The sequence below is a fragment of the Microbacterium sp. MMO-20 genome (genome assembly GCF_037147735.1).
Classification (GTDB): domain Bacteria; phylum Actinomycetota; class Actinomycetes; order Actinomycetales; family Microbacteriaceae; genus Microbacterium.
This window is the reverse complement of sequence record NZ_JBBCUU010000001.1, coordinates 447809-561698: the sequence shown is the minus strand read 5'-3', so window position 1 is coordinate 561698 and position 113890 is coordinate 447809. Positions and strand designations below refer to the sequence as shown.

The following is a 113890-nucleotide window of genomic DNA, read 5'->3' as shown; positions in this document are numbered from 1 at the left end:
GTCGTCGGCTCGGTGGGGGTGGTCACGCGGGGGTCCTCCTGCTGCGCGGAACGGTGCTCCAGATGAGATCTCGGTCGTTGAAGTCGCCCGGCCCGGGCGGTGTGCCTCGCGTGTGACGGGTGGAGAGGTAGACCGCCACGACGTTGACGAAGGCCGCCAACGGCACAGCGAACAATGCGCCGGGGATGCCGGCGATCATGGCGCCGCCGGCGACCACGAGAACGACAGCGAGCGGGTGCACCTTGACGGCCGACCCCATGAGGAGAGGCTGGAGCACGTGCCCCTCGAGCTGTTGGACGCCGAGGACGACCACGACCATCCACAGCGCGATCCAGGGCCCGTTGTAGACGAGGGCGAGGAAGACGGCGAGGGTCCCGGTGACGATCGCACCGACGAACGGGACGAACGCCCCGAGGAAGACGAGGACGCCGATCGGGATCGCGAGGGGAACCCCGAGCACAAACGCACCGAGCCCGATGCCGATCGCGTCTATGGTCGCGACGAGGAGCTGCGTTCGCGCGTAGGTGACGACCGTCGCCCAGCCCGCGCGGCCGGCGCCGTCGACGTCGCCGCGGGCCCGACGCGGGAAGAGTCGCACGACCCAACGCCAGATCCCCCCGCCGTCGGCGAGGGTGCACAGCAGGATGAACAGGGCGAGTACCGCACCTGTCGCGACATGCCCCACGGTGGAGCCGATCGCGAGAGCACCCGACCAGAGGAGACCGACCTGCTGCTGGATGAATGTCCATGCCTGCGCGAGCATGCCGTCGATCTGCGAGGACGTCAGGTGGAGCGGCCCGTCGATGAGGTACTGCCGGAACTGCTCGATCGATTCGAGCGTACGCGTGCGGACGCTCGGCCACTCGCGTGTGATCTGCCAGATCGCAAGCCAGAGCAGTCCGCCGACGACAGCGATGGTGCCGATCACCGAGACGACGATGGCCGCCCACCGCGGCACGCGGTGCCGCAGCATCCAGGTGAACACCGGCCACAGGAGCGCCGTCACGAGGATCGCGACGAGGAGCGGCACGACGAGGAGCTTCAACTGGATGACGAGCCAGATGAGGATTCCGGCTGCCACCGCGATCACGACGAACCGCCACGCGTATGCGGTCGTCACTCGCAGGCCGTGCGGCAGGGACTCCTCGATCTCACCCCGCACCGTCTTGGTGCGGATCGCGTCGAGGAGGGAAGGTCGAGACTTCTCGTCCGTCAAAACTGGATCCGCGGGGGCTCGGCGATGGCGGCTCCCCCGGTCACCTCGAAGAACTCCCGCTCGTGGAAGCCGAGGCTGCGCGCGAACATGTTGTTCGGGAACACCTTGATCTTCGTGTTGAGTTCGCGGACGCCTCCGTTGTAGAAGCGGCGCGACGCCTGGATCTTGTCCTCCGTGTCGACCACGGACTGCTGCAGCTGAAGGAAGTTCTGACTCGCCTGCAGCTGAGGGTACGCCTCGGCGACCGCGAACAGGCTCTTCAGCGCCTGCTGCATGTGGCCTTCCGCGACTCCGGCCTCACCGGGCGAGCCCGCCGAGAGCGTTTCGGCGCGCGCCCGCGTGACGTTCTCGAACACCGCCTTCTCGTGCGCGGCATAGCCCTTCACCGTCTCGATGAGGTTCGGCAGCAAGTCGGCTCGGCGCTTCAACTGCACCGTGATGTCGCTCCACGCCTCGTCGACGCGCACATTCAGCGCGACGAGCGAGTTGTACGTCGCCCACAGGTACACACCGACGATCACGATCAGCGCGACCACGATGAGCACCGGGATCAGCCACGCCATGTCCATGGGACTCCCCTCGATTCTGTGCTCATCCTATCGGCGCCGGCGCGCGCACGATCATGCGTGTCTCCGGGTTCTCAGGCGTTACTCACCCAGGACCCGAGTGAGATAGGGGTTCCGAAAGAGACGATGGGGGTCGAGCCGGTCTCGGAGCGCCGTGAAGTCGTCGAAGCGCGGATAGCGGGAGCGCAGACTCGCGGCATCCTGCGTGTGCATCTTGCCCCAGTGCGGGCGCCCTCCGTGGGCGAGCATGACCTCTTCGACGGCACGGAAATACACCGTCGGGTCGGTTCTCCAGTAGCGGTGCACGGCGATGTACCCACTCGCACGCCCCGACGCCGTCGAAAGCCACAGATCATCGGCGGCAGCCGTACGCACCTCGATCGGGAACTCGATGCGCCAGTCGTGGTCGGCGATGACGCGCTGGATGCCGCGGAACGCGTCGGCGAGATTCTCGACCGGGACGGCGTACTCCATCTCACGGAACCGCACACCGCGACTCGTCGCGAACACGCGGTGCGAGGCGTCGGAGAAGGAACGGTCGCCCCAGACCCGCGCGGAGAGCCGGTTGATTCCGGGCACGAGGGCCGGGGCTGCGCGCCCCGCGCTGCAGACCGCCTGATGGACGACGTTCCCGACGAGCACGTCGTCGACGAGCTTCGAGGCCCGTCCCAGGGGGTGGGTCGCGGCATCCGCGCCGCGCCGCTCGTTGGTCTTCGTGAGGGCGATGTCGGTATGCGGGAACCAGTAGAACTCGAAATGGTCCGCGGCATCCGCGCGGGCCGCGATGTCGCCCACGACGTCATCGAGTGGCTCTGGTCGCTCGACCGCGTGGAGGGTGAACGCCGGCACGCACTGCAGCGTCACGTCGACGAGGATGCCGAGAGCGCCGAGCCCCAGCGCGACCGCCGGGAGCATCTCGGCGTTCTCGGTCTCCGACACGGTGAGCAGCTCGCCGTCGGCTGTCACGAGGGTCGCCGCGACAACCTGGGTCGCGATGCCGCCGTAGCGCGAGCCGGTGCCGTGGGTGCCGGTGGAGATCGCGCCCGAGATCGACTGTCGGTCGATATCTCCGAGATTCGTCATCGCGAGACCGTAGGGCGCGAGCAGCGCGGGAATCCGATGCAGGCGCGTGCCGGCGAGAACGCGCACCCGCTGTCGCTCACGGTCGACGGAGACGAGCCCGGACAGCTCGGTGAGCTCGAGCAGAGTCCCGGGGGCAACCGCGATGCCGCTGAAACTATGGCCCGTCCCGACGGCTTTCACAGGCCGGCCGCGCTGCGCGGCGGAGCGGACCGCACGCCGCACCGCCTCGATCGTCGAGGGGTACTCGACCGTGAGGGGGCGGACGCGTTCCGTGCGCCCCCAGTTCTGCCACGTGCCGGCGGGGCGGGTGGAGGGGGCCATCACAGGAAGCTCTTCCCTTCGCCGCGGTAGGTCGCGGCCTCACCGACGACCGTGTCGCCGCTCGTGAGGTGGTATCGATCGACGCGTTCGGCGAGCTCGCCGCTTTTCGCGTGTCGGAACCAGACACGGTCGCCGAGGGAGAGGCTCTTCGCCGCCGCACCCTGGAGCGGAGTCTGCACTTCGCCCGCGCCCTCGCGCGCGAGGGTCGCAAGGCCCGTCGGCCACACCGGCAGCGGCTGCCGGGAGGCGACCGGCGGGCCGGAGGCGATCCAGCCGCCGCCGAGGACCGTCACGATGTCGTCCGCGGGTCTGCGGACGACCTCCAGCGCGAACGCCGCCGCGGGAGCGAGCGTGAAGTGCCGGTAGAGGTCGAACAGGTGGCCCGCGAGCAGTCCGCTCCCGGCGGTCGTCTCGGTGACGGCGGGATCGGAGGCCGTGTACTCGAGCGACCCGGTCCCTCCGCCGTTGACGAACTCCAGGTCGGCGACATCTCTCACGGCCCCGACGATCGCACCCCGACGCTCGCGCAGCTCCTCCGTCGAGCGGCGCTGCATCCAGCGGATGACGGCGTCCCCGGATCCGGTGTCGTCGGGTTGTCCCGCGATCTGGGCCTCGTACATCATGAGGCCCACGAGCCGGAATCCAGGACGGGCGGCGATCGCGCGGGCGAGCCGCTGCACCTCGCCCGGATCGTGAACGGGTGAGCGGCGCACGCCGATGTGACCGAGGACGGGTGCGCGCCACGAGGCATCCGCGTCGATCGCGACGCGGATCTCGGCGCGCTGCCCCGGCGCAGCCACGCTGTCGACCAGGTCGAGCTGCGCGAGGTCGTCGACCATCAGGGTGATGCGGGCGGCCTTCTCGGCGCTGCCTGCGAGCGCCGCGAGCGCGGCGCGATCGACGCTCGGGTAGCCCAGCACGATGTCGTCGTGCTCCTCGGCGAGCCACAGCGCTTCGGGAAGCGTGAAGGCGAGGATGCCGTGGTAACCCGGAAGTTTCAGCGCGGCATCCAGCACCTCGCGCACCCGGATCGACTTCGACGCGACGCGGATCGGCACGCCGCTCGAGCGCACGACGTGGTCGAGCGCATTGTGGCGGAGCGCGTCGACGTCGATCGTCGCGACCGGACCCGAGAGGCTTGCGACGGCCGCGGTGCGCGCACGCCAGTACGACTCGGGACGCGCCCAGGGCTCGGCCGTCGGCACAGACGGCGGGGCGAGCAGATCGAGGCTCATGGCTGGCTCCTTCGCACGGGTGGCACCAGCCTAGAGCGAGACCGGGTGTCACCCGTGTGGGGACGCGGCGTCATGATTCCTCCTGGGGCGATTCATCCTGAGGCACCGCGGCATCCAGACGGCGCAGCCGGATGCGCGCGATGTCGTGTGCCCGCGGACCCGTCCCGAGACTGCGCTGCGCGATCCACAGCACGAGCCGCGTCGCCGTGACCGCCGGGAACCAGGAGCGACGCACACCCAGCAGTCGCCGATACTCACGCGGGATCGCCGCGATGGCACCGGCGAAGAGGATGCGGTACCCGATGCGCAGCGAGCCGTCGAGCGGAACGTCGCGCAGGAACCGCACGACCTCGTCGACCCGTGCACCCCCGCGAAGCGTGCCGTCGGCGAGGAGCCCGTGCATGCGCGCGCGCAGGTCAGCGGCGGTGCGTGGCGGATCGACGACGCCCATGAGAGTTCCCGCCGTCGCCCAGTCTGCGACGTACGCGTCGCGTCCGCCGGGGATCGTGCCGCCCCAGCGCTCGTGAGCCGTGAGGAACGCGTCGGTGAAGGCGAGATGCACCCACTCCACGAGGTCGGCATCCTCGGCGCTGTAGGCACGCCGCCCCGAGTGTGCCTCGTACTCTCCGCGGACGCCCGTGTGGAATCGGGCGACACGCGCGCGTTCGCCGTCCACCTGCTCGCGCGACCCGAACGTCGTCGAAATCACCCAGCGCACCGTACCGGAGAGGCGGCCGAGCGGGTCGTCGCGATAACGCGACCAGTCGTGCACACCGGCCATCGCACCGGGGTGCAGCGCCTGAAGGAGGAGCGCCTGGATGCCCGCGACGAGCGTCGGGATGCCCGAGTGGACGGTCCATGCGGGCCCGTCCTCGTCGAACAGCCCGCGATCGTCGCCGTGCTCGAGCCGCAGGACCCACGGCGGGGTCCCGTCGGGGTCCCCCGCCAGGGGGACGAGCAGGCGCGAGCGCAGGGACGAGGTCGATCGCCGAGTGCGCATGGGTCCATCATCCCCTCAGCGGAGAATCCGATCGACGAGCTCGTCGACCGCGTCGCGGATATGCGCCTGAACCGCCAGAGCAGGGGATGATGGTCGACATGACCGAACGACGCGTCGACTCCCGGACAGAGGCCGACGAGGCGCAGCTCGATAGGGCCGTCGGCACGGTGCTCGCCTCCGCCGCAGGCGATGCGCTCGGGTCGCAGTACGAGTTCGGGCCGGCGCTCCCGAACAGCATGACGCCCGCGTTCGGTGTCGGGTACTTCGGCCACGCCGCCGGCGAATGGACCGACGACACCAGCATGGCCGTGGCGATCCTGAATCGCTTGGCGTCGGGCGAGACGCTCGAAGACCCCCTCGCGCTCGCAGAGATCGTCGCCGAGTGGCGGGGGTGGGCACGCACGGCGAAGGACGTCGGCGTTCAGACGCGGGGCATCCTGGCGCTTCTTTCCGACGATGCTGATGAGCACGCCGCCCGCGTGGCATCCGAGAGCGCACACCGCCGCTCGGGGCGCAGCGGCGGGAACGGGTCGCTCATGCGGACCGGACCGGTCGCGCTCGGCTACCTCGACCGCTCCCCGGACGAGTTGGTGATCGCCGCAGGGCGCGTCGCGCAGCTCACGCACTGGGAGGTCGACAACGTGGATGCCTGCGCGCTCTGGTGCCTGGCGATCCGCCACGCTGTGCGCACGGGCGAGCTCGACATGCGCGCTCAGCTCAGCGCGGTTCCGAGCGAGCGCCGGGCACGGTGGACCGGCCTCGTTGACGCGGCGACAGCTCCCGGCGTCCATCCCCGCGACTTCCAGGCGGACAACGGATGGGTCGTGCGGGCCTTCCAGGCCGCTCTCGCCGCCGTGGCGGGCGCCGCGTCGCTGCAGGATGCGCTGGAGCGGGCGGTCCGCGGCGGGGGCGACACGGACACCGTGGCGGCGATCGCGGGGTCGCTCGCGGGCGCTGTGTGGGGCGCGTCAGCCCTCCCCGCGACGTACACGCAGAACCTGCACGGGTGGCCGGGAATCGATGCGGCCCACCTCGCCGATCTCGCCCGACGCGCTGTGCGACACGGTCGCGGGGACGAGAGGAAGCCCTCCCCGGACGCGCCCCCTACTGCACAGTGACGAGGATGCGCTGCCAGCCCGTCGATCCGTCCGGAGCGATCGGAGCGCGCTCTTCGGTCTGCATCGTTCCCTGTTTGTCGAATGCGCGCACTGCGATGTAGTGCGTTCCGGGCGCGGCATCCCACTCGACGAACCACTGCACCCACGTGGAGTCGTTGATCGGCGACGACAGCGTCGCGGGCTGCCACCCGGCATCGTCGATGTTGACTTCCACGCGATCCACGCCCACCGGCTGCGCCCAGGCGACGCCGGCCACTGCGACCTTCCCCGTGGTCACGGGTGCGCCCGACGTCGGCGTGTCTATGCGCGAAGAGAGCTTGATCGGCGCCTTCGCGCTGTATCCGCGGGGCGTCCAGTAAGCCTCGTCGGCGGCGAACGTCGTGACTTTCAATTCGGTGAGCCACTTGGTCGCCGACACGTATCCGTACAGGCCCGGTACGACCATGCGGACGGGGAAACCGTGCTCGAGAGGAAGCGGCTCGCCGTTCATCCCCACCGCGAGGATCGCGTCGAGACCGTCGTCGGTGAGCGCCTCGAGAGGCGTGGATGCCGTGAACCCGTCGACGCTGCGCGAGAGCACCATGTCAGCCCCCGCCTGCGGGCCGGCGAGCGCGAGCACGTCGCGCACCGGCACGCCGAGCCAGATCGCGTTTCCGAGAAGGTTCCCCCCCACCTCGTTGGAGACGCAGGTCATGGTGACGGCGTACTCGTCCAGGCCCATCGCGAGCAGATCGTCGAAGCCGAGTTCGACGCGCTTGTCGACCATGCCGTCGATCACGAGCCGCCACGTGGCCGGGTCGACCTCGGGAACCGTGAGAGCCGTATCGACACGGTAGAAGTCCGCGTTCGGGGTGATGAGGGGCGAGATGCCCGGGATGTCGAGCTGCGCCCCGTCGGGGATCGTGACCTTCGACCGCGGCGCCGGGAGCGAGAGCGCTTGGCGGACGGCCGTGATCGACGACGTCGTGGCGCTGACGATACGAGCACCGACCCCGAGGAGGACGGCGGACACCCCCGCAATCGCCGTTGTGCGGAAAAACGCACGGCGGTCCATCGCCGGGGGGCGCTTCGGCGCTGCGGGGTTCTCGGGGACCGTCGCGGAGGGCGCCCCGGATGCGAGCGCGACTGAGGCATCCGAAGAGGGCACCGCGTCCACTGCCGAGGCATCCTTCCACCTCCGCAGCATGCGGGCGAGGACGGTCAAGACGAACGCACCGGCGACGGCGCCGGCGACCGCGGGAACCGCAACCAGCACTGTCGCGCCCGCGCGCGTGACGATCGCCGCGACGGAGAGGACGCCGGCGAGGGCGAGGGCGACCACGCCGAGAGGAGGGCGGAGCGCCTGCAGGATGCCGGCGATCGACGACGCGATCAGCACCGCGAGAGCGAGGCCGACGAGCAGAGCGATCTTGTCGTACGCGCCGAACGTTGCGATCGCGAACTCTTTGAACGGCTGCGGCACGATGTCGATGACGAAGCCGCCGACCGCCAGAATCGGGCTCCCGCCGCGACCGAAGACGAGGGCGAGCACCTCCGCGACAGCGAGAAAGACCGCCGCGCTGACGATCCCCGAGACCATCGCCCACAGCCAGAATCCGACGCCTCGGCGCCTGCGTGCCCCACCCATACCGCGACTCCGCTCCGGCCGGATCTCCCGCCGTCATAGGGCGTTCGGCGCGGGGACGATTTCGGATTGGTCAGCGTCGACGTCGCGGGGCACACTGGACGCATGAGGTACGTGCTCATGAACGACTACTCCGCAGCGTGGCCGTTCTGGGGCGGTCGGGACATCGGCCTCTGCGCAGACGACGATCCGCACCTGCCGGCGGAGCTCGCCGCCGAGTGTCGAGCCTGGGCTGCACGGTTCAACGAGAACTTCGATCATGAGAGCGGCTGGCCCAGTCCGCACATCGCCGCAGAGCACGAAGCGCAAGGTCGACGAATCTTCGAGCAGGTGCGCCGAGCGCTCCCCGAGCACGAAGTCGTCTTCCGGTATTGGGAGCGGAGCCACCGCGAATCCTGAGGCCGCGCGAGCAGCCGCACCCAGCGCGCGGCAACGACACGCGGAATCCGTCAGTACCCCCGGTGGGACTCGAACCCACACTGAAGCGATTTTAAGTCGCCTGCCTCTGCCATTGGGCTACGGGGGCCTGAAGCCAGGCTACCGGGCAGGACGCGATGAACCCCCGCCGTGCGGCGACGCGGCGGGGGTTCGATCGGTCTGCGGAGCCGTTCAGGACGCGCTCTTGGCGGGCGCCTTCTTGGCCGGAGCCTTCTTCGCGGGAGCCTTCTCGGCGGTCGGCTCGCTCGCCGCCGGCGCGCCATCCTTCTTCTCCGCGGCGACCGACTTCGGATCGATCGCGGGCGCAGCAGGAGCGGTCGGCGCTGCCGGAGCGGCGGCGGGGCGCGGACGTGCCGCGAACTCCTCGAAGACGTAGCGGGGGTTCTGCACCGTCTGCAGCGACACGTTGTCGCGGTCGAGCCAGAAGTTGTGCCACCAGTCGCCGATCACACGCCACTTGCGCTCCCACGACGGCATCGCGAGGCCGTGGTAGCCGCGGTGCGCGCACCACGCGACGAAGCCCTTGAGCGCGATGTTGCCCGACTGGAACACACCGTTGTAGAGACCGAGGCCAGCCACTGCGCCCAGGTTGTGGTGGATGTACTCGCGCGGTACCTCGCCGCGCAGCACCGCCACGAGGTTCTTCGCGAGGAGCTTGGCCTGGCGCACGGCGTGCTGGGCGTTCGGCACGCAGTAGCCGCCGACGCCCTTGCCCGTGAGGTCGGGGACCGCGGCCACATCGCCAGCGGCCCAGGCGCCGTCGACGATCTCTTCGGCGGAGCCGACGCGCAGGTCCGCGCGTGCACGGATGCGACCGCGCTCCTCGACGGGCAGGTCGCTGCCGCGCACGACGGTCGGGTTCGCCATGACACCCGCGGTCCAGACAATCAGGTCGGTGGGAATGATCTCCCCCGTCGACAGTTCGACGTTGCCGTCGACGGCGCCGGTGACCTGCGTGTCGAGGTGCACGTTGGCGCCGCGCTTGGCGAGGTCCTTCAACACCCACTCGCTCGTCTTGAGCGACACCTCCGGCATGATGCGCCCCATCGCCTCGATGAGGTGGAAGTGCGTGTCTTCGAAACGGAGCTGCGGGTACAGCTTCAGGAGAGAGGATGCCAGGGCGCGCATCTCGGCGAACACCTCGATGCCCGCGAAACCGCCACCCACGACGACGACCGTCAGCAGGCGGTCGCGCTCCGGGCCGGCGGGCAGGTTGGCCGCGCGGTCGAAGTTCGTGAGGATGCGGTCACGGACCGCGACGGCCTCTTCGATCGTCTTCAGCCCGATCGCGTTGTCGGCGATGCCCGGGATGGGGAAGGTACGCGAGACGGCGCCGGCCGTCACGACGATCTGGTCGTAGCTCTCCTGCCACGATTCGCCCTGCTCGGGGGTGATCGTGGCCGTGCGGTTCGCGTGGTCGATGCCGGTCACCTTCGCCGTGATGACGCGCGTCTTCTTCAAGTGACGGCGGAGCCCCACGACGGCGTGCCGCGCCTCGATCTCGCCCGCCGCGACCTCGGGGAGGAAGGGTTGGTACGTCATGTACGGCAGCGGGTCGACGATCGTGACCTCGGCCTCACCCTTACGCAGGTGCTTCTCGAGCTTCCATGCAGTGTAGAAGCCGGCGTATCCGCCACCGACGACGAGGATCTTGGGCACTGCGGTACCGGCGACGGAAACGGCAGTGCTGGACGCTGTGTGGCTCACAGGTGGAAGAACTCCTTGAATCAACGGCTCGGAGGACGTGCGCGCTCCGATCTGATGCGCCGGGCAGCAGCAGTGACGCCGAGCGCCACCAGTATAGCGGCCAGCGTGACCCCCACGAGCGGTACCGTCCCGTACCGGAGCGTATCCGCGTTCGGAAGCAGGGGCGAGCTGACCGGCACGGTATCGGCCGCCGGAAGCTCCGGCAACGGCGCGGCGGATGCCGTGGGCTGCGGCGCCGGGTCGATGTCGGCGCGGCGGTAGAGGCGCACCCACTCGGCGAGGTCGCCCATCGGATTGGCGTCGACCGAGGCGACATCCGCCGTGACCGCTGCGGAGGCATCGACGAGCCCGTAACCGTACTTCGGATCGGGCCTGGCAGTCGCTCCGGCCGCAGGGCGCGCAGTGCGGATGATCCGATTGATGACGTTGTTCGCGTCGAGCTCGGGGTGCGCTGCCCGCACCAATGCCGCGATTCCCGCGACGATCGGCGCGGCGCCGCTCGTGCCGTTCCACTGCACGAGCTGGCCGTCGGCCGAGACCCCGAGGAGTTCCTCGCTGGGCGCGGAGATGCCGATCGTGATGCCTTGCGTGGACGCCTCTTCGCTCGCCGTGCCGCTGCGCGAGACCCCGCCGACGGTGAGGACGCCCGGGATCGTCGCGGGAGCGCCGACCTCGTCGGTCCCACTCCCTTTGTTGCCCGCTGCGACGACGACGACGACGTCGTGCGAGAACGCGTAGAGAAACGCGTCGTCCCACGACGGGTCCCAGGTGAGCGTGTTCGTCGTGAACGACAGATTGATGATGTCGGCGTCGTGATCGACCGCCCACCGGATCGCGTCGGCGACCTGCTGCACGAACGGCACCGAGGACGACGCGCCGAACCCGATCGAGATCGACAGCAGACTCGCCTCGGGCGCCACGCCGATCATCCCCGTATCGGCACCGGTCCCGCGCGCCGCCGCGAGCGACGCCACCCAACTACCGTGATTGCCGTCGACCGCACCGACGGGCTTTCTCCCGTCGGACGCGCCGACGCCGGAGAAGTCCGCGCCGCCGGTGACCGCGCCCGAGAACTCGACGGGCCCGCGTCCGATGCCGGTGTCGATGATGGCGATCGTCTGCCCTTTGCCGCGCGTCGTCGCCCAGGCGCTCCGCACCCCGTACTCGTCGAGCCAGTACTCAGCGGCTCGGGCAATGTCGCTCCCGGGCGTGGGCGACGGCGTCGGATCGACCGTCGGCACCGCGACACCAGCCCCGACCCTCGCCGCGGCGGGGCTGCCGACGGGTTCCGATCCGGTCAGCGCGCCCGCGGGCGCGGCACTCATCCCTGCGGCGAGCGCGCCGACGACGAGCGCTGTGGCGATGCGGCGGAAGCGTCGTCGCGGCATCCTCATGCAGACTCCTGCGGCGGCTCCGCACCGGGGTCGGCGCAGGTGCACCGCTCGGGCGACCACTCAGCGCGCTCGAGGGCGAGATCGCCGATGGGATTGACGCCCGCCCCCGCCGCGAGCGCGTGCCCGGCGAGCGCGTGCAGGCACTTCACGCGGGTCGGCATGCCGCCCGCCGAGATGCCGGCGATCTCCTCGACCTCGCCGTACACGGCGCGGTCGGAGAGATAGGCGGCGTGGGCACCGGCGTAGGCCTCCGCGACCGCGGCGTCCTCGGCCAGCAGAGCGGCGAACTCGGGCATGACGTGACCCGCCTCGAGCGCCGACATGGCCGCCGTCGCTCCGGGATGCGTCAGGTAGTAGAACGTCGGGAACGGCGTGCCGTCGGGGAGCCGCGGCTCCGTCGCGACGACGGTCGGATTGCCGCACACGCAGCGCGCAGCGATGCCGACGACGCCTCGCATGGGGCGTCCCAGCTGCGCCCGCATGACATCGAGGTCGCGGTCGGTCGCGGGGCTGAGAGTCGGGTGCGGCACGTCGTCCAGCGTACCGGGACCGCCTGACGGCGAGCTGGATCGGCCGGCGGCGTTCGATGTCGAACGAGCGAGGGTGCCGCGTCAGCCCGCCGGAACGTCCCCGGCGTCCTCGACCGGTCCGACGGCCGTCTGCGTGAGTCCGGCCCACGTCACGGAGCGGACGAGCTGCGACATCCAATCGGATCGCGTCTCGGTGACGTCTTCGCTCACCGGCAGCTGGTCGGGCGGGAGCGACGAGGCCGGCAGATCATCGTCGACGAGGTACACCACTTCGCCGGGGTACCGGTAGTAGAGCCGCGCGCGCGCCTGCGACGTGACGTACGCGGGGTCGGCCCAGCGCTCCTTCTGCTGCTCGAGCTGCGCAACCTGATCCGACGTGAGCTTCACCGACTGCTCGAGCGCGGCGATCTGCTGCCGTTGCGAGACGTAGACACCCACCGTCGGCACGAGCACGAACACCGCCAGCACGACGAGACCGAGCATGATGCCCGTGAACGCCGTGAATCGGATACCGCCGGCCCACTCCCGCACGTCGACCCGTCGCGTCGCCGAGGATCGGCGCGCCGGAGCACCGGCACGAGGAGAGGGAGCCGGCGCGTGGCGCGCGGCTCCCTCTCTCGTCATGCCGTCCAGCCTAAGCGGCGGACGCGCGAATCATCCTGCGAAACGCGCCTCAGCCCGCGAACCGGGGCTCAGTCCTTGAAGCGGGCCTCAACCTTTGAACCGGGCCTCAACCTTTGAACCGGGGAAAGGCAGCGCGACCGGCGAAGACCGCGGCGTCACCGAGCTCCTCCTCGATGCGCAGCAGCTGGTTGTACTTCGCGACGCGCTCGCTGCGGGCGGGGGCGCCGGTCTTGATCTGGCCCGCCTTGACCGCGACGGCGAGGTCGGCGATCGTCGTGTCCTCGGTCTCTCCGGAACGGTGCGAGAGCATCGAGCGGTAGCCGTTCTGCGTCGCGAGTGCGATCGCGTCGAGCGTCTCGGAGAGCGTGCCGATCTGGTTCACCTTGACCAGGAGGGCGTTCGCGACGCCGAGGTCGATGCCCTTCTGCAGGCGGACCGGGTTCGTGACGAACAGGTCGTCGCCGACGAGCTGCACCTTGTCGCCGATCACGTCGGTGAGGTGCTTCCAGGCATCCCAGTCGTCCTCGGCGAGGGCGTCCTCGATCGTGACGACGGGGTAGTTGGCGACGAGGTCGGCGAAGTAGTCGGTGAGCTTCTCGGCCGACCAGGCCTTGCCCTCGACCGTGTAGACGCCGTCCTTGAAGAACTCCGTGGCGGCGACGTCGAGGCCGACGGCGACGTCCTTGCCGGGGGTGAAACCGGCCTTCTCGATCGCCTTGATGAGGAAGTCGAGACCCTCGCGGTTGCTCGGGAGGTCGGGGGCGAAGCCGCCCTCGTCGCCGAGACCGGTGTTGTACCCGGCTGCCTTCAGCTCGCCCTTGAGGACGTGGTAGACCTCGGTGCCCCAGCGGAGCGACTCGCCGTACGTCTCCGCGCCGATCGGGGCGAGGAAGTACTCCTGGAAGTCGATGCCGTTGTCGGCGTGCTCGCCACCGTTGATGACGTTGAACAGCGGGACGGGTAGGACGTGCGCGTTCGGACCGCCCAGGTAACGGAACAGGGGCAGGTCGGCCGCATCGGCCGCCGCCTTCGCAACCGCGAGGCTCACGCCGAGGATCGCGTTCGCACCCGTGCGCGACTTGTTCTCCGTGCCGTCGGTCGCGATGAGGATCTCGTCGATGATGCGCTGCTCACTGGCATCCACGCCTTCGATCGCCGGGCCCAATTCGTCGATGACGGCGTTCACGGCCTTCAGCACGCCCTTGCCGCCGTAGCGGCTCTTGTCGCCGTCGCGCAGCTCGTACGCCTCGAACGCGCCGGTGGACGCGCCGGAGGGGACGGCCGCACGCTGGACGATGCCGTCGTCGAGGAGCACCTCCACTTCAACGGTCGGGTTGCCACGCGAATCCAGGATCTCGCGTGCGCCTACAGCCTCGATCAGTGCCACAGGGGACTCCTTGCTTGTGGAGGATGAATCTCGGAGCGTCGTCGGTCCGGTTTCGAGCATAGTGACCAGGATGCCGAGGTCACAGAGGACGGGCCGGATCAACCCGCTGCGGGAGACGCCTCGCCGGTGACGAGGGCGACCGCTATCCCGTCCCAGCCCTTGGCATCGAGGGTCTGCAGCGCCGTGGCTTCGAATCGCGGATCGTCACGCAGCATCGCCAGTCCCGCGCGCACTCCCGCGACCTGTGCGGAGTCGTCGGCGGGGTCGGCGACCCGACCCGATCGCACGACGTTGTCGACCACGACGAGCGCCCCCGGACGGGCGAGCCGCGCAGCCCAATCGAGGTAGACGGTGTTCGATTCCTTGTCGGCGTCGATGAAGACGAGGTCGAATGCGTCGCCGGCGTTCAGTGTCGGCAACACGTCCACCGCGCGGCCGACGCGGATCTCGACCCGCTCCCCCACGCCCGCCCGATCGACGCTCTGCCGCGCGACGGCGGCGTGCGCGGGCTCGGCCTCGATCGTCACGACACGTGCGTCGGGGTCGGTCGCGGGCAGCGCCCGCGCCAGCCAGATCGTGGAGTAACCGCCCAAGGTGCCGATCTCGAGCACCCGGCGCGCGCCGATCGCCCGGGTCAACAGGTGCAGGAGCTTGCCGCCGGTCGGCGCCACCTCGATGTCCGGCATCCCGGCTGCGCGCTGAGCGCCGACCGCGGCATCCAGATCGACATCGCGCCCCACGAGCGTCTCGACGAGGTAGCGGTCAACGGCGTCCGCGGCTTCCGCGTCAAGCTGAGGCATGCCCTCCAGCAAACCGGGCGCGCGCGCCCTCGTCAACCGACGGTCGAGCGCGAGAAGCGACGCGCCACGGATGCCGGGGCGCTCAGCCCAGCGAATCGACCGCCGCGGCGATGCGGCGCTCGCGTGTCGCCGCCTGCTTCGCCTCGGTGACGCCGCGAACGATCTCTTTGCGTCGAGAGGGCGCGAGAGCGTCGAACGCTGCGCGCAGGCCGTCCGCATCGAGCGCCGCCGCGAGGTCGTCCGGCACCGTGATCTCGCGCTCTGCGGAGTCCAGATCGATGGATGCCTCGACGGTGTCGCCGATCTCGACGCCGAGCTCGGCGCGCGCGGCCTTGGACATACCGATCAGGTTCTTGCCGCCCATGACACCGAGGCGGAGGCGCGCCACGCGCTCACCGATGCGGACGACGACGGCGGCGCGTTTGCCGCCCCCGAGCTCCTCCACCTGCGCGTCGGTCAGTTCGATCGCGGTCGCGGGGCCGTTCTGGGGCAGGGTCGTGCGCACGTGCAGAGTCATGCGCACATTCTGCGCCCGCGTGGCCGGGCTCGCTAGCGCGACCGGCGTCGACGGCGCATCCGTGGGCGCCGAGGCCGCACCTGCCAGCGCCGCGACGACCTCGGGCGCGAGCGCATCGGCCGTGCGACGGTAGCCGAGGGCGCTCGGGTGAAACCGATCGATGCTGAACATGTCATCGGGGTGCGCGACGAAGAGGTGGCCGACGGCACGCCGCAGCGAGACGACGCGTGCTCCGGCACGCTCGCCCGCAACCGCCTGCGCACGGGCGAGCTGCCGCGAGGCCTGGGCGCCGAGGCTCCGCAACGGCTGCGGGACAGCGCGCAGGGCGCCGAGATCGGGGCACGTGCCGACGACCACCTCCGCCCCGCGGGCGCGCAGACGCGTGATCACGTCCGCCAGGTCCGCCGCGGCTGAGGCGACGGGAACCCGGTGCGTGACATCGTTCCCACCCACGATGACGACCGCGACGTCGGGACGATACGACTCCGGGAGCCGATCGATCTGGCGCGCGAGATCCTGCGACTCGGCACCGACCTGCGCCGCCGTCCGCAGGCGGACGGGCCGCTGCAGGAACCCCGCGACGCTCTTCGCGATCCGCGCACCGAGGACGTCTTTGGGGCGTTCCGCCCCGAGCCCCGCCGCGATGGAATCGCCGACCATGAGCAGCTCGACGGGCGTGCCGCCGAGTTTCGGGCGCCACACCCGGTCCGCGTCGAGAGCGATCTCACCGAGCGGCTTTCCGATCCGACGGCGGGCCACCGCGGCCTGTCGCGTCAGGATCAGGCGTGCAGAGGCCGTGGCGACGAGGACCGCCCCGACCGCAAGGCCAGCGGCGCGGGCCGGCGTGCGCGATGTGTGCGGTGTGTGCCGTGTGCGGGAGCGAGCCACACGTGGAGTTCACCGGATTCACGTGAACGGCCGGTGACGGGCGCTCTGGGCGCCCGGCAGCGGGCTGCTCCGCGACAGATCCGTTCACGTACGCGCCACGCGCGGCCACTAAAGTGCGCACGTGTCCTCACCCGCTCTCGCACGCCGCCTCGGCCTCGGCGACGCCGTTGCGCTCGGTCTGGGTTCGATGGTCGGCGCCGGCGTCTTCGCCGTCTGGGCGCCAGCCGCCGAGGCGGCCGGCGGTGCTCTCCTCGTCGGCCTCGCCGTCGCAGCGCTGGTCGCGCTGTGCAATGCGACCGCTTCCGCTCAGCTCGCGGCAGCCCATCCCGTCGCGGGCGGAACGTACGCGTACGGTCGTGCAGAGCTCGGCCCGTGGTGGGGCTTCGTCGCGGGATGGGGCTTCATCGTCGGCAAGACCGCCAGCTGCGCCGCGATGGCCATGACCTTCGCCGCCTACGCCGCGCCGGCCGGGTGGGAGCGGCCGGTGGCGATCGTGGCGGTGCTCGCTCTCACGACGACGAATCTCCTCGGCGTCACCCGCACGGCACTCCTCACGCGGATCATCGTCGTCGTCGCGCTCGCCGGCCTCGCCGTCGCCGTCGCCGCCGGTTTCGCGGCCCCGCGTGCCGACGCGGCGCCGGGTGCCGCGACGGCGGACGTCTACGGCGTGCTGCAGTCTGCCGGTCTGCTGTTCTTCGCGTTCGCCGGCTACGCCCGCATCGCGACGATGGGCGAGGAGGTCCGCGACCCGCGACGCACGATCCCGCGAGCCATCGCGCTGACCTTCATCATCGCGGTCTCCGTCTATGCGGTCGTCGGGGCGTCCGTGCTCTGGGCGCTCGGCCCCGCGGGAGCAGCGGCGGCGCCCCAGCCCGTCGCGGCGGCGGCCGCTGCTGCCGGCTGGGCGGGAACGGACGCGATCGTCCGGGTCGCGGCATCCGCCGCCTCACTGGGCGCACTGCTAGCGCTCGTCGCGGGGATTGGGCGTACCTCGTTCGCGATGGCGCGGGGAGGAGACCTCCCGGCGGGCCTGGCCGCTGTGCACCCGCGCACGCAGGTGCCGCATCGCGCCGAGCTAGCTGTCGCGGTCGTCGTCATCGCGCTCATCGTCACGGTGGACCTGCGCGGCGCGATCGGGTTCTCGTCGTTCGGGGTGCTCGTGTACTACTTCGTCGCCAACGTCGCCGCGTGGCGGCAGAGCGCGGAAGCGCGCCGCTATCCGCGGGTCCTGCAGGCCGTCGGGATGGCGGGGTGCACGATCCTCGCGGTCACGCTGCCCTGGCAGAGCGTCGTGGCGGGCATCGCCGTCGTCGCGATCGGTGTCGCGTACCGCAGCGTGCGCACACGACGCGCCGAGCGCGGGCCGCGCTGACGCGGGCTACTCAGCCGAGCGGCTTGATCTCGAGGTCGGCGGCGCCCTGACCCGTGGCGACCGTCGCGAACGCCGCGTAGCCGTCCGCGGCGGCTCGCTCGAGGAGCGCCTTGAGGTTCTTCGTGCGCTGTTCGAGCCGCACGCGTGACCCGTCCGCGACGAGCGCCGCCTTGTGCGCGGCGAGCTCGGCGAGCGGCACGTCCCGGTCGTGGACGAGCACGATCGAGGATGCCGCGGCATCCTCGACCTCCTCGACGAGGTCGAGGATCCGCTCGAAACCGATCGAGAACCCGACGGCAGGGACGTCCTGACCGAGGAAGCGACCGATCATGCCGTCGTACCGTCCGCCGCCGCCGAGCGAGTAGTCGACACTCGGGTGCGCCAGCTCGAAGATCGTGCCCGTGTAGTAGCCCATGCCGCGCACGAGGAACGGGTCGAACGCGATCGGCAGTGTGAAGTAGGGCTGCGGGACGCCGCGGGCAGCCGCGACCGCGTCGCCCAAGGCGACGAGGTCGTCGATGATCTCGTCGGGGGCGCCGTCGGGAAGGGCCTTGCGGATCGCCGCGGAGCCGAACGCGCCCAGCTCGAGCGTCTGCGGGCGCCGCAGGAACGCCTCGAACGCGTCGACGGCCGCCGCCGTGGCGCCGCGTTCGCGCAGCTCCGCGACGACGCCAGTCGGACCGATCTTGTCGAGCTTGTCGATCGTGATGAGCACCCCCGGACGCTCGTCGGCACCGAAGCCGAAGTGTCCGAGCATCCAGTCCAGTGCGCGGCGGTCATTGACGCGCACGGTCGCCCCCTCGAGTCCGAGGGCGTCGACCGCGTCGAGGGTTGCGACGAGGAGCTCGGCCTCGGCGCGGCCCGTCGCATCGCCGATGATGTCGATGTCGCACTGCACGAACTGGCGGTAGCGCCCCTTCTGCGGGCGCTCCGCACGCCAGACCGGCGCCATCTGGATCGAGCGGAACACCGCCGGAAGCTCCGCGCGGTGCGTCGCGTAGAACCGTGCGAGCGGCACGGTCAGGTCGTAGCGGAGGCCCAGATCCGCGAGTCGAGCGGGGTCGGCTTCAGCCGCAGCGATGGCCTCGGCATCCAGTCCGCGCTTGAGGACGTTGAACGCAAGCTTCTCGTTGTCGCCGCCGATGCCGGCGTGGAGGCGGCCGTAGTCCTCCATGACGGGCGTTTCGATCTCGTCGAACCCGTGGGCGCGATAGCGCTCGCGGATCACGGCGAGCACGCGCTCGCGACGGGCCTTGTCGGCGGGGAGGAAGTCGCGCATGCCGCGCGGTGGGTTCACGGAGGGCACCCAGCCAGTATTCCAGGTCGCGGTGCCGTGGAATCTTTGGCCGGCGCGTCGGGGCGATGTGCGAAAACTCCTCCGAACCGCAGTTCTCTTCGCGCCCGCACGGGCGTTATCGGCCCGAACCGTGCCGAATCACCGGAGCTTTGTCGTCTCGGCGTCGCGGACCTCGGCCTCGAGCCTGCGGATCGCGCCGCGCAGCGCTCGGTCGGCGTCCCATCCGCGCGCGCGCGCGAGCGCGACAAGACCCAGCAGCGCCTCCCCCAGCTCGGCCTCGGACCCGGGCGCAGCGGACCCGGGCGCAGCGGACCCGGGCGCAGGGGACCCGGCCGGCGCGCGGGTCACGCCGATCGGGGCGGCACGGCCGAGGAGCTTCTGCGCGAGCGCGAGGGAGGGCATGTGCGGCGCGACGCCGTCGAGCACCGAGCGCCGCGTGCGCTTCTCCGCGGCCTTCGCCGCGTTCCAGTGAACGAGCACCTCCTCCGGTGTCGTGGCGACCGCGTCGGCGAAGACGTGCGGATGCCGCCTCACCATCTTCTCGACGAGCCCTGCGGCCACGTCGTCGATCGTGAACGGGTCGTCCGGGTCCTCCGCGGCGACCGCCGCGTGGAACAGGACCTGCCAGAGCAGGTCGCCCAGTTCTTCGCGCAGGTCGGCGCGCGTACCGGACTCGACGGCGTCGACGAGCTCCGCCGACTCCTCCACGAGATAGGGCACGAGGTCGTCGTGCGTGATGCGCTGCGACCAGACGCAGCGCTCCCGGACCGCGCGCATCGTGTCGGCAGCTTCGCGGAGCGAGTCCGCCGCGCGCGTCGGATCGGGTGTCTCGCGGGATGCGGTCATGCGGATGCCTCCTTCTCGATCGGGTCCTCGAAAGCGGGCTCCCCCGCACGCGCCCGCCGCAGATAATGCGCGGAGCGTACCGACACGAGCACGCTGGCCAGCACCAGCGCGACGACGGACCCCGCAAGGACCCCCAGGATCGCCTCGTCACGCAACAGGGCATCGCCCGCGAACGCAAGCTCGCCGAGCAGCAGCGACACCGTGAATCCGATGCCGCCGAGGGCGCCGGCAGCCAGCAGATCGGCGAACGGCAGCGGCGGGGCGGTGCCCTTCTCGCGGCCGAGCCGGAGCGCGACCCAGCCGAACAGCGAGATGCCGACGAGCTTGCCGAGGGGCAGCGCGACCGCGATCCCCCAGAACGCCGGCTGCAGCTGCGCGGGCGACACCGCCGGGATGACGACGAGCGCGGCCGAGAAGGCGAACAGCGGCAGCACGAGACCGTTCACCCACGGTTCGAGTGCGTGCCGCGCCCGCAGCGCCGGCTGCTGTGCCATCGCGAGACCGAGCGCGACGCCGGCGATCGTCGCGTGCACCCCCGACGCGTACACGAACGCCCACGTGAGGACGGCGACGACGACGAGCGCGACCGCGACCGGGCGCCGCGCTCGCGTATCGAGCTGACGGCTCAGGATTCCGAAGGCGACGATGCCGATCGCCGCAAGGGCGAGCATGCCCACGTTCACACCGCTCGTGAACAGGACGGCGATGAACACGATCCCGACGATGTCATCGAGGATCGCGAGGGCGAGCAAGAAGACGCGCAGCGCAGGCGGCAGCCCGCGCCCGAAGACGGCGAGAACGCCGAGTGCGAACGCGATGTCGGTCGCCGTCGGCACGGGCCACCCCGAGGCGCTCTCGGTGCCGCCCGCGAAAAGCAGGAACACCGCGATCGGCACCAGGATGCCGCCCGCCGCCGCGATCGCCGGCTGCGTGGCTTTGCGCGCCGAGTTCAGTTCGCCGCTGGTCAACTCGTACTGCAGTTCGACCGCCACCACGAAGAAGAAGATCGCGAGAAGGCCGTCCTTGATCCAGTGATCGACGGACAGCTCGAAGAAGCCCGGGATGCCGAGGTACACGTGCATCGCGGCGTCCACCGGCGCGTGCGCAGCCGTGTTCGCGACGACGAGGCCGACGGCGGCGGCGGAGAGGAGGATGACAGCGGGGAAGCGGTCGGAACGGAGCAGGCTCATGCCACTGCCTCAGTCTTCTGAATCGGGGTCGGAAGCAATCACGCCGACCAGACTTCCCGGCACACCTTCACCCATCGTAACGCGTGACAAAACCGAAACAGGCGGGCATTACCGTGGAGGAATGCCTGAACTGACCCGCACCGAAGCCATCGACCTCGTCGGGCGCTACGAGGCCGAACAGGAGCTCCCCGAGCGCATGCGCGCCGATGTGCGGATGCTCGGCGCGCTCCTCGGACGCGTCCTTCGCGAAAGCGGTTCGCCCGGCCTCTACGAGGATGTCGAGCGCTTGCGCCAGGCGACGATCGCGGCCTACACCGACGAGTCCGCGGAGGCGTTCGAGCGCGCGGCGTCGATTGCCGAGTCGTTCTCGATCTCACGCGCCGACGAAGTCGCGCGGGCCTTCACGGTGTACTTCCACCTCGTGAACCTCGCCGAGGAGCACCAGCGCGTCCGCGTGCTGCGCGAGCGTGACGGGCGGCCTGACAAGGAGGATGCCGCCGATTCCGTCGCGGCGGCCTTCGTGCGCCTGGCTGCCGAGGTCGGCGACGACACAGCGCTTCGGCGCCTGCAGAACCTGCGCTTCCATCCCGTCTTCACGGCGCACCCGACCGAGGCGCGCCGTCGCGCGGTGTCGACCAGTATCCGCCGTCTCGTGAAGCTTCTGAGCGAGCACGACGCGTCTTTGCAGGGCGGCGCCGACGAGCGCCGCGCCGAACGCCGCATGCTCGAGGAGATCGACACCCTGTGGCGCACGGCGCCGCTGCGCGCGGAGAAGCCGACCCCCGTCGACGAGGTGCGCGCCATCATGGCGGTCTTCGACGAGACCCTCTACACCGCCGTCCCGCACGTGTACCGGCGCGTCGACGACGCCCTGCAGGGGCCGGGCGCCGGCAGCCGTGCGCCCGTCGTGCGCCCGTTCGTCCGTCTCGGCACGTGGGTCGGCGGCGACCGCGACGGGAACCCGTTCGTCACGGCATCCGTCACCAAGAAGGCCGCCGGGATCGCAGCGGAGCACGTGCTGCTCGGCCTCGCGAACTCGGCCGGGCGCATCGCCAAGACGCTGACTCTCGCCGAGGACACGACGCCGCCGAGCGCGGCGCTGAACGCGCTCCTGCAGCGCCTCGCTGCCGCCGACGAGGACGGCGCCGCCGACGCCGCCAAGCGCGCCAAGGGCGAGCCCCACAAGCGCGCTCTGCTGCTCATCACGCGCCGGATCGTCGCGACGCGCCGCCGGGACGCCGATCTGGGCTATCGCGAGCCGAGTCAACTGCTCGCCGATCTCACCGTCGTGCAGGGTTCGCTCGTCGCCGCCGGGGCGCCGCGCCAGGCGTACGGCCACCTCCAGCAGCTCATCTGGCAGGTGGAGACGTTCGGATTCCACCTGGCCGAGCTCGAGGTGCGCCAGCACTCCGCCGTACACGCCAAAGTGCTCGCCGAGTGCCGCGAGAACGCCGGTGCTGCCGGCGGTGCGCTCAGCACGCAGGCCGAGGAGGTGCTCGAGGTCTTCCGCACGATCGCGCAGATCCAGCACCGCTACGGGCCGGGCGCGGCGGGCCGCTACATCGTGTCGTTCACGCAGTCGGCGAGCGACCTCGCCGCCGTGCACGAGCTCGCCCGCTTCGCTGTCGGTCCCGGCGGCACTCCGCCCGTCCTCGACGTGATCCCGCTGTTCGAGACGTTCGCCGACCTGCAGGCAGCGCCCGGAATCATGGCCGAGATCGTCCAGTACCCCGAGTTCGCAGCCCGGCTGGATGCCACCGACCGCCGCCTCGAGGTCATGCTCGGCTACTCCGACTCGTCGAAGGACGTCGGGCCGGTCGCCGCGAACCTGGCCCTCTACGAAGCCCAGGCGAAGATCGCCGGGTGGGCGCAGGAGACCGGCATCCAACTGACGCTCTTCCACGGACGCGGCGGGGCGCTCGGACGCGGCGGCGGGCCCGCGAACTCGGCGATTCTCGCGCAGCCGCCGCACTCGGTCGACGGACGGTTCAAGCTCACCGAGCAGGGAGAGGTCATCTTCGCGCGCTACGGCGACCCGAACATCGCGATGCGGCACATCGACCAGGTCGCGGCGGCGGTGCTCCTGGCCTCCGCCCCCTCGATCGAGGAGCGCAACAGTGCGGCTGCCGCCCGCTTCGCCGACGTCGCGGCGACGATGGATGCCGCGTCGCGCGAGCGGTTCTTCGCGCTCGTGAAGGCCGACGGCTTCGCGTCGTGGTTCGCGACGGTCACCCCGATGGAGGAGATCGGCCTGCTGGCTCTGGGCTCGCGTCCCGCCCGCCGCGGGCTGTCGGTCGAGTCGCTGGAAGACCTCCGCGCGATCCCGTGGGTGTTCGCGTGGTCGCAGGCGCGCATCAACCTCGCGGGGTGGTTCGGCCTCGGCACCGCCCTCGACGCCGTCGGGGATGCCGAGGTGCTCCGCCGCGCGTACGACGAGTGGCCGCTCTTCCGCACGGTGATCGACAACGTCGGCATGAGCCTCGCGAAGGCCGACGAGCGCATCGCACGCCGGTATCTCGACCTCGGCGATCGCGGCGACCTCGCCGACCTCGTCGCGGAGGAGATGCGTCTCACGACCGACTGGGTCGTGCGGATCACGGGCGGTGACGGCCTGCTGGCGAACAAACCCGTCCTGCAGCGCGCCGTGAAGATGCGCAGCCCCTACGTCGACGCGCTGTCGCTGCTGCAGCTGCGCGCCCTGCGCACGCTCCGCACGGGGGACGTGTCCGAAGCGGATCTGGCGCCCTGGCAGCGACTGCTGCTGCTGTCGGTCTCCGGGGTGTCGGCGGGACTGCAGAACACGGGGTGAGGCCGCGCCGGGCCGTCGTCAGTCGAGGCGACGGTCCGCAGCGTGGCGCGCGAGAGCGGCGCCGTAACGCTCCGTCAGCTGGATCATGAGGTCGGGCGTCTCGCGGTCGAGTCCGAACACGTAGCCCGGGAAGTCGAGGTCCTTCTGCAGCGCCCAGATCTCCTCGTGGCGGTCGGGCGAGAGCATCTGCGCGGGATCGCCGACGGCGACCCATCCGATCGGCACGACCGACTCGGGTGGCAGAACCGTGCGCAGATGCACGATGGCGCCGATCCGCACTTCGCTCCGCTCCCCGATCCGCGCACCGTTGAACACGCGGGTGCCGGTCGCGAGGAACACCTCGTCGGCGACCGTCGCGCCGGAGAGGCTCGCCGTCGGGCCCACGAGCACGTGCGAGCCGATGTGCACGGGGTGGGCCGCGCTCGCACGGATGAGCGCGTTCTCCATCACGATGACGCTGTCGCCGAGCGTGATCGGGCCGCCCTCGGCAGTGAGGACCGCGCCATGGAGGACCTGACACCCCTCGCCGATCGTGACGTCTCCCGAGATCACGGCCGTCGGCGCCACAACGGCGCCCGGGTGGACGCGCGGACGCGCTCCGAGGTGCTCGAACTGCATGATGGGCCTCCTCCGCTCAGCGTAGGGCGGGATGTCACACGCGTCGAGTGCGCCCCGCGGCGCCGCTAGGGTGAAACAGGCCGCGCGCACCCCTCCCGACGACATCCGCCCCACCCGACCGCGGCCGGAGAGCTCCACCGTGACCGACACCCTCGCCGCCCTGCCCCCCTCTGTTTCGAGCGTCTACGACACCGTCACCGATCGGAACCCGCACGAGCCCGAATTTCAGCAGGCCGTCCACGAGGTGCTGCAGTCGATCGCGCCGGTGCTGGACCGCCAGCCCCGGTTCGTCGACGCGGGCATCGCCGAGCGCATCGTCGAGCCCGAGCGGCAGATCATGTTCCGCGTCCCGTGGGTCGACGACGCCGGACGCGTGCAGGTGAACCGCGGCTACCGCATCCAGTTCTCGTCCGTGCTGGGCCCGTACAAGGGCGGTCTCCGCTTCCACCCGAGCGTCAACCTTTCGATCATCAAGTTCCTCGGCTTCGAGCAGATCTTCAAGAACGCGCTGACCGGTCAAGGCATCGGCGGCGCGAAGGGCGGCAGCGACTTCGACCCGCACGGCAGGTCGGATGCCGAAGTCATGCGCTTCTGCCAGTCGTTCATGAACGAGCTGTACCGCCACCTCGGCGAGCACACCGATGTCCCTGCGGGCGACATCGGCGTGGGGGCGCGTGAGATCGGCTTCCTGTTCGGCCAGTACCGCAAGATCACGAACCGCCATGAGTCGGGCATGTTCACCGGCAAGGGCGTGCAGTGGGGCGGCGCCGAAGTGCGCACCGAGGCGACCGGCTACGGGGCCGTGTTCTTCGCCGAGGAGATGCTGGCCGCGCGCGGCCAGTCGCTCGAGGGTCTGCGCGTGGGTGTATCGGGCTCGGGGAACGTCGCGATCTATGCGATCGCGAAAGCGCACGAGCTGGGCGCACGGCCGGTCACGGCATCCGACTCCTCCGGCTACGTCGTCGACGACGACGGCATCGATGTCGACCTGCTGCGCGAGATCAAGGAAGTCGAGCGCGGGCGGATCTCCGCGTACGCCGCACGGCGTCCGTCGGCACGATTCGTCGAAGGCGCGCGGCCCTGGGAGGTCGAGGTCGACGTCGCGATCCCGGCGGCGACGCAGAACGAACTCGACGAGGACGACGCCCGCGCGCTCATCTCGGGCGGCGTCCGCGCCGTCGCGGAGGGCGCGAACATGCCGTCGACACCCGCGGCGGTCGCCGCCTTCCAGTCATCGGGTGTCCTCTTCGGCCCGGGTAAGGCCGCCAACGCGGGCGGGGTCGCGACGTCGGCGCTCGAGATGAGCCAGAACGCCGCCCGCCAGCGCTGGAGCTTCGACGACAGCGAGCGCAAGCTCCGCGCGATCATCGCCGACATCCACCGGTCGGCGCTGGATGCCTCGGAGCGCTATGGCCGCGCCGGCGACTATGTCGCGGGCGCGAACATCGCCGGGTTCGAGCGCGTGGCGCACGCGATGCTCGCACAGGGCGTCATCTGACACGCCGCCGCACCCCGATCTGGAGTCGCCGCATGACAGACGAGACGGCATCGACGCACGCGCCGCGGACGACCGTGTCGATGCTCACGCTGTCGAGCTTCGTCGTCGGGTCGATGGTCGGGGCGGGCGTGTTCTCGCTGCCGGGCACGTTCGCCGCACAGACCGGTGTCTTCGGATCGCTCGTGGCCTGGCTCGTCGCGGGTGCCGGGATGTTCTTGCTGGCGCTCGGCTTCCAGCGCCTGGCTCAGCGCAGACCGGAGCTGGATGCCGGGGTCTACTCGTACGCGCGCGCGGGCTTCGGACGCTACGCCGGGTTCCTCTCCGCGTTCGGCTACTGGGCGAGTGCGTGCGCGGGAAACGTCCTCTACTGGGTGCTCATCATGTCGACCGTGGGGGCCGTCGTCCCCGCGCTCGGGGACGGTGACACGCCGGTCGCGGTCGCCGTCTCGTCGGTAGCCCTCTGGGTCTTCTTCCTGCTCGTCCGGCGGGGCGCCCGGGAGGCCGCAGCCGTCAATCGCATCGTCAGCGTCGCGAAGGTGCTGCCGATCGCGGTCTTCGTATTCCTGTGCCTCTTCGCGTTCGACCCCGTGGTGTTCGCCGCGAACCTCAGCGGCGATGCGTCGATGCCGATGTTCGAGCAGGTGCGCGGCACGCTGCTGTTGACGGTGTTCGCCTTCATCGGCATCGAGGGAGCGAGCGCGTACTCACGGCATGCGCGACGCCGGCGCGACATCGGGCGGGCGACCGTCCTGGGGTATCTGAGCGTGCTCGCGATCTTCGCCTCCGTCACGATCGTGTCTTTCGGCATCCTTCCGCGCGATGAGATCGCGGCGCTGCCGCAGCCGTCCGTCGCGGGCGTGCTCGAGGCGGTTGTCGGGCCGTGGGGCGCGGTATTCGTGGGGATCGCGCTCATCGTCGCGGTGCTCGGCGCGTACCTGTCCTGGACCCTCATGGCGGCGGAGATCCTGCTGGGCGCAGCACGCGACGGCGACCTTCCTCCCGTCTTCGCGCGGACGAACGCGCACGACGTGCCGGTCGGCGCGCTGACGATGTCGACGCTGCTCGTGCAGGCGCTGCTCGTGGTCGTGCTGTTCGCGGCCCACGCGTTCGACGTCGCCCTGAACCTCACGAGCGCGCTCGCGCTGATCCCGTACTTCCTCACCGCGGGTTTCGGGCTGCGCTCCGCGTGGGCGGACCGTCGCGACGGTCCGCGAGCCGCGTCGCGCACCGCCGTCGTCGTGGCCGCGCTCGCGACGGGGTACACGGCGTTCCTGCTCTACGCGGCGGGTGGGGAGTACGTACTGCTCGCGATGCTGATCCTCGTGCCCGGGACGATCCTGTTCGCGATCGCGCGGCGCCGCGCGGGCGCGCGCGTGTTCGCGCTGCGGGAGTGGGTGCTGTTCGCCCTGGCCCTCGCCGGCGCCGTCGCGGCCGTCGTGATGCTCACGACCGGCGCGATCACGCTCTAGCCGGGGCGCGTCCGGCGCCCGCGACGCGCGTCAGACGTCGGCGCGCTCGGGCAGCGGGTAGAGCTGGTCGAGCAACTGGGTCGTCCACGCGATCAGATCGGCGTCGGCGAGCGGCTCACCGCCCGCGTTCGGCAGCGGCACGACCATCGCCTCGCCGCCCGCGAGCACCTTGGATTTCGGATACAGCCGCTGCAGCCGCACGCGTAGCGAGTCGGATGCGGGCGCCGGCACGACGCGCAGGTTCGGACCCATCGCGACGACATCGCTCAGCTGCGCCTGCGCGGCGCGGCGGCGCAGCCGCGCGATCTGGAACAGTCCCTCGACATCCGCCGGCGCCGCGCCGTAGCGGTCCTCGAGCTCCTCGCGGACGAGGTCGATGGCGTCGTCGTGCGCACTGAGGGATGCCGCGGCCGACAGCTTCTGGTAGGCCTCGAGCCGCAGCCGCTCGCTGTCGATGTACGTCTCGGGGATGCGGGCCTCCACCGGCAGCTCGAGCCGCAGCTCCGCCGGCCCATCGACCTCGTCGCCGCGGAACGTCGCGACGGCCTCGCCGATCATCCGCAGGTACAGGTCGAACCCGACCCCCGCGATATGCCCCGCCTGCTCGGCACCGAGGAGGTTGCCCGCGCCGCGGATCTCCAGGTCCTTCAGCGCCACCTGCATGCCCGAGCCCAGGTCGTTGTTGACCGCGATCGTCTCGAGTCGGTCGGCGGCCGTCTCGCTGAGCGGCTTCAGGTCGTCGTAGAGGAAGTACGCGTACGCGCGCTCCCTGCCGCGGCCGACGCGCCCACGCAGCTGGTGGAGCTGCGACAAGCCGTACTTGTCGGCACGGTCGATGATGATGGTGTTCGCGTTCGAGATGTCGAGACCGGTCTCGATGATCGTCGTCGACACGAGCACGTCGTAGCGGCGCTCCCAGAACCCGTCGACGACCTCCTCCAGCGCGTGCTCCCCCATCTGCCCGTGCGCGACCGCGATGCGCGCCTCGGGGACGAGCTCGGCGAGCTGCGCCGCCACGCGCTGGATCGACTGCACGCGGTTGTGGACGTAGAACACCTGCCCTTCGCGCAGCAGCTCGCGCCGGATCGCCGCGGCGATCTGCTTGTCGCTGCGCGAGCCGACGTACGAGAGGATCGGATGCCGGTCCTCGGGCGGCGTTGCGAGCGTCGACATCTCGCGGATGCCGGTCACCGCCATCTCGAGCGTGCGCGGAATCGGCGTCGCGCTCATGGCGAGGATGTCGACGTTCGTCTTGAGCTTCTTCAAGGCATCCTTGTGCTCCACGCCGAAGCGCTGCTCCTCGTCGATGATCATGAGCCCGAGGTCCTTGAAGATCACCTTCTCGGTGAGGATGCGGTGCGTGCCGATCACCATGTCGACCGTGCCGTCGGTGATGCCGGCGAGCGTGTCGCGCGCCTCCTTGTCGCTCTGGAAGCGGGAGAGCGGACGCACCTTGACGGGGAAGCCGGCGAAGCGCTCCTGGAAGGTCTCCAAGTGCTGCTTGACGAGGAGGGTCGTCGGCACGAGCATCGCGACCTGCTTGCCGTCCTGGATCGCCTTGAACGCAGCACGCACCGCGACCTCGGTCTTGCCGAACCCGACGTCCCCGGACAGAAGCCGGTCCATCGGAATGGGCCGCTCCATGTCGGCCTTGATCTCGTCGATCGTCTGCAGCTGGTCGGGCGTCTCCGCGAACGGGAACGCCTCCTCCAGCTCGCGCTGCCACGGCGTGTCCGGTCCGAAGGCGTAGCCCTTCGAAGCCATGCGCGCCGAGTACAGCTTGACGAGCTCGACCGCGATATCACGGACGGCCTTGCGCGCCTTGCCCTTGGCGGCAGCCCAGTCCGAGCCGCCCATCTTCGACAGCGTCGGCGCCTCGCCGCCGACGTAGCGACTCAGCAGGTCGAGCTGGTCGGTCGGCACGAACAGCTTGTCGCCCGGATGCCCGCGTTTGGAGGGTGCGTATTCGAGCACGAGGTACTCGCGCGTCGTCTTGACGGCGTTGCGCCCACCGGAGGAGACCTCACGCTGCACCAGCTCGACGAACTTGCCGATGCCGTGCGTCGAATGCACGACGATGTCCCCGGGCTTCAGCTGCAGCGGATCGACGACGTTTCGCCGCCGCGACGCGAGCTTCTTGACGACACGGCCGTCGGCGCCGATCGTGCGGCCGTAGAACTCTGCCTCGGTGAGCACGGCGAGCTTCGCCTCGGCGAGCTCGAATCCGCTCTCGAGACGCCCGACGACCGCGAGCGCGACGCCGGCCTCCGGCGGGCCGTCCAGCCCCTCGACCGCGCGCGCCGCGATGCCGCGCTCGGCGAGCACGTCGCGCGTGCGGTCGACGAGGCCCGCGCCGGAGGCCGCGACGACGACGCTCCACCCGCTCGCGACGAGATCGCCGACGTGCGCCGTCGCGCCGTCGACGTTGCCCTGGAACGAGGGGACGGGAGCGGCGGGCACCCGGACGACGTCGGAGCCGGTGGATGCCGCGTCGAGAAGCCCCTCTGCCGCGGCATCCGCCTCGCCGGAGTCGAACCCGCTGAACGACCACCACACGCCGCCGCGCTCCGCGGTCGCCGCGCGCAGCTCGGGGAGGGTCAGGAAGTCGCCGGCGTCGAGGTCCACGGGGACGTCGGCGCCCGCGGTGGCGGCGGTCCACGCCGCCTCGAGGAACTCGCGATTGGTCTCGCCGAGCGTCATCGCGCGGGTGACGGCGCGCTCGGGGTCGACGAGCGCGACGGCGGTTCCGGGCGGCAGGTAGTCCACGATCGGCAGGATCCCGTCGGCGACGGCCGGCAACAGCGACTCCATCCCCTCGACCGCGATTCCTGCGCTCATCTTCTCGAGCATCGTGCGCAGACCCGGGAATCGGCTCTCCAGCCCCGCCGCGCGCTCGCGGACGGCGGGCGTGAGCAGCAGTTCGCGGCTCGGCAGCAGGGTCACCTCGCGGACCTCCCCCGGCAGGGACCGCTGGTCGGCGACCGAGAACGCGCGGATCTGATCGACCTCGTCGCCGAAGAACTCGATGCGGAAGGGGTGGTCGGCGACCGGAGGGAAGACGTCGAGGATGCCGCCGCGCACCGCGAACTCACCGCGCCGCGAAACCATATCGACGCGTCCGTACGCGAGCTCGACGAGGCGTCGGGCGACGGCTTCGAGGTCGTACCCGCGGCCGCCGGTGGCGAGCTCCAGCACACCGGCATCCGTGAGACCCGCGGCGATGGGCTGTAGCGCCCCCCGGACGGAGGCCGTCACGACGAGCGGTCCACGCGCCTGCGCCGAGGACCACGCGGCGGCTTCGCGGAGCACCGACAGCCGGCGTCCGACGGTCTCGGTCGACGGGCTCAAGCGTTCGTGGGGCAACGTCTCCCACGCGGGGAAGTGCCGCACAGCGGCATCCGGGATGAGACTCTCGAGCGCGGCGCCGATGCTCTCCGCGCGGCGACCGGTGGGCGTGATGACAAGAAGGGATGCCGGGGCGCCGGCCGCGCGCCGCGCGTCGAGCAGCGCGGCGAGGGCGGGGGCGTCGAGCCCCGCGACCATCGAGAAATCGGTGTCGATCCGGGCGGCGTCGACCGCTGCACGGACGGACGGAGCCTGCATGAGGGCGCGCGCGATCCCGGAAACTGTCACTGCACGAGTCTCTCACGTGCCGGCGACACGGGTCGGGGCCTGTCCGTAGGATGAGGCCGTGAGCGATCAGCAGCCGACCAGCCCCGACGTCCCCGAGCCGCCGGCACCGGCTGCCCCCTCCGGCTGGCCCGCACCGGCACCAGGTGCGCCCGCCGCGTGGCCCGCCCCGCCCGCCGCCGGAGCCGACGGAGCGGGCGGCTTCGTCCAGACGTTACCCGGCGCTCCGCCGGTCGCCTACGGGGTTCCGCCGATGCCGTACGGGGCTCCTCAGGGCGCCGCGGGTTATGCCCCGCCGCCGGCGCCCCGCCCGGCTGCACCGGCGGGGAGCCGGCTCCTCGGCATCCTGGCGCTCGTGCTCGCGGGCGTCGGAGTCTTCGGCGCGACGCTGCTGAGCGCGGCGACCGGTTTCGCCGCCGCCGCGGGTGCCGCACGGCACGCCATCGGTCTCTCGCCGGATCAGCTCGACACCCTCTCGCAGGGGCAGCTGCTGAGCCTGCTGAGCCCCGTGCGCGATCTCGTGCTGTGGGCTGAGATCGGATTCTGGACGGGGACCGCCCTCGGCGTCGCCGCGCTCGTCATGGGCATCATCGCGATTGTCACGCGGCGCGGGCGTGGATTCGGCATCGCTGCCGTGATCGTGGCGGCCGTGGGCCCCGCCATCTACGGCACGATCGTGGCATTCGCCGCGCTCGCCGGGATGGGTGCCGGCGCGTCCTGAGCCGCGGCGCGTCAGGCGCGCGGCGCGTGATGGCGCTGCTGCGCGGCGAGGAGCCCCTCGTCGATCAGCTGCTCCACGGCATCCGCCGCGTCTGCGAGGACGAGCGGCAGCTGCATACGCTCCGCCGCAGAAAACGGATCGAGCACCCAGTCGGCCGGGTCCTGTCGCCCGGGCGGCCGCCCGATCCCCACGCGCACCCGCGGGAATTCCGGCGTCCCGAGCGCTTTGGCGACGTCGCGGATGCCGTTGTGTCCGCCGTGCCCGCCGCCGACCTTGAGCTTGAGCGTGTCGAAGGGGATGTCGAGTTCGTCGTGCACGAGGACGATCCGCTCAGGCGGAACATCGTAGAAGCGTGCGAGCTGCGATACCGGGCCACCCGAGACGTTCATGAACGAATTCGGCGTCGCGAGGACGAGTTTCGCCGCGCCCGGGCGCAGCCACGTCTCGCTGACGCGCGCGTTCGACTTGTGCGCGCGCAGGCTCTCACCGCGTCGCGCGGCGAGCTCGGCGATCACCATCTGGCCTATGTTGTGCCGCGTGGCCTCGTAGCGCACTCCGGGGTTCCCGAGCCCCACGACCAACCACGTCTCTGCCATGATCCCTCTCCCGGCGCCGCTGCGGCGCCTCTCGCAACGACGCAGCCCGCCTCCCCCAGGATGGCGGAGACGGGCTGCGGGCGTGTGCTGTGCTTACTCGGCGGCCTCTTCGGCGGCCTCGGACTGCTCGGCCGCGACCTCGGCGTCGGCCTCGGCGATCTCCTCTTCGGCCTCGAGCGCCGCGACGGGCACCGAAATGGCCACGATGAGCGTCTCCGCGTCGGTGGCGAGCGTCGCCCCCTTGGGGAGCGTCAGGTCGGCCGCGGTGATGTGCGTGCCGTCCTCGAGACCCTCGACGTCGACCTCGATGTTCTGCGGGATGTGCGTCGCCTCGACCTCGAGCGCGACCGTCGCGTTGTCGAGGTTCGCGATCGTGCCGGCGAAGGGCTCGCCGACGACGACGACGGGCACGTCGACCTGGATCTTCTCGCCCTTCTTCACGACGAGGAGGTCGATGTGCTCGATGACCTGGTGCACCGGGTCCTTCTGCACGTCCTTGACGAGCGTCAGCTGCTGCTTGCCGGCGACGCTGAGCTCGAGCACCGCGTTGGCGCGGCGGATGAGCAGCGACACCTGGTGGCCGGGCAGCGACACGTGCACGGGGTCGGTGCCGTGACCGTAGATGACGGCGGGGATCTGACCCGCGGCGCGGAGGCGGCGGGCGTAGCCCTTGCCGAAGTTCTCGCGGACCTCGGCGACGACCTGGGTGTCGGTCTCGGTGGACATTGTTCTTCTCCTTGCGGGCGATGCGCCCGATAGCTGGCTGTGGTCTCGACTCGAACGCACGCGCGTGAGGAAACGCCCCGCAAGGGCCTCACCGCGTCGATCACGGAAGCGCGGGCCCGGGTCGGATGGATCCCGGCACGCGGCATCCCTCGCCGAAGTACGACACGAGTCTACCAGCGACCCGGCTACGATGAAGACGTCGCCCGAAATACCCCGAGGAGCACTCATGGACTACGGCTGGATGTCGCACGCGCTGATGTGGATCGTCGGCCTCATGTCGGTCTGCGCGGGCGTCGGCGCGGTCGCCGCGATGTTCTCACTCGGGCGCTCGGGCTACCGCAAGGACTGAGAAGGCGCACCCGCCAGGGCTGCGTGGATGCGTTCGACGACCGATCCGAGGTCGGCGTCGTCGGCGATGCGAACGCCCGCCTCATCCGCAGTGAGCGGGTCCACCGGACGCGGTGGAAGCGGTGTCTCGCGACGCCAGCGCCGCCGGCGCGGCTCCGCCGTCGCCGTTCCCGCGACCAGCTCCACGAAGACGACGTCGCGCGCACTCCCCCGGATCCGGTCGCGATCGGCGCGGGAGAGCGCTCCGCTCGAGACGACGACGCCGGCATCCTTCGTGAAGACCAGCGCGATCGCGCGCAGCCAGGCCTCGTGATCGACATCCGCGGGTCGCGCGCGGCGCCCGCGCGAGATCGGCGGGTGCAGTTCGTCGCCGTCGATCGACCTCGAATGGAGGCGCGCGGCCAGCGCCGCGGCGACGAGCGAGACCCCCGATCCGGGCGGCCCCGTGACGACGATCCTGGTCATGCGTCGAGGCTAGCCGCGCCGGCATCCGCGCCCGCGGCGACACCCCGCGCGCGAAGTCAGACGACGCTCGTCATCCCCCCGTCGACGACGAGATTCTGCCCCGACACGAACGACGACGCGTCCGAGCAGAGAAAGAGCAGCGCCCCGTCGAGCTCGGCGAAGTCGCCCCAGCGTCCCGCGGGCGTGCGCGCCTCGAGCCACGACGTGAACGTCGCGTCGTCGACGAGCTCACGGTTCATGTCGGTTGCGAAGTACCCGGGCGAGAGCGTGTTGACCTGGATTCCATGGCGGGCGAGATCGGCCGCCATGCCGCGGGTCAGCTGGGCGATGCCGCCCTTGGATGCCGAGTACGGGGCGATGGTCTGCCGCGCGAGCACGGACTGCACGGACCCGACATTGACGATCTTGCCCGAACCGCGCGCGACGAAGCCGGGAGCCAGGGCGCGCGCGACGTAGAACGGCCCGGACAGGTTGGCGGCGATCAGCTCGTCCCAGTCGGCGACGGGGAACTCGTGGAACGACGCGCGCCGCTGCACGCCCGCGTTGTTGACGAGGATGTCGGGGAGACCGACCTCCGCGACGAGGTCTCCGATCGCTGCGGCGACGCCCTCCGCATCGGTGACGTCGAACGTGACGGCGTGCGCGGGGTGCCCCGACAGTGCGGCCATCTCGGCCTGCGCCTGAGCGACCGATGCCGCATCGCGCCCGTGCACGACGAGCCGCGCACCCCCGCGCGCGAGTGCGCGGGCGAGCGAGCGTCCGAGGCCGCGCGAGGATCCCGTGACGAGGGCGAGTCGGCCGGAGACGCTGAAGAGGTCGGTCATGCGGGAGCTCCTTCGGTAGACGGCGCGGAGAGGCGCTGGGCGATGCCGGCGGCGATCTCGAGGACGCGGCCGATGTTCGGGACGGCGAACCCGGGCTCATCGGCCTGGAGCGGCTCGAGCGCGGCGATCTGCGAGTCGAGCAGGCTGGCTGGCATGAAGTGCTCGCGCGCGCTCATACGGCGCGCGAGCTCGGCACGCGGAGCGGTCAGCTCGACGAACACGGCATCGGGCGCGGCGGTGCGCAGGCGGTCGCGGTAGCGACGCTTCAAGGCGGAACAGGCGATGACGCCGCCACCGGGAAGATCGGCGAGCGTGCGACCCACGATGTCGAGCCACGGGATGCGATCGGCATCGTCGAGAGGATCACCCGCCGCCATCTTCGCGACGTTCGCGGCGGGGTGCAGGTCGTCGGCATCCACGAACTCGACGGCGAGATCGACGGCGAGTGCGGCACCGACGGCAGTCTTGCCCGATCCCGACGGACCCATCACGATGACACGGCGCGCGCTCATCGCGCCTCCTCGTCACTGACGACTGTGCCCGCGCCCGCGAAGGCGAGCAGCACCTTCGCCGAGACGGATGCATCGCCCGCGACGGCGAACGCGTCACGCGCGTCGGCGGCGTCGAACGTGTGCGAGATGACCTCATCCACGACCAGCGACCCGTCGCCGAGGGCCGCCACGACGTCGGCGAACTCCGCGCCGAAGCGGAAGGAGCCCGTGAGCGTCAGCTCGCGCGTGATGACAGATGCGATCGCCGCGGGCACCTGCCCCGCGCGCTGGAGTCCCACGAGTACGACGGTGCCCCCGCGGTGGCAGGCGCTGATCGCGGCGTCCAACCCCGGTACGGTCCCGCTCGACTCGATCACGACGTCCGCGTGGAGCTCGCCGATCGCGGCGCCGTCACGCGCGTCGAGCGCGCGCGCACCGAGTCGGCGCGCGACCTCGCGCGGGGCTTCGTGCAGATCGGTCGCGATGACCTCGGCGGCGCCATGGTGCAAAGCGACCGCCGCCGCGAGGAGACCGATCGGACCGGCACCGATGACCGCGACGCGCGCGCCGCGGACGTCACCCGCACGTTCGACGGCGTGCCATGCGACGGCGGCGGGTTCCGCGAGCGCACCGAGGCGGAGATCCATGCCGTCCGGTAGCGCCACAAGCATCCGCGTCGGCAGGGCGACGCGGTCGGCGAAGCCGCCCTGCGTGTGCGGAAGGCGCATCGCCGATCCGAGATAGGTGGATGCCGGAGCGAGATTCGGTCGATCCTCGGGGTACGGTGTGACGCCGTCGCCACGCGGAGTGAGCGGGTGCACCGCGACGCGCGTTCCGACCGCGGGGCCCGAGCCATCGTGCGCGGCGACGACGATCGTCCCGGACAGCTCGTGCCCGAGCACCATCGGTTCGCGCAGGATCGACGCTCCTGCTGCGCCGTGGCGCCAGTAGTGCAGATCCGAGCCGCAGACGCCGCCGTACGCGACCTCGACGACGGCTTCATCCGGCGCGGGGGCCGGTTCGGGAAGGCTCTCGACCCGGAGATCGTCGGCGCCGTGGGCCACGACGGCGGTAATGGTCATGAGGAGTCTCTTTCGATGTCGTGCGGCTTCACCGGCGTGCGGCGGATTCTCATCTCGTCGGAGTGACGAGGCGGGCGACCCCGACCTCGACGACGACGGTCTGCCCGGGTGCGATCTCGGCCTGACTGAACGGCGCGCCGGTCATGACGACGTCCCCGGGCCCGAGCGTCGTCCAGGCGGCAAGGTAGGCGAGGCAGCGGGCGATCGAGCACGGCAGCGCCCCGGCATCCGTCTCGGCGACGAGTTCGCCGTCGACCGACACGCGCAGCGCGACGTCGTCGATCCGCGCCGACGTGTCGATCCACGGGCCGAGCGGCGTGTAGCCCGCGCCCGACTTGCTCTCGAAGTTGCGCGGGTCCACGAGAGCGCGATCGGGGCTCGACAGATCGTTCACGGCCGTGATGCCGAGCACGAAGTCCGCCGCCGTCGCCTCCGTGAGCCCCGTCGTCTCTCGGCCGATGACGATTGCGATCTCCCCCTCTGCGACCGTGCGCCCGGCATCACGCCGCAGGGTCACTTCGGCGCCGCTCGCGATCACTCCCCGCGGGCTCTTCAGCCACGCCTGCACGGGCGCCGGATGCTCCGGACCGTTCTGCGCGATGCCGACGACGAGAAGCGGCGCGCACGGCGCCAGCAGCTCACCCGTGACGGGCGGGGCGCCGGCGACGTCCTCAGGAGCGCGCCCCGCAGCGTGGGCGGTGAACGGATCCTCGATGGCGAGCATCCGGGCGCCCTCCGTCCGCACCCAGAGCGTCTCCCCCGTCGCCGTGCGCACCCGCCCGATCAGCATCGCCGCCTCACCACTCGATCGTGCGGACGCTGACAGTCGTGGACGAGACGCCTTCGCCCGACTCGCCGCGCGACACCTTGACGGCGTCGTCGGTGCGGGTGAGATCGCGTCGCAGGGTTTCCGGCACCAGGAAGGTCGCCGCCGTCGTGATGAGCGCGAGCGTCGCCATGTAGATCGCGAGGAGCAGCCAGTTCGCACCGCTCACGGCGATGAGGTAGGCGCCGAGCACGCCGGCGAGTCCACCGGCGAGGACCGCGGAGATCTCGCGCGCCATCGCGACGCCGAGGTAGCGGTGACGGTTGCCGAACATCTCGGGGAGCATCGCGCACTGCGGGCCGAGCATGACGTTGACGCCGAAGCCGATGCCCACCGCGATCACGGCGATCGCGATCGCGTGGTTGCCGAGGGTGAGCAGCCACCACGCAGGGAACGAGTAGACCAGGAGGAACAGAGCGCCCACGCGGTAGACGGTGCGCCGGCCCATGCGGTCAGACAGTGCGCCGGTGAGCAGCACCGAGAAGATGCCGATGAGCGAGCCGAGCGTGACGCCCCACGTGAGCAGACTCTTGTCGGCGCTCTGGCCGGCGACCGCGACGAAGAACGACAGCGCGAGGGTGTTGAACATGTAGGAGCCGCCGTTCTCGGCCATCCGCAGCCCGATGCCGACGATGACGCCCGGCAGCCCGTGGCCGAAGATCTCGCGGATCGGGCGGTCCGTGATCTGCTCGCTCTTTTCGAGTTCGACGAACGTCGGCGTCTCGCGCAGCCGCATGCGGATGAAGAGGGCCACGAGGATGAGGAGGAAGGACGCGAGGAACGGGACGCGCCAGCCCCAGGAGAGCAGCTGGTCCTCGGGCAGGAGCGAGATCATGCTGAAGACGACGGCCGCCAGCAGGGTGCCCGCTTGGATGCCGATGAACGGCAGCGCCGAGAAGAAGCCGCGCCGCTTGACCGGCGCGTACTCCGCCATGAGCACCGTCGCACCCGCCTGCTCGGCCCCCGCACCGAAGCCCTGCAGAAGGCGCATCAGCACGAGCAGGATCGGCGCCCAGATGCCGATCTGGGCGTAGGTCGGGAGCAGGCCGATCGCCGTCGAGGCACCGCCCATCAGGAGGATCGTGATGACGAGCACCCACTTGCGGCCGAGCCTGTCGCCGAGCGTGCCGAAGAAGAGACCGCCGAAGGGGCGCGCGACGAATCCGACGCCGAAGGTCGCGAATGCCGCGACGGTCGCCATCGCCGGGTTCGACTGGTCGAAGAACAGGACGTTGAAGATCAGCGCCGTCGACAGCCCGTAGAGGGCGAAGTCGAAGTACTCGAGCGCACTGCCGATGCTCGAGGCGAGCGTCGCGCGGCGCAGGTTCGCAGCGTAGTCGGGATCGTCAAGCTTGACGTCCACATCGGTGTGGGTCGTGGTCACGGCCATCTCCTTCGATCGGCTCAGACATCACGGAGTTTCCTCTGCACTCCCGCCTCCTGAAGCGGTCAGCCTCGCCCCGCGGCCGCACTGAACGGATTCGTGAGCTGATGCGCGGCCGCCTGCAGGGCGGCGGCGACCGTCTCGACCCGGGCGTCGGAGGCCTCCGTGGCGGGGATGCCGACACCGAGGGCGAGCTGCGGATCGCCCGGCGCCCAGCCCTCGAGGGGAACGGCGACCCCGACGATGCCGGGGAACGACTCCTCGGCATCCAGGGCCCACCCCCGCTCGCGGGCACGCGCGAGACGCTCGCGCAACGCGTCGAGCGTGCGGGGACTGTTCTCGGTGAGGGCAGGAAACTCCGCCCCGACGCCCAGCAGAGCGATGACCGCGTCGTCGTCGAGCGTCGACAGGAGTGCCCGTCCGGTCGCCGACAGCGCCGCCGGCAGTCGAGAGCCGAGCGGCGTGCCGATGCGCATCGACTGCGCCCCCTCGTGTCGCGCGATGTAGAGGGCGTCGACACCGTCGAGGAGCGCGATCTGGACGAGCTCGCCGCGCAGCACGTCGGAGGCGTCGCACACGGCGTAGAACTCGCGCACCTGGTTGAACTGGGCCGCGAACGCCCCACCGAGCTCGGCGGTGCGCAGACCCAGGCGGTAGCCCTGCGGCGCCCGCTCGACCATCCGCGCCGCTTCCAGCGCGAGGCAGAGGTTCGCGGTGGAGGACTTGGCGAGACCGAGCGCGCTCGCGAGTTCGGTGAGCGTCAGCGGGCGGCCGGCATCCGCCAGCACCTCCAGCAGGCGGACGCTGCGGGTCACGGCCGGTGCGGGGTCGCGCCCCGCACGGTCGGCGTCGTCGCCTTCCGTCATGGTTCCTCCTCGATCGCCCGCGACGGGCGCGAGCGGATAGGTCAGTAGAACTCGACCGTATCGACAACCGCCCTCATCGGCACACCGTCGAGCAGCCGCGTCGCGTCCTCGGCGAAGCGCCGCGCGATGCGCTCCTCCTCGCGGCTCGACAGCGCGGCGGTGTGCGGACTCACGAGCACCCTCGGGTGAGCCCACAGCGGCGAGTCCACGGGGAGCGGCTCGACTTCGAAGACGTCCATCGCGGCGAACGAGACGGTCCCGTCCTCGAGCGCGGCGAGCAGGGCGGTCTCGTCGATCACGGTCCCCCGGCCCACGCTCGCGAGGATGACGCCGGGGCGAGCGGCGCGGAGGATCTCGGCATCGATGAGGTGGTGCGTCTGGTCGGTCCCCGGCAGCGTGACGACGATCGCGTCGACGTGCGCTACGGCATCCACCAGTTCGTCGAGCGGGATGAGTCGGTCGACCCCGTCGACGGGAGCGCCCGAACGCGTCGTCCCCCACACGCGTGCGCCGAGGGCGTGGAAGCGGCGCGCGCATTCGGCGCCGATGCCGCCGAGGCCCACCACGAGGACCGTCATCTCATCGAGCTGACGCATCTCCCAGCGGTCCGGCCATGCACGACCCTGCTGGTCCTCGATGAGGCGGGGCAGGTTCTTCGCTCCGGCGAGCACGCCGAACACAGCGAACTCAGCGAGCGGGCCGCCGTGCACGCCGGCGCTCGTCGTGAAGGCGATGCGGTCGAGGGCCGCCCGGTCGAGCTGTGCGGCACGCACCTGCGCTCCCCCGCCGGCCGCCGTGGTCATGACCCAGCGGAGTTTCGGGTTGTCCCGGACGGTGCGCGCGAGCGCAGCGGGGTCGACATCGGGGATGCCGAAGAGCGCGTCGGCGGAGTCGACCATCTCGTCGAAGGCGCGCTGCTGTTCGGGCGTGCGGGTGAAGTCGGGGTCGCCGGACCAGTCGGCCGGCCCACGCATGGGAGCGGTGAGGCGGTGGTCGCGGATCATCTGCACGCGGGGTTCGAGCGTCTCGATCAGGGCGCAGAGGTCTTCGCGCAGGGGAACGGCGGCGACGGCGCGCAGGGTCGTGTCCTCAGGCATCCGGAGCCCTCCTTCGGGTGGGATGGTGAAAAGGTGGAGAATATGGACACAAGCCTATCAAGTGTTCAACCTACTGAACAGTGTTCTGGATTTTGGACATGCGCTACACTCGCCGCATGAGCTCCTCTCTCAACGTCGAGACACCCGCTTCCCCCGCCCCTGCGACACGCCTCGGCGTCCTCGGTCTGGGCGCCATGGGCGCACCGATGGCGCAGAACCTCCTCGCCGCCCGCAGTCACCTCGTCGTGCAGGCGCGCTCCCCGCGACCGGACCTCGTCGCGGCCGGTGCGACGTGGACCGACACGCCGCGAGAGCTTGCCGCGGCCACGGACGCGATCCTCGTCATGCTGCCCGATCTCCCCGAGCTCGAGGCCGCCCTCGACGGCCCGGACGGGCTGCTCGCAGGCATACCCGACGGCGGCGGCCTCCTCCTCATGATCGGGTCGACCTCGTCTCCGACCGGCGTGCGCGCTCTCGCCGAACGCCTTGCCAGCGTGCCCGGTCGGCGCATCGAGGTCGTCGACTGCCCTGTCTCCGGCGGCGTCGACGGCGCGACGGCGGGCACCCTCTCGATCATGATCGGCGGAGACGAGGATGCCGCGGCGCGCGCCGCCGCTCTGCTCGCGCCCTGCGGGACGCCCGTCCGACTCGGGCCGCTCGGCGCCGGCGAGGTCGCGAAGGCGTGCAATCAGCTCGTGGTCGCCGCGACCATCACAGCGCTCGGGGAGGCGAGTGAGCTCGCTGCCCGCTCCGGCATCGACCTCGACTCCCTGTGGACGCTCCTGGGCGGCGGATACGCCGGATCCAACCTCCTCACGAGCCGCAAGGACCGCCTCGTCGCCGGCGACGACTCCCCCTCGGGCGCCGCGAAATACATGGTGAAGGACCTCCGCTTCGCCGCCGACGTCGCGCGCGCCACCGACATCCGACCGGCGCTCATCCCCGCCCTCCAGAGCATCTTCGACGAGATCGTCGACGCCGGACTGGGCGACCGAGACCTGTCCGTCACGCGGCGACTCACCGCGAACCGTCACACGAACCCCGGTACCGCCACGGCGGTCTACGCTGAGTCATGAACCCACGACCCGCATCGAAGGAGTTTTCCGTGCCCGAAGCCCAGGCCGACGCAGAGCCCACCGCCAACATCGGAGTCGTCGGACTCGCGGTGATGGGATCGAACCTCGCTCGCAATCTCGCCTCGCGCGAAGGCAACACGGTCGCGGTGTTCAACCGGTCGCGGTCGAAGACCGACGAGCTCGTCGCTAATCACCCCGAGGCCGGGTTCGTGCCCGCGTTCAGCTACGGGGAGTTCGCGGCCGCGTTGCAGAAGCCGCGCACCGCGATCATCATGGTCAAAGCCGGCGGTCCGACGGATGCGGTGATCGAGTCGCTCATGGAGGTCTTCGAGCCGGGCGACATCATCATCGACGGCGGCAACTCGCTCTTCACCGACACCATCCGCCGTGAGAAGGCGGTGCGCGAGCGCGGCTTCAACTTCGTCGGCATGGGCGTCTCCGGCGGTGAGGAGGGCGCCCTGCTCGGCCCCTCTCTCATGCCCGGCGGTCCCGACGAGGCGTGGGTGACTCTCGGCCCGATCCTCAAGAGCATCGCAGCGGTCGCCGAGGGCGAGCCGTGCGTCACGCACGTCGGCCACGACGGTGCCGGCCACTTCGTCAAGATGGTGCACAACGGCATCGAGTACGCCGACATGCAGCTGATCGCCGAGGCCTACGATCTCATCCGGCGCGGCACGGGCAAGACGCCCGCCGAGATCGCCGACATCTTCGCCGAGTGGAACCGCGGCGAGCTCGAGTCGTATCTCATCGAGATCACCGCCGAGGTGCTCCGTCAGGTGGATGCCACGACCGGTAAGCCGCTCGTCGACGTGATCCTCGACTCGGCCGGCGCCAAGGGCACCGGCGCGTGGACGGTGCAGACCGCCCTCGACCTCGGCGTGCCGGTGTCGGGGATCGCCGAGGCGACATTCGCCCGCTCGCTGTCGAGCCACCGTGAGCAGCGCGCCGTCTCCGGCGGCCTTCCCGGACCCGCGGAGGACGCGTTCACCGTCGACGACGCCGACGCGTTCGTCGAGCAGGTGCGCCTCGCTCTCTACGCGTCGAAGATCGTCGCGTACTCGCAGGGCTTCGACGAGATCCGCGCCGGCGCGGCACAGTACGGCTGGACGATCGATCTCGGCGCCATCTCGAAGATCTGGCGTGCGGGCTGCATCATCCGCGCCCAGTTCCTCAACCGCATCGCCGACGCCTACGCCGCCGAGCCGAACCTCGAGGTGCTGCTGACCGCACCGTACTTCGTCGACGCCCTCGGCCGCGCGCAGGACGCGTGGCGGCAGATCGTCGGCACGGCCGCGACCGCCGGCATCCCCGCGCCCGCCTTCTCCTCCTCGCTCGCGTACTACGACGGACTCCGCGCGAAGCGCCTGCCCGCCGCCCTCATCCAAGGCCAACGCGACTTCTTCGGCGCGCACACCTACAAGCGCATCGACAAAGAGGGCACCTTCCACACCCTCTGGTCCGGCGACCGCACCGAAATCGAAGCCGAAGACACCCACTGACGCCGGTGCGCGGGGCGACTACAGCCAGTCGTTGCGCTTGAAGAGGGTGTACAGCCCCGCGCTCACCGCGATCATCAGGCCGATCGCGAACGGATAGCCCCACGGCCAGGACAGCTCGGGCATGAACTGGAAGTTCATTCCGTAGATGCCGGCGACGAGCGTGGGAGCGAAGCCGATCGCGGCCCAGGAGGAGATCTTCTTCACCTGCTCGTTCTGCTGAATGCTCTGCTCCGTCATGCGCTGCATCGCGTCGTTGCGGCGCTGGTCGACGATCGTCGCGTGCACCGTGAGCGCATTGTCGAGCGTGTGCCGGAACGCCGCCACACGTCCGTCCACGTAGCGTGCGCGATCGGCGATCTCGCGGAAGGCGGGCGCCTCGTCGCGGTGCGCGCGGGCGCTGACGATGCGCTGCAGTCGGTCGAGCATGTTCTCGAGCGGCGCCGTCGCGTGATGCAGGTCGATCACCTCGCGTTGCAGGGCGAAGATGCGGTGCGAGACGCCGGCATCCTCGCCGAACAGCTCCTCCTCGATCTGGTCGATATCGTGCTCGATGCCGTCCAGCACCCCGCGGTAGCCGCGCGTCACGTACTCGAGGGTCGCCCAGAGCACGCCGTACGACCCCTTCTGCAGCACCTCGGGGTGCTCCTCGAGGAGGGCGCGCATCTGCTCGAGGTCGACGGCCCCGTCGGGCGAGATCGCCACGAACAGCTCGTCACCGACGAACACGTCGACCTCGTGGCACTCGACCGCCTCGGCCGCGTCGTCGTACTGCGCCGGCTGCAGCGCGAGATAGAGGTGATCGCCGAAGTGATCGAGCTTCGAGCGCTGATTGTTGCGCAGCGTGGATGCCACACCGAGAGTCGACAGGTCGAGCGCAGAGGCGAGCGCGTGCACGTCGTCCCGCGAGGGCTCCACGAGGGCGATCCAGAGCATCGCTCCTTGCGCTCGCGCCGCCGCGAGCGCGGTGGCGGGGTCCTGATCGACGGGAAGGGCTTCGGCGCCTTTGTAGAGGACGCAGTGCGGCACGGCCATGGGTCTCACCCTACGGCAGTGCCGCACGCGGACGGCGCCCGGCGAACTCATAGTCTTCCCATAACGCGTGGCATAGGCGGTCCACAGGAAGCGCACCAGAATGGACGCATGACTTCCGCCGCCCCGTCTCTGCGCCGCCCCGACGGCTCCGCCCTTCGCGTGCTCGTCGTCGACGACGAGCAGATGCTCACCGACCTCCTGTCGATGGCACTCCGGATGGAGGGGTGGGAGGTGCGTACCGCCGGATCGGGCTTCGACGCCCTGACGCAGGCGCGCGAGTTCGACCCGGACGCGCTCGTCCTCGACATCATGATGCCGGACCTCGACGGCATGGCCGTCCTGCAGCGGCTGCGTCACGCGGGCAACGACGTACCCGTGCTCTTCCTGACCGCGAAAGACGCCGTCAGCGACCGCGTCGCCGGTCTCACGGCGGGCGGTGACGACTACGTGACGAAGCCGTTCAGCCTCGAGGAAGTCGTCGCGCGACTGCGCGGCCTCATGCGCCGGGCGGGGACAGCGACGGCGGGCGGCGCCGACCCGATCCTGCGCGTCGGCGAGCTCTCGCTCAACGAGGACTCGCACGAGGTCGAGCGCGCAGGCACCGAGATCGACCTGACGGCGACGGAGTTCGAGCTGCTGCGCTTTCTCATGCGCAACCAGCGTCGCGTGGTGTCGAAGGCGCAGATCCTCGATCGCGTCTGGAACTACGACTTCGGTGGGCGGTCCTCGGTGGTCGAGCTCTACATCTCGTACCTTCGTAAGAAGATCGACGCCGGCCGCGACCCGCTCATCCACACCGTGCGCGGGGTCGGGTACATGATCAAAGCGCCACAGTGAGCACCGTGGCGCCGACCGCACCGTCCGCACCGACTCGCGTGCGGCGGCGATGGAGCCTGCAGACCCGGCTCATCGTCACGGTCGTATCGTTCGTCGCACTGATCCTCGCGGCGGTGGGGCTCGCGACGGGCGCGTTCCTCGGATCGATCCTCAGCACCCAGCTCGACAACGCGGTGAAGGATGCCGCGAACAGGGCGGGCGTGCAGCTGATCGGCAAGCCCGGCGGCTTCACCGGCACCGGAACCGCCGCCGACACGCTCCGCGACGGACGAAACCTCCCCTCCGGTGTTCTGCTCGTCGTCCAGTCGGCGAACGGGACCGACGGTGCCTATTTCTCCGGCGACGACACCGTCACGTCGCTTCCGGCGGAAGACGTCGACGCGATCGTGAACGCCTTCGATTACGGCCCCTTCACGACCGTCGAGATCGACGGCGTCGGCACGTACCGCATGTACACCGGTCGCGTCGGCAACAGCTATGTGATCGCCGCAGGCCTGCCCGTCTCGACCGTGAACGACACGATCGGACAGATCCTCCTGACCGTCGGGCTCGTCACCGTGGGAGGCCTCCTCGTCCTCGCCGCGATCGTCGCCCTCGTCATCCAGCGGTCTCTCAAGCCGCTGCGCTCGGTCGCCGAGACGGCCGGGCGCGTCGCCGCGCAGCCGCTCGACTCGGGCGAGGTCAGGATCACCGAGCGCGTACCCGACGAGCAGGCCGACCCGTCCGACGAGATCGGCGCGGTCGGTGCGGCGCTGAACACCCTGCTCGACCACGTCGACTCGTCCCTTGCCGCGCGCCAGCGCAACGAGGAGCGCATGAGGGCCTTCGTCGCCGACGCTTCACACGAGCTGCGGACGCCGCTCGCGGCGATCCGCGGCTACTCCGAGCTGTCGCTGCGCGCGCTCGCGCAGGCGCGTGACGCGGGCACCCGGGTCACGAAGGCTCAGTTGGAGCTGAGCGCGGGCCAGTCGCAGCAGGGCTTGGAGCGCATCCAGGCGGCATCCCTGCGGATGACGACGCTCGTCGAGGACCTGCTGCTCCTCGCCCGCCTCGACGAGGGCACGGAGCTCGTGTACGACGCGGTCGACGTGACGCGCGTCATCGTGGATGCCGTCGCCGACGCCCAGGCGGCAGGCCCTGACCACGAGTGGATCATCGATGTGCCCGAAGAGCCGGTCATCGTCGCGGGTGACGCGACGCGTCTGCATCAGGTCATCGCGAACCTGCTGACGAACGCGCGTGTGCACACCCCCGCGGGCGTGCACGTGACGGCGTCCGTCGCGATCGACGACGGCCACGCCGTCGTCCGGATCGCCGACGACGGCCCGGGCATCGACCCCGCCGTCGCGAACGACCTGTTCGAGCGCTTCTCACGCGCGGACTCCTCACGCGCGCGACAGACAGGCGGCACGGGCCTCGGCCTGTCGATCGCGAAGGCGATCGTGACCGCCCACGGCGGGACGATCTCGGTCGACAGCGCCCCCGGGTCGACCGTGTTCACCGTGCGCCTGCCCGCGCGCCCGGCGACACCCGCCGCCGACTGACCCGCCTCGCGCGAAAGGTGGCGCGAACGCCGGGGTCGGCCGCATCGAACTCCGCGTACGCGCCACCTCTCTCGGGATGCCGCCGGAAAGTTGGCGCGAACGCGGGGGTCAGACGGTCTGAGACCAGCATCTGCGTCACCGTGATCACGACGTGGAACGCCTCCTCCACAGGCGGGGTGTTCGCCAGATCATCCACAGATGGCGGCTCGCGGGTCCCGGGCCCGGCTCGGACGGGCCACGGTCATAGCATGCCTGTCCCTCCCCGACCACTGTCCGCGCATCTCGGCGCGCAGTTCTCCGTCGCCGCCGCACGCGCCGCCGGCCACACCCGGGGCCGCTTGGAGGCACGGGATCTCGAGCGCCCCTTCCACGGCATGCGTCGTCGACGCACGCCGGACGAGCCGTGGGATGCCGAGGAGCCGCTCGCCCGCGATCGCGCCCACCGGAGCCGCGTGCTCCGGGACGCGCGAGCGTACGCGCAGGTCGCGCCGTCGCACGCGTTCCTCGCGGGACGGTCTGCTGCCGTCGCCTGGGGACTGCCATGCGATTCCGGGCCGCAGCTGTGCGTCGGAGTTCTCGCGCCGCACCGCGCGCCTCGGCGCCCCGGCATCCACGGCGTCAAGGTCGCGCCGCACCTCGCGACCGTTCTGGAGCTCGAGGGACTCCGCGTGACGAGCCCCGCGACGACATGGGCGATGCTCGCCGGAGTGCTGGACGTGCGCGAGCTCGTGATCCTCGGAGACGCGATCGTGAGGATTCCCCGCGACGAGCGTGGGACCCCGCAACCGCTGAACCGACTGGCCACGATCGATCAGCTGCGCGACGCGGCGGATGCGCCCGGCAGGCGCGGGCGCCCGAAGCTGCTGCGCGCGCTCGAGCGCGTGCGCGTCGGCAGTATGTCGCCGCTCGAGACCGACTTCCGACTCGCGACGACGGCCGCAGGCCTGCCCGAGCCTGATCTCGACGTCGAGATCAGAGACGAGCGCGGGACCCTGCTCGGCATCGCCGACGCGCGCTACGAGGCGTACCGGGTCATCGTCGAAGTCGAGGGCGACCACCATCGCACGAGCCGCGCGCAGTGGCGGCGCGACATCGCGAAGCACGCGGCCTACGTACGCGCAGGGTACGAGATCGTGCGCCTCACCTCGACCGATGTGCGCGGCGCCGGCGGAGCACCTCCCACGGCGGACCTGATCGTCCGCGACGCTCTGGCGCGCCGCGGCTTCACACCCTGACGGACCACGCGACCTGAAGAGGTGGCGTGCACGTCGGGCTCACCGTGCCTGAGCCCGACGTCTGCGCCACCTGGTCTGCGCGGAAGGCAGGCGCCGCGCGGTCAATACCCCGAGAACGCGTCGGTCGTGATCGAGCGGGCCTTCTCGAGCGCAGGCGCGAGGTCGGCGATCAGGCCGGGCGGACCGGAGATGTACGCATGACGCGCGGAGAGGTCCGGCACGACCTGCTCGAGCCCAGCGGCATCGAGGCGCACACCCCGCGCCCAACGCCAGTGCGGGGGCAGTGCGCCCGGTTCATTGCGCGTGAACACGATGACGGGGATGCCGGCGGCTTCCAGGTCTTCCCGGAAGGCGAGCTCCTCGGCATCCGACGCCACATACACGAACACGACGTCGCGGTCTTCGCCCGAGCGACGCAGGTCGCGCAGCTGCGACACGAACGGCGTCACGCCGATTCCGGCCGCGACCATCAGAACGGGCGCCGAGGCTCGCGCGGGCAGGACGAAGTCGCCCCAGACGCCCGTGACCGCCAGCTCCTGCCCCGGCTCGACGAGCGCGAGCGCCTTCTTGTACGTCGACTGCGAGCCCTCGCGCAGCGCGATGCGCACTTCGGGGAGGTCGCCCGGAGCCGACACGATCGAGAACTCGCGGCGTGTTCCACGGGCGTCGGCGTGCGCGTGCGGCACCTCGAGCTCGAGGTACTACCCCGCCGCGAAGCGGAACCGGCCCTCGGCGCGGAAGACCAGCTCGCGCACCGACGGGGTCAGCGCGTCGCGGCGCACGAAGCGCAGGCGCACCGCGGTACGCACCGTGAACGCGAAGGCGAGCAGATTGCCGACGAGAAGCGCGCGCTCCTGGCCGAGGCTGATGTCGCCGAGATCGATGGGCCAGCCGGCCAGGATGCCGACGAGCGCCGCCACCGCGAACTGCTGCCACCGGCGCGGGGGCAGGGTCAAAGGCTCGGAGAGCATGAATGCGCCGAGGAAGAGGAAGGGGGACGACCACAGCAGCTGCCAGAACACCGCGCCGGGGTCGAACTCCAGCCCGGCCTGCGAGAACTGGATCGAGGCCCGCACGAATGCGACGGCGACCGCCACGACGAGGAAGAGGGTGATGATCCGCACCTTCTCGGTCCGCAGCAGCACGACCAGGCCGAGGAGGATCACCGGCCCGGCGAGGTAGGGCGTCCCGACCCACCACGACGACGAACCGAGATCGGGCAGCCAGATGCTCACGACCGTCAGGAACGTCGCACCGACGGCGGCCGGGTTGAAGATATGGCGCCCCTGCCAGGCGAGCAGGTACTTGGATGCCGAAGCGACGACGCCCGCGACGAACAAGCCCACGAGACCGAGCGGCTCGAGCGTCGGCCGCAGCACGAAGAGGAGGATCAGCACCGTGATCAGCGACGACTCCCAGCGCCACGCTTTGCCGAGGAGGCGATGAGCGACCGCGTCGGTCGCGACGCAGGATGCCGCCAGGGCGGCCCACGCCGCGACGAGCTCGAGCGGAGACGGCGCGAGCACGGCGAAGAACGAGAGCACGAACGCGATCACTGCGAGCGCTACGAGGGCGAAGACGACGAGGCGGTACATCGACACCCGGCCGAGGACGGCGAAGGTGCGGTTCCACAGGGCGGTCAGCGAAGACATCACGTGAACAACTCTGCCGTACATCCGTGAGACCACTCGACGCGCCCCGAGGTCGTCATGCGCACCCACTGCGCGTCGTGGTCGTGCGCGAACGCGTCACCGCCGGCGAAGAAGAGCGCCGTCGCGGCGGCATCCGCCGTCATCGCGTCGGCCGCGAGCGCCCAGGTCGCCGCGATCTCGCGGACGGGCTCCCCCGTGCGCGCGTCGAGCACATGGTGCAGGCCCACGCCGCCGGGGCCCGTCCACGCGCGGCGGTTCGTGGCCGATGCGCACAGCGCCCCCTCGGAGACCTCCCACACGCCGATCGCGCGCCGCGGATCGTACGGATGCTCCAGGGCGACGCGCTCCCGCACGCCGTGGACGAGGATGTCGCCGCTCGCGTCGACGACGAACGGGCCGTCGGTGCGGGCGGCGAGCACCGCTCCGACGAGGTCGACGAGCCGGCCTTTGCCGAGCGCACCGACGTCGATCATGGCCGGCTCCGCGAGCGCCAGCTCGCCGTCCGTCCACGTGAGGAGGTCGCGCCATCCCTGCGGCGCCGCCTGCGCACCGCGGTCCTCGAGCGAGATCCGCGCGTCGTATCCGCGACGGGCGAGGACATCGCCGATGAGCGGGTTGACGGCGCCCGCCGTCGCTTCGGCGAGTGCGACGTAGCGGCCCAGCATCGCCTCCGCATCGGCCGGGGCGTTCACCGCTCCTCCCGAGAGCGCGAGCGCACTCACGAGGGAGTCGTCACGGAACCGCGACCACTCCCGATCGAACCGCGCGATGACGGCGTCGATCTCGGCCGACACCGATGCCGCGAGCGGCACCCCGGTGTCGATCTGCCAGCGCGTGCCGATCGCAGTGAACGTGCGGCCAGCCGCCACCGCGGCATCCACCACGCCGCCGCTTCGGCCTTGATGGTCTCGATCGCCTGGTTGAATCCGCCGCTCGTGAGCGACGACCCGGCGACGCGCGATACGGAGATCTCATCGATGCTCTTGCCGACGACCTCGCTGCTGATCCCTCCGATGAACTTGCTCTGGTACTCCTCGGATTCACGCTTCTGCGGGTTGCCGGAGACGCTGACGGCGGTGATGACATCGTCCTGCAGCGTGACGGTGACGCTGATCTTCTCCACCGATTCAGGTGTCTGGTAGGAGCCGTCGGCGGTGTAGGTGCCGTCGGTGTAGGCGCTGCCGGATCCCCCGGCCGACGCCGTGGCGGAGGCGGTTGCGTCGGCGGAGTCGCTCTGCGTCGCTTTCGGCGTCGCGGCGGTCGTGGCGGGCTCCGCCTCGGCGGTACCCGCGCACCCGGCGAGGGTGACGATGCCGAGAACGGATGCGGCGGCGACGCCCACGCGGATGGGACGGGCAACGGCAGTGGTGCGGATCATGATGGTCCTCCTTCGGTCGTGCCGTCCGCGGGAAGATGCGGTGGCGACTCCCAAACTATCCGGCGAGAGCTCTGCGACTCCCCCGTCTCACCTATGCGTCTGCATTGAATCCGACACCGGCTGCGCCGGTACCCGCCGCGGCAGCACGGCGCCGGATGCCCTTGAGCACCTCGACGAGCAGGAAGATCACGATCGAGAAGGCGATCGGCAGGAGCCAGCCGAGCGGGCTCAGCGGCTCGGAGCCGAACAGCGCGTTCATGAACGGCACGTACGTGTAGACGAGCTGCAGCACGATGAGGGCGACAGCTGACCACCAGACCACCGGATTCCCGCGCAGGACATCCGGCGTGATCGACGACCGCGTGAGGAACCGGCAGTTGAGCAGGTAAGCGAGCTGCCCGAGGGCGAGCATCGCGACGGCCTCGGTCCGCGCGATCGCGAGATCGGTCCCGGATGCCAGGGAGATGCCGAACACGGCGAGGGTCGCCCCGCCGATGAGCAGCGAGACGAGGAGGACGAAGCCGAGTTCGCGGCCCGCGATGATCGATCCGCCCGCTCCCCGCGGCGGGCGCGTCATGATGCCGCGCTCGGCCGGTTCGTACGCCAGCGCGAGAGACAGCGTGACGGCGGTCACCATGTTGACCCAGAGCACCTGGACGGGCGTGAGCGGCAGGGTCAGTCCGAAGACGACCGCGACGAGGATGACGAGCGACTGCGCACCGTTGGTCGGCAACAGGAACACGACCGACTTGCGGAGATTGTCGTAGATGCGGCGTCCTTCGCGGATGGCGCTGCGGATCGTCGCGAAGTTGTCGTCGGCGAGGACGATCTCCGCGGCTTCCTTCGTCGCCTCGGTGCCCTTGATGCCCATCGCGATGCCCACGTCGGCGCGCGTGAGGGCGGGCGCGTCGTTGACGCCGTCGCCCGTCATCGCAACGACTTCGTGATGCGACTGCAGGGCGCGAACGATCCGGATCTTGTGCTCGGGGCTCGTGCGCGCGAAGACGTCGACCTTCTGTACGACCTTGGCCAGCTCGTCCTGACTCATGGCCTCGAGCTCGGCTCCGGTGAGGACGGGGGTGCCCCCGCCGCCTGACGACTCCGACGCCGCGGCGGGGACGAGGCCCATCTCGCGGCTGATCGCGAGCGCGGTCCCCGCGTGGTCACCCGTGATCATCTTCACGCGGATGCCGGCGGCATGGCAGTCCGCGATGGCGTCGATCGCTTCGGGGCGTGGCGGGTCGAGGATGCCCCACAGCCCGAGGAACTCGAGGTCGACGAGGTCGTCCACGCCGATCTCGGTGCGCCGCGTGGCCGTGCGGGCCGCCGCGAGCACCCGCAGTCCCTGACCGCTCAGATCGTCGATCGCCGCTTCCCAGAACGGGATGTCGAGAGTCTCCGACCCGTCCGCGCCGCGCTGGGTGAGCGCACGCTCGAGGATGCGGTCGGGAGCGCCCTTCACGAGGATGGCGCGTCCACCGCCGGCGTCGGTGCCGGCCTCGACGAGCGTCGCCATGAACTTGTTGGCCGAGTCGAACGGCACGACGTCGATGCGGTGCGCGCCCGCGGCATCCGCCTTGCCCTTCATCGCGACGACTTTGAGCGCACCCTCGGTCGGCTCGCCGACCAGGGTCCAGCCGCCGTCGTCGGTGCGAACGACCTCGGCGTCGTTGCACAGGTCAGCAACGGCCAGAAGCGCGGCGAGGTCGCGCCCGCCCGCCGGCGTGATCTCGCCGGACGGGTCGTAGCCCAGGCCCGAGACCTCGTAGCGCGCGACGGGCGTCACCATCGTTCGGACGGTCATCTCGTTCTTCGTGAGGGTGCCGGTCTTGTCGGAGCACACCGTCGTGACCGAACCGAGCGCCTCCACCGCGGGGAGCTTCCGCGTGATGGCGTTCCGGCGGGCCATCTGCTGCACGCCGATCGCGAGAGTGATCGTGACGAGCGCGGGCAGACCCTCGGGAATCGCCGCGACCGCGAAGCCGATCGTCGCGGAGATGAGCTCCGGGAACGGCATCTGGTGCAGGTAGCGGCCGATCAGCATCATGACGGCGGCCATCCCGAGAATGACGAGCGTCAGCACCTTGCCGAAGCGGTCGAGCTGCTTCGTGAGGGGCGTCGCGAGAGATCCGGCGTCGCTCACGAGCGCCTGGATGCGACCGATCTCGGTGTGCGCACCGGTCGCGGTCACGATGCCCACGCCCTGACCGGCCGACACGATCGTGCCCGAGAAGGCCATGGACGCCCGGTCTCCGACACCTGCGTCGTCAGCGACCGCGTCGGTCTGCTTCGACGACGGCACCGATTCTCCCGTGAGCGCCGCCTCCTCGATGCGCAGCTGCGACGCTGACACGAGACGGACGTCGGCGGGCACCTTGTCACCCGGCATCAGTCGGACGACGTCGCCGGGCACGAGGTCTTGGGCAGGGATCGTCGCCCACGCGCCTGCGCGCCGCACCGTCGCATCCGCGGAGAGCATGCCGCGGATGCCGGCGAGCGCCTTCTCGGCCCGTCCCTCCTGCGCGTAGCCGATCACCGCGTTGATGACGGCGACGGTCATGATCACCCAGAAGTCGAGCCAGTCCCCCATGACCGCCTTGATCGCGGCGGCTCCCAGCAGGATGAAGATCAGCGTGTCGTTGAAGTGACCGAGGAAGCGCAGCCACCCCGGCTGGCGCTTCGGCTCGGGGAGGAGATTCGGGCCGACGACGCCCTGCCGCGCCGCCGCCTCGGCGGCATCCAATCCGTCGTCGCCGGTCGCCAAGGCGGATGCCACGGCGTCGGCCGAGAGGGCGAAGGGGCGATCGATCTCGAGGGACGGAGCCTCGCGTGCGGGCATGACGCGATCCTATTGCCGACGCGGACGCACCTCATCCCCTCCACGACCGGAAGAAGGAACGAGACGCTCAGGCGTCGCCGTTGAACATGCTCGTGACCGAGCCGTCCTCGAAGACTTCCTTGATGGCCCGCGCGAGCAGCGGCGCGATCGGCAGAATCGTGAGACCCGGGAAGCGCTTCTCGGGAGGCAGCGGAAGCGTGTCGGTGACGACGACCTCGTCGATCGAGCTGTCCTGCAGGCGCTCGACCGCCGGCGCGCTGAAGACGGCGTGAGTGGCGGCGACGATGACGCGCTCGGCGCCCTGCGCCTTGAGCGCCTGCGCGGCCTTCACGATCGTGCCACCGGTGTCGATCATGTCGTCGACGAGGAGGCACACGCGCCCGTCGACGCGGCCGACGATCTCGTTGACGGTCACCTGGTTGGCGACGTTCGGGTCACGCCGCTTGTGGATGATCGCAAGCGGCGCATTCAGGGAGTCCGACCACTGATCGGCGACGCGCACGCGGCCCGTGTCGGGCGAGACCACCGTGAGCTTCTCGCGGTCCTCCGGCGAGAGTGTCTTCTCGAAGTAGTCGAGGAGCACGGGCTTGGCGAACAGGTGATCGACGGGACCGTCGAAGAAGCCCTGGATCTGCGCGGCGTGAAGGTCGACGCTCATGACGCGGTCGGCACCGGCCGTCTTGAAGAGGTCGGCGACGAGACGAGCCGAAATCGGCTCACGGCCGCGACCCTTCTTGTCCTGACGCGAGTAGGGGTAGTACGGCGCGACGACGGTGATGCGTTTCGCGGACGCGCGCTTGGCGGCATCCAGCATGATGAGCAGCTCCATCATCCATTCGTTGACCGGCGGGCCGAACGACTGGATGAGGAAGATGTCGCACCCGCGGATCGAGACCTCGAAGCGTGTGAGGATCTCCCCCGACGCGAACGTTCGATGCTCCGTGGGGACGAGTTCCGTCTCCAGCTGCGCGGCGACCGCCCGCGCGAGATCGGGGTGCGAGCTGCCCGACGCGACCACGAGCCGCTTCTTGGTCTTGACCACCAGGCCCGGCGCGATGTCGTCGCGCTCCTGCTCAGCCTTCTTCTTGCGCCCCATCGTCCGCTTTCTGTGCGGACCGGGCACGCGCTGCGGCATCCGCCGCTGCCGTTCCCGGTCGGTGATTCTCGACCCACCCCTCGACATTGCGCTGAGGGGCGACGCTCAAGGCGAGCGCACCGGCCGGGACGTCCTTGCGGATCACCGCGCCGGCGCCGGTCTTGGCGCCGTCTCCAATCCTAACCGGGGCGACGAACACGTTGTGCGAGCCGGAGTGCACCTCATCGCCGATCTCGGTGCGGTGCTTGGCGATGTCGTCGTAGTTCGCGGTGATCGCGCCGGCGCCGAGGTTGACGCCCCGTCCGATCGTCGTGTCGCCGATGTAGGAGAGGTGCGGCACCTTGCTGCCTTCGCCGATCGTGGCGTTCTTCGTCTCGACGAATGTGCCGATCTTGCCACCCCCCGCGAGGTTGGTCCCGGGTCGCAGGTAGGCGAACGGGCCGACCGTGGCGCCCGCGCCGATGACGGCCAGGGTCGCGTCGGTGCGGCGGACGGTCGCGTTCTCACCCACCTCGCAGTCTTCGAGGGTCGTGTCGGGGCCGATGACGGCGCCCGCGGCGACAGCGGTGCTCCGCAGGATGTGCGTGTTGGGCAGCACCGTGACGTCGGGCGCGAGAGTTGCGGTCACGTCGATCCACGTCGTCGCCGGGTCCTGGATGGTCGCGCCCTCGAGCTGCCAGCGGCGCACCGTGCGCGCGTTGAGAAGCCGCCCCGCCTCGGCGAGCTGCGCGCGATCGTTGACGCCGAGCGTGAGTGTGACGTCGCGCACGATGGATGCCGAGACGGCGAGCGCGTCCGCACGGGCGAGCGCGATGACGTCGGTGAGGTACTTCTCCTGCTGCGCATTGTCGGTGCCGACGAGCGCGAGATGGCGGCGCAGCACGGGCGCCTGGAAGACATAGACGCCCGCGTTGATCTCGGTGACGGCGGCCTCGGCGGCCGTGGCATCCTTCTGCTCGACGATCCGCTGCACCGTGCCGTCGGTGGCGCGGATGACGCGGCCGTAGCCGGTCGCGTCGGGCAGCACGGCCGACAGCAGGGTCGTCGCCGCGCGGGACGCGCGGTGGTCGGCGATCAGGGCGCTCAGCGTGTCGACGTCGAGGAGCGGCACGTCCCCGGAGAGGACGAGCACGTCACCCGCGAAGTCGGGGACGGCCTCGAGCGCGACCTCGACGGCGCGTCCCGTGCCGGGGATCTCGTCCTGATCGACGACGACGACCTCGGGTGAGATACCCGTGACCGCATCGGCGACCTGGTCGCGCTCGTGGCGGACGACGACGAGGACGTGCGCGGGAGCGAGGTCGCGGGCCGTGTCCAGCACGTGGCCGACGAGCGGGCGCCCGCCGATCCGGTGCAGCACCTTGGGAAGCGACGAGCGCATGCGTGTTCCCTGCCCGGCGGCGAGGATCACGATGGCCAGCGACTCGTCGAGCGTCGTGTTCGTCATGCTCCGCCGCCAGGATTCGAACCTGGGCCTCACAGCTCCAAAGGCTGTCGTGCTGCCGTTACACCACGGCGGAACGCCCGCGCACAGCGGGCGGTTACAGTCTGCCACGGGCGCGAGCCGGCACCCGCGATAATGGAGCGATGGCCACCGAGCACGATGAAGTCGACCGCATCGTCGACGCGTGGAGCACGCAGCGGCCCGATCTCGACTTCTCACCGCTCGAGGTGCTCTCGCGTGTCGACCGGCTCTCGCGACACCTCGATCGCGCGCGGCGCGAGGCATTCCGCCGCAGCGACCTGGAGCCCTGGGAGTGGGACGTGCTCTCCGCGCTCCGTCGGGCCGGCGAGCCCTACCAGCTGAGCCCCAAGCAGCTCTTGCAGCAGACCCTCGTCTCGAGCGGCACGATGACCAACCGCATCGACCGACTCGTGGGGCGCCGCCTCGTGCGCCGCGAGGCCGACCCCGCCGACGGGCGGAGCGTCCTCGTGACGATGACCGAGGACGGCAAGACGCGGGTGGATGCCGCGATCACGCGACTCGTCGACGCGGAGGCCGAGCTCCTCTCCATTCTTTCTCGCGGCGACCGGGAACGCCTCGCGGGCCTGCTGCGTAAGCTCTCGCTGAGCTTCGACGCCTGACGCGGTCGGACCCCACTCATTCGCTCACGAGAAGAGCGATTTGCGCTTGTATACCCCCCGGGGTACCATTCAAATACCCCCAGGGGTAAATCGGATGCGGAGAGGGAACCATGAGGATCATCATCGTCGGCGGCGTCGCCGCGGGAATGAGCGCGGCCGCCCGCGCTCGCCGCCACAGCGAAGAAGCCGAGATCATCGTGCTCGAGCGTGGCACCGAGGTGTCATTCGCCAACTGCGGACTCCCCTATCACGTGAGTGCCGAGATCGACGCGGCGCAGGACCTGCGCCTGCACACTCCCGACACCCTCCGTGCCGCCCTGAACCTCGACGTGCGCACGCGACACGAGGTCATCGCGATCGACACCGCGGCGCAGACCGTCACCGCCCTGACACCGAACGGCGCCGAGACCTTCGACTACGACGCACTCGTGCTCGCTCCGGGCGCGGCGGCGGTGCGACCTCCGCTCCCCGGCATCGACTCGCCGAGAGTACGGACGCTCCGCACGGTGGCCGACGCCGTCGACCTCCGCACCCGGGTCGACGACGGCGCTCGCCGCGCCGTGGTGCTCGGCGCGGGCTACATCGGCATCGAGGCCGCCGAGGCGCTGCGTCACCGCGGCCTCGAGGTGGACGTCGTCGAGCTCGCCCCCCACGTCCTCCCCCGCATCGAACGTGAGCTCGCGCAGGTCGCCGCCGATGAGCTCGAGCGCCTCGGCATCCGCGTCCACACCGGAGTCGCCGCCGCGGCGATCTCGGACGGGGCAGACGGGGCGACCGTGACGCTCGCGGACGGACGCGCCATCACGGCGGACATCGTCGTGCTGTCGGTCGGCGTCCGACCGGACACCGCCTTCGTCGCGGAGGCCGGGATCGCCACCGAGCGCGGGGCGATCGTCGTTGACGAGCGCGGACGCACCTCCGCGGCCGGCGTCTGGGCGGCCGGCGACGCGACCCTCTCCGTCGACGCAACCCTGGGGATCCGCCGCCCCCTCGCCCTCGCCGGCCCCTCCAACCGCGCCGGTCGGCTCATCGCCGACGACATCTTCGGTGCGGCGGACGCCCGCGCCATCCCACCTGCGCTCGGTACCGCGATCGTGCGGATCGGCGCGCTCACCGTGGCGTCGACCGGGGCCAACCGCGACGACCTCGTGGCCGCCGGTGTGCCCTTCCGCACCGTGCACCTGCACCCCAACCAGCACGCGGGCTACTTCCCCGGCGCCTCGGCGGTGCATCTCATCGCCCACATCGACGACGACGGCACGCTCCTCGGCGCACAGGCCGCGGGACGCGAGGGCGTCGACAAGCGCATCGATGTACTCGCCACGGCCATGCGCGCCGGCCTGCGCGCGCCGGATCTCATCGACCTCGATCTCGCCTACGCGCCGCCGTACGGCCAGGCCAAAGACGCCGTGAACCTCCTCGGCATGGTCGCGGAGAATCTCCTCGCGGACCGGCTGCGCCTCTGGTACTCCGACGAGGTGAACGACGGCGCGGATGTCCTGGTGCTCGACGTTCGCCGCGCAGACGAATTCGCCACCGGTCACCTGCCGGGTGCGCTGAACATCCCGCACACCGAGCTGCGTGACCGACTCGACGAGGTGCACGCCGCCGCCCACGGGCGCCGGGTGCGCGTGATGTGCGCGGCGGGGGTGCGGTCGAACATCGCCTACCGCGTGCTCGTGGGCAACGACATCGACGCGACGTCGCTCTCCGGCGGCATCCAGACCCTGCGCCAGTGGTTCGGCTCCGACGCCGAGCGGGTGCTCACGACCGAAGGAGTTCACGCATGATCGTCACCGGAACCGACGAAGAACGCGCCGCTACGCAAAAGCGCATCCTCAACCGCCTCCGGCGCGCACAGGGTCAACTGGGCGCCGTCATCGCAGCTGTCGAACGCGGAGGGTCGTGTCGCGACGTCGTCACCCAGTTGTCGGCTGTGACGAGCGCACTCGACCGCGCGGGTTTCGCCATCATCGCGACGGCGATGCGCGACTGCATGGTCGACCCCGAGGGCGCGGCCGACGCCGAAGGACTCACCTCCGACGAGGTGGAGAAGCTGTTCCTCTCCCTCGCCTGACCCACCACGTCCCCTCAGTACCCCTCTCCAAGGAGCACATCATGTGTCAGAAGATCACCTGCCGCACCTGCGGCAAAGCCACCTGGACCGGCTGCGGCCAGCACGTCGAGCAGGCCCTCGCCGGCGTCGCCAGGGCAGACCGGTGCGCCGGCCACGACGCACCCGCCCCGCGCGGCTTCCTCGCCGGGCTGTTCGGCCGCTGACACCGCCTTCGGCGCCGCGCGCGGGAAAGGTCAGCGCACGCGGCGCCCGTGCGCGAGGTCGATGAGGCGCGGCAGCACGTCGCCCGCGCGCAGGCCGTTGTGCTCGTGCTCGCTCGTGATCCAGGGCGTGACCCCGGGGAGGAGCCGCGACGTCTCGAGCGAGAACTCGACGGGGACGAAGACATCGTTCACATAGACAGCGGCCGCCCCGCGCGCGCCGGAGGAGGCGAGCGCGTCGGCGTCGTACAAACGCGGCCACTCGACCTCTGCCAACATCAGGGCGGCACCTCGCCACGGTGCGAGTCCGGGAACCGTGTCGAGCCAGTCCCGGCGGGCGTGCTCGCCCGTGAGGAGCGTCGCGTCGGCGCGGAAATCGTCCGGCTCGACGCGGTCGGCGCTCCAGCGGGTCGCGAACCCGTCGGCGTAGCTCGACTCGTGGAAGAGGTAGTAGAGCGGGTTCCGCGGCGAGAACGGCAGTTCGGCGGCGAGGTCGTAGCGGAAGGCGTTCGTGTGCGGGTCGCTCTCGAGGAGCGCGTGCAGCGTCTGCCAGCCGTCATTCGTTCCGAGCAGCATGCCGAGCGACCGCAGCCGCGACGTCGAGACGATCTCACCGTCCGGCAGGACGATCCCGCCGGCGTCTGCGAGATCGAGCCGTGCCCGCATCGCGTCGCGGTGCCCGGGGAAGCGCCGGTAGTACCCCTCCGAGGCATCCCGCATTTTCTCGTACGTCAGGGCGTAGACCTCGTCGGGGCGGCGCCCGACGGCGCTGAGCCCGCCGGTGATGTACACCTCGTCGAGCGACCCAGGATGGACCGTCAGATAGCGAAGGATCGTGAATCCTCCGAACGACTGCCCGAGCACGCTCCACGTCATCGCCCCGAGACTCTCGCGGATCGCCTCGGCATCCTCCACGATCGCGTCGGCGCGCAGGTGCGTCACGTACTCTGCGATCGCCTCGTCGCCGCGGGCGAGATCGGCGTCACCGAACGGCGTGGACGCGCCGGTCCCCCGCTGGTCGAGCAACACGACCCGATAGTGCGCGAGAGCCCCGTCGAGCCACGACGGCCCCGTCGGTGCGGAGAAGGGGTGCGGCGCCTCGAAGCCGGGGCCACCCTGCAGGAACAGCAGGTAGGGCAGGTTCTCGCCGCCCTCGCGGGTGACGACCGCGGCGTGCACGTCGATCGTGCGCGTGTCGGTGTCGTCGCCCCAGACGAGCGGCACGGTGATCGTGTGGTCGTCGATGCGGAGAGCGAGGACGCGGCGCGTGGTGACGGTCATCTCCCCAGCCTAGGCATCCGCGTGCTCAGCCGAGTTGGTCGGTGAGCTCGAACCAGCGCTCCTCCAGCTGTGCGATCTCGGCCTCGAGCTCGGTGATCTGGCGCATCTTCTCGCCGAGCCCGACGTAGTCGGACTGGTCGTGATCGGCGAGGGCCGTGCGGGCGGAATCGACCTGCGACGTCAGTTTCTCGATGCGCCGTTCCGCCGCCTGCAGCTCCTTCCGCGCGGCGCGCGCCTCGGCTCCCGAGAGCGCGGGGCCCGATGCCGGCCCCGCGGCCGCGCCGGGCGCGGCACCGCCGGACGACGCCGCCGGGGCGGGGGTCGCCGCGCGCGCGTGCGCGCGCAGGCGAAGGTACTCGTCGATCCCTCCGGGGAGATGGCGCAGGCGACCCACGCCGTCAGATCCGGCCAGCACGGCGTACTGCTGGTCGGTGACGCGCTCGAGGAAGTACCGATCATGGCTGACCACGAGGAGCGTGCCCGCCCACGAGTCGAGGAGATCCTCGATCGCCGCGAGCATGTCCGTGTCGAGATCGTTCGTCGGCTCGTCGAGGATGAGCACGTTGGGCTGGTCGAGCAGAATCAGCAGAAGCTGCAGCCGGCGCTGCTGACCGCCGGAGAGGTCCTTCACGGGGGTCGACAGCTGCGCGGACGAGAAGCCCATCCGCTCGAGGAGCTGCCCGGGGGTCAGTTCGGTAGCCTTCGATCCGCTGCCGATCGTGTAACCCGTGCGCAGACGCGAGATCACGACGCGCACGGGGTCGTCGAAGTGCTCCTCGAGCTCATCCATCCGCTGCGTGAGGGTCGCGACCTTGACCGTCGTGCCGCGTTTGACGCGCCCGCTCGAGGGCTGAACGGTGCCGGCGACAAGCCCGAGGAGCGTCGACTTGCCGGCGCCGTTGACACCGAGGATGCCGGTTCGCTCCCCCGGCGCGATGCGCCACTCGACTCCGCGGAGCACGTCGCGGTCGCCGTAGGAGACCCCGGCATCCAGAAGGTCTACGACGTCCTTCCCGAGGCGGGAGACGGCAAGGGACTGAAGCGAGACCTTGTCTCGGATCTCGGGGACGTCCTCGATCAGCACGTTCGCGGCGTCGATGCGGAACTTCGGCTTCGACGTGCGGGCGGGCGCGCCGCGGCGCAGCCACGCGAGTTCCTTGCGGGCGAGGTTCTGCCGACGCTGCTCGATCACCGCAGCCTGACGATCCCGCTCGACGCGCTGCAGGATGTAGGCGGCGTAGCCGCCCTCGAAGGGTTCGACGATGCGGTCGTGCACCTCCCACGTCGTCGTACACACCTCGTCGAGGAACCAGCGGTCGTGAGTGACGACGAGGAGCGCGCCCGAGGTGCGCGACCAGCGCGTCTTCAGATGCTGCGCAAGCCACGCGATCGCCTCGACGTCGAGGTGGTTCGTCGGCTCGTCGAGGGCGAGCACATCCCAGTCCCCCGACAGCAGCCGCGCAAGCGCGACGCGGCGACGCTGGCCTCCGGACAGGCCCGCGACGGGGCCATCCCAGTCGAGGTCGCCGACGAGACCGTCGATGACGCCGCGCACCATGGCATCGCCCGCCCACTCGTGCTCAGGCCGGTCGCCGACGACGCTTTGCGCGACCGTCAGTGCATCGTCGAGAGTGTCGCCCTGATCGAGCACGCCGACGCGCACCCCGCCGCGAACCGTCACACGACCGCTGTCGGGGTCGAGACGTCCGGCGAGCATCGCGAGGAGGCTCGACTTGCCGTCGCCGTTGCGTCCGACGATGCCGATACGGTCGCCCTCGTCGACCCCGAGCGAGACGGAGTCGAAGACGATCTTGGTGGGGAACTCGAGATGCAGCGCTTCGCCGCCGAGGAGGTGTGCCATGTCCCCTCCAGGCTACGGGAGCGGCAGCATGCCGCGACGCCGAGTGGTCAGTACCAGTAGCTGAGTCGCGGTGCCCGCGTCGACTGGAACACCCGCGCGATGCGATCGGCGTCGTCGGTGCGCAGGCGACCGGCGCGCGCGAGCGTCACGGCCGACACGCCACCGAGCAGGAGGGCCGAGAGCTCGGCGACGCCGAGCTCGACGACGGGCAGCCCGACCGGAGGGGCGTCCACGACATCGACCTCGCCCACGCCCGTCGAGTCGGTCGTGAGCACGAAGGTGCCACCCGCGATCTCGAGGGGGTCGGACACCTCCAGCACGATCGTGTCGGCGACGTCGTACGTGCGCGCCTGGAGCACCGCGGGAACGTCGAGGACGCGCAGATAGTGATGGTCGAGAAGCCGAATGGATGCCGCGCGGTGGTTCCCGATCATCCACCACAGCGGCTCGTCGACCGCGAGCTCCGACGCCTTGACCGTCGAGATGAGGTCCATCGAGAGGAAGAAGTGCCACAGGGCCGCGTAGGCGTCGTCGGTCGCGGCGAGAAGGAGCGAGATCTCCACGGTCGACTGGTCGAAGGCGGCCTCGTTCTCGACAGCACGGTAGACCGCGATGCCGTCGGCCCCGCCCGCAGCGCTGCGGAACTGCACCACGCGCAGCTGGTCCGCCTTCTCGGCGTCGGCGCGCGTGCCGAAGAAGCGGTCCCAGTGACCGCCGGGCATGCCGAGCTCCCCGGCGGAGTCGGGCCGCATCCGCTCGTGCAGTGCCTCCGCCGCCGCGCGCCCCTGCTCTCGCGTCACGAAGTCGAAGCGCCCCGCGGGCGTGGGCCCCGTCCAGCGCACGTGCCGCGTGTCGATCTCCCAGTGCGCGGCCTGTGCGGCCGAGGCGAAACCGAAGCGCCCGTAGATGGTCGATTCGCTCACCGTGAGCGCCGCGATCGGCACGCCGAGCTCGGCGGCCGTGCGCAGCTCCCCGGACATGAGGGTGCGCAGGATGCCGCGGCGTCGATGGGTTGGAGCGACCGTCACCGCGGAGATCGCGCACGCGGGAACAATCGCTCCCGGCAGGGTGAGTTCGCCGATCCACGACGCGAAGGTCGCGACGGGAAGGTCGGGCTGCGCACCCGCCGCGTCATAGACGCCCAGCTTGCGCCGATACGCTCCGATCTGCGCGAACACCTCGTGTTGCGTATCGGTGGGCTCTCCGTTCAGGAATCCTCGCGCGACGGCATCCTGCCAACGGTCGGTCTCGGCGCGTGCGATGTCGTCGAGGCGTCGGGCCGTGAGACCGTGTCCGGCGAGTTCAGCGGAGATCTCGTCGTTCAGAGGCGCGTCGTGGAAGTCGGTTGCGAGGTCGGACATGGTGCTCCGTTCCAGGGTGTTTCAGAGGAGGGCTTCAGGCATCGAGGACGCGCGCACCAGGCACGGGTCCGTGCGCGGCGAGCGCGGTGTGGCCGGCGTCCGCGAGCGTCGTCACGATCCGGGCGGACGCCGCGGCATCTGCGGCGAGGAAGGCGAGCGTCGGACCCGAACCCGACACCACGCCGGCGAGCGCGCCGGCGTCGACCCCGAGGGCGAGGACGTCGGCGAGGTCCGGACGCAGCGACAGCGCCGCCTCCTGGAGATCGTTACGGATCGCAGGCGCGAGGGCCGCGGCATCCCCCGACCGCAGCGCCTGCAGGACCGCCGGGTCTGCCTGTGGCAGACCGCGCGCGGGCGCAATGTCCGGCAGCGCCCTCAGCCGGTCGAGCTCGCCGTACACCGTCGGCGTCGACAGCCCCTCCCCACTCGTGACCAGCACCCAGTCGAACCGCCCGCGCGCGAGGGCGGGAGCGAGCTCGTCGCCCCGACCCGTGCCGATGGCGGTTCCGCCGAGCACGGCGAAGGGCACGTCCGCACCGAGGTCGGCGCCGAGCTCCTGAAGTTCGAGCGGCGTCAGACCGCCGTCGAGCAGCTCGTTGACGGCGACGAGCGCGGCCGCGGCATCCGCCGAACCTCCCCCCATGCCGCCCGCGACCGGCACGCCTTTGCGGATGTCGAGGTGCACGCCCCCTTTCCACTCGACGCGCCGCGCGACCAGCCGCGCCGCACGCATCGCGAGGTTCGAGCCGTCGAGGGGCACACCCGAGACGTCGACGTCGCCCGTGACGGAGATCGTGAAGTCGCTCGACGGGCGCGCCGTCACCTCCTCGTACAGCGAGAGCGCCTGGTAGACCGATGCGACCGGGTGGTACCCGTCGGACGCGATATCGCCGACCTCGAAAAAGACGTTGATCTTGCCCGGCGCGCGTACGCGCACGCTCTCGCGGTGGCCGTGCAGGCTCACGCCGTCGCCGATTCCGCCCACAGGTCGACGTCGATCGCGCCCGAGACCGCGTCGATCTGCTCCAGCTCTTCGGTGTCGAAGGCGGGCCCCTGCAGCGCGGCGAGGTTCTCGTCGAGCTGCGCGGGCCGCGACGCGCCGATCAGGGCCGACGTCACGACGCCGTCGCGCAGCACCCACTGCAGCGCCATCTGGGCGAGGGTCTGGCCCCGCTCCTTAGCGACGACGTCGAGGCTGCGCAGTGCCGACAGGGCCTTGTCGCTCAGCTGCCGGCCCGGCAGCGACGAGCGCTGCTGGGCCCGGTCGGCCGTGCCGTCGCCGAGGTACTTGTCCGTCAGCAGGCCCTGGGCGAGCGGGGTGAAGGCGATGGCGCCCATGCCCTCTTCACGCAGCACCTCGGTGAGGCCGTCCTCCACCCACCGGTTGAGGATCGAGTAGGCGGGCTGGTGGATGACGAGCGGCGTGCCGAGTGACCGGGCGATGGCCTTCGCCTCGACGGTGCGCTCGGCGGAGTACGACGAGATGCCGACGTAGAGCGCCTTGCCCTGGCGCACGAGGGTGTCGAGGGCTCCGATCGTCTCCTCCAGCGGGGTCACCGGGTCGAAGCGGTGCGAGTAGAAGATGTCGACGTAGTCGATGCTCATGCGTTGGAGCGACTGCTCGGCGCTCGCGAGGATGTACTTGCGCGAGCCGAGCGTGCCGTAGGGCCCCGGCCACATGTCCCATCCGGCCTTCGACGAGATGATGAGCTCATCGCGGTAGGGACGGAAGTCCTCTCGCATCATGCGACCGAAGTTCGTCTCGGCCGTTCCGTACGGCGGCCCGTAGTTGTTCGCGAGGTCGAAGTGCGTGATGCCGCGGTCGAACGCGTGGCGCAGGAGCGCCCGCTGGTTGTCGAACGGGATGTTGTCGCCGAAGTTCCACCAGAGTCCCAGCGAGATGGGCGGCAGGTACAGGCCGCTCGACCCGACCTGGCGATACCCGACGCCGTCGTAGCGATCGCCGGCGGCGGTGTAGGGACGGTGGATGTCGCCACCGCGGGTCGGCGGGAAGCGCTCGTCGTTCTCAGTCACCCCTCCAGGCTAGCGAGGTGCGCCGACGCGCGGGCGCACGCGTTCGCGCCTGCCGGACTCAGCCCGCGGCGCGGGCGATCGCCACGAAGTCGTCGATCGTCAGCTGCTCGCCGCGCGCCGTGGGGTCGACCCCCGCGCTCTCGAGGATGGCGCTCGCGGATGCCGCGGACCCCCCCAGCACCTCGGAGAGCGCCTGGCGCAGCATCTTGCGGCGCTGTCCGAAAGCGGCATCCAGGATACGGAAGGTACGGCGGCGGAGGTCCTCATCGCCGCGCGGCTCCGGATCGCGGTGGAAGCCGACGAGCACGCTGTCGACGTTCGGCACGGGCCAGAACACCTGGCGCGACACCGTGCCGGCGAGCCGCCACGGACCGTACCACGCGGCTTTCACGCTCGGCGAGCCGTAGACCTTCGACCCGGGCGGGGCGGCGAGCCGCTCGCCCACTTCGGCCTGCACCATGACGACGCCGCGCTCGATCGCGGGGAAGGTCTCCATGAAGTGCAGCAGCACGGGGACACTCACGTTGTACGGCAGGTTCGCGACGAGCACGGTGGGGTCGCCCGGAAGCTCCGTGACGCGCAGGGCGTCGGCGTCGACGACCGTGAGGGCGCCGGCGGGAACTCCGTGCGCGGCGGCCGTGGCGGGCAGACGCTCCGCGAGGCGGTGGTCGATCTCGACCGCCGTCGTCGTCGCGCCGGTCTCGAGGATCGCGAGGGTCAGCGATCCGAGGCCCGGCCCGACCTCGACCACACGGTCGCCGGCCGTCACGGATGCCACGTGCACGATCTTGCGGACCGTGTTCGCGTCGACGACGAAGTTCTGCCCGAGCTTCTTCGTCGGGGTGACGTCGAGTTCGGCGGCGAGGGCGCGGATCTCGGAGGCGCCGAGGAGGGTCACGGGCATGGCGTCCAGCCTATCCGCGGCCGATCCCGACCCCACCGCGGCCTCAGCCGGCCGCGGCGCGCGCGGCCGCGGGGAGCGCGTCCGCGATCCGGGCAATCACATCGTCGTCGTGCGCCGCCGTGACGAACCACGCTTCGAACGCCGACGGCGGCAGGGAGACTCCGGCATCCAGCATCGCGTGGAAGAACCTGCCGTACGCGGCGGAATCCTGCCGCTGCGCCGCCGCGTAATCGGGCACACCGGCCGCGACCTCAGCCCCGAAGAAGACGCTGAAGAGCGTTCCCGCGCGCTGGATCACATGCGGCACGCCGGCCGCATCGAGTGCGGCGCCGACGGCGGCGGAGAGGACATCGGATGCCGCCGTCAGCCGCGCATACACGGCGTCGTCGGCCAGGCGGAGAGTCGCAAGCCCCGCCGCCACGGCGACCGGGTTCCCGCTGAGCGTGCCGGCCTGATACACGGGACCGGTCGGGGCGAGAAGATCCAAGATGTCCGCACGACCGCCGACCGCGGCGACGGGAAGGCCGCCGCCGATCACCTTGCCGAACGTCACGAGGTCGGGGGTGACGACTTCCCCCGCCTCGGCGAGCACCTGCGCATATCCGCCCGCCGCGGCACGGAAGCCCGTGAGCACTTCGTCGCTGATCAGGAGCGCGCCCTCACGTCGGCAGAGGTCCGCGAGGAAGCTCGTGAATCCGGATGCCGGGGCCACGACGCCCATGTTCGCCGCCGCCGCCTCGGTGATGACGGCGGCGATGCGCCCCGTGTGCGCCGCGAAGACCTGCTCGAGGGCCGCGCGATCGTTGTACGGCACGACGAGGGTCTGCGCGGCGATCGCCTCGGGAACACCCGCCGATCCCGGCAGCGCGTAGGTGGCGAGTCCCGACCCGGCCGCGGCGAGCAGTCCGTCGGAATGGCCGTGGTAGTGCCCCGCGAACTTCACGAGCAGGTCGCGACCCGTCGCTCCGCGGGCGAGCCGGATCGCGGTCATCGTCGCCTCGGTGCCGGTGGAGACGAGGCGCGCCTTCCGGACCGCGGGCACGCGGCGCACGATCTCCTCGACGAGCTCGGCCTCGGCGGGCGTCGGCGCACCGAAGGACAGTCCGCGCGCGGCGGCGCGGACGACGGCTTCCACGACCTCCGGGTGGGCGTGCCCGAGGAGCGCCGGACCCCAGCTGGCGACGAGGTCGATGTAGCGGCGGCCTTCGGCATCCGTGACGTACGCGCCGGAGGCGCTCGTGAGGAACCGCGGCGTCCCGCCGACCGACCCATAGGCGCGCACGGGCGAATCGACGCCACCCGGGATCACGGCCTGCGCACGGGTGAAGAGCTCCTCGTTGGTCGTCATGCGAGCACCTTCCCGTCGCGCAGCCACCCGGCGACCTCGAGCGCCCAGTACGTGAGGATCGCCTCCGCGCCCGCCCGACGGATACCGAGGAGCGACTCGCCGATCGCACGCTCGCGATCGATGAGGCCGGCGGATGCCGCGTGCTCGATCATCGCGTACTCGCCGGACACCTGGTACGCCCACACGGGCACGGTCGAGACGGCCGCGACCTCGGCGAGCACGTCGAGGTACGGTCCGGCCGGCTTGACCATCACGATGTCGGCGCCTTCGTCGATGTCGATCAGGGCCTCCTGCACGCCCTCGCGCCCGTTCCCGGGGTCGAGCTGGTACGTGCGCCGGTCGCCCTGCAGGGTCGACTCGACGGCGTCGCGGAACGGGCCGTAGAACGCCGAGGCGTACTTCGCGGAGTACGCGAGCAGGACGACGTCGCTGCGGGTGGTGCCGTACCCCGCGGCATCCAGCGCGGCGCGGCAGGCCGCGACCTGGCTGTCCATCATGCCGGACAGGCCGAGGACGTCCGCGCCCGCCTCGGCCTGGGCCACGGCCATGCGCGCGTAGACCTCGAGCGTCGCGTCGTTGTCGACCGATCCGTCGGCGGCGAGGACGCCGCAGTGGCCGTGGTCGGTGAATTCGTCGAGGCACAGGTCGGCCTGCACGGTGAGACGCCCCGCGGCGGCCGTCGCCGCAACGGCGATGGCGCGGTTCAGGATGCCGTCCGGGTCGGTCGCTCCGCTGCCGATGGCATCACGATCGGCGGGGATGCCGAACAGCATGATGCCGCCGATGCCAGCCGCGACGGCCTCGTCGACGAGTGCGGGAACGGCGTCGAGCGGGTGCTGCGCGACTCCGGGCATGCTCGCGATCGGCTGCGCGGCGTCGATGCCCTCCTTGACGAAGACGGGCAGGACGAGCTGGCGCGGCGTGAGGTCGTGCTCGGCGACGAGGCGGCGGAGCGCTGGGCTCGCGCGCAGTCGGCGCGGACGGCGCGTGGGGAATGCGGTCATGGGGTGTCCTCCCGGTCGTGATCGGGGCGGGTCGGTGGAACGTCGTGCGGAGCGTCAAGACCTGAGGCGGTGCCGGCATCGGGGCTGTCGAGTTCGGCGACGAGGGCGTCGATGCTCTGCGTGCGGGCGGTGTGCGTGACGCTGAAGCCGAGGCGTTCGGCGTCGCGCGTCGTCCCCGGCCCGATCGAGGCTACCCGCACGCGCCTGGGGAGCGCCCCGACCTGACGGCGCAGCTCGCGTGCGACACTCAGCGAGGTGAGGAGCACGACGTCGACGGCGGCCGGTGCATCGACGTCGGGATCCGCAGCCCGCAGGGCCGCAGCGATCGCGGGATCGAGGTCGACGCCGACCGTGCGGTAGGCGATGCAGACGTCGACGGCGAAACCGCGGAGCTGGAGTTCGTCGCTGACCGTCGCCGTTGCGAGATCCGACCGCACGACGATCGATCGCCCGGCCTCGCCCGGCGCGTGCGCGGCGCACCACTGCAGTGCGAGGGCGCTCGCGGACGAGTGCCCGTCGGGCACGAACGCGACCTCATAGCCGGCCTGCCGCGCCGCACGCGCCGTCGCGGGGCCGACCGCTGCGACGCGCGTGCCTGTCGGGATCGTGACGTCGTGCGCCACCAGCTGCTCCACGCTCGCGGCGCTCGTCACGAAGAGCCAGCTGTACTCCCCCGCCGCCAGCGCGGCGAACGCCCGGTCGCGGGCGGCCTCGTCACGCGGCGGAGCCGACGCGATGAGCGGCGCGACGATCGGCTCGCCTCCGCGCGCGGCGATCGCCGTGGCGACACGAGCACCCCACGCGCCGCCGCGGGGCACGAGCACGCGCGCTCCGCGCAATCCCCCCGAGGGTGCACTCGTTTCCCCCCAGGGTGCACTCGTTCCCCCCGAGGGTGCACTAGTTTCACGCGACGGTGCACTAGTTTCACGCGAAGGTGCACTCGTCTCCCCCGACGGTGCACTCGCGGTCATCGTCCACTCTCCGCGAGGTCGGCAAGGTCACCGGCCCCGGCATCGAGAAGCTCCCGCACAACGGCCTCCGCGGCATCCCCCCGCCCGTCCGAGCCCGCGACGGCGCCGCGCGCGAACGTGCGCTCCACGCGCACGGCGCGCGTCCCGTCGAGCGCGTACACCTCGGCGACGAGCGAGACGTCATCGCCCGAAACCACCGCCGTGATGCCGACGGGCGCCGCGCAGCCGGCCTCAAGTCGGCGGAGCACGGCGCGCTCGAGAAGCGCCGTCGCCTCGGCATCCGCGTCCGACAGCAGTGCGACCAGCGGCGCGACGGCGTCGCCGGTGCGCACCTCGACGGCGAGCGCGCCCTGACCCGCCGATGCCGGCCACCGGTTCGCGTCGAAAACGTCGGTGATGCGGTCGGTGCGTCCGATGCGCGAGAGTCCGGCCTCGGCGAGCACGATGGCGTCGAACTCGCCGTCGTCGACTTTGCGCAGCCGCGTGTCGACATTGCCGCGGATGCCGCGGACCTCGAGATCGGGGCGCGCGCGCAGCAGCTGGGCGACGCGCCGCGGGGAGCCCGACCCGACGACCGCGCCGTGCGGCAGGTCGGCGAGCGCGAGTCCGTCGCGGCCGCACAGGACGTCGCGCACCGAGGCGCGCGGCGGCACCGCGCCGATCTGGAGCCCCGCGACGTCGCCCGTCGGCAGGTCCTTCATGGAGTGCACGACGAGATCGCACTCGCCCCGAAGCAGCGCGTCGCGCAGCGCCGCGACGAACACACCCGTGCCGCCGAGCTGGGCGAGCGGCCCCGTCAGGACGTCGCCGTCGGTCGTGATGCGGACGAGCTCCACTTCTCGTCCCGTGGCGACCCGCAGCGCGTCGGCGACGAGGCCCGACTGCGTCGTCGCGAGCAGGCTCGCCCGTGTGCCGAGCCGCAACGGGGCTGCCGTCATCGCGCGCGTCGTCACTGTCCCGCCCCGGCGAGCGCCGGCTGGAACCCGAGCCGCTTGTTCTCGCAGCAGCCCGGTCGGCACACGTCGTACCAGGGGCCGAGGGCCGTCTCGTGCGGGCGATCTGCGGCATCCATGCCGTCCAGGCGTTCGACGATGAGGTCGACGAGTCCCGCGACATAGACGGGGTGGATGCCGGGGGTCGGCGTCCGAACGGCGGTGATGCCGTGCGCGGCGGCGGTCTCCATCGCCTCGGTGTCGAGGTCCCAGAGCACCTCCATGTGGTCGCTGACGAACCCGAGGGGGACGATCACCGCAGCGCGTCGACCCTCGCCCGGCAGCGCGGCGATGACGTCGTTGATGTCGGGCTCGAGCCACGGCACCTGCGGCGGACCGGACCGGCTCTGGAAGACGAGCTGCCAGGCGACGCTCTCACCGAGCCTGTCGAGGATCGCCTCGGCGACGGCGACGTGCTGCGCGACGTAAGCGCCGCCCGGGCCGAACCCGGCGTCGGACGGGCCCGAGCGGTCGGCGTCGGAGTACGGGATCGAATGCGTCGAGAAGAGGATCTCGATCTCGTGGTCGCCGAAGCCGTCGGCGCGGAGTCCTGCGAGCGCATCGCGGACCCCCTCGGCGAACGGTGCGACGAAACCGGGGTGGTCGAAGAACTGGCGCACCTTGTCGATCTCGACGCGGCCGCCCAGCGCGGTCGCCTCGACGGCGTCGGCGAGGTCCTCGCGGTACTGGCGGCACGACGAGTACGACGAGTACGCGCTTGTCGCGAGGGCGATGAGGCGCGTGTTGCCGTCGGCGACGGCCGACGCGAGCGCGTCGGTCACGTACGGCATCCAGTTGCGGTTGCCCCAGTAGACGGGGAGGTCCAGGCCGCGGGCCGCCAGCTCGGCATCCAGTGCCGCCTTCAACTCGCGGTTGTGCTGATTGATGGGCGACACCCCGCCGAAGTGCCGGTAGTGGTGCGCGACCTCTTCCAGGCGCTCGTCGGGGATGCCGCGGCCGGCCGTGACGTTGCGTAGGAACGGGATGACGTCGTCCTGCCCCTCCGGACCGCCGAAGCCGAGCAGCAGCACACCGTCATACGCCGTGGGCGCCGAGACGTGGGGGGCGCCGCTCGCGGCGGCGGCGGTCGCACCGGGCACGACGCACGGCGACCCGTCGGGCGCCGTCGCGCACGGCGGCACCCCGGTGGCGCGCGGCGGCTTCGGCCGGAATGCAGCGGGAGACGCGGCATCCACCGCTCCGATGTTCTGCGCAGCCATCAGTCCAGCACCTCCGCGAGCTCAGCGATCTCGATGCGCCGGCCCGTATAGAACGGGACCTCCTCGCGCACATGGCGACGGGCGCCCGTCGCGCGCAGGTCTCGCATCATGTCGACGAGATGGATGGGGTCGTCGCTCTCGAGGGGCAGCAGCCACTCGTAATCGCTCAGACCGAACGTCGAGACCGTGTTGGCGATGACCTCTCGGAACCGCGCACCCTTGCGGCCGTGCTCGGCGAGCATGTCGGAGCGTTCCGCTTCGGGCAGCAGGTACCACTCGTAGCTGCGCACGAACGGGTAGAGGCACAACCAGCCGCGCGCATGCTCGCCGCGCAGGTAGCCGGGCACGTGCCGCTTGTTGAACTCCGCCTCGCGGTGCACGCCCATGACGCTCCAGACGGTCTGGAAGTCGGCGAGGGCGCGCGTGCGGCGGAGGGCTCGCAACGCCTTCTGCAGGGATGCCGGGTCGTCCCCCGAGCCCGGGGTCGTGTGGAGCCACACCATGAGGTCGGCCTCGGCGCGCATGCCCGTCACGTCGTAGAGACCACGCAGCGTCACGCCGTCCGCCGCGAGCGCGGCGACGGCGACCTCGAGCTCGGCGAGGGCGGCGGCGTCAGGGGCGGCGACGCGCGGACGGGGCCCGGCGAGCACGGCGAACAGGGTGTAGCCGAGCGGCGTGGATTCAGTCATGCGTGACTCCTCGTGGGGTGGACGGGATGGGAGTGAGCGAGCTCGTCCGCCAGACGGGCGGCGAGCGCACGGGCGTGCGGGAGGACGGAGGCGAGGCCCGTCCCGGCGACGGCAGCACCCGTGTGGTGGATGCCGCGGGCGGCGTCCGCGCGAACATCGTCATCAGGTGCGGCGCCGGGCACGGCATCCCGCCACTCCTGCACGACGACATCGACGACCTCGGCGGCGGCGATCGGCACGCCCGTCAACAGCGTCACCTCCCGCGCGAACGCTGCAGGGGTATCGAGATCCAGCACCGACGCCCCCGGAGAAGCATCGCGTGCGGAGAGCCGGACGAGATGGCGACCGGCGGGCGCGGCGGCGCGGGCCCACGCCCACTTCGCAGTGATCTGCGTGAGCGCCTTCGCGGCGGACGGCACGGCCGCATCGACGATGACGCCGGACCCGACGGGAAGGGCGGGGAGGTCGGGGCGGTCGACGGCCGCGGCGACGAGGCGGACGACGCCGGCGTCTGCGGCGGCACCGTCGGCGCCGGGCGCGCTCGGGCGCAGGGCGGCGGCGGCACGCGCGCCCGTCGCAACGACGACGCGCCGTGCGCCGAGCGGACCGTCCGTCGTGTCGACGACGAAGGCGCCGTCCTCTCCCGTGATCGCTCGAGCAGCGACGCCCGTGCGGAGGACGGCGCCGTGCGTCTGGGCGGCGCGCGCGAGCGCGAGGGGCAGCTGCCACATGCCGCCCGCGATCCCGCCGACCGCCGACCCCGCGGGAGCATCGGCCGCGAGCTGCGCCGCGGCATCCGTCAGGTGTCCGGTCGCGCAGAAGGCGGCCCAGAGTCCCGGGTGCAGCTCGGAGAGCCGCGCGGCGCGCGCCGCGCGCGAGTAGATGCTGCGGCACAGCGTGTCGACGAGCCGCTCGGCGACGACGGCTCCGAGCCGCTCGGCGACGAGGTCGAACAGCGACGGTTCGGGCGTCGTGGCCGCGTCGAAAGCGGGGCGGTCGCGTTCCCGCGCGGCACGTGCCGCGGCCTCCGCTCCGATGAGGGCGACGACGTCGGCGGCGAGCGGATCGGCCGGGATGCCGAGGACGGTGCGGCGCGGCAGCGGGCCGCGGGTGACGCCGCCGGCGCCGGAGGGGTCCGCGAGGACGAGCGCCGCGCCACCCGGCTGCGGCCGTACGAGATCGAGCGGCAGCCCGGCATCGGCGACGAGTCGCGCCACGGCGTCGGTGCGGGTGGCGAAGGACTCGGCGCCGAGGTCGATGTCGATGCCCGCGACCCGACCGCGGCGGAGGAGGCCGCCGAGCTCGTCGGCCGCTTCGAGCAGCACGACGCGCACGCCGGCGCGCGCGAGATCGTGGGCGACCGCGAGACCCGCGACGCCGCCTCCGATCACGACGACGTCGACCGCGTCGCCCGAGCCGTGTGTCCGGTCGTCCGTCACGAAGCCCGCCAGGCGTGGACCGTGCGGACGAGGTCGGTGAGGACGTCCGGATCGGTGTCCTTCGGGACGCCGTGCCCGAGGTTGAACACATGGGCGCGCGCCCCGAGGCCCGCCGTGAGCGTCTCGTGCACCGCGGCGCGACGGACCTCCGCCGGTGCGAAGAGCAGTGCCGGGTCGAGGTTGCCCTGCAACGTCAGGTGCGCTCCGACGCGTGCGGTCGCGACATCAAGGGGCACGCGGTAGTCGACGCCCAGCGCGTCCACCCCGATCGAGGCCATGTCGGCGAGGATCTCGCCCGTGCCGACGCCGAAGTGGATGAGCGGCACGGCCGTACCCGCATCATCGGCCGCCAGTGCGCGTACGGGCTCGAGAGCCGCGGCGGATGCCGGGAGCACCGCACGCCGGTAGTCGGCGGGCGACAGCGCCCCCGCCCAGGAGTCGAACAGCTGCGCGGCACTCGCTCCCGCGCGCACCTGCAGCGCGAGGAAGCGTCCCGTGACGTCGGCGAGCCAGTGCGTCAGGTCGTGCCACGCGGCAGGGTCGGAGTGGATGAGGCTGCGCGCGCCCAGATGGTCCTTCGAGGGCCCGCCCTCGACGAGGTACGCCGCGAGGGTGAACGGCGCACCGGCGAACCCGATGAGCGGAAGCGCCTCCCCACGGCGTTCGCCCTCCTCGGCGAGCATCGCGGTCGTGCGCTGGACGGCCTCGACGACCGCCTCCCCGCGCTCCTGGACGAGGCCCGGGTCGATGCGCACGAGACGCGCGACGTCCGCGGCCGTGCGCACGGGCTCGGGGAAGACGGGACCGCGCCCGGCGGCGATCTCGACGTCGACGCCGACGAGACGCAGCGGCACGACGATGTCGCTGAAGAACACCGCGGCATCCACGCCGTGCCGGCGCACCGGTTGCATCGTGATCTCGCTCGCCGTGGCCGGGTCCAGGCACGCCTCGAGCATGGTGCCGCCGGCTGCGCGCAACGCTCGGTACTCGGGCAGCGAGCGCCCGGCCTGCCGCATGAACCACACGGGGGTGACGTCCGGTCGGTCCCCGCGCAGCGCGCGAACGAGTCGCGAGGCCGACGTGTCCCGCGAAGAGCCGTCGGCGGCGGCGAGCGGATGGGTGTGGGACAGCGGGAGACGCAACGGGGACACCTTCGGTTCGGCGGAAGTTAATCGTTATACTACCCACGATGCTCGTCTGTCTCACCGCCCACCAGCGCACCATGCCTCTCGAAGACCTGGAGCGCCTCTCCGTGCTGGGCGACGCCGCGGCCTCCGAGCTCGCACAGGCCCACGACGCGATCCGCGGCGCCGTAGTCCTGGCGACGTGCAATCGCTTCGAGGCCTACTTCGACGTCGACGATCATCTCGATCCCTCGCCGCTGCCGGCGATGGATGCCGCGATGGAGAGGATCGCGGATCTGTCCGCGCTGTCCTTTCGCCGGGTCCGCGACACCGTCGACTTCGCCCACGGGAACGACGTCGCACAGCATCTGTTCACCGTCACTGCGGGGCTCGACTCGGTCGCTGTCGGCGAAGACGAGATCGCCGGCCAGGTCAAGCGCGCTCTCGAGAGTGCACGGCGCGGCGGCGTCACCACCGCCCCGCTCGAACACCTCTTCCAACGCGCGACCGAGACCTCGCGCGCCGTCAAGAACTCCACGCGCCTCGGCGAGTCGGGGCGCTCGCTGGTACGCCTCGCGGTCGAGCTCGCCGGCTCGCGCGTCGGCGCCTGGGAGGATGCGCGCGTCCTGCTCGTCGGGACGGGGCGATACGCTGCGGCATCGCTCGCCGCCCTCCGCGCCGTCGGCGCGCAGGACATCCGCGTGCACTCCCGATCGGGGCGCTCACGATTCGCGCAGCGCGAGCACCTCGTGCCCGTGTCGGCCGCCGAGTACGCGGCCGAAGCGGCCCTCGCCGACGTCGTCGTCACCTGCACGACGACGACCGATACGTACGCGCTGACGACCGAGGCGCACGGCGCCGCTCGTGCCGTCCTCGCCCGCACGGGCGAGAACGTGGGCGCGCAACTCGTCATCGACCTCGGCATGCCGCGCAATGTCGACCCGGGCCTGCGGTCGCTCCCGGGCATCGACGTGCTCGACCTGGACACGATCCGCGTGCACGCGCCGATCGACGAGTTCGCGACGATCGACGAGGCGCGCCTCATCGTGGCGACGGCGGCGCAGCGGCACGCGATGGCGCGCCGCGTGCACGAGGTCTCGCACGCTGTCGTCGCGATGCGCGGCTACGTGCACGAAGTGATGGATGCCGAGATCGCGCGGGCACGCGCGCGCGGCGCCGATGCCGAGACCGAAGCGGTGCTCCGGCACTTCTCCGGCGCTCTGCTGCACGGCCTCATCGCCCGCGGCCATGGCCTCGCCGCCGCCGGGACGGGACCTGACTGGGCGGATGCCGTCCGGACAGTGTTCCCGTCCGTGCCGGACGTTCGGACCGCACCGGACGCCTCCACGACGTCCCCCACGGGGCGGGACGCGGAATGAGCCGGGTCACCCTGCGCGACGTCGCCGAGCGCGCCGGGGTGTCGACCGCCGCCACGAGCCAGGCCCTCAACGATCGCGGGAACCTCCGCCCCGAGACCCGGGATCGCATCAAGGCCATCGCGGCATCCCTCGGGTACACGCCGAACAAGAGCGCGGCCGCGCTCCGCAGCGGACGAACGATGACGATCGGATTCGTCATGGCGCCGAATTCGCTGCAGGACGGCCGCCGTGCCCTCCAGCGCGCCCGCCAGCTCGACGCGCTCGTGCGGGCGGGATCCGTCCGCGGGTTCACGGTGACGGTGCTGCCCGACTCCCGCCCCGACCTCCTCGCGGGTGCGCAGCTGGATGGACTGTACTTCCCCGATCCGGCCGATGAGCGCGCGATCCTGCGCGAGGCGCTCGCCCGCGGCATCCCGGTCGCCGCCGTCGATCTCACCGTCACGGCGGGCGGCGTGACGATCCGCACGGGGTACGCCGCGGCCGTGCGGGCGGGCCTCGCGCACCTCGCCGCATCCGGCGCCGAGCGCATCGGCTTCCTCGTCGACGAGAGCGAGGTGCCGCGCGACCAGCTCGGCGAGAGCGCGTATCTCGCCTGGAGCGCCGTCAACGGGCGCACACCCGTTGTCGCGCGCGTGGATGCCGGGCGCCGACGCCTCATCACGGCGGTGCACGCCCTGTTGGATGCCGGGGTCGACGCGATCTTCGCCTACTGCGAGGAGGGGCCGGAGATCTACCTGCACCTCGAGGAGATCGGCACCGTCCTGCCGCGCGATCTGCAGCTGCTGGCCCTCTGCACGACCGACTGCGCGCTCAACGAACGGCTCGGCGTGACCCATGTGTGCCTGCACCCCGAGCGGGCACCGGACGAGATGTTCCGCGCCTTCGACCTCGGTGTCGTGATGGACCGTGTGCGCGACGGGGTGCTCACAGCTCCTGTCGAGCTGCCGTGGGAGCTCGTGCGGGGCTCGACCACGCGCTGACGGAGCGCTGGAGGCCGACTCAGTCCTCGAACGCCCCGTAGACCTCGAGCGTGTTCGCCGCGAGCTGCGCGCAGAGCTCGTCGAGCGGCATCCCCAGCTCCTCGGCCAGGAAGCGCACCGTCACCGGCACGAGGTACGGTGCGTTGGGCCGCCCGCGGAACGGCGCGGGGGTGAGGAACGGTGCATCCGTCTCGACGAGGATCCGCTCGCGCGGGGTCACCGCGAGCGCGTCGCGCAGGTTCTGTGCGTTCTTGAACGTCACGTTGCCCGCGAAGCTCAGCCAGTAGCCGCGGTCGGCGGCGACCCGTGCCATCTCGTCGTCGCCCGAAAAGCAGTGGAACACGGTCCGCTCGGGCGCACCCACCCGCTCGAGAGTCTCGAGGACGGCGTCGTGCGCGTCACGGTCGTGGATCTGCATCGCGAGGTCGTGCTTTTTCGCGAGCGCGATGTGCGCCTCGAAGCTCTCGAACTGCGCGGGCAGGCCGTCGCCCTCCGTGCGGAAGAAGTCGAGCCCGGTCTCGCCGATCGCCCGAACGCGCGGCTGGGCGGCGAGCTCATCGATCACGGCGATCGCCTCATCGAGCATGCCCTGCTGGGCATACACCGGCGCTTCGTTCGGGTGGATCGCTACCGCGGCGAGGACCCGCGGGTGGGATGCCGCGGCCCACGCCGACCACCGGCTCGACTCGATGTCACCGCCCGCCTGGACAACGCCGATGACCCCCACCTCGGCGGCACGCAGCAGCTGCTCGTCGAGCGAGATGCCGTCACCGTCCTCGATCTCGAGGTGCGCGTGGTTGTCGTAGACCGGTACCGCGAGGGGTTCGGGCGACGCGGGGTAGGAGAGGTCGCGCGCGCCCTTCTCGCGCTGACGCACGTAGTTCGACGGATCGGTCATCGCCTGCTCACTGCTCGATGCGCGGGAACAGCGGGACGAGCCCGTTGACGCTTGTGCCGGGGGCGAGGACGCCCCATGTCCCCGCAGCGCGGATCGGCTGGTCCTCGAGGCGTCCCGCGTGGCCGAGAGCGGCCCACAGCTTCGCGGTGGCCTGCGGCATGACGGGGCTCAGCAGCACCGCGAGCGCGCGCAGCCCCTCGGCGGCCGTGTAGAGCACCGTCCCCAGTCGCGCACGGTTCGCGTCGTCCTTCGCGAGCGCCCACGGCTCGTTCTCGGTGATGTAGCCGTTGAGCGCGTCGACGATCGTCCAGATCGCCGCGATCGCCTCGTCGGGGCGGAACCGCTCGATCGCCGCGTCGGCGTTCGCCGCGGCATCCGCGACGATCCGCTGGATCTCGAGGTCGCCGTCGGTGTAGTCGGATGCCGGGGGCACGACGCCCTCGAAGTACTTCTCGATCATGGCGGTCGTGCGCGAAGCCAGGTTCCCGAACCCGTTGGCAAGCTCCGCCTGGTAGCGGGCGGACAGATCCTCCCACGAGAACGAGCCGTCCTGTCCGAACGCGATCGCGGAGAGGAAGTAGAACCGGCAGGCATCCGACCCGAAGACATCGGTGATCTCGGTGGGCGCGATGCCCGTGAGCTTCGACTTCGACATCTTCTCGCCGCCGACCAGCAGCCAGCCGTGCGCGAACACGCCGCGCGGCACGTCGAGGCCCGCCGCCATGAGCATGGCCGGCCAGATCACCGCGTGGAAGCGGAGGATGTCCTTTCCGACGATGTGGTACGCCGGCCACCGACGCGAGAACTGCTCGGGGTCCGTGCCGTAACCGACCGCCGTCGCGTAGTTGAGAAGGGCATCGACCCACACGTAGATGACGTGCGACGGGTCCCAGGGCACCGTGATGCCCCAGTCGAACGCCGACCGAGAAATCGACAGGTCCTTGAGCCCCGAGCGTACGAAGGAGACGACCTCGTTGCGCGCCGACTCCGGGCGCACGAAGTCGGGCTCGGTCTTGTAGAGCTCGAGGAGGCGGTCCTGGAACTCGCTCAGCTTGAAGAAGTAGTTCTTCTCCTGCAGCAGCTCGAGCGGCTTCGAATGAATGGCGCAGACCTTGAGCCCCTCGAAGGCGCCCGTGCCGTCGACGATCTCGGCCTCGGGCTTGAACTCCTCGCAGCCGACGCAGTAGAGCGCCTCGTACTCGCCCGCATAGATGTAGCCGCGGTCGTACAACGCCTTCACGAACTCCTGCACACGCTCTTCGTGGCGCGGCTGCGTCGTGCGGATGAAGTCGTCGTTGGCGACATCCAGGGTTCGAAGCAGCGGGAACCACGATTCGGTGACCAGCTTGTCGACCCACTCCTGCGGGGTGACGCCGTTCGCCGCGGCCGCACGGAGCATTTTCTGACCGTGCTCGTCGGTGCCGGTGAGCATCCACGTGTCGTCGCCCGCCTGACGGTGCCAGCGCGCAAGCGTGTCGACCGCGACCGTCGTGTACCCGTGGCCGATGTGCGGAAGATCGGACGGGTAGTAGATCGGGGTCGTGATGTAGAAGGACTGACCGGTGCTCACCAGATGATTCTAGGCGGCGGCATCCCGCGCTCCGGCTCGTGTGACGGGGAGCGGATGCCTCACGCGGTCGCGCGCTCGACGAGCGTCGTCGGGAGCACGACGGCCTCGCGCGGGTGCCCCTCGATGACATCGAGCACCATGTCGACCATCGTCGAGCTGATCTGCGACCAGGGCTGCCGCATCGTCGTCAGCGGAGGACTGTGGGTCTCGGCGAGACCCGAATCGTCGAACCCCGCGACGGCGACGTCGTCGGGCACGCGTCTTCCGGCACGCCGCAGCGCGTCGATCGCGCCGACCGCCATGACGTCGCTCGCCGCGAAGACCGCATCGATGTCGGGCGCGCGCTCGAGGAGTCTCGTCATGGCCGCGTCGCCGCTGGACCTCTTGTAGCTCCCCTGCTCGACGAGGGTCTCGTCGAACCGGTCGCCCATCTCGGCACGGTAGCCCTCGAGGCGGAGCCTGCCTCCCGGGGTGTCGTTCGGGCCCGCGATCAGGGCGATCCGGCGGTGACCGGCCGCGAGGAGGTGGGCCGTCATCTCGCGCGCCGCGCCGACCTCGTCGATCGCGACATGCGGGATGGCGAGGTCGCTCAGCGGCAGACCGGAGCAGACGGTCGGGACGCCCGCGGCGACGAGCGACGCGAGCAGCGCGTCGGACTCGTGCGACGACACGAGCAGCACGCCGTCGACGTGGCCTGCCCGGACATACCGCTCCACGCTCTCGCGCTCGGCGTCGGTGCCGGCGATGAGCAGCACGAGGGTCATCGACCGCTCCGCGAGGGCCTCGGTGGCACCGCGCAGCAGGAGCGCGAAGATCGGGTCGGAGAAGAGGAGTTGCTGCGACTCGGTCAGCAGGAACGCGAGCGAGCCCGACCGCCCCGTCGCGAGGCTGCGCGCCGCGTGGTTGGCGGTGTACCCGGTGCTCGCGATGGCCGCCTCGACGGCTTCGCGCGCTTCGGGAGAGACCCAGTGCCCGCCGTTGAGGAGGCGCGACACCGTGCCGTGCGAGACGCCGGCGACGCGCGCGACATCGCGGATCGTCGGCTTGCGGGGCGTCTCTGCGGAAGTCACGAGAGCAGACTCTACCGCTCCGAGCGGCATGTGGTAGTGTCCAGACCACAGGATCCTGTGACCGGTCACAGTTCTGTAACGAACCCCCACGATCCGTGTCGTGACGGGTGCGCCATCCCGCACAATCGGAGGGTGCGCGCACCTTCCTGCGGCACGAGCACATGACGGCGATGGGGCCTCGACCAGGCCCCATTGCCGACGACAATGAGAGGCACACCGATGAAGGTGAACAAGAAGGGCATGCTCGCGGCGGGAATCGCCGTCGCAGCCAGCATGCTGGCTCTTGCCGGCTGCTCCAGCACCGGCAGCACCACGACCCCCACCGACGGCGCGAGCGCCGCCAGCGGATCCCTGACCGTCTGGGTCGACGCCGACCGTGCGCGCGCGCTCGAAGACGTCGCGAAGACGTTCGAGAAGGAGAAGGGCGTCAAGGTCAACCTGGTCGTCAAGGACTACGGCAAGATCCGCGACGAGTTCACGGCGCAGGTCCCCACCGGCAAGGGCCCCGACATCACGATCGGCGGCCACGACTGGATCGGCGCGTTCGTCAAGGACGGCATCGTCGCCCCGGTCGAGCTCGGCGACAAGACCGCCGACTTCGAGAAGGTCGCCATCCAGGCCGTGACCTACGACGGCAAGACCTATGGCCTGCCGTACGCCATCGAGAACATCGCCATCCTGCGCAACACGGCGCTCGCGGACTCCACCCCCGCGACCTACGACGAGATGATCACGAAGGGCCAGGCGGCGGGCACCGAGTACCCGTTCGTCGTGGGCCTGGACCCCCAGGCATCCGACCCGTACCACCTCTACCCGTTCCAGACCTCCTTCGGCAGCACGGTCTTCGCGCAGAACGACGACGGCTCGTATGACGCGAGCCAGCTCACCATCGGCGACGAGGCGGGCCAGAAGTTCGCGGGCTGGCTGACGGCGCAGGGTGACACCGGTACCAAGGTGCTCAACCTCAACCTCTCCGGCGACCTCGCCAAGGAGGCCTTCAACGCGGGCAAGTCGCCGTACTTCCTGACGGGTCCCTGGAACGTCGCGGACGCGCAGAAGGCCGGCATCGACGTGTCGGTCGACGCCATCCCGAGCGCGGGCGGCGAGGCGGCCCAGCCGTTCGCCGGCGTGCAGACCTTCTTCCTGAGTGCGAAGAGCAGCAATGCCCTGATCGCGAACGAGTTCCTGGTCAACTACATCGCCACCCCCGACGTGCAGACCGCTCTGTTCGAGGCCGGCGGCCGCCCGCCGGCGCTGACCGAGTCGTTCGAGGCCGCGCAGTCCGACCCGCTGATCGCGGGCTTCGCGAAGGTCGGCGCGAACGCCGTCCCGATGCCGAGCGTCCCGCAGATGGGCTCGGTCTGGGATGACTGGGGCAAGACCGAGGCGGCCCTGATCAAGGGCTCGTCCGACCCGGCCGGCGACTGGGTCAAGATGGCCGATTCGATCAAGAGCAAGCTCGGCTGATCCCGCGAGTTCGGGGCGGCGTCTGGACCAGACGCCGCCCCGAACTCCTATGCTCCCCCTAGAACGACGTCTGGAGTCTACGATGACCGGATCCGCGATCACTGATCCACCCCCCGTCCGCACGCCCGAGGACCGGGCCGCAGCCCGTCGCGCGAAGCGCGCCGAGCGCTGGGCGGAGGCCGCCGGGGCCGGCTGGAAGGTGTGGCTCGTCAAGATCGTGTGCCTGGGCATCATCGACGCCCTCGCGATCTACGCGATCCTCGTGCTCCTGACGCAGGGCAACGTCCTGATCGCCGCGATCGTGGCCCTCGCCGTCCTCGCGATCAACGTCGTCTACCTGGTGCCGGGCATGCTCCCGGCGAAGTACCTCACGCCGGGCCTGGTCTTCCTCTTCGTCTTCCAGATCTTCGTCGTCCTTTACTGCGTCTACATCGCCTTCACCAACTACGGCTCCGGACACGTGTCCACGAAGGACGACGCCGTCAATGCGCTCCTCATCCAGAATCAGCAGCGCGTCGAGGACTCCGCCGCCTACCCCCTGTCGGTGCTCGAGCAGAACGGCCAGTTCTTCTTCCTCGTGACCACCCCCGACGGCGGCGCCGAGGTGGGCGGCACCGACCGACCGCTCGAGCCGGCGGCCGACGCCGAGTTCTCCGGCGACCGCGCCGTCTCCCTCCCCGGCTACACGACGCTCGACTTCGGCCAGCTCGTCTCGAACCAGGCCGCGATCAGCGCGATGGCGGTCCCGTTCTCCGACGACCCCAACGACGGCACGCTGCAGACGCGCGACGGATCGACGGCCTACCAGTTCATCTCGACGCTCGTCTGGGACCCCGCCGCCGACACGATGACGAACAGCGACACCGGCGTGGTCTACCACGACAACGGCAACGGCTCCTTCGAATCGGACGACGGGCAGAGCCTCGCGACGGGCTGGCAGGTGTGGGTCGGGCTGGACAACTTCGTCCGCGCGTTCACCACGGAGTCGATCCGCGGCCCGTTCATCGCCGTCACCCTGTGGACGTTCGCGTTCGCGATCCTGTCGGTGGCGACGACGTTCGCCCTGGGCCTGTTCCTGGCGATCGTCTTCAACGATCCGCGGATGAAGAGCAAGAAGTACTACCGGGTCATCATGATCCTGCCGTACGCCTTCCCCGCCTTCCTGTCCGCGCTCGTGTGGCAGGGCATGTTCAACCAGGACTTCGGCTTCATCAACCAGACGCTGTTCGGCGGGGCATCCATCCCCTGGCTGCAGGATCCGTGGCTGGCCAAGCTGTCGATCCTGATCGTGAACCTCTGGCTCGGCTTCCCGTACATGTTCCTGGTCACCACCGGTGCCATCCAGGCGATCCCGGAAGACATCCAGGAGGCCGGCAAGGTCGACGGCGCGGGCGTGTGGCAGATCTTCCGGCACATCAAGTTCCCGCTGCTGCTGGTCTCGGTCGCTCCGCTGCTGATCTCGTCGTTCGCGTTCAACTTCAACAACTTCAACCTGATCTACATGCTCACCGGCGGCGGCCCGCGGTTCGCGGATGCCTCGATCAACGTCGGCGCGAGCGACATCCTCATCTCGATGGTCTACAAGGTGGCGTTCGTCGGAGCCGAGCGCGACTACGGCCTGGCGAGCGCGTTCTCGATCATCATCTTCGTGCTCGTTGCGGTCATCTCGTATCTGAGCTTCCGCCAGACCAAGGTCCTCGAGGAGCTGAACTGACATGACGATCCAAGAAGCACTGCCCGGCGGAGGGCCCCTCGCCGCCGCATCCGCCGAGGCCGTCGCCGAAGCCGGCGTGCCGGGCGCGAAGGAACCGCGTCGTCCTTTCGGACGCTGGTTCCGCGAGACCGGCTGGCGCCACATCATCGGCATCGTCATGCTCGTGTTCGCGGGGTTCCCCCTCGTCTACGTGCTGTCCGCGTCGCTCAACCCCGGCGGCACGCTGCTGACGGCCAACAGCCTCTTCGCGAACGTCGACCTGGGCGCCTACATCGCGCTCTTCCAAGACCCGCTGCGCCCGTACGGTGCATGGTTCGTGAACTCGATCTTCATCGGTCTCACGACGTCGTTCTTCACGGTGGTGCTCTGCGCGCTCGCGGCTTACGCCTTCTCGCGCATGCGCTTCACCGGACGTCGGTTCGGCCTGCTGACGCTGCTGCTGGTGCAGATGTTCCCGCAGCTGCTGGCGGTCGTCGCGATCTTCCTGCTGATGTCGGCGATCGGCGACATCTTCCCCGCGCTCGGTCTGAACTCGCAGATCGGCCTGATCATGGTCTACCTCGGCGGCGCGCTCGGGGTCAACACGTTCCTCATGTACGGGTTCTTCAACACCGTCCCGGCATCCATCGACGAGGCGGCGAAGATCGACGGCGCCGGCCACGCGCGCATCTTCTTCACGATCATCCTGCGCCTGGTCGCCCCGGTGCTCGCGGTGATCGGGTTGCTGTCGTTCATCGGCACGATGAACGACTTCCTGATCGCGTCGGTCATCCTCGTCGACCCCGACAAGCAGACCCTGGCCGTCGGTCTCTACCAGTTCGTCTCGCAGGAAACGGCGCGCAACTGGAGCGTCTTCGCCGCAGGCGCGGTGCTGGCCGCCATCCTGCCGATGGCGCTGTTCCTCTCCCTGCAGCGGTTCATCGTGGGCGGCCTGACGGCCGGATCGGTCAAGTGATCTCGTGAGGGTGCTGCGCGCGGCGGCGCTCGTCGCCGCCGCGGCGGCCCTCGCGATGCTCACCGGCTGCACCGGAACGTCCGCGGCGCCCGAGGCCGCGCCCGCCGCGCGCGACGTCGCCGTGCAGCTGTTCGAGCGCCCGTGGACCTCGATCGCCGACGAGTGCGAGACGACGATCGGCCCCGCCGGATTCGCATGGGTGCTGACCTCTCCCCCGCAGGAGCACATCGCCGGACCGCAGTGGTGGACGAGCTATCAACCCGTCTCGTACGCCCTCACCTCGCGGCTGGGCACCGAGGCGGAGTTCGCCGACATGGTGTCCCGGTGCGCGGATGCCGGAGTCGGGATCATCGCGGACGCCGTGATCAACCACATGGCGGGCATCGACGGCGGCGTCGGAACCGGGGGCACCCGCTTCACCCACTACGCGTATCCCGGGTTGTACGACGAGACCGACTTCCACCACTGCGCGCTCACGGACGACGACGACATCGCCGACTACACCTCGCGCGAGCAGGTACAGACGTGCGAACTGTCGAACCTCGCCGACCTCGACACGTCGTCGCCGCGCGTGCAGGCGGCGATCGAGGGATACCTCGGGCACCTGCTCGATCTCGGCGTCGCGGGCTTCCGCATCGATGCCGCCAAGCACATCGCCGCGGACGACCTCGCTGAGATCGTCGGGGCCCTGCCGGGCGACCCCCTCATCTGGAGCGAGGTGATCCGCGGCGCAGCCTCGGAGCCCGTGCAGCCCGAGGAGTACACCGGATTCGGCGAGGTGTTCGAGTTCCAGTACGCGCGCGACCTCGGCCCGGCGCTGAAGGCCGGCATCGTCGGCGACCCCGAGCTCGGCGACACGCGACCGCTGCACGTCGACTCCGATCGGGCCGTCGTGTTCGTCGACAACCACGACACGGAGCGGGGCGAGGCATCCCTCACGTATCGCGACGGCGGCCTCTACCTCATCGCCAACGCGCTCATGCTGGCCGACGACTACGGCACGCCCGTGGTGTACTCCGGCTACGCGTTCAGCGACCGCGACGCGGGCCCTCCTGCGGGCTCCGACGGCGCGGCGCTCGGCGGCACGTGCGACGGCGTCACCGGGCCGAAGGCGGCGTACGACGACGGCGAACGCGTCTGCACCGAGGCGTGGACGGCGATCGCCGGCCTTCTGGAACTCCGGCGCTTCGCGGGTGACGCTCCGCGCCTCCCCGGCGTCTCGGACGGCGACGTGTCGGGATTCGAGCGGCAGGGCCGCGCACTCGTGCTGGTCAACACCGAAGACGCGGCGGCCGAGGCGAGCGTCGCCACGACCCTTCCCGACGGCGCGTACTGCGACGTCGTAAGCGGCGGTGCCCGTTCCGCGGCTTCGGGCACGTGCACGGGCACGACCGTGACCGTCGACGGCGGCACCGCGCGAGCAGAGGTTCCCGCGGAGGGCGTCGTGGCGGTGCACATCGGCGCGATGCGGCGATAGACTTCGGACACAACTGAGGGGCTCTGTCACGCGCACCGCGTGCAACCACGTCGCATTCGCCGACGTCGGAGTCGGCACAGACCCGGAGGTCCTCATGACCCTCTCCTCCCCCGCCCTCCGTCCCCACCACGACGGCTCGCCGCTACACGTCTCGCACGACGCGCCCCGTCTGGGCGACACCGTCACCGTACGCCTGCGCGTGCCGGCCGGCTACGGTCCGCTCGCGCGCGTGCTCGTGCGCTCGAACCCCGACCACGAGCCGGCGTGGGTCGAGGCCGCCCGCGATGGCGCCGTCGACGACTGGGAATGGTGGACGGCGCACATCGTGGTCGCGAATCCGCGTCACGGGTATCGGTTCCACCTCGTGCTCGCCGACGGGCGCGTGCAGGTGCTGAACCAGGGCGGACTGAGCGACATCGACGCCCTCGACGGCCAGGACTTCGCCCTCGTCGCCGAGAATCCGCCCCCGGCGTGGATGGACGACACCGTGCTCTACCAGATCTTCCCCGACCGGTTCGCGCGCTCCGCGGCGGCCGACGCGCGCCCGGCGCCGGAGTGGGCGATCGCGGCGGCGTGGGACGAGCCGCTCGACCCGGTACACCCCGGCCGCGGCCGCCAGTTCTACGGCGGCGACCTCGACGGCGCCGCCGAGCGTCTCGACCATCTCGTCGACCTCGGCGTCACGGCGCTCTACCACACGCCGGTGTTCCCGGCGGAGTCGAACCATCGCTACGACGCCTCGCGCTTCGATGCCGTCGATCCGCTCCTCGGCGGCGACGACGCGTATCTGCGGCTCGTCGAGGCGGCCCACGCACGCGGCATCCGCGTGATCGGCGACCTGACCACGAACCACTCCGGCAGCGCCCACGACTGGTTCCGTTCCGCGTTCGGTCACCCGGGTGCCGCCGAGGGTGAGTTCTACTACTTCGCCGACGACGAGAACACCGTGTACGAGACCTGGCTCGACGCACCGACGTTGCCGAAGTTCGACTGGAACAGCCCGGAGCTGCGGCGACGGTTCATCGAAGGTCCCGATTCGGTCGTCGCGCAGTGGCTGCGGCCCCCGTTCGCGATCGACGGCTGGCGCATCGACGTGGCGAACATGACCGGTCGACTCGGCGCCGAAGACCTCAACGCCGAGGTGCGTCGCACCCTCCGGCGCACGATGATCGACGTCGAGCCCGAGACCCTCCTGCTCGCCGAGTCGACCAACGACGCGGCGAGCGACCTGCAGGGCGACGCCTGGCACGGCGGCATGACCTACCCCGCCTTCACGCGCGGCGTGTGGTCGTGGCTCGCCGACCCGCGCCGCGTCCCGCATCGCGGGTTCGACGGCAGCGTGAGCGACGACATGTGGTTCTTCGGACTGCCGACCGGGATGCCCCGCTACACGGCCGCGCAGTTCGTGGCGCAGTGGGAGCGGTTCACGAGCCAGATCCCCTGGCGGGTGCAACGCGGCACGATGACCGCGCTCGACACCCACGACACCGCGCGCTTCGCGACCTACGCGTCCCCCGGCGCGGTCGCGGTCGCCGTCGGGCTGTCGATGACACTCCCCGGCATCCCCGTCGTCTACGCCGGCGACGAGTTCGGACTCGAGGGCGTCGACGGCGAGATGAGCCGCACGCCGCTCCCCTGGGACCAGATCGGCGAACCCGCCGTCGCCGCCCGGATCGCCCTCTACCGCGAGCTGATCGCGCTTCGCCGTGCCCACCCGGCGCTGCGGACGGGCGGGCTGCGCTGGGTGCACGTGGGCGAGACGGGCGTCGCCTTCGTGCGGGAGAGCGCCGAGGAGTGCGTGCTCGTCGTCGCCGCGCGCGGCGGTCTGGACACCACGGTCGAGGCACCCCTCGTCATCGGCGCGGACGCCGCACGCCCGCTCTTCGGCGACGCGGAGCTCACGGCCTCCGGCGACGTTGCCATCCGGGTGCGGGTGGCGGACACCGGCTTCGCGGCGTGGGCGCTGCCGGGTCTTCGCGCGCCCTCGGCGACCGAGCGGGACACCCCGCTCACTCCGGAGGCGTTCGTGCAGCTGGGTGGGCCCGCCGGCGACGCGGTGGCCTAGTCGGTCGCGGGAGGCCGGGCCCTCCGCGCGAGGACGGCCTGGTACAGGTCGCGGCTCGACAGACCGGTCTGGGCCGCGACCTCGGCGGCGGCGTCCTTGAGCCGGGTGCCCGAGGCCACGAGGCTCTGCACCTGGGCGAGCGCGTCGTCCGCCGAGACGGCGCGGGCGGGTGCGCCGCCGACGACGATCACGATCTCGCCCCTGACGCCGTCCGACGCCCAGGCGGCGAGGGCCTGGAGGCCGTCACGCACGACCTCCTCGTGGAGCTTCGTGAGCTCGCGGCAGACGGCTCCGGGGCGGTCGGCGCCGAAGGCCTCGGCCATCGCCCCGAGGGTCTCGGCGAGGCGCGACGGAGCTTCGAAGAAGACCATCGTGCGCGGCTCGGCGGCGAGGGCGGCGAGCGCGCGACGTTGATCGCCGTCCTTTCTCGGGAGGAAGCCCTCGAACGTGAAGCGGTTGGTCGGCAGGCCGGCGACGGCGAGCGCCGTGACGACGGCGCTCGGGCCCGGGATCGCGGTCACCGTCACGCCCTGCGCGATCGCCTCGACGACGAGCGCGTAGCCCGGGTCGCTGACGGTGGGCATGCCCGCGTCGCTCAGCACCAGCAGGTCTTCGTCGCGCGCCCGCTGCACGAGCTCGGCGGCGCGCTGACGCTCGTTGTGATCGTGGAGGGCGATGAGCTTCGGGCGGTTCGCAATGCCGAGCCCCTGCATCAGACGCTGTGTCGTGCGCGTGTCCTCCGCGGCGACGACGGTCGCGCTCTCGAGTGCCGAGACGAGCCGGGCAGAGGCATCCCCCAGGTTTCCGATGGGCGTCGCGGCGAGGATGATCACCGCCCCAGCATAGGCTGGTGCCTGTGACGACGACCGACGCGCTGCTGCCGCCGCAGCCGAGCGCCGAGCGCCCGTCGAGGTACGACCTCTGGCGTGCCCGCGTGGGCGCCGATGCCCGACTGGGGCGCCTGTGCAGCTGGCTCGCGCCGGTGCTCGTCACGGCCCTCGCCGGCATCCTGCGGTTCTGGAACCTGGGGCATCCGCACAGCCTCGTCTTCGACGAGACGTATTACGTGAAAGATGCCTGGAGCCAGTGGAACCTCGGCTATGCCGCGACCTGGCCCGACGGCGCGGATGTCAGGTTCGCCGCCGGCGAGACCGACATCTTCACGACCGACCCGAGCTTCGTCGTGCATCCCCCGCTCGGCAAGTACCTGATCGGCGCGGGCATGTGGCTGTTCGGCCCGGACAACTCGTTCGGCTGGCGCTTCGCGACCGCGATGTTCGGCACGGCGCTCGTGCTGCTCCTCTTCTTCGTCGCACGGTCGCTCACCCGTTCGACCGTTTTCGCCACGGTGGCGTCGGGCCTCCTCGCGATCGACGGCCTCGGCATCGTCATGAGTCGGGTCGCGCTCCTCGACACGTTCCTCGCGTTCTTCGTGCTCCTCGCCTTCTGGTTCGTCATCCTCGACCGGGCGAAGGCCCTCGACCGCCTCGCGGCGCTGACCGTGCTCCGCGCACCGGTCGGCGAGTCGGCCGCTCCCCTGCATTGGGGCCCGATCCTGTGGAGCCGTCCGTGGCTGCTCGCGGCGGGCGCCGCGGCGGGCGCCGCCACCGCCGTGAAGTGGTCCGGGGTATGGGTGCTCGCGGCGATCGGCCTCTATGTCGTCGTGACCGACGCCCTCGAGCGACGCCGGCTCGGCATCACGTTCTGGCCGACCGACGCGGTGCGTCAGGGCGCGGCATCCTTCGTCCTCCTCGTCCCCGTGGCTTTCGTGGTCTACCTCGCCTCGTGGACGGGGTGGCTCGTCACGGATGGTGGCTACGACCGGCATGCCGCCGACGCGAACCCGGCGACGGGCTTCTTCGCGTGGGTGCCGCTCAGCCTTCAGAGCCTCTGGAAGTACCACACCACGATCTACGGGTCGATGACGGGGATGACCTCGCCACACAGCTACGCGAGCCCCGCCTGGCAGTGGGCGCTGCTGCTGCGGCCGACGTCGATGTACGCGCAGGCGACGGCGAACGGGCAGTCCGGCTGCGCGGGTGGCGATGCGGGATGCCTCGACATCCTCTACAGCATGCCGAACCCGTTGCTCTGGTACGCGAGCATCGCCGCGACCGTCTTCCTCGTGTACCGATTCGTGCTGATGCGCGACTGGCGGTATGCGGTGGTCCTCGTCGGAATCGCGGCCACGTGGCTCCCCTGGATGGCGTACCCCGAGCGCACGATCTTCCAGTTCTACACGATCGCGATCTGGCCGTTCCTGTTGCTGGCGCTCACCTTCGCGCTGCAGCACGTCGCGGGGGCGGCGTCGACCGTCGTCTCCCGGCGCACGGCGGGACAGCGGGTCGTCATCGTTTTCTTGGCGGTAGCCGTCCTGCTCTCGATCTTCTGGTACCCGCTCTGGTCGGCGATGCAGGTGCCGTATGAGTTCTACCGCCTGCACAACTGGATGCAGGGCTGGGTCTAGCGGCGGTGCCCGTGCCGCCGATGCGAGCGGCGAGCGCATACGATGGAGGGCTATGCCTTCCCCGGAACCCGTGATCTCCTACCCGCCGGAGCTGCCCGTCAGCGCCGCGCGGGACGAGATCGCGCGCGCGATCGCGGGGCATCAGGTCGTCATCGTCGCGGGTGCGACGGGGTCGGGCAAGACGACGCAGCTACCGAAGATCTGCCTCGAGCTCGGCCGTACCGCGATCGCCCACACGCAGCCCCGCCGCATCGCCGCGCGGACGATCGCCGAGCGCATCGCGCACGAACTCGAGGTGCCTCTCGGCGGCGCGGTCGGCTACAAGGTGCGCTTCACCGACCAGGTGTCGGCGGACACGAAGATCGCTCTCGTCACCGACGGCATCCTGTTGAACGAGATCCACCGCGACCGGCTCCTGCGCCGCTACGACACGATCATCGTCGACGAAGCGCACGAGCGATCACTGAACATCGACTTCCTGCTGGGCTACCTCGCGCGGATCCTCCCCGAGCGTCCCGACCTCAAGGTCATCGTCACCTCGGCGACGATCGACCCGGAGAGCTTCGCGACGCACTTCGCGGACGCTTCGGGTGCGCCCGCTCCGATCGTCGAGGTCTCCGGCCGCACCTACCCCGTCGAGATCCGCTACCGCGGCGCCGTCGAGGACGCCGCCACGGAGACCGGCGACGACGTCGACGCTCTCGCCGCCGCCCTCCGCGAGCTCGATCGCGAGCCCGACGGGGACGTCCTGGTGTTCGTGCCCGGCGAGGCGGAAATTCGCGATGCGATGGATGCCGTACGCGGCATGTACGCGAAGGACACCCGCCCCACAGAGGTGCTTCCGCTCTACGGACGCCTCTCCGCAGCGGAGCAGCACCGCGTGTTCGAACCGTCGACCGTGCCAGGGCTGCGACGCCGCATCGTCCTCGCGACGAACGTCGCCGAGACGAGCCTCACCGTCCCCGGCATCCGCTACGTCGTGGATGCCGGCACGGCGCGCATCTCCCGCTACAGCGCGCGGACGAAGATCCAACAGCTCCCGATCGAAGCGATCTCGCAGGCGTCGGCGCAGCAGCGCTCCGGTCGCGCAGGGCGCACGTCGGACGGCATCGCGATCCGGCTCTACACGGAAGAGGACTTCCTGTCCCGCCCCGAGTACACCGAGCCCGAGATCCTCCGCACGTCTCTCGCCGCCGTCATCCTGCAGATGCTCGCCCTCGGCTTCGGCGACATCGAGGAGTTCCCGTTCCTCACGAAGCCCGACAGCCGCGGCGTGAAGGCGGCGTTCGAACTGCTTCTGGAACTGCGCGCCGTCGAGAGCGCGCGCGGCCGCGAGGGACGCCGGCTCACGAAGCTCGGACGCGAGATCGCACGCCTCCCGATCGACCCTCGCTTCGCACGCATGCTGCTCGAGGCGCGACGCTTGGGCGTCCTCGCTCCCGTCCTCGCGATTGTCGCGGGTCTGTCGATCCAGGACGTCCGCGAACGGCCATCGGTCGAGGAGGGCGCGGCGCGCGAGCAGGCCGAGCGCCTCCACGCGCGTTTCGCCGACCCGACGAGCGACTTCCTCTCCCTTCTGAACCTCTGGAACCATCTGCAGGAGCAGCAGCGCGACCTGGGCTCGAGCGCGTTCCGACGCCTGTGCCGAGCGGAGTTCCTGAACTACGTCCGCGTTCGCGAGTGGTTCGACGTGCACCGCCAGCTGCGCCAGCTTCTCGGCGTGCGCGGCGCCGCGGCGGCGGAGGCGGCGGCCGATCCGACGCTCGTGCATCGGGCGATCCTCGCGGGTCTTCTCTCGCACATCGGCATCCTCGACACGCGTTCCCTCGCCAAGACGAAGCCCGGCGACAAGCGCGGACCGCAGGCGACGTATCGCGGTGCGCGCGGAGCATCGTTCGCGATCTTCCCGGGCTCGGCGCTGCGCAAGGCCTCGCCCGACGCGGTCATGGCCGCCGAGCTCGTCGAGACGTCGCGCTTGTACGCGCGGACCGTCGCCGTGATCGACCCGGCGTGGGCCGAGGAGCCGGCGGGCGAGCTCGCGCAGCGGTCGCTCAGCGACCCGCACTGGTCGAAGGATGCCGGGGCGGCGGTCGCGGCCGAAAAGGTGACCCTCTTCGGTGTCGAGATCATCCCGCGGCGACGCGTGCAGCTGGCGCGCATCGACCGCCCGCTCGCGCGCGAGCTGTTCCTCCGTCACGCGCTGACCGACGGTGAGTGGAACTCGTCGCACCTCGACAAGAAGCTGACCGCCTTCGAGCGCCGCAACCTCGAACTGCGCCGACGTCTCGAGAAGGTCGAGGAGCGTGAGCGACGCCGCGACATCCTCGCCGGCGACGAAGCCGTCTTCGCCTTCTACGACGCGCGTGTTCCGCAGGACGTGGTCGACGTCCGGTCGTTCGAGACGTGGTGGCGCGAGGCTTCCGTCCGCACGCCGCGCCTGCTCGACCTCAGCGAGGACGACCTGCGCGAGGGCGCGGGACGCTCTGACGAGCGCGACTTCCCCGGGCGCTGGCAGCAGGGCGACCAGGTGCTCTCGCTCGCCTACCGGTTCGAGCCCGGCGCGCCCGACGACGGTGTCAGCGTCGTCGTCCCCCTGCCGCTGTTGGCCTCTCTCCGCCCTGACGGCTTCGACTGGCAGGTGCCGGGGCTGCGCGCCGAGCTCGTCACGGCGCTCCTGCGCGCACTGCCCAAAGCGATCCGCCGCCACGTCGTCCCCGCGGCCGACTGGGCGGCGAAACTCGGTGACGACCTGCGCGGAGCCGGTCCCGAAGACAACGATGGACTCCCCGCGCAGACGCTCACCGCGGCTCTGGCCAGCCGGATCCAACGCGTCGCGAATCAGCCCGTCACGGCCGCCGACTTCGAACTCGAACGGGTCCCCGCCCACTTGACGGTCACGTTCCGCGCCGTCGATCACCGCGGCCGTACGGTGGGGTCCTCGCACGATCTCACCGAGCTGCAGCGCGGTCTCGCCGGGCGCGCGCGGGAGCAGGTCGCCCGCACGCTCACACGAGAGCCGTCGCCGGCGGGAGGCGTGTCGCCGGCGCGACCGAACGCGTCCGCATCCGGTCCCGGTGCGGCGACCATCGCCGAGCGCACCGGGATCACCGCGTGGGATGTCGGCACGCTGCCCGAGGTCGTGGACACGCGCGTTGCGGGCGGTGTCGTGCGCGGCTATCCGGCGCTCGTCGACGAGAAGGATGCCGTGGCGCTGCGCATCGAGTCCACCCCCGAGCGCGCAGCGCGCCTCACGCACGATGGGGTGCGGCGTCTGCTGCTCCTGGCGGTCCCTTCGCCGAGCGCGTACGTGCTCAAGCACCTCACCGCGGCGGAGAAGCTGTCGCTCGCGGCATCCCCGTATCCCTCGGCGAAGGCGCTCATCGAGGACGCCCGCGTCGCGGTCGCGGACGCCGTCCTGGCACGCACGGCACCAGAGGGCGTGCGCACACCGGAGCAGTTCGGCGCGGTTCGGGACGCCTTCTCGGCCGCCGTCGTCGACGACCTGTTCGCGGCCGTCTCGCTCGCCGCGCGCATCCTGACGCTGCAGCGCGACGTCGAGCGGGCAGTCAAAGCACAGACCTCGATGACGCTCCTCGCGGCCCTCGGCGATGTGAAGGCGCAGCTCGCGGGCCTCGTCTTCCCCGGATTTCTCGCCCGCACCGGCCTGAGCCGTCTCGCGCACCTCCCCCGGTACCTGGAGGGGGCGCTCCTGCGGGTGCGCGCTCTCGCCGATGCGCCCGGGCGTGATCGACAGCGCATGACAGAGTTCGAACGCGCCGCAGCGGCATTCACGGAGGCCGGCGGCGCGATCCCCGTGCCGGCGGATGCCGCCACGCCCCTCGTGCGCGCACGCTGGCTCCTGGAGGAGTACCGCGTCAGCCTCTACGCCCAGCAGCTCGGGACGGCCGAACCGGTCTCGCTGCAGCGGATCGCGAAGGTCCTCGCCGAGCGGGACTTATCGCGCGCGACGTAGTGTGGGCACCACCATGAGCACCGCCATCGCGTACACCGAACTCGGAGGGCCGGAGGTCCTCACCACGATCGACATCGAGGTGCCCGCGCCCGGCGCGGGCGAGGTCGCCCTCCGCGTCGAGGCGGTCGGGGTGAACCCCCTCGACCTGAAGCTGCGGGCGGGGCTGCGCCCGTCTCCGCCCATCACCGAGCCCCGACGCATCGGCTCGGATGCCGCGGGCATCATCACCGCCGTCGGCGACGGCGTCGAGGGCTACCTCCCCGGCGACGCCGTGATCGTCACAGGCGCGCGCGGCGCCTACGCCACCGACCTCGTCGTACCGGCGTCGCACGTCGTCCGACGTCCTGAGAAGGTGAGCGCGGCGCAGGGCGCTGCCCTCGGCATCCCGGTCGGAACGGCCTACCAGACGGTGCAGTCGCTCGGAATCGGCCCGGAGGACACCGTGCTCGTACACGCCGCATCGGGCTCGGTCGGTCAGGCCGTCGTCCAGTTCGCGCGCCTCTACGGCGCGACCGTACTGGGGACGACGAGCGACCGTCGCGCCGATCGGGTCGCAGCTCTGGGCGCGACGCCGCTGCCGTACGGCCCGGGTGTCATGGACCGCGTGCACGAGCTCGCACCGCAGGGCGTCACGGTCGCGATCGACCTCGTCGGCACCGACGAGGCACTCGCCCAGTCGATCGCCCTGGTACGCGACAGGAGTCGCATCGCGACGCTCGTGCGCGGCGCCGACGCCGCCGGCCTCGGCATCCGTGCGTTCAGCGGCGGCAGCCCCGATCCCCTCACCGCACAGGAACTCGCGTGGCGCCGCGAGGCGATCCCGGTAGCCGCGGCGCTCATCGCGGCCCGGGCGTTCACGGTCGAGATCGGTCCCGAGCTCCCGCTCGCGGAGGCCGCCGAGGCGCACCGCCTCGTCGATAAGGGCACCGACGGCAAGGTCGTGCTGCGCCCCTGACGCCCGCGCCGGGCGCCCGCCGCCCGCCCGAACTGCAAGGGATTCGACACGACACGCCGACGCGCGGCGGCGATGCGCGGCGTGTCGGCCACGATCCCTTGCAGTGGGGCGGCGGCGGGGCGCGGGTCGGCGAACGGCCGGACTCAGCTGGCCGCGACGAGAGCGCGGTAGAAGCCGATGCCCCGCAACCACACGCCGACGCGGATGCGCTCGTTGTGCGAGTGCAGCGCGTCGCGCTCGGCCCGGGTGAGGTGGAACGGGGTGAACCGGTAGACGTTGTCGGAGATCTCGGTGAACCAGCGACTGTCGCTCGCGCCGAGCTGGATGTAGGGCGTCGTGACGATCTCGTCGCCGAGTCCGTCGCGCACGGCGGTCGCGATCCGTCGCCACGGCTCGCCCCGCCACGGCGAGACGGGCGACGGGTCCGAGCCGTGCCGCACGTCCACCTCGATCTGCGCGTCGCCGACGACGCGGCGGACGCGCGCGGCCGCTCCCTCCACCGTGTCGCCGGTCAGCAGGCGAATGTTGACCGACGCGCGCGCGGAGGTCGCGAGGACGTTCTCGCCTGGAGCACCGGACAGCTCGGTCGCGACCGCCGTCGTGCGCACGAGAGCGTTCATCTCGGGGCCCAGGTGCGGGAACACCCGTGCGAGGAGCGGCCCCGTGAGAGCGAGGTTCTGGAACACCCAGCGCAGCGGCTGAGGCGCGTGCGGAGCGATCGTCGCGAACAGTGCGCGGACGGGGGGCGCGATGCGCGTGGGGAACGGATGCCGGTGCAGCCGGTCGATCGCGCGTGCGAGGCGCACGGTCGCCGGCATCGCGGGCGGCGTGGACGCGTGCCCGCCGTTCTCGCGGGCCGTGAGCAGCACCGTCATGACGCCCCGCTCCGCGACACCGACCATCGCCGTCGGCACGCGCACGCCGGGGACGACGCCGTCGACGACAGCGCCGCCCTCGTCGATCACGAGCCCCGGACGGATGCCGCGACTGCGCAACACGTCGACGATCGCGCGCGCACCACCGCCCGCGGTCTCCTCGTTGTGCCCGAACGACAAGTACACGTCGCGCGCGGGGGTGAATCCGCTCGCGACCAGCTGCTCGACGGCTTCGAGGATCGCGACGAGCGACCCCTTGTCGTCGATCGCGCCACGGGCGTGGATCTCGGCATCGTCGCCGTCGCCGACGATCTCGGCGGCGAAGGGCGCCTGCGCCCACTCCTCGGCCACGACGGGGACGACGTCGAGGTGCGCCATGAGCACCAGCGGGTCGGAGGCGGCCGCCGGAGCCGATCCCGGCCAGCGATACAGCAGCGAATGTCCGTCGATCACCTCGCGATCGAGCGTCTCGTGGAGACGCGGATAGAGTCGCACGACCTCGGCGAGGAAGTCGTCGAACGGCCCCCACTCGATGAGATCCTCGTCGGTGTGGGAGACGGTCGGGATCTGCAGGAGCGTGCGGAACCGCGCGAGCGCGGCATCCTCGTCGTCGGTCATCACACGAGCCTACGACGCGCACCGCGGAGCCACACGCGTCACGACTAGGCTCGGATCATGACCGACATCCGCTGGGGAATCCTGGCCACGGGCGGCATCGCCCACGCGTTCGCACAGGACCTCCGGACGGCGGGCCTCGACCTCGCCGCGGTCGGCTCACGCAGCCAGGCATCCGCCGATGCGTTCGCCGCCGAGTACGGCGTGCCGCGTGCGCACGGATCCTACGAGAGCCTCGTCGCCGATCCCGACATCGACATCGTCTACGTCGCGTCGCCGCACAGCCATCACCGCGACCACGCCCTGCTCGCTCTCGAGGCCGGCAAGCACGTGCTCATCGAGAAGGCCGTGACGCTGGATGCCGCGCAGGCGGCAGAGATCCGCACCGCCGCGACGTCGCGCGGCCTCCTCGCCATGGAGGCGATGTGGACCCGCTACCTCCCGCACATGGTGCGCATCCGCGAGATCGTCGCGGCCGGCACTCTGGGCGAGGTGCGCATGGTCATCGCCGATCACACACAGGCACTCCCCACCGACCCCGCTCACCGCCTGAACGCGCTGGAGCTCGGCGGCGGCGCGCTCCTCGATCTCGGCATCTACCCCGTGTCGTTCGCCGTCGACATCCTCGGCGCCGTCACCGCGGCGAAGGCGATCGGGCGCCTCGGCGACACCGGCGCCGACACCGAGGCGGCGATCGCCCTCACACACGCCGGCGGCGGGGTCTCATCGATCGCGACGAGCTCGCGCGGCGCAGGGCCGAACACGGCGCACATCGTCGGCAGCGACGCCCGCATCGACATCGACCGCGTCTGGTACACCCCGACCTCCTTCCGTGTGACGGCGACCGACGGCACGGTGGTCGAGGAGTACACGAGTGAGGTCGAGGGGCGCGGCATGCAGTTCCAGGCGCTCTACGCCGAAGAGCTGCTCCGCGCCGGACGCACCGACAGTGCGCTGCTCGGCTTCGACGAGTCGGTCCGGATCATGCAGACCCTCGACGACATCCGCGACCAGCTGGGCGTCGACTACCCCTCCCTGACCGCGACCGCCGAGGAGCGCTGATCGTGCCGGACCTCCAGAACCCCCGTGTCGCCGTCTACCTCGACTTCGACAACATCGTCATGAGCTGGTACGACCGCGTGCACGGCCGCAATTCCTACTCCGCCGACCGGCAGAAGATCATCGCCGATCCCGACTCCCCCGAGATCGCGCAGAAGCTGAAGGACGCGACGATCGATGTGGGCGCGATCATCGACTACGCGGCATCGTTCGGCACCCTCGTCCTGACGCGCGCGTACGCAGACTGGTCGTCTCCGGTGAACGCTTTGTACCGCTCGCAGCTCGTCGCGCGCGCCGTCGACCTCGTGCAGCTGTTTCCCGCGGCTGCATATGCGAAGAACGGCGCCGACATCCGCCTGGCCGTCGACACGGTGGAGGACATGTTCCGCCTCCCCGACCTCACGCACGTCGTGATCGTCGCGGGCGACAGCGACTACGTCCCGCTCGCGCAGCGCTGCAAACGGCTGGGTCGCGTCGTCGTGGGCGTCGGCGTCGCGGGCTCGACGGCGAAATCGCTCGCCGCGGCGTGCGACCAGTTCGACGCGTACGACTCGCTTCCGGGTGTGACGCCCGATCCGGCGCCGCAGAAGAAGGCGGATGCCGCGGCCCCCGCGGCCGCGTCGAGCGGCTCGCGCCGGCGTAAGAAGACCGAGGACCCGACCGCGGAGCTGCTGCGTCGCGCACTGATCCTCGAGCGCGAGCGCACGGATGACGAGTGGGTGCATCTGTCGGCGGTGAAGAACCTGCTCAAGCGCATGGATCCGTCGTTCAGCGAGAAGGCACTCGGCCATCGCTCGTTCTCCGACTTCGCCAAGGCCTACCCCGCCGTCGCCGACATCGACGAGTCGACGAACATCGTGCGCGTGCGTCTGCACAGCTCGGAGACGCCCTCCGACTGAGCCTCCGTGCGTCACCGCACATGGCATGTGCGGAACTCTTCCTTGAACCTGAATCATATTTCAGGTAGCGTCGCCGAGCGGCACCGAAGACGGTGTCGTCCCGCGCTCTACGAGGAGGTAACAGCGCATGGCTTCAGCCCCTGCACCCGACGGCACGTACAAGGAGTCGAGTCTCCGACGCGTCGTCACGGCATCCATGGCGGGCACCGTCGTCGAGTGGTACGAGTTCTTCCTGTATGCCACCGCCGCGACGCTCGTCTTCAACCTCATCATGTTCCCGCCGTCGGATGACCCGTACGCCGGCATCATCGCTGCTTTCGTGACCTATGCCGTCGGCTTCGTGGCGCGCCCCCTCGGTGGCATCGTCTTCGGCCACTTCGGCGACAAGTACGGTCGCAAGAAGCTCCTGCAGCTCGCGATCATCCTCGTCGGCGTGGCGACGTTCCTCATGGGGTGCCTGCCGACGTTCGCCCAGGTCGGCTACTGGGCGCCCGCGCTGCTCGTGCTGCTGCGCTTCGCCCAGGGCTTCGCCGTCGGCGGCGAGTGGGGCGGCGGCGTGCTGCTGGTCGCCGAGCACTCCCCCAACAAGACTCGCGGCTTCTGGGCATCGTTCCCGCAGGCCGCCGTCCCGATCGGAAACCTCGTCGCGACGATCGTGCTGCTGATCCTCAGCCGCACCCTCTCGCAGGAGGCCTTCCTCGCGTGGGGATGGCGCGTCGGCTTCTGGCTGTCGGTCGTCATCGTCGCGATCGGGTACTACGTGCGCACGAAGATCACCGACGCCCCGATCTTCGTCGAGGCGCAGAAGGAGGTCGAGCAGCAGGACCACGTGCGCTACGGCGTCTTCGAGGTGCTCAAGCGCTACCCCCGTGGCGTGCTCACCGCGATGGGCCTGCGCTTCGCCGAGAACATCATGTACTACCTGGTCGTGACGTTCTCGATCACGTACCTGAAGATCGCGCTCGAGGTCGACACCGCGGAGATCCTCGGCATGCTCGTCATCGCGCACATCGTGCACATGATCGTGATCCCGCTCGTGGGCGGCCTCGCCGACCGCATCGGTCGGAAGCCCGTCTACACGATCGGCGTGATCGGCGCCGCGGCATGGGGCTTCATCGCGTTCCCGATGTTCAACACCACGGATCCGGTGATCATCATCCTGGCGATCTGCCTGGGCCTCGTCATCCACTCCTTCATGTACGCGCCGCAGCCGGCGATCATGTCGGAGATGTTCCCGACCCGCATGCGCTACTCGGGCGTCTCGCTGGGCTACCAGGTGACGTCGATCGTGGCGGGATCGCTCGCGCCGATCATCGCGACGGCGCTGCTGTCGGCGTACGGGTCGTACATCCCGGTGGCCGTCTACCTCGCCATCGCTGCAGCGATCACACTCATCGCCGTCATCTCGATGCGCGAGACGAAGGGCATCTCGCTGCACGAGGTCGACCGCGTCGACCGCGAGCGCCTCATCGCCGAGACCGGCACGGTGAAGGTGCCCGCGCAGCGCTGACGCGCGCAGCGAGCAGACGAGAGGGTGGATGCCACGAGGCATCCACCCTCTCGTCGTTCCGGGCACGACCTCCGTCGCGCGTCGACCAGAGCGCCCACGCCACGAGGAGCGGCTGGAAGAAGAGTCGCACGATGCGAGCCCGGTCGGTGTCGAGGGTGAAGGCGGATCTCCGCTCGACCGCCTGGGCGATGTTGCCGGGGAACACCGCGACGAAGAACGCGGCGAGGATCGCGCCGATGCGCCGACGCTCGCCCGGCAGGACGACGAGGGCGGCCCCGAGCATGATCTCGACGGCGCCGGATGCCACGACCACCCCGTCCTTATCGATCGGGACGACCTCGGTGACGAGGTCGGGTACCTGGGATTGGAACTCCTTGCGCGCCCAGAAAAGGTGGCTGAGTCCCGCGAACACCATTCCGCCGGCGAGCAGCCAGCGCGCGATCGTCTTCATGATGTCATCCTGTCGCGCACGGCGATGGAGCGCTCCCCCTTGCGCCGGCCGGCTGCGGCCTCTACTCCGCCGTGGCGGGTGGATAGGGTGGATGGGTGAGCGGCGCTGCACCATCCCCGATCCGAAGACTGCCCGACGGCACTGTCAAGCAGGTCGGGCCCCTCACCGGCACGCGCGTCTGGACGGTTCCCGGCCGCGCGAATCGACCGATCGCGGCGCCGCGTGACACGCCGCACCGCGTCACGCCGAACGACGCCGACCGGCTCTGCGCCTTCTGCACGACGCGGTACCTGGAGACGACGCCGGAGAAGTCGCGGCTCGTCGGCCCGCACTTCACCGAGCAGCGTCACACGTCCGCCGCGCACCTCTTCGACACCGTCGCGGAGTTCCGTCGGTTCGGCAACCTCTTCGAGATCGTCTCGGCCGAGTACTGGCGCGAGAACCACGGCTTCCGCCAGCCGGCCGAGGTCGTCGAATGGGCGCAGGAGTATCTGTCGAGCCCCGAGGGCCGGGCGCACATCGCCGAGCTCGCTGCCATCCGCGCTGCGGCGAGCGGCGAGGAGGTCTCGCTCGAAGAGGCGGCACTCGACCTCCTCGGCGGATCGCACGATGTCATCGTCGCGCGCCGGCACCTCGTCGACGGTGCGACGACCGACGATCAGCTCGCCTCGTCGGGCACATTGACGCCCGACGAGCATGCCGCATACTTCGCGTTCACCGTCCGCGCTCTCGCCGAGATCCAGGCGGCGCAGCCGCACGCCGCGTACGTCGCCGTGTTCCAGAACTGGCTGCGCCCGGCCGGCGCCTCGTTCGAGCACCTGCACAAGCAGCTCGTCGCGATCGATGAGCACGGCCCTCAGGTCGATCACGAGCTGCGCCTGCTCGCTCACGATCGTTCCCTGTATCAGCGCGAGATCGCCGACCTCGCGGTGTCCGAGCGGCTCGTCGTCGCTGCGACCGACGGCGCGGTCGCGTTCGCGGGGGTCGGGCACCGCTACCCGGCGTTCGAGGTTTTCTCGACCTCCGACGCGAACCTCCCGCACGAGCACTCGGATGCCGGGGTGCGCGCCGTCTCCGACCTCGTGCACGCACTGCACGCGGCGACCGGGCCCCTCGTCCCGACGAACGAGGAGTGGCACTACCGGCCGCCGGGAGCGCCTTGGCCCATGCCGTGGCGCGTCGTGCTGAAGTGGCGCATCTCCAACCCCGCCGGTTTCGAGGGCGGGACGAAGGTCTACGTCAACACGATCGACCCGTGGGAGCTGCGGCGGCGCGCGGTCGCCGCACTGCTCGAACTGCGCGCCGGCGGCGCCCTGGCCCCCGGCATCCGCATCGGTGACGAATGCGTCGCCTCGGATGCGATCCTGCGCTACGCGGACGGCGATGCCTCGACCTGGTGAGCCGCTCGCGGCGTTTCCGTTCGAGGCGCTGCGCCGCACGCCCGACATCGAGGCGCCGGGACTCGTGGCGGTGGATGCCGCCGACCGCCTGATTCTCGACGAGTCCGCCTCGGCGAGGGCCGACGCCGCCGCGGGCGAGATCGTCGTCATCGGTGACGCCTACGGCGCGCTGGCCCTCGGCGCGGCCTGGGAGCTCGCCGCCCGGGACCGACGCGGCACGGGTCGCGTCCGCGTGCACCAGGACGCCCTGATGGGCGAGCGTGCGATCGCGGCCAATGCGGCAGGCCTCGGCCTGGCCGACGTCGTCGCACCCTCCCCCGCGCTCGACGCCGCACTCGTCACCGGCGCCCGTGTCGTCCTGATGCGTCTGCCGCGCTCGCTCGATGCGCTGCGCGATATCGCGGGTCTCATCGCGCAGCACGCGGCGCCCGACGTCGCGGTGTTCGCGGGCGGGCGCATCAAGCACATGACGCGCGCGATGAACGACGTGCTCGGCGCCTTCTTCGCGCGCGTCGACGTGACACATGCGCGGCAGAAGTCGCGCGTGCTCATCGCGCGCTCCGCTCGCGACGGTCGGGCACCCACGCCGGCCGCAGCACGTATCGACGGCCTCGAGCTGCGCGCCTACGGCGGCACGTTCGGCGGCGCGAGCATCGATGCCGGCACCCGGTTGCTCCTCTCGCACCTGCCTGACGTGCTGCCGGGTGGCGGCCCGGACGATCCGTGGCTCGACCTCGCGTGCGGCAACGGCATCATCGGGGCCTGGCTCGCGACGCGGCATCCGTCGTCGTTCGTCGTGTCGAGCGATCCGTCGTCCTCTGCCGTCGCGTCGGCCGGCGAGACGATGCGGGCGAATCGTGTCGAGGACCGCGTACGCGTTGAGCGCGCAGATGCGCTCGAGGAGCGGCCGGATGCCTCGGCGTCTCTCATCACGCTCAATCCGCCGTTCCACTCCGGCGCCGCCGTCACCGACCAGATCGCGCCGCGGCTGTTCGCCGATGCCGCCCGCGTCCTGCGCCTCGGCGGTGAGCTGTGGTGCGTGTGGAACTCGCCTCTGCGCTACCGTGCCGCACTCGAGCGCATCGTCGGTCCGACCCGGCAGGTCGCACGCGACCCGCGCTTCACCGTGACGGTGACGACGCGGCGCTGACCCAGGGCGGCGCTGACCCAGGGCGGGCTCAGGCCGGCCGGTAGCGCTGCGCGACGGCACCCGACACGAAGTCGCGACGGTCGACGAGCCGCAGCGTCATCCGGTCGCGGAGTCCCGCGAGCAGCGTGGGGCCGTGCCCGGCGACCATAGGCTGCACGACGAAGATGTACTCGTCGATGAGTCCCGCGTCGGCGAGCGCCACCGGCAGGGTCACTCCTCCGAGGAGGATCATCCCCTCGGTTTCGTCTTTCAGGCGACGCACGGATGCCACGAGGTCGCCTGCGACGCGCTCCGCGTTCCAGCCGAGGTCGGTCGGCGACGAGGCGACGACGTGTTTGCGCGCCGCGCCGATGACCTCGGCGAAGGCCTGGTCGTCGGCATCCATCCAGTCCGGCCACGGCCCGGCGACGGGCCGGCGCCACGCGTCGCGCATCATCTCGTACGTCACCCGGCCGTAGAGGAGGGACCGGGCGTCGGCGATCATGCCGGTCCAGTACGCCATCGACTCCGCGTCGGGCGCGAGGCCCGCCTCGTGATGGCACGAACCGTCGAGGGTGACGTTGATCGCGTAGCGGATCGTGCCCATCGTCGACCTTTCGCGTCGTGGCCTCAGTCCGGCGTCAGACGATTCCTGCGCGGATGCCGTCGAGCGAGGCGGCGACGCCGGGGAGACGCTCGGCGAGGACTTCGTCGAGCTCGAACAGGCGACTGCGCGCGTCGCGGAGGATCTTCGCGCCCTTGGGTGTGACGTGCAGGTCGCTCGCGGCGCCGGCATGAGCTGTCGCGTCTTCGACGAGCCCGTCGTCGACGAGCGTGCGGACCGCCGTGTGCGCCGATTGAACGGTGATGTGCGAGCGGCGCGCCAGCTCCGAGAACGAGATGCCGGGCTCCGCGTAGATGTGCCCGAGCAGGCCGAACTTGCGCGTCGTGATGCCGATGTCGCGCAGGATCGACGAGAGCTGCCCCTCCCACATCGCCGACACCGCGAGGAGCGCGATGACGGGGCTGAAGCGGGGGTCGTCCTGACTCATAGGCACATGCTAGCGAGCGGGCGGCGATGTCCGAGGTGCGGCGTACCGTGATTCCATCGAGCGAAGGGCAGGAAAATGGACTGGAAGATCGAGCTCATCTTCGTCCCGGTCACAGACGTCGACCGTGCGAAGGACTTCTATACGTCGATCGGGTTCCACGCCGATCACGACTCGACACCGTATGAGGGGCTGCGGTTCGTGCAACTGACACCGCCGGGGTCGGCGTGTTCCATCGCGATCGGCACGAACCTCGGTTCGACCCTCGCCCCCGGCTCCCTCGATGCGATCCAGGTCGTCGTCGCCGATGCAGATGCCGCACTCGCCCAGTTGCGTGAGCTCGGCATCGCGGCTGAGGGTGTGGATGAACAGGACTGGGGCCGCTTCGTGACGTTCGCCGATCCCGACGGCAACCGGTGGACGCTGCAGCAGCTGGTTCCCTACGACTGACGACCGACGCGTCAGCTGCGTCCTCCGGGAGGGCCGATCAGCAAGAGGACAGCGAAGATCGCGGCGACGAGCACGAGCAGCGCGAGGAAGAGCACCCACGGACGGCGCAGGAACCAAGCGAGCGGCCGGTCGTACCAGCGCGCGTCGGATGCCGCGGCATCTGGAGAGGTCCGCCACTCCCCCGCGAGCATCCCGCGGCGGTGCGCCCAGCGCTCTGCCGGGATGGTCGCGTACGGCACGATCGCACTGAGAAGCGCGAGGAGGGTCGGCCCGACTCGCCAGCGGTTGTTGAGAGCGACGAGCACAACGGTGGCGCCGTAGGAGAGGAACACGAATCCGTGGATGCCGCCGCCGATCGTGACAGCGGGAGCCCACCCGGTCGCGGCGCGCACGATGAGACCCGCGATCAGCAATGTCCAAGAGACGACCTCGGCGAAGGCGAGCGCGCGAAAGAGTGTGAAGGGAGAACGGAACATACCTTCAGTTTATCTGAAGCACGGCCGACCGCCGACCACTCACCCCCGTCGTGCGCCAGCGCGCGGCGTCGTGCACCACAGAGCCCAGACGACGAGCAGCGGCTGAAGGAACAGCCGACCGAGTCGCCGGGCGTCGGTGTCGAGTGCAGGCGCCGACGCGCACGTGAGCCACTGGTGGATGTTGCCGGGGAAGACGGCGACGAAGAGGGCGGCGACCGCCACGCCGACGCGCCGTTGCTCGCGCGGCAGCGCGACGAGCGCCGCTCCCAGCGCAAGCTCCGCAGCACCCGAGACCACCACGATGGTGTCTTTGTCGGTGCGGAGGAGGCGCGTCGCCCAATCGGGCACCACGATGCGGAATCCGCGCCGCAGGATCGACAGGTGGGCGGCGCCGGCGACGAGGAGGAGCGCGGCGAGGAAGAAGCGTGCGACGGTGCGCGTCATCCCCTCACCCTACGTGTGCCCGCGGAAAGCCCCGAGGGACGGTCGTCGCGTGGCGAGCGGGCACCTGCCACACTGAGCCGGAGAGACGAGGAGAGCGATGACACGGCCACGAGGGCATGGACGGACCCTGCTCGACCCTGACTTCGGCTCGCGGCCGCGGCGCTGGCCTCGGCGCTTGGGATGGACTGCGGTCGTCGCACTCGGCCTCAGCGCGGCGTTCGTCGCGACGCCGTGGCCCGCGACGATGATCGTTCGCACTGTTTTCGAGCAGAGCGGGGCTGCCACGGCCGCGGAGATGCAGCGTCATGTGCCGGACACTCCGCTGCGCACCCAGCTCGGTGTCGCGTACGGCCACGACGGCTCCGACACCACGCTGGATCTGTTCACGACCGCGCCGGCGGGCGAGCGGCATCCGACGGTGGTCTGGATCCACGGCGGCGCGTGGGTGTCGGGGTCGAGCGCGAACGTCGACCCGTACCTGCAGATCCTCGCCGCCGAGGGCTACACGGCCATCGGAGTGAACTACAGCCTCGGACCGGAGCGCACCTATCCGACGGCGGTGCGCCAGCTCACCGACGCCCTGAGTTTCATCACGTCGCACGCCGACGAGCTGTCGGCCGATCCCGACACGATCGTCCTGGCGGGCGACTCGGCCGGGGCGCAGCTGGCGAGCCAGATGGCGGTTCTCGCCACCAACCCCGACTACGACGAGCTTCTCGGCATCCGCTCAGCGCTTTCCGCGTCGCAGATCGCCGGGGTCGTCCTCGACTGCGGGGTGTACGACCTGCGCGCGATGGCGAATCTTCGCGGGTTGATCGGCTGGGGCTTCTCGACGTCGCTGTGGGCCTACACCGGCACGAAGGACTGGTCCGTCGAGAGCGCGGGCGCCACGATGTCCACGATCGACTTCGTGACCGCCGACTTTCCGCCGACGTTCATCGGCGGGGGCAACGGCGACGGACTGACCTGGTTGCAGGGCATCCCGATGTCCCAGCGCCTCCGTCAGGAGGGCGTGGATGTCACGACCCTGTTCTGGCCCGCCGATCACACGCCGGCACTGCAGCACGAGTACCAGTTCCACCTCGATCTGCCCGAGGCTCAGCACGCGCTGACCGAGACCCTCGACTTCCTCTCGAGGGTCGCGCCGGTCAGCGCGCGCTGAGCACGGCCGCTCTCAGAAGTCCCAGTCGTCGTCTTCCGTCGCGACGGCCTTGCCGATGACGTACGACGAGCCCGACCCCGAGAAGAAGTCGTGGTTCTCGTCAGCGTTGGGCGAGAGCGCCGAGAGGATCGCGGGGTTCACGTTCGTCACGGTCGACGGGAACATCGCCTCGTAGCCGAGGTTCATGAGCGCCTTGTTCGCGTTGTAGTGCAGGAACTTCTTGACGTCTTCGGTGAGGCCGATGCCGTCGTAGAGGTCCTGCGTGTACTGCACCTCGTTGTCGTAGAGCTCGTACAACAGCGAGAACGTGTAGTCCTTCAGCTCGTCGCGCTCCGCCTGCCCCAGCTGCTCGAGACCCTTCTGGAACTTGTAGCCGATGTAGTAGCCGTGCACGGCCTCGTCGCGGATGATGAGGCGGATGATGTCGGCGGTGTTCGTCAGCTTCGCCTTCGACGACCAGTGCAGCGGCAGGTAGAACCCCGAGTAGAAGAGGAACGACTCGAGCAGGGTCGAGGCGACCTTGCGCTTGAGGGGTTCGTCGCCACGGTAGTAGTCCATGACGATGTGTGCCTTCTTCTGCAGGTTCGGGTTCTCCACCGACCAACGGAACGCGTCATCGATCTCGGGCGTCGAGGCGAGCGTCGAGAAGATCGACGAGTAGCTCTTCGCGTGCACCGACTCCATGAAGGCGATGTTCGTGTACACCGCCTCCTCGTGGGGCGTGATCGCGTCGGGGATGAGCGACACGGCGCCCACGGTCCCCTGGATCGTGTCGAGGAGGGTGAGGCCGGTGAACACCCGCATCGTCGTGGTCTGCTCTTCCGGCGTGAGGGTCGCCCACGACTGCACGTCGTTGGAGAGCGGCACCTTCTCGGGCAGCCAGAAGTTGTTCACGAGGCGATTCCAGACCTCGAGGTCCTTGTCGTCCTGAATGCGGTTCCAGTTGATCGCCTGCACGTGGTCGACGAGCTTGAGCGGTTCGGGAGTCATCTCTTCATCTGTCCTTGAGTGGGAACGCGGGTCACAGCATGCAGCTGACGCACTGGTCGAGCTGCGTGCCCTCCAGCGCCATCTGCCGCAGGCGGATGTAGTAGATCGTCTTGATGCCCTTGCGCCACGCGTAGATCTGCGCCTTGTTGATGTCGCGCGTCGTGGCGGTGTCCTTGAAGAAGAGCGTCAGCGACAGACCCTGATCGACGTGCTGCGTCGCGGCCGCGTAGGTGTCGATGACCTTCTCGTAGCCGATCTCGTAGGCGTCTTCGTAGTACTCCAGGTTGTCGTTCGTCATGAACGGCGCCGGGTAGTAGACGCGACCGATCTTGCCTTCCTTGCGGATCTCGATCTTCGACGCGATCGGGTGGATCGACGACGTCGAGTTGTTGATGTAGGAGATCGAGCCGGTCGGCGGCACGGCCTGCAGATTCTGGTTGTAGATGCCGTGCTTCTGGACGGAGGCCTTGAGCTCCTGCCAGTCCTCCTGCGTCGGGATGTGGATGCCGGCGAACAGCTCCTTCACCTTCTCGGTCTGAGGCTGCCACGCGGCATCCGTGTACTTGTCGAAGAACTCTCCCGACGCGTACGTCGAGTCCGCGAATCCGTCGAACGTCGTACCGCGCTCGATCGCGATCTGGTTCGAGGCGCGCAGCGCGTGGAAGAGCACCGTGTAGAAGTAGATGTTCGTGAAGTCGAGGCCCTCTTCCGAGCCGTAGTGGACGTGCTCGCGCGCGAGGTAGCCGTGCAGGTTCATCTGGCCGAGGCCGATCGCGTGCGAGCGGTCGTTGCCGTCTTCGATCGAGCGCACCGAGGCGATGTGGCTCTGATCGCTGACCGCGGTGAGCGCCCGGATCGAGGTCTCCACCGTGCCCGCGAGGTCTTTGCCGTCCATCGCGAGCGCGATGTTCATCGACCCGAGGTTGCACGAGATGTCCTTGCCGATCTCGGCGTAGGAGAGGTCCTCGTTGTAGGTCGTCGGAGTGTTCACCTGCAGGATCTCGCTGCAGAGGTTCGACATGTTGATCCGACCCTTGATCGGGTTGGCCTTGTTCACCGTGTCCTCGAACATGATGTACGGGTAGCCAGACTCGAACTGGATCTCGGCGAGGGTCTGGAAGAACTCGCGCGCGTTGATCTTCGTCTTCTTGATGCGGGCGTCGTCGACCATCTCGCGGTACTTCTCGGTGACCGAGATGTCGCCGAACGGCACTCCGTAGACCTTCTCCACGTCGTACGGCGAGAAGAGGTACATGTCCTCGCCGTTCTTGGCGAGCTCGAACGTGATGTCGGGGATGACGACACCGAGCGACAGGGTCTTGATGCGGATCTTCTCGTCGGCGTTCTCGCGCTTCGTGTCGAGGAACCGCAGGATGTCGGGGTGGTGGGCCGACAGGTAGACGGCGCCCGCGCCCTGGCGCGCACCGAGCTGGTTGGCGTAGCTGAAGCTGTCTTCGAGCAGCTTCATGACGGGGATGATGCCGGAGGACTGGTTCTCGATCTGCTTGATCGGAGCCCCCGCTTCGCGGATGTTCGAGAGCAGCAGGGCGACGCCGCCACCGCGCTTGGAGAGCTGGAGGGCGGAGTTGATGCCGCGCGCGATCGACTCCATGTTGTCCTCGATGCGCAGCAGGAAGCAGCTGACGAGCTCTCCGCGCTGCGCCTTGCCCGTGTTGAGGAACGTCGGGGTCGCGGGCTGGAAGCGGCCGGAGATGATCTCGTCGACGAGCTGCTCAGCGAGGCGCTGGTCGCCGTCGGCGAGGCCGAGCGCCGTCATGACGACACGATCCTCGAAGCGCTCGAGGTAGCGCTTGCCGTCGAAGGTCTTCAGCGTGTAGCTCGTGTAGTACTTGAAGGCGCCGAGGAACGTCTCGAAGCGGAACTTGGCGGCGTAGGCGCGGTCGTTGAGCGACTGGATGAACTCCAGCGGGTACTTCTCGAGCACGGCGCCCTCGTAGTACTCCTTCTCGACGAGATAGTCGAGACGCTCCTTGAGGGAGTGGAAGAAGACGGTGTTCTGGTTCACGTGCTGCAGGAAGTACTCCCGCGCGGCGCGCTTGTCGGCGTCGAACTGGATCTGCCCGTCGGCGCCGTACAGGTTGAGCATCGCGTTGAGGGCCGTGTAGTCGAGCCCGTCGAATCTCGTGTCGGTCTTGAAAGGCGCCTCGGTCACTGCTGTGTCCACCATCGTTCCAATCCGTCGCTCACGCGTGCGACGTCCTCAGGCGTGCCGAAAAGTTCGAGCCGGTACAAGTGCGGCACGGTGCACTTGCGGCTGATGATGTCGCCGGCGACGCAGAAGTGCTCGCCGAAATTGGTGTTGCCTGCGGAGATCACTCCACGGATGAGGTGACGGTGCTTCTCCTCGTTGAGAAAGCGGATCACCTGTTTGGGGACGGCGCCCTTCTCGACGCCGCGCCCCTGCCCGCCCCCGTAGGTCGGGGTGACGAGCACGAACGGCTCGTCGACCTCGATCCGGGGGTCAGTGGGCAAGAGCGGGATGCGTCGGGCGGGGAGCCCCAGCTTCTCGATGAAGCGCGCCGTGTTGCCGGACGTGCTCGAGAAGTAGACGAGCAGCGGGGCGCTCGTCAGTGTCGGCATCTCAGGCCAGACGGCTCGCGAGCTCGTCGATCTTGTCGGGACGGAAGCCCGACCAGTGGTCCTCGTCGGTCACCACGACCGGTGCCTGCAGGTAGCCGAGCGACTTCACGCGCTCGAGCGCGGCAGCGTCCTCGGACAGGTCGAGAACCTCGTATTCGATGCCCTTCGAGTCCAGTGCCCGGTACGTCGCGTTGCACTGCACGCACGACGGCTTCGTGTAAACCGTGATCGCCATATCGATCCGTTCTCCCCTCACTTCTCGCCCAGTTGGCCGACTGTCCTTCGCCGGGAGTCCAATACTACATATGGGTACCGACACTCGGAAGCACCACAAGGGCTAGTAGTTACATCCGTGTAGTTTTTCACCGCTCTCCCCAGGTACAACACAACTTGTCCACCGTTTCATCCACAGCCGCGAGGGCGATCTCGAACCTGGAAAACACCTGATTCACGCTGAAGTCGTCACCTCCGCCGGCATCCATCCCCAGTCCGGACGCTACGCGGGGGTTCCGACATCGAATTCGCCTGTGGAGAGCGCCATCGGCGTGTCGCGGCGTGTCGCCGAGGCCCCGGCCGGGCGAGTAGCGTTGTGGGGTGGCGGGATACCGGGAGCTCCTGCGCACCTCCGGGGTCGCGCGCATCATCGCCGCACAACTGACGGCGCGCTTCCCCAACGGAATGACGAGCCTCGCGATCCTTCTGCACGTCGAGCAGCAGACCGGTTCGTACGGTGCGGCGGGCCTCGTCCTCGCGGCGGCATCCATCGGTCAGGCGACCGCCGGACCCGTCACGAGCAGGTGGATGGGGATCTGGGGCATCCGCCGCGTGCTCACCCTCACGACGGCGGTGTGCGCCGCGGCCCTGCTGGTCCTCGCACTCGTCCCGATGGGCGTGGTCGGCTACATGATCTTCGGCCTTCTGGCCGGCCTCTCCACCCCGCCCGTGCAATCCGCGGTGCGCACGATCTACCCCAAGCTCGTCAACGCGCGCCAGCTCACGGCGCTCTTCTCCCTGGACGCGAGCCTGCAGGAGATCATCTGGATCCTCGCGCCCGTCGTCATCACACTCGTCGCGACGCAGGCGGGGACGGTCCCGGCGCTCCTGCTGATCGTCGTCATCCTCGTCGGGGGCGGCGCGTGGTTCATCCTCTCCCCCGAGGTCGGCAGAGTGCGCATCCCGCGCAGCCGCCGTGCGTTCGGCAAGGTCCTCGGCAAGCCCATGGTTCTCCTCGGCACGGTCATCGGCTTCCTCCTCATCGGCGCGTGCGCCGCCGTCGAGGCAGCGGTCGTGGCGACCTTCGGGCACGGCGGCATCGAGGCGGGCCTCGTCCTCGCCGTCTTCTCGATCGGGTCCCTCGCGGGCGGTCTCGCGTTCGGCCACATCCCCATGGGCCCCTGGGCGATGGCGCGGCGCCTCGTGATCGTCACCGTCGGCCTCGCCGCGGCCGTGCTCTTCGTCGGCGAGATCAGCGCAGCCACACCGTGGTGGGTGAGCCTCTGCCTCCTCATCGCGGGCGTCGGCGTGGCCCCGGCTCTCGCGGTGATGTTCGCGATGACCTCGGCATCCGTCAAGTTCAGCGAGACGGCGGAGGCCTACGGTTGGATCGGCACCGGTCAACTGATCGGAGCCGCTCTCGGCTCGGCCGTCGCCGGCTTCCTCATCGACGATGTCGGGGTGACGGGCGCGTACGCGGCGGCTGCGGGCTTCGCACTCGTGGGCGCGATCGTCGCCGTCGTGTTCGTGCGGGGCTTCCTCGACCTGCGTGGCCGTGATGCGAGCCCGATCCCCGACACCGAACCGGTTCAGACCATCACGTGAGGTCGCTTTAGGCTGGCTGCATGCCCGTTCCCGTCACGCTTCCCCGACTCTCCTGGGGCGCGCCGCACGCGCCGCGCCACGCCCTCCTCATCCACGGCCTCGGTTCCAACGGGGCGCTCATGTGGCGCTACGGCGCGTGGCTCGCGGATGCCGGGTGGCACGCCACCGCCGTCGACCTGCGCGGTCACGGCACCGCTCCTCGCGCGCTCGACTACACGATCGACGCGTACGCGTCTGACGTGCTGCACACGGCGGCGCCCGACGGCGAGCCGTGGGACCTCGTCATCGGGCACTCCCTCGGCGGCGCCGCCGCGACCGCAGCGAGCGCGGCGACCCCGGCGTGGACGCGGCGACTCGTCCTGATCGATCCGGCGATCCACCTCTCCGACCACGACCGCGCCGTCGTGGGCAACAGCCAGCAGCGCTCGTTCGCCGACACCTCCGCCGGAGCCGTTCGCGACGAGCACCCGCACTGGCATGAGCAGGACATCGAGCTGAAGGCGCTCTCCGCCCAGCAGGTGAGCCGGTGGGCGGTCGAGCAGACGAGCACGCAGAACACGCCGTGGGACGTGCGGGCCGCCGTCGCGCGACTGACAGCACCTACACATATC

General features: G+C 70.6%; 99 protein-coding genes, 2 tRNA genes and 1 pseudogene (2 of these 102 cut by a window edge). 36 read left to right on the top strand and 66 right to left on the bottom strand.

Features of this window, described 5'->3' with window-relative positions:
* The 6 genes from ilvA to WFI52_RS02765 all read right to left on the bottom strand — a co-directional run.
* Positions 1–26, bottom strand: the beginning of a protein-coding gene (gene ilvA / locus WFI52_RS02790; RefSeq protein WP_442927669.1) for a threonine ammonia-lyase. Its footprint begins 1249 nt before the window's first position; the window shows 26 of its 1275 coding nt (coding positions 1–26); its start codon is at positions 24–26; its stop codon lies off the left edge, out of view.
* Positions 23–1216 (bottom strand): AI-2E family transporter, encoded by a 1194-nt coding sequence (locus WFI52_RS02785; protein ID WP_336625114.1) that lies wholly within the window; start codon positions 1214–1216, stop codon positions 23–25. Before WFI52_RS02785 ends, ilvA begins: the two co-directional genes overlap by 4 nt.
* Positions 1213–1779 (bottom strand): LemA family protein, encoded by a 567-nt coding sequence (locus WFI52_RS02780; RefSeq protein WP_336625633.1) that lies wholly within the window; start codon positions 1777–1779, stop codon positions 1213–1215. Before WFI52_RS02780 ends, WFI52_RS02785 begins: the two co-directional genes overlap by 4 nt.
* Positions 1780–1863: 84 nt before the next feature.
* Positions 1864–3186: a D-arabinono-1,4-lactone oxidase gene (locus WFI52_RS02775; protein ID WP_336625115.1), complete on the bottom strand. Its 1323-nt coding sequence runs from the start codon at positions 3184–3186 to the stop codon at positions 1864–1866.
* Entirely contained in the window at positions 3186–4421 is a 1236-nt protein-coding gene (locus WFI52_RS02770; RefSeq protein ID WP_336625116.1) for an alanine racemase, read from the bottom strand. Before WFI52_RS02770 ends, WFI52_RS02775 begins: the two co-directional genes overlap by 1 nt.
* A gap of 70 nt (positions 4422–4491) precedes the next feature.
* The gene (locus WFI52_RS02765) at positions 4492–5421 is read right to left on the bottom strand and encodes an oxygenase MpaB family protein (protein WP_336625117.1); all 930 of its coding nucleotides are present in this window, start codon (positions 5419–5421) and stop codon (positions 4492–4494) included.
* Between the two features lie 98 nt (positions 5422–5519).
* Here WFI52_RS02765 and WFI52_RS02760 point away from each other — a divergent pair, with 98 nt between their 5' ends.
* On the top strand, positions 5520–6539 hold the full coding sequence (locus WFI52_RS02760; protein ID WP_336625118.1) for an ADP-ribosylglycohydrolase family protein: 1020 nt from the start codon (positions 5520–5522) through the stop codon (positions 6537–6539).
* On the opposite strand, the gene WFI52_RS02755 is transcribed toward WFI52_RS02760, so the two are convergent.
* Positions 6526–8166: a molybdopterin-dependent oxidoreductase gene (locus WFI52_RS02755; RefSeq protein ID WP_336625119.1), complete on the bottom strand. Its 1641-nt coding sequence runs from the start codon at positions 8164–8166 to the stop codon at positions 6526–6528. The genes WFI52_RS02760 and WFI52_RS02755 overlap by 14 nt on opposite strands.
* A 102-nt stretch (positions 8167–8268) precedes the next feature.
* Here WFI52_RS02755 and WFI52_RS02750 point away from each other — a divergent pair, with 102 nt between their 5' ends.
* The gene (locus WFI52_RS02750; RefSeq protein ID WP_336625120.1) at positions 8269–8562 is read left to right on the top strand and encodes a hypothetical protein; all 294 of its coding nucleotides are present in this window, start codon (positions 8269–8271) and stop codon (positions 8560–8562) included.
* 54 nt (positions 8563–8616) lie between these two features.
* Here WFI52_RS02750 and WFI52_RS02745 read toward each other — a convergent pair.
* The 8 genes from WFI52_RS02745 to WFI52_RS02710 form a co-directional block, all read right to left on the bottom strand.
* Positions 8617–8689: transfer RNA gene (locus WFI52_RS02745), tRNA-Leu, on the bottom strand.
* An 83-nt stretch (positions 8690–8772) separates the two neighbouring features.
* Entirely contained in the window at positions 8773–10260 is a 1488-nt protein-coding gene (locus WFI52_RS02740) for an NAD(P)/FAD-dependent oxidoreductase (RefSeq protein WP_336625634.1), read from the bottom strand.
* A gap of 68 nt (positions 10261–10328) precedes the next feature.
* The gene (locus WFI52_RS02735; RefSeq protein WP_336625121.1) at positions 10329–11702 is read right to left on the bottom strand and encodes a S8 family serine peptidase; all 1374 of its coding nucleotides are present in this window, start codon (positions 11700–11702) and stop codon (positions 10329–10331) included.
* A complete protein-coding gene (locus WFI52_RS02730; RefSeq protein WP_336625635.1) occupies positions 11699–12184 on the bottom strand; it encodes a DUF501 domain-containing protein in 486 nt (161 codons plus the stop codon). The genes WFI52_RS02735 and WFI52_RS02730 overlap by 4 nt, the downstream gene beginning before the upstream one ends.
* A gap of 129 nt (positions 12185–12313) precedes the next feature.
* On the bottom strand, positions 12314–12856 hold the full coding sequence (locus WFI52_RS02725) for an FtsB family cell division protein (RefSeq protein ID WP_336625122.1): 543 nt from the start codon (positions 12854–12856) through the stop codon (positions 12314–12316).
* Between the two features lie 106 nt (positions 12857–12962).
* Complete coding sequence (eno, locus tag WFI52_RS02720) at positions 12963–14243, bottom strand: phosphopyruvate hydratase (protein WP_336625123.1); 1281 nt, start codon at positions 14241–14243, stop codon at positions 12963–12965.
* 98 nt (positions 14244–14341) lie between these two features.
* A complete protein-coding gene (locus WFI52_RS02715; protein WP_336625124.1) occupies positions 14342–15043 on the bottom strand; it encodes an O-methyltransferase in 702 nt (233 codons plus the stop codon).
* 82 nt (positions 15044–15125) lie between these two features.
* Entirely contained in the window at positions 15126–16448 is a 1323-nt protein-coding gene (locus tag WFI52_RS02710) for a GDSL-type esterase/lipase family protein (RefSeq protein ID WP_336625125.1), read from the bottom strand.
* Positions 16449–16569: 121 nt separating this feature from the next.
* Between WFI52_RS02710 and WFI52_RS02705 the strand changes: the two genes are divergently transcribed.
* A complete protein-coding gene (locus WFI52_RS02705; RefSeq protein WP_336625126.1) occupies positions 16570–17820 on the top strand; it encodes an APC family permease in 1251 nt (416 codons plus the stop codon).
* A 10-nt stretch (positions 17821–17830) separates the two neighbouring features.
* On the opposite strand, the gene WFI52_RS02700 is transcribed toward WFI52_RS02705, so the two are convergent.
* The 3 genes from WFI52_RS02700 to WFI52_RS02690 form a co-directional block, all read right to left on the bottom strand.
* A complete protein-coding gene (locus tag WFI52_RS02700; RefSeq protein WP_336625636.1) occupies positions 17831–19099 on the bottom strand; it encodes a histidine--tRNA ligase in 1269 nt (422 codons plus the stop codon).
* A 156-nt stretch (positions 19100–19255) separates the two neighbouring features.
* Entirely contained in the window at positions 19256–19963 is a 708-nt protein-coding gene (locus WFI52_RS02695; protein WP_336625127.1) for a MazG family protein, read from the bottom strand.
* Positions 19960–21153 carry a Na+/H+ antiporter NhaA gene (locus WFI52_RS02690; RefSeq protein WP_336625128.1) on the bottom strand — a complete coding sequence of 398 codons (1194 nt, stop codon included), beginning with the start codon at positions 21151–21153 and terminating at the stop codon, positions 19960–19962. The genes WFI52_RS02695 and WFI52_RS02690 overlap by 4 nt, the downstream gene beginning before the upstream one ends.
* 121 nt (positions 21154–21274) lie before the next feature.
* Here WFI52_RS02690 and WFI52_RS02685 point away from each other — a divergent pair, with 121 nt between their 5' ends.
* Positions 21275–23962 (top strand): phosphoenolpyruvate carboxylase, encoded by a 2688-nt coding sequence (locus WFI52_RS02685; RefSeq protein WP_336625129.1) that lies wholly within the window; start codon positions 21275–21277, stop codon positions 23960–23962.
* 18 nt (positions 23963–23980) lie between these two features.
* On the opposite strand, the gene WFI52_RS02680 is transcribed toward WFI52_RS02685, so the two are convergent.
* Entirely contained in the window at positions 23981–24580 is a 600-nt protein-coding gene (locus tag WFI52_RS02680) for a gamma carbonic anhydrase family protein (RefSeq protein ID WP_336625130.1), read from the bottom strand.
* A gap of 160 nt (positions 24581–24740) precedes the next feature.
* Between WFI52_RS02680 and gdhA the strand changes: the two genes are divergently transcribed.
* Together gdhA and WFI52_RS02670 are read left to right on the top strand one after the other, a co-directional pair.
* Positions 24741–26078: an NADP-specific glutamate dehydrogenase gene (gdhA, locus tag WFI52_RS02675; protein ID WP_442927677.1), complete on the top strand. Its 1338-nt coding sequence runs from the start codon at positions 24741–24743 to the stop codon at positions 26076–26078.
* Between the two features lie 32 nt (positions 26079–26110).
* Complete coding sequence (locus WFI52_RS02670) at positions 26111–27547, top strand: basic amino acid/polyamine antiporter (RefSeq protein ID WP_336625132.1); 1437 nt, start codon at positions 26111–26113, stop codon at positions 27545–27547.
* 30 nt (positions 27548–27577) lie between these two features.
* Here WFI52_RS02670 and mfd read toward each other — a convergent pair whose 3' ends face one another.
* Positions 27578–31180: a transcription-repair coupling factor gene (mfd, locus tag WFI52_RS02665; protein ID WP_442927665.1), complete on the bottom strand. Its 3603-nt coding sequence runs from the start codon at positions 31178–31180 to the stop codon at positions 27578–27580.
* A gap of 58 nt (positions 31181–31238) precedes the next feature.
* Between mfd and WFI52_RS02660 the strand changes: the two genes are divergently transcribed.
* The gene (locus tag WFI52_RS02660) at positions 31239–31898 is read left to right on the top strand and encodes a hypothetical protein (protein WP_336625133.1); all 660 of its coding nucleotides are present in this window, start codon (positions 31239–31241) and stop codon (positions 31896–31898) included.
* A gap of 11 nt (positions 31899–31909) precedes the next feature.
* Here WFI52_RS02660 and pth read toward each other — a convergent pair whose 3' ends face one another.
* Together pth and WFI52_RS02650 are read right to left on the bottom strand one after the other, a co-directional pair.
* On the bottom strand, positions 31910–32494 hold the full coding sequence (pth, locus tag WFI52_RS02655; RefSeq protein ID WP_336625134.1) for an aminoacyl-tRNA hydrolase: 585 nt from the start codon (positions 32492–32494) through the stop codon (positions 31910–31912).
* 93 nt (positions 32495–32587) lie between these two features.
* Positions 32588–33220, bottom strand: a complete 633-nt coding sequence (locus WFI52_RS02650; protein ID WP_336625135.1) for a 50S ribosomal protein L25/general stress protein Ctc — start codon at positions 33218–33220, stop codon at positions 32588–32590.
* 226 nt (positions 33221–33446) lie between these two features.
* On the opposite strand from WFI52_RS02650, the gene WFI52_RS02645 reads away from it, so the two are divergent.
* Positions 33447–33569, top strand: coding sequence for a hypothetical protein (locus WFI52_RS02645; RefSeq protein ID WP_336625136.1), 123 nt, complete (start codon positions 33447–33449; stop codon positions 33567–33569).
* On the opposite strand, the gene WFI52_RS02640 is transcribed toward WFI52_RS02645, so the two are convergent.
* The 8 genes from WFI52_RS02640 to WFI52_RS02605 are packed head-to-tail and all read right to left on the bottom strand — an operon-like array spanning position 33554 to position 40603.
* On the bottom strand, positions 33554–34033 hold the full coding sequence (locus tag WFI52_RS02640) for a shikimate kinase (protein WP_336625137.1): 480 nt from the start codon (positions 34031–34033) through the stop codon (positions 33554–33556). The two genes, WFI52_RS02645 and WFI52_RS02640, sit on opposite strands and share 16 nt — an antisense overlap.
* Before the next feature lie 56 nt (positions 34034–34089).
* Positions 34090–34857, bottom strand: a complete 768-nt coding sequence (locus WFI52_RS02635; protein ID WP_336625138.1) for an SDR family oxidoreductase — start codon at positions 34855–34857, stop codon at positions 34090–34092.
* Positions 34854–35369: a gluconokinase gene (locus tag WFI52_RS02630; RefSeq protein WP_336625139.1), complete on the bottom strand. Its 516-nt coding sequence runs from the start codon at positions 35367–35369 to the stop codon at positions 34854–34856. Before WFI52_RS02630 ends, WFI52_RS02635 begins: the two co-directional genes overlap by 4 nt.
* On the bottom strand, positions 35366–36430 hold the full coding sequence (locus WFI52_RS02625) for a zinc-binding dehydrogenase (RefSeq protein ID WP_336625140.1): 1065 nt from the start codon (positions 36428–36430) through the stop codon (positions 35366–35368). Before WFI52_RS02625 ends, WFI52_RS02630 begins: the two co-directional genes overlap by 4 nt.
* Before the next feature lie 49 nt (positions 36431–36479).
* The gene (locus WFI52_RS02620; RefSeq protein ID WP_336625141.1) at positions 36480–37220 is read right to left on the bottom strand and encodes a fumarylacetoacetate hydrolase family protein; all 741 of its coding nucleotides are present in this window, start codon (positions 37218–37220) and stop codon (positions 36480–36482) included.
* 7 nt (positions 37221–37227) lie between these two features.
* On the bottom strand, positions 37228–38646 hold the full coding sequence (locus tag WFI52_RS02615) for an MFS transporter (protein WP_442927664.1): 1419 nt from the start codon (positions 38644–38646) through the stop codon (positions 37228–37230).
* 59 nt (positions 38647–38705) lie between these two features.
* On the bottom strand, positions 38706–39506 hold the full coding sequence (locus WFI52_RS02610) for an IclR family transcriptional regulator (RefSeq protein ID WP_336625143.1): 801 nt from the start codon (positions 39504–39506) through the stop codon (positions 38706–38708).
* Between the two features lie 41 nt (positions 39507–39547).
* Positions 39548–40603 carry a D-2-hydroxyacid dehydrogenase gene (locus tag WFI52_RS02605; protein ID WP_336625144.1) on the bottom strand — a complete coding sequence of 352 codons (1056 nt, stop codon included), beginning with the start codon at positions 40601–40603 and terminating at the stop codon, positions 39548–39550.
* Positions 40604–40719: 116 nt separating this feature from the next.
* Between WFI52_RS02605 and WFI52_RS02600 the strand changes: the two genes are divergently transcribed.
* Together WFI52_RS02600 and gndA are read left to right on the top strand one after the other, a co-directional pair.
* Complete coding sequence (locus WFI52_RS02600; protein ID WP_336625145.1) at positions 40720–41679, top strand: NAD(P)-dependent oxidoreductase; 960 nt, start codon at positions 40720–40722, stop codon at positions 41677–41679.
* 29 nt (positions 41680–41708) lie between these two features.
* The gene (gene gndA / locus WFI52_RS02595) at positions 41709–43178 is read left to right on the top strand and encodes an NADP-dependent phosphogluconate dehydrogenase (RefSeq protein ID WP_336625146.1); all 1470 of its coding nucleotides are present in this window, start codon (positions 41709–41711) and stop codon (positions 43176–43178) included.
* Between the two features lie 18 nt (positions 43179–43196).
* Here gndA and WFI52_RS02590 read toward each other — a convergent pair whose 3' ends face one another.
* Positions 43197–44210 carry a magnesium and cobalt transport protein CorA gene (locus tag WFI52_RS02590; protein ID WP_336625147.1) on the bottom strand — a complete coding sequence of 338 codons (1014 nt, stop codon included), beginning with the start codon at positions 44208–44210 and terminating at the stop codon, positions 43197–43199.
* Positions 44211–44318: 108 nt separating this feature from the next.
* Between WFI52_RS02590 and WFI52_RS02585 the strand changes: the two genes are divergently transcribed.
* The 3 genes from WFI52_RS02585 to WFI52_RS02575 all read left to right on the top strand — a co-directional run bounded on the left by WFI52_RS02585 (position 44319) and on the right by WFI52_RS02575 (position 47826).
* Positions 44319–45047 (top strand): response regulator transcription factor, encoded by a 729-nt coding sequence (locus tag WFI52_RS02585; protein WP_336625148.1) that lies wholly within the window; start codon positions 44319–44321, stop codon positions 45045–45047.
* A 5-nt stretch (positions 45048–45052) separates the two neighbouring features.
* The gene (locus WFI52_RS02580) at positions 45053–46591 is read left to right on the top strand and encodes a sensor histidine kinase (RefSeq protein WP_336625149.1); all 1539 of its coding nucleotides are present in this window, start codon (positions 45053–45055) and stop codon (positions 46589–46591) included.
* 248 nt (positions 46592–46839) lie between these two features.
* Positions 46840–47826, top strand: a complete 987-nt coding sequence (locus WFI52_RS02575) for a hypothetical protein (RefSeq protein ID WP_336625150.1) — start codon at positions 46840–46842, stop codon at positions 47824–47826.
* A 101-nt stretch (positions 47827–47927) separates the two neighbouring features.
* Here the strand turns inward: WFI52_RS02575 and WFI52_RS02570 are convergent.
* The 7 genes and pseudogenes from WFI52_RS02570 to WFI52_RS02540 form a co-directional block, all read right to left on the bottom strand.
* Positions 47928–49478, bottom strand: a pseudogene (locus WFI52_RS02570) (FAD-dependent oxidoreductase).
* On the bottom strand, positions 49478–50302 hold the full coding sequence (locus tag WFI52_RS02565; RefSeq protein ID WP_336625638.1) for an FAD:protein FMN transferase: 825 nt from the start codon (positions 50300–50302) through the stop codon (positions 49478–49480). The pseudogene WFI52_RS02570 and the gene WFI52_RS02565 overlap by 1 nt, the downstream one beginning before the upstream one ends.
* A complete protein-coding gene (locus WFI52_RS02560; protein WP_336625151.1) occupies positions 50197–50856 on the bottom strand; it encodes an FMN-binding protein in 660 nt (219 codons plus the stop codon). The genes WFI52_RS02565 and WFI52_RS02560 overlap by 106 nt, the downstream gene beginning before the upstream one ends.
* 91 nt (positions 50857–50947) lie before the next feature.
* Entirely contained in the window at positions 50948–53695 is a 2748-nt protein-coding gene (locus WFI52_RS02555; RefSeq protein ID WP_336625152.1) for an HAD-IC family P-type ATPase, read from the bottom strand.
* 67 nt (positions 53696–53762) lie between these two features.
* Positions 53763–54791 (bottom strand): ribose-phosphate diphosphokinase, encoded by a 1029-nt coding sequence (locus tag WFI52_RS02550; RefSeq protein ID WP_336625153.1) that lies wholly within the window; start codon positions 54789–54791, stop codon positions 53763–53765.
* Complete coding sequence (gene glmU / locus WFI52_RS02545) at positions 54769–56238, bottom strand: bifunctional UDP-N-acetylglucosamine diphosphorylase/glucosamine-1-phosphate N-acetyltransferase GlmU (protein WP_336625154.1); 1470 nt, start codon at positions 56236–56238, stop codon at positions 54769–54771. Before glmU ends, WFI52_RS02550 begins: the two co-directional genes overlap by 23 nt.
* 1 nt (position 56239) lies before the next feature.
* Positions 56240–56311 (bottom strand) — tRNA-Gln (locus WFI52_RS02540).
* Positions 56312–56378: 67 nt separating this feature from the next.
* Between WFI52_RS02540 and WFI52_RS02535 the strand changes: the two genes are divergently transcribed.
* The 4 genes from WFI52_RS02535 to WFI52_RS02520 all read left to right on the top strand — a co-directional run bounded on the left by WFI52_RS02535 (position 56379) and on the right by WFI52_RS02520 (position 59156).
* The gene (locus WFI52_RS02535) at positions 56379–56876 is read left to right on the top strand and encodes a MarR family winged helix-turn-helix transcriptional regulator (RefSeq protein ID WP_336625155.1); all 498 of its coding nucleotides are present in this window, start codon (positions 56379–56381) and stop codon (positions 56874–56876) included.
* A 110-nt stretch (positions 56877–56986) separates the two neighbouring features.
* Positions 56987–58666 carry an FAD-dependent oxidoreductase gene (locus tag WFI52_RS02530; protein WP_336625156.1) on the top strand — a complete coding sequence of 560 codons (1680 nt, stop codon included), beginning with the start codon at positions 56987–56989 and terminating at the stop codon, positions 58664–58666.
* Entirely contained in the window at positions 58663–58953 is a 291-nt protein-coding gene (locus WFI52_RS02525) for a metal-sensitive transcriptional regulator (protein WP_336625157.1), read from the top strand. The genes WFI52_RS02530 and WFI52_RS02525 overlap by 4 nt, the downstream gene beginning before the upstream one ends.
* A gap of 41 nt (positions 58954–58994) precedes the next feature.
* A complete protein-coding gene (locus WFI52_RS02520) occupies positions 58995–59156 on the top strand; it encodes a hypothetical protein (RefSeq protein ID WP_336625158.1) in 162 nt (53 codons plus the stop codon).
* Between the two features lie 30 nt (positions 59157–59186).
* Here WFI52_RS02520 and WFI52_RS02515 read toward each other — a convergent pair whose 3' ends face one another.
* The 14 genes from WFI52_RS02515 to hemE form a co-directional block, all read right to left on the bottom strand.
* Entirely contained in the window at positions 59187–60434 is a 1248-nt protein-coding gene (locus WFI52_RS02515) for an alpha/beta fold hydrolase (protein ID WP_336625159.1), read from the bottom strand.
* 25 nt (positions 60435–60459) lie between these two features.
* The gene (locus WFI52_RS02510) at positions 60460–62295 is read right to left on the bottom strand and encodes an ABC-F family ATP-binding cassette domain-containing protein (RefSeq protein WP_336625160.1); all 1836 of its coding nucleotides are present in this window, start codon (positions 62293–62295) and stop codon (positions 60460–60462) included.
* A 47-nt stretch (positions 62296–62342) separates the two neighbouring features.
* Entirely contained in the window at positions 62343–63656 is a 1314-nt protein-coding gene (locus WFI52_RS02505; protein WP_336625161.1) for a GNAT family N-acetyltransferase, read from the bottom strand.
* Positions 63657–63690: 34 nt separating this feature from the next.
* On the bottom strand, positions 63691–64620 hold the full coding sequence (locus WFI52_RS02500; protein WP_336625162.1) for a 4-(cytidine 5'-diphospho)-2-C-methyl-D-erythritol kinase: 930 nt from the start codon (positions 64618–64620) through the stop codon (positions 63691–63693).
* On the bottom strand, positions 64617–65690 hold the full coding sequence (locus WFI52_RS02495) for an aldo/keto reductase (RefSeq protein ID WP_336625163.1): 1074 nt from the start codon (positions 65688–65690) through the stop codon (positions 64617–64619). Before WFI52_RS02495 ends, WFI52_RS02500 begins: the two co-directional genes overlap by 4 nt.
* 58 nt (positions 65691–65748) lie before the next feature.
* On the bottom strand, positions 65749–66594 hold the full coding sequence (gene rsmA / locus WFI52_RS02490; RefSeq protein WP_336625164.1) for a 16S rRNA (adenine(1518)-N(6)/adenine(1519)-N(6))-dimethyltransferase RsmA: 846 nt from the start codon (positions 66592–66594) through the stop codon (positions 65749–65751).
* Between the two features lie 43 nt (positions 66595–66637).
* Positions 66638–67942 carry a glutamate-1-semialdehyde 2,1-aminomutase gene (gene hemL, locus WFI52_RS02485; RefSeq protein WP_336625165.1) on the bottom strand — a complete coding sequence of 435 codons (1305 nt, stop codon included), beginning with the start codon at positions 67940–67942 and terminating at the stop codon, positions 66638–66640.
* Positions 67939–68946, bottom strand: coding sequence for a porphobilinogen synthase (hemB, locus tag WFI52_RS02480; protein ID WP_336625166.1), 1008 nt, complete (start codon positions 68944–68946; stop codon positions 67939–67941). The genes hemL and hemB overlap by 4 nt, the downstream gene beginning before the upstream one ends.
* Positions 68943–69770 carry a uroporphyrinogen-III synthase gene (locus WFI52_RS02475; protein ID WP_336625167.1) on the bottom strand — a complete coding sequence of 276 codons (828 nt, stop codon included), beginning with the start codon at positions 69768–69770 and terminating at the stop codon, positions 68943–68945. The genes hemB and WFI52_RS02475 overlap by 4 nt, the downstream gene beginning before the upstream one ends.
* A 143-nt stretch (positions 69771–69913) precedes the next feature.
* Positions 69914–70855, bottom strand: coding sequence for a hydroxymethylbilane synthase (hemC, locus tag WFI52_RS02470; protein WP_336625168.1), 942 nt, complete (start codon positions 70853–70855; stop codon positions 69914–69916).
* 11 nt (positions 70856–70866) lie between these two features.
* A complete protein-coding gene (locus tag WFI52_RS02465) occupies positions 70867–72129 on the bottom strand; it encodes a ferrochelatase (protein WP_336625169.1) in 1263 nt (420 codons plus the stop codon).
* Positions 72129–72818 (bottom strand): hydrogen peroxide-dependent heme synthase, encoded by a 690-nt coding sequence (gene hemQ / locus WFI52_RS02460; RefSeq protein WP_336625170.1) that lies wholly within the window; start codon positions 72816–72818, stop codon positions 72129–72131. The genes WFI52_RS02465 and hemQ overlap by 1 nt, the downstream gene beginning before the upstream one ends.
* Positions 72815–74257 (bottom strand): FAD-dependent oxidoreductase, encoded by a 1443-nt coding sequence (locus WFI52_RS02455; protein ID WP_336625171.1) that lies wholly within the window; start codon positions 74255–74257, stop codon positions 72815–72817. Before WFI52_RS02455 ends, hemQ begins: the two co-directional genes overlap by 4 nt.
* On the bottom strand, positions 74254–75399 hold the full coding sequence (gene hemE / locus WFI52_RS02450; RefSeq protein WP_336625172.1) for a uroporphyrinogen decarboxylase: 1146 nt from the start codon (positions 75397–75399) through the stop codon (positions 74254–74256). The genes WFI52_RS02455 and hemE overlap by 4 nt, the downstream gene beginning before the upstream one ends.
* 47 nt (positions 75400–75446) lie before the next feature.
* On the opposite strand from hemE, the gene WFI52_RS02445 reads away from it, so the two are divergent.
* Entirely contained in the window at positions 75447–76760 is a 1314-nt protein-coding gene (locus WFI52_RS02445) for a glutamyl-tRNA reductase (RefSeq protein WP_336625173.1), read from the top strand.
* The gene (locus tag WFI52_RS02440) at positions 76757–77740 is read left to right on the top strand and encodes a LacI family DNA-binding transcriptional regulator (protein ID WP_336625174.1); all 984 of its coding nucleotides are present in this window, start codon (positions 76757–76759) and stop codon (positions 77738–77740) included. The genes WFI52_RS02445 and WFI52_RS02440 overlap by 4 nt, the downstream gene beginning before the upstream one ends.
* A 19-nt stretch (positions 77741–77759) precedes the next feature.
* Here the strand turns inward: WFI52_RS02440 and WFI52_RS02435 are convergent, their stop codons facing one another.
* From WFI52_RS02435 to WFI52_RS02425, 3 genes are read right to left on the bottom strand one after another with little or no spacing between them, the layout of a single operon-like run.
* A complete protein-coding gene (locus WFI52_RS02435) occupies positions 77760–78638 on the bottom strand; it encodes a TatD family hydrolase (RefSeq protein WP_336625175.1) in 879 nt (292 codons plus the stop codon).
* A gap of 7 nt (positions 78639–78645) precedes the next feature.
* On the bottom strand, positions 78646–80208 hold the full coding sequence (gene metG / locus WFI52_RS02430; RefSeq protein WP_336625176.1) for a methionine--tRNA ligase: 1563 nt from the start codon (positions 80206–80208) through the stop codon (positions 78646–78648).
* 59 nt (positions 80209–80267) lie between these two features.
* On the bottom strand, positions 80268–81308 hold the full coding sequence (locus tag WFI52_RS02425) for a LacI family DNA-binding transcriptional regulator (protein ID WP_336625177.1): 1041 nt from the start codon (positions 81306–81308) through the stop codon (positions 80268–80270).
* 189 nt (positions 81309–81497) lie between these two features.
* Between WFI52_RS02425 and WFI52_RS02420 the strand changes: the two genes are divergently transcribed.
* From WFI52_RS02420 to WFI52_RS02400, 5 genes are all read left to right on the top strand, one after another.
* The gene (locus WFI52_RS02420; protein WP_336625178.1) at positions 81498–82745 is read left to right on the top strand and encodes a sugar ABC transporter substrate-binding protein; all 1248 of its coding nucleotides are present in this window, start codon (positions 81498–81500) and stop codon (positions 82743–82745) included.
* 82 nt (positions 82746–82827) lie between these two features.
* Positions 82828–84459: an ABC transporter permease subunit gene (locus WFI52_RS02415; RefSeq protein WP_239279626.1), complete on the top strand. Its 1632-nt coding sequence runs from the start codon at positions 82828–82830 to the stop codon at positions 84457–84459.
* 1 nt (position 84460) lies between these two features.
* Positions 84461–85414, top strand: coding sequence for a sugar ABC transporter permease (locus WFI52_RS02410; protein WP_336625179.1), 954 nt, complete (start codon positions 84461–84463; stop codon positions 85412–85414).
* 4 nt (positions 85415–85418) lie between these two features.
* Complete coding sequence (locus WFI52_RS02405; RefSeq protein WP_336625180.1) at positions 85419–86891, top strand: alpha-amylase; 1473 nt, start codon at positions 85419–85421, stop codon at positions 86889–86891.
* Positions 86892–86985: 94 nt separating this feature from the next.
* Complete coding sequence (locus tag WFI52_RS02400; protein WP_336625181.1) at positions 86986–88956, top strand: glycoside hydrolase family 13 protein; 1971 nt, start codon at positions 86986–86988, stop codon at positions 88954–88956.
* On the opposite strand, the gene rsmI is transcribed toward WFI52_RS02400, so the two are convergent.
* A complete protein-coding gene (rsmI, locus tag WFI52_RS02395; protein WP_336625182.1) occupies positions 88953–89789 on the bottom strand; it encodes a 16S rRNA (cytidine(1402)-2'-O)-methyltransferase in 837 nt (278 codons plus the stop codon). The two genes, WFI52_RS02400 and rsmI, sit on opposite strands and share 4 nt — an antisense overlap.
* Positions 89790–89812: 23 nt before the next feature.
* Here rsmI and WFI52_RS02390 point away from each other — a divergent pair, with 23 nt between their 5' ends.
* Genes WFI52_RS02390 through WFI52_RS02380 form a run of 3 tightly spaced genes read left to right on the top strand, consistent with a single transcriptional unit; the run spans position 89813 to position 96351 of the window.
* The gene (locus WFI52_RS02390; RefSeq protein WP_336625183.1) at positions 89813–91423 is read left to right on the top strand and encodes a dolichyl-phosphate-mannose--protein mannosyltransferase; all 1611 of its coding nucleotides are present in this window, start codon (positions 89813–89815) and stop codon (positions 91421–91423) included.
* Positions 91424–91475: 52 nt separating this feature from the next.
* Complete coding sequence (hrpA, locus tag WFI52_RS02385; RefSeq protein WP_442927661.1) at positions 91476–95396, top strand: ATP-dependent RNA helicase HrpA; 3921 nt, start codon at positions 91476–91478, stop codon at positions 95394–95396.
* 13 nt (positions 95397–95409) lie between these two features.
* Positions 95410–96351 (top strand): quinone oxidoreductase family protein, encoded by a 942-nt coding sequence (locus WFI52_RS02380; protein ID WP_336625185.1) that lies wholly within the window; start codon positions 95410–95412, stop codon positions 96349–96351.
* A 143-nt stretch (positions 96352–96494) separates the two neighbouring features.
* Here WFI52_RS02380 and WFI52_RS02375 read toward each other — a convergent pair whose 3' ends face one another.
* Positions 96495–97844, bottom strand: coding sequence for a M20/M25/M40 family metallo-hydrolase (locus WFI52_RS02375; RefSeq protein ID WP_336625186.1), 1350 nt, complete (start codon positions 97842–97844; stop codon positions 96495–96497).
* 57 nt (positions 97845–97901) lie between these two features.
* Between WFI52_RS02375 and WFI52_RS02370 the strand changes: the two genes are divergently transcribed.
* The 3 genes from WFI52_RS02370 (at position 97902) to WFI52_RS02360 (ending at position 101309) form a co-directional block, all read left to right on the top strand.
* Positions 97902–98903, top strand: coding sequence for a Gfo/Idh/MocA family protein (locus WFI52_RS02370; RefSeq protein WP_336625187.1), 1002 nt, complete (start codon positions 97902–97904; stop codon positions 98901–98903).
* 2 nt (positions 98904–98905) lie between these two features.
* Positions 98906–99799, top strand: a complete 894-nt coding sequence (locus tag WFI52_RS02365) for an NYN domain-containing protein (RefSeq protein WP_336625188.1) — start codon at positions 98906–98908, stop codon at positions 99797–99799.
* Between the two features lie 127 nt (positions 99800–99926).
* On the top strand, positions 99927–101309 hold the full coding sequence (locus WFI52_RS02360; protein WP_336625189.1) for an MFS transporter: 1383 nt from the start codon (positions 99927–99929) through the stop codon (positions 101307–101309).
* On the opposite strand, the gene WFI52_RS02355 is transcribed toward WFI52_RS02360, so the two are convergent.
* Entirely contained in the window at positions 101266–101760 is a 495-nt protein-coding gene (locus tag WFI52_RS02355) for a DoxX family protein (RefSeq protein ID WP_336625190.1), read from the bottom strand. The genes WFI52_RS02360 and WFI52_RS02355 overlap by 44 nt on opposite strands.
* 95 nt (positions 101761–101855) lie before the next feature.
* On the opposite strand from WFI52_RS02355, the gene WFI52_RS02350 reads away from it, so the two are divergent.
* Positions 101856–103160, top strand: coding sequence for a DUF4921 family protein (locus WFI52_RS02350; RefSeq protein WP_336625191.1), 1305 nt, complete (start codon positions 101856–101858; stop codon positions 103158–103160).
* The gene (locus WFI52_RS02345) at positions 103144–104310 is read left to right on the top strand and encodes a class I SAM-dependent methyltransferase (RefSeq protein WP_336625192.1); all 1167 of its coding nucleotides are present in this window, start codon (positions 103144–103146) and stop codon (positions 104308–104310) included. Before WFI52_RS02350 ends, WFI52_RS02345 begins: the two co-directional genes overlap by 17 nt.
* 28 nt (positions 104311–104338) lie before the next feature.
* Here the strand turns inward: WFI52_RS02345 and WFI52_RS02340 are convergent, their stop codons facing one another.
* The gene (locus WFI52_RS02340; RefSeq protein ID WP_336625193.1) at positions 104339–104896 is read right to left on the bottom strand and encodes a dihydrofolate reductase family protein; all 558 of its coding nucleotides are present in this window, start codon (positions 104894–104896) and stop codon (positions 104339–104341) included.
* A 34-nt stretch (positions 104897–104930) separates the two neighbouring features.
* On the bottom strand, positions 104931–105341 hold the full coding sequence (locus WFI52_RS02335; RefSeq protein ID WP_336625194.1) for a MarR family winged helix-turn-helix transcriptional regulator: 411 nt from the start codon (positions 105339–105341) through the stop codon (positions 104931–104933).
* A gap of 75 nt (positions 105342–105416) precedes the next feature.
* On the opposite strand from WFI52_RS02335, the gene WFI52_RS02330 reads away from it, so the two are divergent.
* On the top strand, positions 105417–105788 hold the full coding sequence (locus WFI52_RS02330) for a VOC family protein (protein WP_336625195.1): 372 nt from the start codon (positions 105417–105419) through the stop codon (positions 105786–105788).
* Positions 105789–105799: 11 nt separating this feature from the next.
* Here WFI52_RS02330 and WFI52_RS02325 read toward each other — a convergent pair whose 3' ends face one another.
* Both WFI52_RS02325 and WFI52_RS02320 read right to left on the bottom strand, forming a co-directional pair.
* Entirely contained in the window at positions 105800–106264 is a 465-nt protein-coding gene (locus tag WFI52_RS02325; RefSeq protein ID WP_336625196.1) for a DUF3817 domain-containing protein, read from the bottom strand.
* Positions 106265–106303: 39 nt separating this feature from the next.
* Positions 106304–106708, bottom strand: a complete 405-nt coding sequence (locus WFI52_RS02320; protein ID WP_336625197.1) for a hypothetical protein — start codon at positions 106706–106708, stop codon at positions 106304–106306.
* Between the two features lie 175 nt (positions 106709–106883).
* Here WFI52_RS02320 and WFI52_RS02315 point away from each other — a divergent pair, with 175 nt between their 5' ends.
* Entirely contained in the window at positions 106884–107870 is a 987-nt protein-coding gene (locus WFI52_RS02315; RefSeq protein WP_336625198.1) for an alpha/beta hydrolase, read from the top strand.
* A 12-nt stretch (positions 107871–107882) separates the two neighbouring features.
* Here the strand turns inward: WFI52_RS02315 and nrdF are convergent, their stop codons facing one another.
* Genes nrdF through nrdH form a run of 4 tightly spaced genes read right to left on the bottom strand, consistent with a single transcriptional unit; the run spans position 107883 to position 111696 of the window.
* A complete protein-coding gene (nrdF, locus tag WFI52_RS02310) occupies positions 107883–108860 on the bottom strand; it encodes a class 1b ribonucleoside-diphosphate reductase subunit beta (protein ID WP_336625199.1) in 978 nt (325 codons plus the stop codon).
* 31 nt (positions 108861–108891) lie between these two features.
* Positions 108892–111048, bottom strand: a complete 2157-nt coding sequence (gene nrdE, locus WFI52_RS02305; RefSeq protein ID WP_336625200.1) for a class 1b ribonucleoside-diphosphate reductase subunit alpha — start codon at positions 111046–111048, stop codon at positions 108892–108894.
* Positions 111030–111461, bottom strand: a complete 432-nt coding sequence (gene nrdI, locus WFI52_RS02300) for a class Ib ribonucleoside-diphosphate reductase assembly flavoprotein NrdI (protein WP_336625201.1) — start codon at positions 111459–111461, stop codon at positions 111030–111032. The genes nrdE and nrdI overlap by 19 nt, the downstream gene beginning before the upstream one ends.
* A gap of 1 nt (position 111462) precedes the next feature.
* Positions 111463–111696, bottom strand: coding sequence for a glutaredoxin-like protein NrdH (gene nrdH / locus WFI52_RS02295; protein WP_336625202.1), 234 nt, complete (start codon positions 111694–111696; stop codon positions 111463–111465).
* Positions 111697–112055: 359 nt separating this feature from the next.
* Between nrdH and WFI52_RS02290 the strand changes: the two genes are divergently transcribed.
* Together WFI52_RS02290 and WFI52_RS02285 are read left to right on the top strand one after the other, a co-directional pair.
* Complete coding sequence (locus tag WFI52_RS02290; protein ID WP_336625203.1) at positions 112056–113279, top strand: MFS transporter; 1224 nt, start codon at positions 112056–112058, stop codon at positions 113277–113279.
* A gap of 20 nt (positions 113280–113299) precedes the next feature.
* Positions 113300–113890: the 5' portion of an alpha/beta fold hydrolase gene (locus tag WFI52_RS02285; protein WP_336625204.1), read on the top strand. 165 nt of this gene lie beyond the right edge of the window; the window shows 591 of its 756 coding nt (coding positions 1–591); the start codon lies at positions 113300–113302; the stop codon falls past the right edge of the window.

What these genes read in the sequence shown, in the direction of transcription:
- WFI52_RS02780 (WP_336625633.1), bottom strand. Translation starts at nt 1,779, where the DNA reads ATGGCGTGGCTGATCCCGGTGCTCATCGTGGTCGCGCTGATCGTGATC.
- WFI52_RS02775 (WP_336625115.1), bottom strand. Translation starts at nt 3,186, where the DNA reads ATGGCCCCCTCCACCCGCCCCGCCGGCACGTGGCAGAACTGGGGGCGC.
- WFI52_RS02770 (WP_336625116.1), bottom strand. Translation starts at nt 4,421, where the DNA reads ATGAGCCTCGATCTGCTCGCCCCGCCGTCTGTGCCGACGGCCGAGCCC.
- WFI52_RS02765 (WP_336625117.1), bottom strand. Translation starts at nt 5,421, where the DNA reads ATGCGCACTCGGCGATCGACCTCGTCCCTGCGCTCGCGCCTGCTCGTC.
- WFI52_RS02760 (WP_336625118.1), top strand. Translation starts at nt 5,520, where the DNA reads ATGACCGAACGACGCGTCGACTCCCGGACAGAGGCCGACGAGGCGCAG.
- WFI52_RS02755 (WP_336625119.1), bottom strand. Translation starts at nt 8,166, where the DNA reads ATGGGTGGGGCACGCAGGCGCCGAGGCGTCGGATTCTGGCTGTGGGCG.
- WFI52_RS02750 (WP_336625120.1), top strand. Translation starts at nt 8,269, where the DNA reads ATGAGGTACGTGCTCATGAACGACTACTCCGCAGCGTGGCCGTTCTGG.
- WFI52_RS02735 (WP_336625121.1), bottom strand. Translation starts at nt 11,702, where the DNA reads ATGAGGATGCCGCGACGACGCTTCCGCCGCATCGCCACAGCGCTCGTC.
- WFI52_RS02730 (WP_336625635.1), bottom strand. Translation starts at nt 12,184, where the DNA reads ATGCGGGCGCAGCTGGGACGCCCCATGCGAGGCGTCGTCGGCATCGCT.
- WFI52_RS02725 (WP_336625122.1), bottom strand. Translation starts at nt 12,856, where the DNA reads ATGACGAGAGAGGGAGCCGCGCGCCACGCGCCGGCTCCCTCTCCTCGT.
- WFI52_RS02715 (WP_336625124.1), bottom strand. Translation starts at nt 15,043, where the DNA reads ATGCCTCAGCTTGACGCGGAAGCCGCGGACGCCGTTGACCGCTACCTC.
- WFI52_RS02700 (WP_336625636.1), bottom strand. Translation starts at nt 19,099, where the DNA reads ATGCGCGACTTCCTCCCCGCCGACAAGGCCCGTCGCGAGCGCGTGCTC.
- WFI52_RS02695 (WP_336625127.1), bottom strand. Translation starts at nt 19,963, where the DNA reads ATGACCGCATCCCGCGAGACACCCGATCCGACGCGCGCGGCGGACTCG.
- WFI52_RS02690 (WP_336625128.1), bottom strand. Translation starts at nt 21,153, where the DNA reads ATGAGCCTGCTCCGTTCCGACCGCTTCCCCGCTGTCATCCTCCTCTCC.
- WFI52_RS02685 (WP_336625129.1), top strand. Translation starts at nt 21,275, where the DNA reads ATGCCTGAACTGACCCGCACCGAAGCCATCGACCTCGTCGGGCGCTAC.
- WFI52_RS02680 (WP_336625130.1), bottom strand. Translation starts at nt 24,580, where the DNA reads ATGCAGTTCGAGCACCTCGGAGCGCGTCCGCGCGTCCACCCGGGCGCC.
- WFI52_RS02670 (WP_336625132.1), top strand. Translation starts at nt 26,111, where the DNA reads ATGACAGACGAGACGGCATCGACGCACGCGCCGCGGACGACCGTGTCG.
- pth (WP_336625134.1), bottom strand. Translation starts at nt 32,494, where the DNA reads ATGGCAGAGACGTGGTTGGTCGTGGGGCTCGGGAACCCCGGAGTGCGC.
- WFI52_RS02650 (WP_336625135.1), bottom strand. Translation starts at nt 33,220, where the DNA reads ATGTCCACCGAGACCGACACCCAGGTCGTCGCCGAGGTCCGCGAGAAC.
- WFI52_RS02645 (WP_336625136.1), top strand. Translation starts at nt 33,447, where the DNA reads ATGGACTACGGCTGGATGTCGCACGCGCTGATGTGGATCGTCGGCCTC.
- WFI52_RS02640 (WP_336625137.1), bottom strand. Translation starts at nt 34,033, where the DNA reads ATGACCAGGATCGTCGTCACGGGGCCGCCCGGATCGGGGGTCTCGCTC.
- WFI52_RS02635 (WP_336625138.1), bottom strand. Translation starts at nt 34,857, where the DNA reads ATGACCGACCTCTTCAGCGTCTCCGGCCGACTCGCCCTCGTCACGGGA.
- WFI52_RS02630 (WP_336625139.1), bottom strand. Translation starts at nt 35,369, where the DNA reads ATGAGCGCGCGCCGTGTCATCGTGATGGGTCCGTCGGGATCGGGCAAG.
- WFI52_RS02625 (WP_336625140.1), bottom strand. Translation starts at nt 36,430, where the DNA reads ATGACCATTACCGCCGTCGTGGCCCACGGCGCCGACGATCTCCGGGTC.
- WFI52_RS02620 (WP_336625141.1), bottom strand. Translation starts at nt 37,220, where the DNA reads ATGCTGATCGGGCGGGTGCGCACGGCGACGGGGGAGACGCTCTGGGTG.
- WFI52_RS02615 (WP_442927664.1), bottom strand. Translation starts at nt 38,646, where the DNA reads ATGGCCGTGACCACGACCCACACCGATGTGGACGTCAAGCTTGACGAT.
- WFI52_RS02610 (WP_336625143.1), bottom strand. Translation starts at nt 39,506, where the DNA reads ATGACGGAAGGCGACGACGCCGACCGTGCGGGGCGCGACCCCGCACCG.
- WFI52_RS02605 (WP_336625144.1), bottom strand. Translation starts at nt 40,603, where the DNA reads ATGCCTGAGGACACGACCCTGCGCGCCGTCGCCGCCGTTCCCCTGCGC.
- WFI52_RS02600 (WP_336625145.1), top strand. Translation starts at nt 40,720, where the DNA reads ATGAGCTCCTCTCTCAACGTCGAGACACCCGCTTCCCCCGCCCCTGCG.
- WFI52_RS02590 (WP_336625147.1), bottom strand. Translation starts at nt 44,210, where the DNA reads ATGGCCGTGCCGCACTGCGTCCTCTACAAAGGCGCCGAAGCCCTTCCC.
- WFI52_RS02585 (WP_336625148.1), top strand. Translation starts at nt 44,319, where the DNA reads ATGACTTCCGCCGCCCCGTCTCTGCGCCGCCCCGACGGCTCCGCCCTT.
- WFI52_RS02575 (WP_336625150.1), top strand. Translation starts at nt 46,840, where the DNA reads ATGCCTGTCCCTCCCCGACCACTGTCCGCGCATCTCGGCGCGCAGTTC.
- WFI52_RS02560 (WP_336625151.1), bottom strand. Translation starts at nt 50,856, where the DNA reads ATGATCCGCACCACTGCCGTTGCCCGTCCCATCCGCGTGGGCGTCGCC.
- WFI52_RS02555 (WP_336625152.1), bottom strand. Translation starts at nt 53,695, where the DNA reads ATGCCCGCACGCGAGGCTCCGTCCCTCGAGATCGATCGCCCCTTCGCC.
- WFI52_RS02550 (WP_336625153.1), bottom strand. Translation starts at nt 54,791, where the DNA reads ATGGGGCGCAAGAAGAAGGCTGAGCAGGAGCGCGACGACATCGCGCCG.
- glmU (WP_336625154.1), bottom strand. Translation starts at nt 56,238, where the DNA reads ATGACGAACACGACGCTCGACGAGTCGCTGGCCATCGTGATCCTCGCC.
- WFI52_RS02535 (WP_336625155.1), top strand. Translation starts at nt 56,379, where the DNA reads ATGGCCACCGAGCACGATGAAGTCGACCGCATCGTCGACGCGTGGAGC.
- WFI52_RS02530 (WP_336625156.1), top strand. Translation starts at nt 56,987, where the DNA reads ATGAGGATCATCATCGTCGGCGGCGTCGCCGCGGGAATGAGCGCGGCC.
- WFI52_RS02525 (WP_336625157.1), top strand. Translation starts at nt 58,663, where the DNA reads ATGATCGTCACCGGAACCGACGAAGAACGCGCCGCTACGCAAAAGCGC.
- WFI52_RS02520 (WP_336625158.1), top strand. Translation starts at nt 58,995, where the DNA reads ATGTGTCAGAAGATCACCTGCCGCACCTGCGGCAAAGCCACCTGGACC.
- WFI52_RS02515 (WP_336625159.1), bottom strand. Translation starts at nt 60,434, where the DNA reads ATGACCGTCACCACGCGCCGCGTCCTCGCTCTCCGCATCGACGACCAC.
- WFI52_RS02510 (WP_336625160.1), bottom strand. Translation starts at nt 62,295, where the DNA reads ATGGCACACCTCCTCGGCGGCGAAGCGCTGCATCTCGAGTTCCCCACC.
- WFI52_RS02505 (WP_336625161.1), bottom strand. Translation starts at nt 63,656, where the DNA reads ATGTCCGACCTCGCAACCGACTTCCACGACGCGCCTCTGAACGACGAG.
- rsmA (WP_336625164.1), bottom strand. Translation starts at nt 66,594, where the DNA reads ATGCCCGTGACCCTCCTCGGCGCCTCCGAGATCCGCGCCCTCGCCGCC.
- hemL (WP_336625165.1), bottom strand. Translation starts at nt 67,942, where the DNA reads ATGACGACCAACGAGGAGCTCTTCACCCGTGCGCAGGCCGTGATCCCG.
- hemB (WP_336625166.1), bottom strand. Translation starts at nt 68,946, where the DNA reads ATGACCGCATTCCCCACGCGCCGTCCGCGCCGACTGCGCGCGAGCCCA.
- hemC (WP_336625168.1), bottom strand. Translation starts at nt 70,855, where the DNA reads ATGACGGCAGCCCCGTTGCGGCTCGGCACACGGGCGAGCCTGCTCGCG.
- WFI52_RS02465 (WP_336625169.1), bottom strand. Translation starts at nt 72,129, where the DNA reads ATGGCTGCGCAGAACATCGGAGCGGTGGATGCCGCGTCTCCCGCTGCA.
- hemQ (WP_336625170.1), bottom strand. Translation starts at nt 72,818, where the DNA reads ATGACTGAATCCACGCCGCTCGGCTACACCCTGTTCGCCGTGCTCGCC.
- WFI52_RS02445 (WP_336625173.1), top strand. Translation starts at nt 75,447, where the DNA reads ATGCTCGTCTGTCTCACCGCCCACCAGCGCACCATGCCTCTCGAAGAC.
- WFI52_RS02440 (WP_336625174.1), top strand. Translation starts at nt 76,757, where the DNA reads ATGAGCCGGGTCACCCTGCGCGACGTCGCCGAGCGCGCCGGGGTGTCG.
- WFI52_RS02435 (WP_336625175.1), bottom strand. Translation starts at nt 78,638, where the DNA reads ATGACCGATCCGTCGAACTACGTGCGTCAGCGCGAGAAGGGCGCGCGC.
- WFI52_RS02425 (WP_336625177.1), bottom strand. Translation starts at nt 81,308, where the DNA reads ATGCCGCTCGGAGCGGTAGAGTCTGCTCTCGTGACTTCCGCAGAGACG.
- WFI52_RS02420 (WP_336625178.1), top strand. Translation starts at nt 81,498, where the DNA reads ATGAAGGTGAACAAGAAGGGCATGCTCGCGGCGGGAATCGCCGTCGCA.
- WFI52_RS02415 (WP_239279626.1), top strand. Translation starts at nt 82,828, where the DNA reads ATGACCGGATCCGCGATCACTGATCCACCCCCCGTCCGCACGCCCGAG.
- WFI52_RS02410 (WP_336625179.1), top strand. Translation starts at nt 84,461, where the DNA reads ATGACGATCCAAGAAGCACTGCCCGGCGGAGGGCCCCTCGCCGCCGCA.
- WFI52_RS02400 (WP_336625181.1), top strand. Translation starts at nt 86,986, where the DNA reads ATGACCCTCTCCTCCCCCGCCCTCCGTCCCCACCACGACGGCTCGCCG.
- hrpA (WP_442927661.1), top strand. Translation starts at nt 91,476, where the DNA reads ATGCCTTCCCCGGAACCCGTGATCTCCTACCCGCCGGAGCTGCCCGTC.
- WFI52_RS02380 (WP_336625185.1), top strand. Translation starts at nt 95,410, where the DNA reads ATGAGCACCGCCATCGCGTACACCGAACTCGGAGGGCCGGAGGTCCTC.
- WFI52_RS02375 (WP_336625186.1), bottom strand. Translation starts at nt 97,844, where the DNA reads ATGACCGACGACGAGGATGCCGCGCTCGCGCGGTTCCGCACGCTCCTG.
- WFI52_RS02370 (WP_336625187.1), top strand. Translation starts at nt 97,902, where the DNA reads ATGACCGACATCCGCTGGGGAATCCTGGCCACGGGCGGCATCGCCCAC.
- WFI52_RS02360 (WP_336625189.1), top strand. Translation starts at nt 99,927, where the DNA reads ATGGCTTCAGCCCCTGCACCCGACGGCACGTACAAGGAGTCGAGTCTC.
- WFI52_RS02355 (WP_336625190.1), bottom strand. Translation starts at nt 101,760, where the DNA reads ATGAAGACGATCGCGCGCTGGCTGCTCGCCGGCGGAATGGTGTTCGCG.
- WFI52_RS02345 (WP_336625192.1), top strand. Translation starts at nt 103,144, where the DNA reads ATGCCTCGACCTGGTGAGCCGCTCGCGGCGTTTCCGTTCGAGGCGCTG.
- WFI52_RS02340 (WP_336625193.1), bottom strand. Translation starts at nt 104,896, where the DNA reads ATGGGCACGATCCGCTACGCGATCAACGTCACCCTCGACGGTTCGTGC.
- WFI52_RS02335 (WP_336625194.1), bottom strand. Translation starts at nt 105,341, where the DNA reads ATGAGTCAGGACGACCCCCGCTTCAGCCCCGTCATCGCGCTCCTCGCG.
- WFI52_RS02330 (WP_336625195.1), top strand. Translation starts at nt 105,417, where the DNA reads ATGGACTGGAAGATCGAGCTCATCTTCGTCCCGGTCACAGACGTCGAC.
- WFI52_RS02325 (WP_336625196.1), bottom strand. Translation starts at nt 106,264, where the DNA reads ATGTTCCGTTCTCCCTTCACACTCTTTCGCGCGCTCGCCTTCGCCGAG.
- WFI52_RS02320 (WP_336625197.1), bottom strand. Translation starts at nt 106,708, where the DNA reads ATGACGCGCACCGTCGCACGCTTCTTCCTCGCCGCGCTCCTCCTCGTC.
- nrdF (WP_336625199.1), bottom strand. Translation starts at nt 108,860, where the DNA reads ATGACTCCCGAACCGCTCAAGCTCGTCGACCACGTGCAGGCGATCAAC.
- nrdE (WP_336625200.1), bottom strand. Translation starts at nt 111,048, where the DNA reads ATGGTGGACACAGCAGTGACCGAGGCGCCTTTCAAGACCGACACGAGA.
- nrdI (WP_336625201.1), bottom strand. Translation starts at nt 111,461, where the DNA reads ATGCCGACACTGACGAGCGCCCCGCTGCTCGTCTACTTCTCGAGCACG.
- nrdH (WP_336625202.1), bottom strand. Translation starts at nt 111,696, where the DNA reads ATGGCGATCACGGTTTACACGAAGCCGTCGTGCGTGCAGTGCAACGCG.